This is a genomic window from Streptomyces sp. NPDC048434, assembly GCF_043200375.1.
Classification (GTDB): Bacteria; Actinomycetota; Actinomycetes; order Streptomycetales; family Streptomycetaceae; genus Streptomyces.
In genome coordinates this window covers 1-89,522 of record NZ_JBICXQ010000033.1, presented here as the reverse complement: position 1 = coordinate 89,522, position 89,522 = coordinate 1, and the positions used below count along the sequence as shown (strand labels likewise).

Genomic DNA, 89,522 nt, shown 5'->3' with positions numbered 1-89,522 from the left:
CGGCGGGGCCACGGGGGCCCCGGGGGGGGGGGGGGGCGCCCCCCCGCCCCCCCCCCCCCCCCCCCCCCGGGGGGGGGGGCGCCCCCCGGGGGGGGGCCCCCCCACCGCCGTTTCGTCTGTGTGCCCGGTACGTCCGTGCCGGTGCCGGCCGGGGTGGGGTCAGCCGAAGGCTCCGTGCTGGGTGACGTCGGGCCCCGGCTGGCCGGGAGCCTCGCCGCCGGACGCCTCGGCGCCCCGGGGCTTGGTGTCGCCGGCCGCCGCGGCAGGAGTGGCGGGCTCGGCGGCCGAGGGGGCGGACGTGGCGGCCGCTCCCTTCTTCTGCGACCCGGCCTTCGGGTCCCGCTCGTGGCCCTGCTCCGCCTCCGCGCCGCCCGGCCGGCTCCGTACGCCCTTGGCGAGGCCCTCGCCGCCCCGCGTCTTGGCGTCGCCGTCCTGCGCCGGGCCGAACGGGTCGGGCCCGTGCGCCGCCGTGGAGGTGGCCCACTCCTGCCGTACGGGCGGGCGCGCGCCCTGGCCGCCCCCGCCACCGCGCTTGCCGAACGCGCCGCCGAGGCCGTTGGCGAGCTGGCCGAGCGCCATGAAGCCGTAGGCCGTCCCGGGGCCGGACGACTGCGCGCCGCTTGCGGAGTGGTCCACCGGTGGCGCGCCGTGGTCCTTCTCGCCCTTGTCGTCGGCGGGCTGCGCGGCGGCGGTCTCCAGGTCGGCGGCGGCCAGTTCGAAGACCGGCAGCGACTCGTCGACGGACCGCTTGAGGCGGTGCCACTCCCCCGCGAACGCCTCACCGGCCGGGCCGTGCCAGTTGGCCGCGGCCGCGGTGCCGACGTGCCGGTCCAGATCGCGGACGAGGCCGTCGAGGTGCTTGCCCATCTCCCGCCAGCCGTCGGCCGCTTCGTGCAGGGCCCGGGGGTTGCCTCGCTCGCTCACTTGACGCTCCGCATCATCTCGGCCAGCTCTTCCTCGGCCGCCTGCGCGTTCGCGACGGTCTCCTTGATACCCCCGCCGACCTCGGCGAGGCGCTGCTGCAGCTGGACGAGCGCCTGCTCGGCCTGCTCGTACAGGTCACGGTAGGGCCGGGCCGCCTCGTCGCTGCCGAATCCGTCCCGCAGGGCCTCGGCGTCCGCCCGCCGCCTGAATGCGGCAAGCTGCCGGCTCAGTTCTTCCGCGCGTATCTCGAAGGTCGCACCGAGCTTGTGCAACTCCTCCGTACTGAGCCGGACTTCATCGGACATCATTTCTCCCCGAATTGCATGACAGCTACCTGCCGACATCGCCTCAGGTCTAGCACACCCGCAATAGGCCCGAAGCCCTCTGCGGAGCGGCCGGGCGGCGGACCGCGGAATAACCGTGGAGCAATATCCGGCAATACCGACAACCCCCGCCTTGACGCCCCGTTCACACCCGTCATTAGACTCAGGACGCCGGTGCCGCACACGCGGTTGCTGTGCCATCACGTTCAAGGGGGCAGACATGAGCAATGAACGGCAGATCCAGGACGAGGACCTGTTGGACGTCGCCCAGGATCCGGAGCAGGCGCACCGGCTGCGCAAGGCACTGAAGGTCCTGGCGGACAACCCCAATGTCGGCGGCAAGCTCCAGGAGATGGCCAAGGAGGTGCTCTCCGGGCGTATCGGCATGAAGGACGCCATCGAGACACCGGGGTACATGGACGCGCTGGGCGACCGGATGAACCAGATCCGGCGGACCGCGGAGAACCAGACCATGGCCGAACGCGAGGAGTCCCGCGAGAAGTTCACCGCCTGGCAGAAGGAGCAGGAGGCCAAGGAGGACGAGGAGCGCGCCGAGCGTGACGGCCCTTCGGGCAACATCGTGACCACCCCGCGGCGCGGCGGCAGGAGCGGCGGACACCGGGACTGACCCGGTCACCGCGCGGGCGGTCCGCGCCGGCCACTCCCTCGAATCGGCAGTTCGGCGGGCTGTCACCCTTTTCTCTCGCCGAAGTCCGGTCGAACGGTCCGGAGAGCCGATACGGAAGAAAGCAGATCGACCGCCGGAGCAATCCCACGGATCTGCTTTCTTTCCGCACAAGGTGATCTCTATTTCTCCACATCGGACCCCAGGGGCAACTCACTTCACACTCGTCCCGCCCGTCCTGCGGTGCGACCGTCCGCACACCGGCCCCGGCCTGCGTGTTCCAGTTCCGGCACAGCCCACCCCGCGCCATCCCCTGCGCGCGGCCCGGATCATAGGATCGAGCCGGTACACGCAGGAATCCACAAAGGTGGAGGCGGGATTGATGGGGGACGAGGAAGCCATGAGCGCCTCAGGCGAAGGAAATGCCGCAGCGGCCGGATACGCACCGCATCCGTTCGTCGGCGGCCGCACCGCCGTGCTCCGCGCGCTCGCGGCCTGGCGGATGCGGTGGCCCGGTGCGCCGCGCGTCATCGTGCTCACGGGAAACCCGGGCAGCGGACGTTCCCGCCTGGTCACCGGCTTCCTGATGATGTGCGATCCCGGCTACCGCAAGCAGTTGCCGCTGGATGATCTGGACCCGGCGACGGTGCCCCCGGATCTCCCGGCACCCGCCGTACCGAGCCCCGTGGGGCGCACCGCGGCGCAGCTGTTGTGGCTCATCTCCGACCATTTCGGACTGAGCGCCGACCGCACCGACGACATTTTCACCGAACTCGCCGCTCGTGAAGAGCCGGTGACCCTTGTGGTGCCGGATGTCGATCAGGCAGGCCCGGTACGCGCCGCGAACGAGCCGGCGCGCGTCGTCCAGGACGTGCTCAAGCCGCTCGCCGCCACCAAAACGGTTCAGCTGGTCGCCGATGTGCCGCGCGAACTGGCCGCGGAGCTCGCCGGTTCGCTGCCGCACGGCCAGGTGCAGATCATCGATCTCGACGCGGCCGAGTGGGCCGACCCCAAGGGCCTGGTACGGCACGCCGAGACGGCGCTCAACCCCGACGCCGGGGCACCGGAACTCCCGTACACCACCGACCCGTCCGCCCGCCGCGCGCTGGCCGAGGCCCTCGCGGCGCGCGCGGACGGCAACCGGCTGACCGTCCAGCTCGCCGTGCAGTCGCTGCTCCTGCAGCCCGAGGGCTTCGACCCGGCGGACGCCTCCCTGCTGCCCGGCAGCGTCGGCGAGGCGCTCGATCTGCATGCGCGCCGGCTGGGCGCCGATCCGCAGACCCTGCGGCTGATGCTGGCGCCGCTCGCGTTCGCCGAGGGCGAGGGGCTGCCCGTCCGGCTGTGGGGTGCGCTGGCGAGCGCCGTCGCCGGACGGGACATGAGCCAGGACCTCGCCGACGGCATGCTGCTGGCCGCGCCGTTCGTCCAGCCGGTCGAGCCCTCCCGGAACGAGGACGGCGACGGGGACGAGGACGGGGGCGGCGACAACGCCGCGGACGACGGCGGGGCAGACCCCGATCCCGACGGCGGCCGTACGCTGCTGCGTCTGATGCACCCCGGCATCGCCGAGGAGATCCGCTCCGGTCTGCCGGACATCCGCGACGCCCAGACCAAGATCGCCATGGCGCTGCTGGAAGCGGTGCCCCAGCAGGACTGGTCCCAGGCCGATCCGTACATCCGCAACCATCTGGCCGGGCACACCCTCGACGCCGGTCTGCTCCCCCAACTCCTCACCGACCCCGGCCTGTTCGCCTACGCCGACCCGGTCACGATGCGGGCCGCGATCGAGGCCGTACCGCTGGAGCAGCTGGGCGCGCCGGCCCGTACGTACCTGCGCACCGCGCCGCTGCTCACCCGCTCCCAGGCGCCGGCCGATCTGCGGGCGGCGTTCCTGGAGTCCGCGTTCGTCGAGGACGGACTGGCGCCGTACGCGGAGGCGCTGCACACGCTCGGCTTCACCCTGCCGTGGCGGACGCTGTGGTGCGTGCCGCTGGTCGGCGTCCGCGCCGTGACGACGGGTTCCCTGCCCCCGCAGGACGGGGAGAGCGCGACGGCGGACGCTGCCGGGGGCCCGGAGGGGGCGTCGGCGGAGGCGGCTCAGGGCTCCGACGGCACGACGGCCGATGCCGCCGGGCCGGTACCGGCATCCGGCGCCCCTCGCCCCGTGGCCGCCTTCATCGTCCCCGAGGGAACGCCCGGCGCCCGTCCGGTGCCCGGTTCGGAAGGCGAGGCGTCCGAGGGCGGCGGCCGGGCGCTCCTGGTCCACGATCTGCTGCGTCCCGGGTATATCGACGCCGATCCGGCGCAGGTGCAGCTGCCGTCCGAACAGGCCCAGGCGGCGGCGCCCTTCGGGCTCAGCCGGGGCGCCGACTATCTGCGGGTCTGGGCCCGCGCAAGCGAGGAAGTGGTGGCCGCGCTGCTCTCCGACACCCCGCTCACCGGCGCCGATCTCTCGCCGGACGGTGTACTGGTCGTCGCCACCGCGCGCGGTGTGACCGCCCGGCAGATCCTCGCCGCGGCGCCCGCGCCCGCCCCCGCCGTGCCGGCCCAACGGACCGGTGCCGCCGACTCCGATGCTTCCGACGGCCTCGAAGGAGACCACTCGTGATCACCCAGGCGCAGGCACATGCCACCGCCGCCCGCTGGCTCAATCCCGAGGGCCATCAGGGCCCGCCGCGGGAGGTGGCCATGCAGGAGTTCGACCTCGGCTGGGTGGTGTGGGCCGTACCGCCGCCCCCGGAGATCGACCCGCAGACCGGACAGCGGCGCCCGCCCGCCGAGGTCGGCGCCGCCTGCGGTGTCGTCGACCGGGCGTCCGGCGAGCTGACCGTGTGGCCGTCGGTACCGGCCGACGAGGTCGTACGGATGTACCGGCAAAAGCAGGGCGCGGGTGCCGAAGCGGCCCCGCCGGCGCCCGCCGAGCGGCCCGTCACCGGCCCCGGCAACACCGCCGTCGCGACCTACAACGACCCGTCGACCGGTGAGGAGACCAGCCTCGCCCGGGTCTCGGCGCCCGGACAGCCGCCCGCCGAGTACCAGCTCTACGACGAGCTGCAGCGGCTGGGCGTGAACCCCGCGGACGTCCGCGCGGTCCACACCGACCTGCGGTCGGCCCTGCTGCCCGGCGGCTACCCCGGCGACTTCATCCTGCGCACCTTCGCGAACGCCACGTTCTCCTGCACCGAGGGCTACGGCATGCGTCCCGAGGAGCGCGCCGAAGGCGTCGCCGGGCTGGTGCGGCACGTCGAGATGATGCACCAGCTGGCGGGCCGGCAGGCACCGCCGCGACCGCACCGGCTGCCGGTGCCGCAGCGTGTCGAGGCCGCGCCGCCGATGCGGGATGTGGCACTCGGCAAGCACCTTGTGGAGGTCTTCGGGCCCCAGGGCGTATGCCGTCCGGACGCCGACGATCTCGCCGCGACCCAGCTCCCCGAGGCCACGAAGAACACGCTGGTCTGGGGCGGGCTGCCGGCCCAGGTGCCGTACTTCTTCACCGCCGACCGCCCCGAATCGCCGCCTGCCGGCGGACTGTTCACGGACGTGGCGACCTATCTGGGCCAAACCGGCACCGAAGCCCGCGAACAGACCCTGGAGACCCTCGCCGGCTACGTCCGGATCGGCACCGACGGGCTCTACACGCTCGCCGTGCAGTGCACCGCTCCGGAACAGAACCAAGGCCTCGTCGGCACCGTCTGGGCGGTCCAGCCGTCTTCGGGCGGCGGCCGGTTCGTCAACCGCACCCTCTCCGCATACCTGCGCTCGCTCGCACTGCTGGTCACCACGCGCCGGCAGATGCAGGGCATGGACCCGTACACGGCAGGTACGGCGGTCGCCACCTTCCAGGAAGAGATCGCGGCGATCGACTCCTGGGCGCTGGACGACGACGGCAACTGGTGGTCGCTGGTCATCGAGCAGATGTGGCATGGGTTGTTCTGAGGGGCTGGGCTACTTGAGAGGGTGCGGGTTCCGGGCGGGGGCTACTCGGGGCTCGGGGGGCGGGTTCCCGAGTACGGGGTCGGCTCCCGAGCCGCCATTGGTCTGAATCTGAGCCCCGGGCCGTCGGCGCACCAGCCCCACGGGGCGGTGCGCCCCCTCCCCACCCTCAGGGCAGCAACAGCCAGTCCGCGGCCAGTGCGGCCGCCAGGCCGATGCCCAGCAGCCAGGTGCCAAGGCGGGTACGCCCGTTCCGGCTGAGTTCGATCACCACGCCGCAGAGCACCAGCGCGGCCCCGTACACGCCGACCACCAGCACCGACGTACGCGACGCCAGGCGCACCACGAGCACCCCCGCCATCGCGGCCATCAGCACCGAGGCCAGGACGATGCGTATGCGACGGGCCTGACGAGGTGTCAGCCCCACGCGATTCTCGGGGAGGGGCTCTTCTATGCCGGGTGCGTCCATGAGCGGGAATGCTACGGGACGCGTGACCGCAGGTCCGCCCCACTCCCCCAGCGCCCCAACTCATCCGGCGCCCGGGCCCGTTCGGCCACCCCGGCCTCCTCACCACACACCCGATCAAATTCCTTGCCTCATCCATGCGCCTGCGGCCGTCAACATGCCACGCCCACCCCTGCGGCCCATTCCCCCACGCACCAGGTTGACGCGGCAGTCACCCGTCATTGACCGCGAAGCCGCCTTTCCGCAACCAGCCGCGTACGACCCCGCCGAGTCCGACCGCCGCGCCGCCCCTCCTCCCCACCCCAGGGCTCCACATGATTGACCAACGGCGTACCAATATTTAACCTGCCCTTTCAGTAGGTCGGCCGGGGACGCCACGCCCCCTCGTCCGCAAGATTCACCAATGCCGCAGGCGGGTCAATTCCCGCAAATTTCCCTGAGGTTGGGCAGCGGGATGCCCACGTTCCCTCCACACGACTCGCCTTGACATGCCCGCCTTCAGATCGCCTAATGTATGGGTCATCAAGGATGCGACAAGTATCTGCGGGGCATACCGCATAACGGGGGCAAGGGTGGCAGGCAAGGCATTTGACGTCGATCCGGATGTGCTGCGCACACAGGGCGACGCATTCGTCCACATCGGCAGCGATTTCTCCAAGGCGTCGAAGAAGCTTCAGGACGACCTTGAAGGCCTCGGCAGCCCCTGGGAAAACTGCGACTTCGGCGACATCTTCGAAACGATCTACACGCCGATCAGGGACGGCATGTTCGAGTCGATGGACTCCCTGGGCGAGCGCCTCGAAAGCATCGGCGACAAGCTCCAGAACATGGCCGGCTCGTACACCGATTCCGACGAGCAGGGCATCCACACCATCAGCGCGGTCGGCCGCCCGGCCATCTGACGCCCGGCCCGCCCGCCCCACGTGAGCCCGGGTGCCGCGGCCCCTGAAGCCCCGCCCGAGCCCCTTGTCGGCGGAATTCCCGCCACCGCCACTCCTCTCACCCGCTCTTTCATCAACGCCATTCCGCTCCGCAATCGGCTACAACTGCACGGGGGACGATCGCTGTGTCATTGACGCTGCCAAGCGAGGTAGCTTGGATCCTGGACTTGCTCGGCTACAACTGGCCGGATGCCGACGAGGACAAGCTCCACGAGTGCGCCCAGACTTGGCGCAACTTCGCCGAATCGGTCAATCGAGCGTCCACCCAAGGTTCTTCGGCAGCCAATGAAGTCGTCTCCGCCAACTCCGGAGAGGCGATCGAGGGCTTTTCGAACGAATGGGGTTCCTACTCCGGCGGTGGCGACAGCGGGGACAACTATCTCCGTGACGCCGCCGCGGCGGCCGAGGTCATCGCCGTCGCCTTCGATGCGGCCGCCATCGCCGTTCTCGCAGGCAAGATCGCCGTCATTGCCCAGCTCGTCATGCTGGCCGCCGAGATCATCGCGGCACAGGCCGCTGCGCCCTTCACCCTGGGCCTGTCCGAGATCGGCGCCGCAGGCGCCACCCAGGCGACCCGCCTGATCGTCCGCCAGATCCTCGACAAGATCAAACGCGAGGTCATGGAGGCGGCCACCAAGGCCATGGAGCACGCCACCATGGATGCCATCAAGAAGATGGCGAAGAAGGCCGTTTCGAAGGAAGCCCGCAAGATCGCGGCGGACTACGTCAAGAAGACGGTCAAGGAGACCGTCAAGGACAAGGTCGTCGATCAGGCGAAGGAAATCGCCAAGGACAAGATCGTCGAAGAGGGCAAGGCAAAGGCCCAAGAGGCCGCCACGGAGATGGCCCAGAACGTCGCCCAGCAGGGCATCGAAAGCCATTTCGGCGCCCGCGACGGCGTCGACTGGGGCGAAACCGCCGACATCGGCAAGGAAAAGGCCGGCGAATACGTCGACGGCATCAAGGAAGGCGCCCAGGACTACAAGGACGGCGTCACCAGCCTCGCCGACCCCACCACCTACATCGACCACGCCAAGGAAGACCTCACCAACCGCGGCCTGGACCACGCACAGCGCCATGCCGACCGCCACACGGGCGGCGCGGCTACCCGCCACCAGGACGTGACGGACGAGGTCCGGTCGGTGTTCGGCTGAGCCACTCCTCCGTACCGAAGCGCGGCAATCCGAGGCAATGGCAAGGGGTTCAAGCCCACGGGCTTGAACCCCTTGCCATTGCCGTGAACTACACCCACCCAGTGGTGATTACCGGCCGGTGACCGGACGGAGAGCGTGCGGCATACCACCCACCCCATGAGGCGCCGGCTCATTCGGATACTCGGACCAAAACAGCGATGGAACCGCAGTTGATGACTGCGGTTCCATCGCTGGCTGCGATCTTGCTACGACACTCCCTGATCCATGCCGCCGGATGAGCTCACCAGACGTGCGTCCTCACTGACGAGGAGGGTGATTGGGCGGTGCCGACTGGTACCCACCAGGACCCGGCTGCTGGTAGGAACCGGGCGGATACTGAGGGGGAACTCCCACACCACCACTCGGACCACCGAAGCCGGTACCACCAGGAGGCGGACCATTGCGGCGCTTCTTCTTGGCGACGATCACACCGATGACAATCCCCAGAACGACGACCACGCCGATAGCGATACCGGCAATAGCGATGGGGCTCACGCCGCTCTTCTCGTCACCGCTGCTCGCCGAAGGATTCTCCCCGGGCGCATCCGCACCCGCACCGGCGGAAGGCTGTGTGTCCTTCGGCATGGTGAGCGGCCCGTTCTTCGACCCGACGGGAACGTTCTCCGAAAGGGCACGGTACGGGCGAATCACTCCGTAGCCGTACTTGGGATCAGGAGACGTGATGCCCGTCTTGCCATCCGGGGTAATCGCCGTCTTCGTCAGGCGATTGGCGACCTGACCTGCGGTGAGGTCCGGGAACTTCGACCGGACGAGGGCTGCGGCTGCCGATACGTAGGCCGTTGAATCGGATGTGCCTGTGGCCTGCCGATACTTCGCGGAAGTGCCGGCGGAATAGATTTTCTCGCCCGGGGCAATCAAACGGATGTGGGGGCCATAGTTTGACCGAGCAAGGACCTTACCGTCCTTCGCCACCGCCCCTACAGCCAGCACACCAGGCGCCGCAGCAGGGTAAAGAGGCTTGTTGGAGCCATTGTTACCGGAACCAGCAACCAGCAGCACGTCCTTCTTGAGGGCGTAGCTGACAGCACTCTTTTCCTGGTCGTTCAGAGAGGCACCGGCAAAAGACATGTTGATGACCTTTGCGCCGTGATCAACCGCATACCGGATAGGGCCATCGATGCCATTATCGGCGCCAAATTCATTGGTCTTGATGGGGAGAATTTTCGAATCCGGCGCCAGCCCCATGATTCCATCGGCGTGATTAGCGCCGTGTCCATGGCCCGCGATCAAAGCAGCCATGGCAGTACCGTGATCATCACCGGTTTCGTGATCTGCCGTTCCGCCCCCGCCGGTAAAGCTCTTCCCAGGAAGCACATTGCCCTTGAGATCGACGTGATCTCCGTTGACACCCGAGTCGATGACCGCCACGATGACGTTTTTGCCGGTCGACTCTTTCCACACCTTTTGCGGATTGAACGCGTCAAGCGCCCATTGTCCGTCCCTGATGTAGTCCGCCGAAGCGGTCGGCGCGGCGGTGAACAGCAGGGCTCCTGCCACCGCTACGCCACCCACCGCACGCAGCGTCCGCGTGAAGCTCATGCTGCAACACCTCTCCTCAACAGGTTGTGGCCCGCAGCCCAAGGACTGCGGGCCCACCTCGTTTCCGCCGTTGTCACGACCGAAGGCTAGCTACTCAATCACCTTCGGAGCCACATTGCGCTCGGCCGTCCACGTCTCTTCGTCCTCGACCAGGTAGTCCGGGCGCTCGCCGTTCTGCCCCTTGTCGCCCTTCCCTTTGGCTCCGTGCATACCGTGCGCCCCGGGCATCCCGGCCGGACGACGACTACCAGAAGCCGCGGCACCCGACTCGGCGCCCCCACGGCTGCGGTGCAGACCCGAGCCGCCCTGGGAGCCGCCGGCTCCCTTACCTCCGGTGCCGCCGCCGACGAGGCCACCCTTCTGGCGAGCGAGGCCAGCGCCACGCCCAGCTCCCCCGGCACCCTTGGCGCCGCCCTTGGCTCCCCCCGCACCGGCGCCACCCATACCGGGCATGCCGGCACGACCGGTACCACGTCCGGCGGCGGCCCCTGTACCAGCGGCTCCACCGGTACGACCACCAGCGCCGCCCGTGGCCCCACCCGTACGGCCACCAGCGCCACCGGCCATGCCGCCCGGCATACCGGGAAGTCCACCGTGGCCGGCGCCGTTGCCACCGCCGGCACCGGCGCCACCGCTCAAGCCTCCGGTGCCGATGCCACCACCAACTCCGACGCCTCCGCCACCTCCGCCGGTGCCCACGCCGCCTTGCGAAGGAGTCAAGCTGTCAAGACCCGTGCCCACATGCGGAGAGAAGGAGCCCTGGCCCGGCATCGTGTTCCCGATACCGCCGCTGATCCCCGGCGTCTTCAGCCCGTCGCTCGAGAATCCAGGCCCCTGCCCCATGGGCTTCATCGAGCCCTTCGACATTCCCTTGGGCTTGGTGACGCTTGCCGGCAAGGGGTAGTGAACCGGCGGGATACCCGGGTTGTCCGGCGGCGGGATGCTGGACGAGTCTTCGTCAACCCTCCCGCGCGGCTTTCCGATAGCTGCCGCATTGGTCCGGTAGGCAGCCCCCAGATATTCCATGGTCGCCGCAGCCTTCAGCTGCGTCTCCTTCTGCGCTGACAGGTCGTCTTCATTGTCCTCAACGACCTGGGTCGCGCTCTTGCCACTGGCCAGCTGCGCGTCAGCGTTCTTGTCCTGGCGTTCGACGTGGTCCGTAGCCCAGTCCCAGGCGCGGTCGCCCCAGTCAGGCATCTCCATGCCATCGAGGTGCTGCTTGTACGCGCTCAGCGCCTCATGTGCGCGGCTCACGCCTTCGCTCACGTTCTTGGCGTACAGAGCACCGTTCCCGATGCTCTCGCTGATCTTCTTGGCGCGCTCACGAAACGCCTTCGCGGCGGCACCCTCCCAGTGCTGCAGGACCTCGTCGATGGCCTTGTCGAAATACGCACGGATGCCACCTCCGTCGTCGACCACCATCGAGTTGTGCACCTGTCCCCAGGCGTGGGCAACCCCGGCGACCGTCTCCGGCTTCGCATCGGCCACCATGGCCTTCAGCGACGTGAAGTCGATCTTGTAGAACTTCGTGGTGTTCTCGATGGCATAGCACTTGTCCTGTGGTGCGTACTTGTTGTCCGCGTAACTACCCACGCCCCTGCCCCCTCTTCCTCTGCGAGCTCGTTGCCGTCGTTCAGGAGTACTTGTTGTGCGATGAAGACTGACCGTTCTTCATCGCATTGCTCGTGCTCTGCTCCTGGTCCTGATACGCGCCATGAGTCTTCGAAGTCTTCTTCTGGAGATCATCGATCAAATCCTCAAGCTTCTTGAGAACGTCCGTCTCGATGAAGGTCTTCATATCGGAATGCGTCTGCCGCAGCTCGCCTTCCTCCGCGAAACCCTTGCCCAGCGAGCCTTCCGGAAGGTGCGTCCCGCTCTTCGCCTTGCCCGAGGCGCTCTGCATGTCCTTGAGCACGTTGTTGAGCTTCTTGACGACCTCATCGAGTCTGTCAAGATCAACGCGGTAGGAATCGTTAGCCATGGTTGGCCTCCCCGTGAGTCTTCAAACCGGTCTTGCGGCGCCAGTCGCGGATGGCGACCGAGGATCCGACGACCGCGGCGACGGCAAGAAGTCCGCCGCCCACAATGTAGATGGAAATGCGGGCACGTCGTTCCTCTGGTGATTCACCGAAAGTCACGGCGGCCGGCTGGATGTTGGAGCCGCCAGCACTGGAGGGCTTGTCCGGCTTGGGTGAGGCGGTGGGCTTGGTGTCGTCGTTGAGGGCGGCCACCGGGTCGACGACGCCCCAGCCGATGTTGTGGTCCGCCGCCTTGCGGACGCGCTCCGCGGTCTGCTCCAGGTGCCAGATGACCTCACGCGGGGTCCAGGGCTGGGGGTCGTGCTTGTGCTTCGCGATCAGGAGGGCCGCGGCTCCCGCGGCATAGGGTGCGGCGAAGCTGGTGCCCTGGTCGACGCAGTTGCCGCCGTCGGGGACGGTGGAGACCATGTCGACGCCCGGTGCGGCGATGTCGACCCGCTCACCCGGCTGGGAGAAGGGGGCCCGCTCATTGTTGCGGTCCGAGGCCGCGACGGACAGCACGTTGTCGTACTGCTGGAACGAGGCGGGGTACATGTTCTTCTCTTTGCCGCTCGCGCCGTCGTTGCCGGCCGAAGCGACGATGAGAATGTCGTTGGCCGCGGCCTTCTGGATCGCTGCCTGGAGGGGGCCCAGCTCGTCCGGGCTGGCGTCCGTACCCTGGGAGATGTTGATGACGTCGACTTTCAGGCGGACCGCGTAATCGATGGCCTGGGCCAGGCTGACGGAGTCTCCGGCCTTCTCGTCGCTCGTCTGCTGCAACGGGATGACCGTCGAAGCGGGTGCGATGCCGACAAGGCCCGAGCCGGACTTGGGCTGGGCGGCGATGATGCCCGCGACCTTGGTGCCGTGGCCGACCTTGTCGTCGGTCGCCTTGCCGTGGACGAAGGACTTACCGCCGCTGCCGATGGCGGGTTTGATCTGCTGATTGCCCGCGTCGATGCCGGTGTCGATGACAGCGACCCGGACACCCTTTCCCTTGGACTGGGCCCACATTTGCTTGGTCAGCAGCCGCTGGAGCGACCAAGGGGTCTCTTTGATGTCATCGGCGCCGAACTTGCACTCGCCACTGTTGAGCGGCACGTTCGGGTCCGCAATCGCCGGTGCGGCCGTGCCGCACGACAGGCCGGCAATGCACGCCGCCGTGACCAGTGCACCCGCCGCTCGTCGGCGGTGCCCGGCTCGGTGACCAATGGCGCGAGATCCCACGGGTTGTCTGCTCTCCATGTGTGGCGGAAGGGGCGGGGGACGAGAGGGTGAAGGCGAGGGTGCAGGTGGACGGCAGAAGGGCGAGCGCACCGGTGCAGCGCGCTCGCCCTCATTGACCACTGTGCGAGCCGTCGGGGCTGCTCAGCCGATCGCCATCCGTAACTGTGCCGACGCTGGGTCAGCCCGCCCAGATACCGGAGTTCTTGTGCTCGGTGGCCTGGTAGTTCTGAGCGGCCTGGTCCAGCGCCTTGGCGATGGCTTCAAGCGTCGAGTGCAGGGAGGCGGCGCGCTGGTCCCACTCGCGCTGGCGGGCCTGGTAGCCCTCCTGCGCGGCACCTTCCCAGCTGGCGGCGATCTTCTTGACGCCGGACTCGAGGTCGTCGAGCTGCTGCCGGATGTTGTTGGCAGTACCGCGCACGTCGGAACTCGCCTGCGAGATCGTCGCAAAATTAACGAGGATCTGGCCTGACATGGTGTCTCCTCAGGAGTAGATGATGCCTGGTCGATTCATGCCGCAGCGGGCCGGCGGAGATGTCCGACGGGCCCGGGCTGCGGCGGCTGGGCCGTTGCGCCGCGGTCAGCGGCGCGGCCCCATCATCCGAACGGGGAAGCCGAGGAGGAGACGTGCGAAATCGACTGGGCCTGCTCCTCTTCGGAAGCGGAGTAGTTCTTCGTGGTCTCGTCGATCGCTTCCTTGATCTCACCCAGCAGCTGGTTGAGACGGTTGGCGTCCTCGTTCACCTGGGACTGGAGCTGGTTGTACGAGGAGGCCGCAGCACCCTTCCAACCAGACGTGATGGTGTCGACGACCGTGTTCAGGCGCGAGATCTCGCCCTGGATCGACTGGTTGACCGAGGAGATCTTGCCGCTGAACGCGACCATCTCCTCCTCGGTGGTTGTGTACTGCTGACCAGCCATAGTCAACGTCCCCCATGAGACTCGTACGTCGTACCGCGGCATGCCCCCACAGGCGCTCGCGCGGTAGGCATCTCCTGCTGACGCCTTTGGCTACTTTAACCACTCCATATGCCTGTTCCCAACAGGGGGAGGGTTCTTGTGACGGGATCACAACATTGTCAACTACCCGTCGCTGAAACGTTGTTCCATGCAAACGGACAGAAGTGATGCTATCGGTCAGGACCGGGCGCGGCGGAGCGCGGCGAAGATCGCACCGAGAACGTTCCGGATGGGTACGGTGAATTTATGGTGCGCGAATCCAGGGCGCGACGAGGTCCGCGCCGATAGCCCTTCCCGGACCTCGGCGCGGCCCTCGCTCCTATCAGGACGACTGCGGCTTCTTGGCGCTGCCGATGTCCAGCGACGGACCCTCGGAGAGCAGGCTGGACCAGGCCTTCAGAATCAGCGGGGGGTGCGTGCCCCCGTAGCCGAGGTGGAGCCTCGACTGATCCAGTTCCTGCTTGTCGCTGCCCGCCTTGCCGGCGCTGTCGTTGTTCCGCGGAATGGAATAGCGCAGTCCGGTGTCGGTGACCAGGAACAGGCTGCCGCTCTTCGCGGTGGGGGTGGGCGCCTCCGTGTAGAGCAGGCCGCTGCCGGGGGTGACGTACGAGCTGGCGCCGCTGGCGAGCTTGGCCGGGTAGTCCTTGCCGACCCAGGTCTGCATGTCCGGCACACCGTTCGGGTAACCGAGCTGCTTCTCCTCACCGCCCGGGTACTTGTTGTTGGTGCCCTTGTAGACGCTGCAGGACACGCCGTTGGCCGTGGGGGTGACCAGGCCGCCGGTCTGGGAACCGTGGGCGAAGTCGTTGGCCGCGGAGAGGGCTTCGGACGGCCACGGCGAGTCGATGTCGCCGAACACCTTCCCCAGGAAGGTCGTCTGGTTCCCCGCGTCATCCGTCTTCGGGTCGATGCTGCCGGCGGCGATCGGAACGGGGGTGAGCGGCGAACCGTCGAGGTTCAGCTTCTTCGCGTTGGCGCCCTCCTCCAGGAGCTTCGCGACGAAGTCCGTCACCTGCTCGACGCCGTCCCTCTCCACGACGTACTTCTGACCGGAGCTGTCCTCGAGGATCGAGCCGACCTTCCTGGCCTTCTGCGGGACCTTCGGGGCGCTGGTCTCGGCACCCGCCCCGTCGACCTGGGGCATGCTGATGGAGAGCTGCTCCGGGGCGGGGATGACGGTCTCCATGAACTGCTTCGACACCTTCTGCGGTGTGACGTTGGAACCGAAGATGATGCGGCGCAGGACGGCGTCGCCCTCTTCCTTGCCCCCGCTGGGCGCCCATCCCATGCGGGTGGAGTCGAACCCGAAGGCCATGCCGTTGTGGTCGACCAGCCACTTCTTGCCCTCGGGGTCCTCGACGTACAACGCCTGGTGGATGTCGAGCTTGCCCTTGTCCTCGACGAGCTTCTTGTCCTTGTCGGCCAGGACGAAGACAGCCTGCTGAGGCTTGGAGTTGGCACTGGCGCCGGGGCGGTTGCACACCGCCCAGGTCTTCGGCTTGTCGGCGTCCTCGGCGCTGGGCAGCCGGTCGGGCGCATACGGAATACCGAGGGCGGGCCCGTGCGGGAGCTTTCCGTCCAGCTCGGATTCCTTGACCTTGACGACCTGGAACTTGGGGTCGATAAGAAGCCGGGCGGATGCGAGATTCAGGATGGGATGCAGCAGTTTCTGGTCTTTGCCGTTGACGTCCTTACTTTTCAGGACGATGTAACGTGTGGTGGATTCGTCCCCGACGATGACGTTCTTCCCGATCTCGTCCCACCCCTGTGGCGCAACCGGCTTGAGAATGCCACAGGCGCCGAATCCCACGAGCATCAGGACACCCACGGCGATGCTCGGCACCACCGCCTTGAGCGGCTTGGGGGCACTCTCGATCGAACCGTTCGGCAGCGGCTTCAGAAATGCCGCATTCGTACGCTTTCGAGCGAACGAATACGCATTGAGCTCGTCCCGACGTGATGCCATTGTTGCTTTCTCTCCCCGCGTGTTGGATCCACATCGACCGCCCCCGGCACTCACGCCGTAGCGCCCTCTACTATGCCGTGTGTCGATCGACCCGTACGGTACGGGTGCCACCTTCCAACGCACCAGTCTCAACGGGCGACCCGATACGCCTAGAGGGCCACACCACCAGTAGAGGAGCAGGCCGGGGGATGTCCAGCGCCACCAGGGCTCGACGCCGCAATGGGCGGCAACAGCAGCAACAGCCTTCCGCTGCCCCGCAATACGCGGGAAATGCTGGCCAAAACGGTACAGCTTCGGGCAACAGAGGAAATGGCGGCCGGGATTCCGCGGCCCGTCCGGCCGGTCCGGTGGCACCGCGGCTGCGCCAACAGGCCGGCACCATCGGCGGGGTGCGCGTCCAGCAGCTGGCCATCATCGAACTCGCCGCGGCGCTGGTGCTGGTGGGCTGGACGATCCACCCGGCCGCGCTGACCGCGGCCATTGTGATCGCGGCCGTGCTGGTCATTTTCGCGCTCGGCCGCCGGCGGAAGATTCCGCTGCCGGAGTGGATCACGACCGTGCGCGCCATGAAGCGCCGCGGCAAGGACAGTGCCGCCGCGATCGCGGCCACGCAGGGCGTGGACCCCGCGTTCGCGCCGGTGGTGGAGTGCGAACCGGCGCTGCAGACCTACGACTTCACCACCGAGGCGGACCAGCGCGCCATCGGGTTCGTCGGCGACGGGACGTTCCTGACGGCCCTCGTCCAGGTGGACGCCCGTGACGAGCCGCTGCGACCGCAGCGCGGCAGCCACATGCTGCCGCTCGATGTGCTGCACACCGCGCTCGACATCGAGGACATCCACCTCGAATCGGTGCAGTTCGTCCAGTACACCCAGCCCGCGCCGGCGCCGCATCTGCCCGAACAGGCCGTCGCGGCCCGCTCGTACGCGCCGTTGCAGGCCCAGTCGCAGACGCCGGCGCTGCAGTTGACGTGGATCGCGCTCAAGCTCGACCCCGAGCTGTGCTCGGAGGCGATCGAGGCCCGCGGCGGTGGGATGGAGGGCGCCAAGCGCTCGCTGCTGCGCGCCGCCGACCAGCTCGTCAGCCGGCTGACCGCACACGGTGTACGCGCCAAGGTGCTCGCCGAGCGCGAGATCGTGGCCGCGATCGGTACCGCGGTGTGCGTCAGCCCGCGGGCCGCCAACGGGGCGATGGGGCGCGACGGCCGGGCGGCCCGCCGCACCCAGGAGACGACCCGGGCCATGCGCTGCGACGACCGCTGGCACTCCACGTACTGGATCGGCCGGTGGCCCCAGCTCGGCCAGGGCGGCGCCCCGTTGGCGGCCGTCACCCAGCTGCTGACCAGCACCAGGGCGATGGCCAGCACCTTCACGCTGACCGCCACGCACGGCAGCGGCCGCGCCCCGGCCATCTCGGGATACATCCGTCTTTCCACCCGCAGTGAGAACGAACTCTCCGCCGCGCAGAGCGAGTTGGAGCGCCGTTCCGGTTCCGTGAAGGTGGGGCTCGTACGGCTCGACCGGGAACAGCTGCCCGGCCTGCTGGCCACGCTTCCCCTCGGAGGTACCCGCTGATGGCCTCTCCCACCTACCAGCCCCGCGTCAACACCAGCGGGAACGGCTGGCGCAATCCCCCCATCGGAGGCGCCGTCACCGGCGGCGGTCGGCTCTCGCACCAGCCCCGCCCGGAGGAGGATCACTCGGGTCCGACCGGCCCGAAGCCCCGGCCCGGTTTCGGCCTGCGCGGCCCGCGGCGCAGCCCGCACGTCCTGACGGCCGAGTCGCTCGCCTCGCTGACCCTGCCGGTCGGTGACGACGGCGTGATCATCGGTATCGACCCGCAGAACCAGCCCGCCGTGCTGAGCCTGCTGCGGCCGGCGCCGTTGGAGATCGCGCTGGTCGGCAGCATGTGGATGGCGCAGGTTCTGGCGCTGCGTACGGTCGCCACCGGCGCCCGGGTCGCGGTCGAGACGGCACGGCCGCCGGCCTGGGGGCAGATGGCGCAGGCGGCGGGCGGCGGGCAGCAGTGCGTCTCCGTCCACGATGTGCGTCAGATCGCGCCCCAGGGACCGTCGGTTTCCAGCCCGGTGCTGGTCGTACGGGACATGGGTGCACGCCCGCCGCGCAATCAGCTGGCCCCGAGCCCTTGGCAGTCGGTGCTGACCGTGCTGCCGTTCCTCGGGCCGCGGTCGCCGCAGATGCTCGGCCGTGCCGATCTGGTCGGTCTGCAGCGGCTTTCGCCCGAGGAGGCGGAGGTTGTGACGCGAATCATGCGGCTGCCGGATCAGGTCGGTGCGGTACTGCCGACGCTCAGCGACAACGCCATGCTGTGGTGCTCGCGCGACGGCCACCAGTTCGTCATGACCCAGCCCACGGAAGCGGAGACCAACCTGCTCGGCGGGCCGCGCCGTATGGACTGACCGTCACTGCGGGCCGGTTGCCCCGCGGGGCGTCGTACGCAGCGCGTACGCAACCGGCCGCAGGCACCGCTTACGGGCGCACCCACGGGTGCGCCCGTAAGCGTGCCGAGGGGCTTGAAGACGACATGGCACCGACTGCCGATATGGGCCGACTCTTGATTAGGCTGTATGAGAGAGCCGCAGGAGCACAGCACGACGGCAGTCGTTACGGGGACGGAGACAGTTAGTGTTGGCGCAACCCCGGGTGGTGTGTTCCGACTTCCGCTACATCCGATCGATCCGCCTGTATCCGGTCCTGCCGTTCAGGTGCGTTGCAGTACACCAGGAGGCACAGTGAACGAGCAGGAGGCTTTCCGTCCGGACGGAAACGATCCTGACGACGACCAGTCCGAGTTCGACCTGACCGGTGAGTTCAAGATCGATTTCGCCGCACCGGCCTGGTACGCGAGCAACGACACCAGCGGTGGGGGCACGAGTGCCGCCTCCCCCGCGACTCCTCCTGCGTCTGCGCCCACCGCTCCGCCCGCCGGGGCCCAGCCCCCGCCCGGGCCGCCCACCGGCCAGCCGCTGCCCGGGCCCGCCCAGGGTGCGCCCGGTATTCCGCAGCAGGGTGCCCCGATGGCCCCGCCGCCCGTAGAGGCCGCACCGCCGGGCTTCCCGACGCTGCGCCCGCAGGACGCCGGCAATGACGCACCGGCCGCCGCAGCTCCCGGGCCGGAGACGCCCGCGGAGGCCGCACCGGCCTCGAACGACGATGCCAGCGGTAATCGTCGCGCGGGCACGGGTGTCGACCCGTCGGCTTCCCTCTGGGACGACGATGACGCCGAACCGGAGGCGGTGAGCGCGTCCGAGTCCGAGGCGGCGCCCGCCGTTTCGCCGGAGGCCGCGCCCGCCGTGGCGCCGCAGCCGGAGACCCCGGAGACGGCCCACGCCCCCGCCGAGGGCGCAGCTCCTGCCCCTGAGGCCGTCACCCCCGCCCAGCCTGCCCCGGATGCCGCAGCGCAGGGCGCACAGCCCGTACAGAACCAGCAACAGCCGCAGCCGCAGCCGCAGCCGCAACAGGGCGTTACCCAGCAGGGTGTGCCGCAGCAGCAAGGCGTTCCCCAGCAGGCGGCTCCGCAGGGCGTACCCCAGCAGGGCGTCCCCCAACAGGGAGTTCCTCAGCAGGGCGCTCCTTGGGGTAACGCGGCGGAGGGTCAGCAGCAGGGTGTGCCCGGTCAGGGTGCACTGCCGCCGCTGCCGGCCGAGTTCCAGCCGGCGGACCCGCGGACGGCTCAGGCTCAGGCTCAGGCGCAGGCCGGTCAACAGCCGCAGCAGGGCCAGCAGCAGGCACCGGCCCAGCAGCAACAGCAGGCGCAGCAGCCGCAGGCCGGCTATCCGCAGGGACAGCCCGCTCAGCAGGGTGGCTACCCGCCACAGCAGCAGCCGCAGCAACAGCCTGCGTACGGCTATCCGCAGCCCGCGTACGGCTACCCGCAGCAGCACCAGCAGCAGGCGCCGCAGCAGCCGCACGCGGCCGCGCAGCAGTCGGCCTACGGCTATCCGCAGACCGGTGCGCAGGGCTATCCGCAGCAGGGCCAGCAGCAGGCGCACCCCGGCTACGACCAGCAGCAGGCCGCCCAGCAGGCGGCGCAGGCGCAGGCCCAGGCCGCACAAGCTCAGGCAGCGCAGGCGCAAGCAGCTCAGGCCCAGACTCAACAAGCCCAGCAGGCTCAGCAGGCGCATCAGGCCCAGCAAGCTCAACAGGCCCAGCAGGCCCAGTACCAACCGCTCCCGGGCCAGCAGGCCGGTGACCCGAACGCGGCGGCGAACTATGCGTCGTACTCGCAGCCGGGTCAGCAGCAGCCGCAGCAGCGGGCCGCTCCGGGCGCGCCCCTCGGCTACAGCGCCGCGGTCGAGCTGACCTCCGACCGGCTGCTGCGCAACCAGCCCAAGAAGCGCAAGCCGGGCGCCAATGCGCAGCCGTCCAAGTTCAAGCTGGGTGCGAAGAAGGAGGAGGCGGAGCGCCAGCGCAAGCTGGAGCTGATCCGTACGCCGGTGATGTCCTGCTACCGGATCGCGGTGATCAGCCTCAAGGGCGGTGTCGGCAAGACCACCACGACCACCGCGCTGGGCTCCACCCTCGCGTCCGAGCGGCAGGACAAGATCCTGGCGATCGACGCCAACCCGGACGCCGGCACGCTCGGCCGACGGGTGCGGCGCGAGACCGGTGCGACCATCCGTGACCTGGTGGGTGCGATCCCGCATCTGCACAGCTACATGGACATCCGCCGGTTCACCTCGCAGGCCCCCTCGGGCCTGGAGATCCTCGCCAACGACGTGGACCCGGCGGTCTCCACGACGTTCAACGACGAGGACTACCGGCGGGCGATCGACATCCTCGGCAAGCAGTACCCGATCATCCTCACCGACTCGGGTACGGGTCTGCTCTACAGCGCGATGCGCGGAGTCCTCGACCTCGCCGACCAGTTGATCATCATCTCCACCCCGTCCGTGGACGGTGCGAGCAGCGCGAGCACCACCCTGGACTGGCTGTCCGCGCACGGCTACGCAGACCTGGTGCAGCGCGGTATCACGGTCATCTCGGGTGTCCGCGAGACCGGCAAGATGATCAAGATCGATGACATCGTGTCGCACTTCGAGACCCGCTGCCGCGGTGTGGTGGTCGTCCCCTTCGACGAGCATCTCGCCGCCGGTGCCGAGGTCGACCTGGACATGATGCGGCCCAAGACCCGCGAGGCGTATTTCAACCTCTCCGCCCTGGTGGCCGAGGACTTCGCGCGGGCGCAGCAGGCGGCGGGGATGTACCCGCAGCAGCAGATGGGCGGCGATCCGTACGCCCAGCAGCAATACGCCCAGCAGGGCCAGCAGGGCCAGCCCCAGCAAGGCCAGCCCCAGCAGGCACAGCAGCCGCAGCAGGGCCAGCCGCCGGCCGGTTACCCGCCGCAGCAGGGCGGCTGGACACAGCAGCCCGCCCAGCCGCCGGCCCACTGGCAGCAGCAACAGCCCGCTCCGGACGCACCGCAGCCGGAACATCCGGGCCTGGCACCGGGGTGGCAGCAGCAGCCGCCTCCGCAGTGAGGCGGGCGTAACGCAAATACGGGGCGGGGCCCGGCATCTCACCGATGCCGGACCCCGCCCCGTATCACGTCATCCCTCGGACGAGTGAACCACTGCCGGCCGAACTCCGTTCGGAACCAGCCGAGTTGGGGATACCGCACACACCAACACACCTGCCCTCCCTCGATCGAGGGTTGGGGATATCGCACAACCGCACACGCCCACCCCAAGGGTTGGCGATACCGCACCACCACACCCGCCCACCCCAAGGGTTGGCGATACCGCACCACCACACCCGCCCACCCCAAGGGTTGGCGATACCGCACCACCACACCCGCCCACCCCCCGAAGGGGGGTGGGCGGCGGGGAAAAACGGGGGGGGGTGGGTGGGCCGGGGGGGGGAAGCCAGGCAGTAACCAGCCGGGAAATCCAGTGAGGGCGTGCCCGGCGAACAGGGAGTAAGCAGCGGGGAAGGCCACGGACCACGGACCAAGAACCCGCGCGAAAACAATACCTGGCCAGCGGAAAAGCCAGGCGACGGGCGCCAGGGAAACAACTGTCGGGGCACCAGGAAACAGGTATCGGACGACAGCCCAGCAGGCATCAGGTCAGCAGGAAACCGACACCGGATCACCAGCCGAAACAGCCGATCAACCCACCACCGCACACAGCCGGGACGCAGGATCAACCCCGCTCCGACGATCGCCCCGCCACGACGATCACCCCGTCACCGCGATCAGCCCCAGCCGCAGTCAGCCCCAGCCGCAATCAACCTCGGCCCGGGAACAACCCCGCTCCGGCGATCACCCCAGCCGCAATCACCCATCAGCGCGATCACCCAGCCACCGCGATCGCCCCGCCACCACGATCACCCAGCCGCAGCGCTCACCCAGCCGCGGCGCTCAACCCGCTTCCGCGATCAATCCCCGAGCCAGCTTCACATCGACCGCCATCCGCTCCAGCAGCGCGTCGAGGGTGTCGAACTTCTCCTGGCCGCGAATGTAGGCGAGGAAGTCCACCCCGACGTGCAGGCCGTACAGGTCCAGGCCGACGCGGTCGATGGCGTATGCCTCGACGGTGCGCGCCTTGCCGTCGAACTGCGGGTTGGTGCCGACCGAGATGGCCGCCGGCATCGCCTCGCCCTCGACCTGCAGCAGGCCCGCGTAGACGCCGTCGGCCGGGATCGCGGTGTGCGGCAGGGTCTCCACATTGGCCGTCGGGAAACCCAGTTCGCGGCCGCGCTGGGCGCCGCGTACGACGACGCCCTCGACGCGGTGCGGCCGTCCGAGGACCTCCATCGCGCCGGCCACATCGCCCTCGGCGACCAGTCGGCGGGTGAGCGTGGAGGAGAACGGCTCGCCGCCGCCCGCCGCCCCGCGCTCGTAGAGGTCGATGACCTCCACGGTGTAGTCGTAGGTGGTCCCGAGCTCCGTGAGGGTCTCGACATTGCCCGTCGCCTTGTGCCCGAAGCGGAAGTTGGGGCCCTCGACGACGACCTGGGCGTGCAGCTTGTCGACCAGCACCTTGGCCACGAAGTCGGCCGGCGCCAGCTTCGAGAACTCCTTGGTGAACGGGAGGATCAGCACCGCGTCCACCCCCAGACCGGCCATCAGCTCCGCACGCCGGTGGTGCGGCGCCAGCAGCGGCGGGTGGGTACCGGGCCGCACGACCTCGCTCGGGTGCGGGTCGAAGGTGACGACCACCGCGGGGATCCCCAGCTCACGGGCGCGCGCGACGGCCTTCCCGATGATCAGTTGGTGGCCGCGGTGCACTCCGTCGTACGAGCCGATGGTGACGACGCTGCGTCCCCAGCCCTCGGGGATGTCCTCCAAGCCACGCCAGCGCTGCACAGTGCCCGCTCCTCGCCCGAACCTTGTCCGTCCCTTGCGTCAATTCGGCATGACGCAGGTCTAAGACTGCCATGCCGCGGGTGATGCTCCGCGCGAAGGGGTGGCTCAGGGCACCTGTCCGGGCACCTCTCCGCCCCCGATCCGCCGGACGGCCTCGGGTGTCGCGGAGCGCTCCGCGCGAGACGGACCGCACTGTCGGGCCTCAGCGGGCCCACCAGGTGCACTCCTGCGGACCCGCCCGGAGCACTCCCGCGGGCCCACCGGCGCAAGCCGCGGCAGACCCCGCCGGTCAGCTGTGACACCCGGCGAGCGTGGCCCGGGCGCCGGGGCTCACGACCGCCGCCCACTCCCCCGGCTCCTCCGCCACCCAGTCCTGCACCCGCCGTGCGAAGCCGGGCACCTGCCGCCCCAGTTCCACCAGTCGCCGGTCGAAACAGGCCGCGCCCTCCGGCGTGCGGACCAGCAGCATCCCGGTGCGGTGCACCAGCTCCCTGGTGCGCTCCGCCGGCCGCCGCTCCGCGCCCTCGGCGGCTGCCTCCAGCAACGCCTCCAGCACACGGGTGTCCCGGCCGGTCTCCTCGTACACGCCGTGCGATGCCGCGTACGACGCCTCCTGCGCCAGCAGCACATCGAGCAGTTCGCGGCGCAACGGAACCGAATCGCCGGAACCCGTCCCGGCCACCACGGCCGCGAGCGCGCACCGGACCGGTACGGGGGACACCGTCAGCAGCTCCACGGCGAGCGGGCGGAGCGCGGCGCGGGCGGCCGGTCCGCGTTCGAGGCGGCGGTCGATGAACTCCGCGAGCGGCCGTGCGGCCCGCTCCGGGCAGTGCCGCGCACAGTCACGGACGAGGTCGGCGATGCGGGCGACGAGGTCCGGCGCATCGGCGCGGGCGAGCATACGCAACAGCGCGGCCGCCACCGGCGGGCCTTCGCCGCCGACCAGCCGGGCCCGGAAGGCGTTCAGCACCGTCCCCGGGTGGTCGCCTAGGGCGGCCGTGAACGCCGTGGGCGGCAGCTGCGGATCCCCCGCGACGAAGCGGGCCAGCGCCCGGTCCAGGAAGCGGGAGCGGGTGGCCGGGTCGCCCATCAGCAGTGCCAGCGCGGAGCCGTGGTGGGCACCGTCGGCGCTGCGGGCGAGCAGGCAGAGGGCCGCGTAGCGCAGCAGGGCGCGGTCGGCCTCGGCGGTCGCGTGCCGGGCGGCCCGCAGACCGTACGACACGGCGGCGGCCCTGCGCTCGGGCCGCACGTCGTGGGCCCAGCGGTCCACGGCCCGGCACACCGCCGCCGACTCGTCCTCGGCGAGCGCGTCCATCAGCTCGTCCCCCTTGGGGTGCGCGGCCTCCACCAGCGCCTCCGTGAGCGTGTCGAGCGCCCGGTGGCGGTGGGTGTGCAGCAGCGCCTGCGCGGCGGTGGCCACGGTGATCTCGCGGGGCAGAGCGTCCGCGGAGTGGGCCGGGCCGCCGTCTTCCGCGCCGGGGCGTTGCAACGGGCGGGTGTCGTCGAACCAGGCGCACAGCAGTGGCTGCATCCGCTCCGGATCCGCGCGCAGCAGCTCGGCCGCGGCATCGAGGAACCGCGGCGAGCGTGCCACGGCGGGCTCGGTCCCGGGTTCGGCGACGGATGCGGCGGCAGCCCCTTCAGGCGTTCCGCCGCCGGTCTCCGCCCCCGCACGTGCGGGCCGCGGGCCAGTGGTGGCATCCGTCCAGCCGTCGCCGTCCCGGACGGACGCCGGGTCGTCGGCGGGGTGGACACGTACGCGTGGCGGCGGCGCGAACCGGCGATCGGCACACGGCCCGTCGGCGGGCACGACAGCCGACGACGGGACGCCCGGCGCGGGGTCGGGCGGCGAGGGCGGACCGGACGGCGACGACACACCGCCCGACGCACCATCCGGCGCACCACCCCTGGCCCCCGCCCCCGCCCCCGTGCACCGCCGCACGCCGCTCGGCGCCCGTGCCGCCCCGCTCGGCGGCCCATCGGCCGGCAGCAAGCGGCGCAGCAGATCCATCCGGTCCTCGTCGGCCAGTGCCAACCGCCCCCAGAACCACGGCCCGAACGCCTCCAGGCCCGTATGCGCGAAGCCGCCCGCCCGGAGCGACCGTTCCGTGATCCGGTCGGCGAGCAGCCGCAGCACGCCCGTGTACGGCCTCGCGTCGGAGACCCGGAGCAGCACGCCGGACAGCAGATGAGCGGCCCACCAGCGGCCGTCCACGGCGTGCGCGGCCGGTGAGCCGGCCGCGGGGGCGGTCGCCATCGGCACCAACTCCGCCAGCCGGAAGGTAAGTTGCACCGTTCCCTCGCGTCTGCCGAGCAGCAGCAGCGCCTGGACGGCCGGTCCGACGCGGTGTCCGGGAACGGGAAGCAGGTCGAGGTCGACATGGGCACCCTGCAGCCAGTCCGCGAACTCCTCGTGTGCGAAGCGGCATCCGGTGCCGGCCGGGACCAACAGCCCTTCGGCCAGCACCGCGGAGGCCCAGCCGGGCTCCCGCGGAAACACCTCCTCGAAGGACGTACGGTCCAGCGCGCCCGGCCCGGGGCGGAGACAGCGGCGGGCCGCCTCGTGCACCTGGCCCGCGACCTGGGCGGCCAGCCGGCGTACGGCGGTGCCGCGCAGCGCGGGCCGGTGGGCGGCCGCGAGCCGTACGGCGATGCGCAGGCACACCAGGTCCAGGTACGCGTCGAAGATCTGGTGGCGGTCGGGTGCGCCGAGGCCGGCCGGTTCGTCGGCGCACCGTCCGGCCGCGTCCCCCTTGGGGAGCGCCGCGCCGACCTCGGCGAGCAGGCGCAGGGCCAGCGGATGGCGGGCGTCGCGCGCGGCCGGTGCGCCGGGCGGCAGGCCGTAGCGACCACGGGCGCGCTCCGCCGCCTCCTCGGGGAAGTCACCGAGCTCTACGCAGGCGGGCAGCGCGGGCACCGGACGGAGCGGCCGGTGCAGCAGGCCGGGCGGGAAGAGCGCACCGGCCCACTCCCAGTACTCGGGACGGCAGGCGACCACCAGCCGCACCTCGGCCGTACGCAGCCAGTCGGCCGTCGCCGCGGCCCACCGGGCCGATCGCTCCCCCTGCGCCAGGGCCGACGGCATCTCCTCCGGCCCGTCGAGGAGCACCAGCAGCGGACGTCCGGCGGCGGACGCCGCCCGTGCAACGCCCTCGGAGGTGGTGGCCGCCGGGTCACCGGCCGTACGGCCCGCCCCGGCGACGATCCGGCCGGCGGTCCGCAGCGCGCGCTCGACCGCCGTGCGCACCCCGTCGTCGTCGGGCCGCAGCTCCGCGCCGCGCAGCCAGACGGTCGCGGCGGGGTCCGGGCCCTGCGCCCGGCGTGCCGCGAGCCCGGCCAGCTCCGTGCTCCGCCCGGTCCCCGGCTCCCCCACCAGCCCCAGCACGCACGCCTCTGCCGCCCCGTGTCCCTCCGTGAAGCGCGCGAACTCCGCGGCCACCTCCGGCCGTTCGACCGGCTCCCGCCACAGCCGCGGACGCTCGGCGGAGCCCATCGACACCTCGGCAAGATGCCGCGCGCCGGCCGCATTCAACTCGCTGCCGTATGCCGGGACGGTCGCCGCATTGCGCTCCAGCAGCGCGGCCAGCGCGCCCTGTGGTGCGGCTTCGGCGACCGCGCGCAGCGGAATCGCGAAGCCGCCCGCCCGGCGCCCGAAGGGGCCCTCCCCCGCTCGGGCGCGGCCAGGGGCCTGGGGGTGCAGCGCGGTGCCGAGGACGCCGAGCACTGCGCCCGTCCGGGCGTCCAGCACCGGCCCGCCGACCGCGGGTCCGCCGAGCCGCAGCGCCTCCCGGCCCCCGGCGCAGAGGCCGAGCTCCAGCGTCTCGTCGAGGAGATGGACGCGCTCGGTGGCCGTGTACATCACCCCGGCGCCCGGCCCGACGACCGTGCCGTCCAGCCAGCCGCCCGCCCAGAGCCGTGCGGCGGTGCCCGCGCCCGGCCGGCCCGCGGCGATGGGCAGCGGCGCGAGCCGGTGCGGCCCGAAGCCGTCGGTCCGTACGAGGGCGAGCCCGGTCTCCGGAAGGGGCGTGAGGGCATCGGCTGCCACCACGCACGTCCAGCCGCCGCCCCCGGCCGCGCCGCCGCCCGCACCGTCCGTCATGGGCTGCAGCACCAGTTGTGTGGCCCCTTCCACCGCTTCGTGGCTGGTGATCACGGTGCCGTCGTGGTCCGCGAGAAACCCCGTACCACGCGTCCGACCTGCCAGATCACGAATCCGCACCAGTGCCGTGTCCGCATCGGCATCCAGCAGTGCCATCGCCGGTCCTCTCGCCCTGTCCCGTCCTCACGAACGGTAAGCAGGCGGTGATCGTCTCGACAGCGGCCCTTTCCAACGCGCCCCCGTCCGCGCCTTGATTCACTTCGAGCGCCTCACCGAATGAGTGAATGGCCGGAACCGCGCCGGAGCGAGACAGAGGGACGGGAGGGTGGAGAGCGGGCCCGCGTTCCGAATCTGTCCGTGCGGCCCGCGTTCCACCGCCTTCCCGGGGCGCCCGCTGACGCCCCCTGCACACCATGCAAAGGGCCGGGCCCGGAGCGCTTACCCACGCCTCCGGACCCGGCCCCACGAGCGCCAGGTCACCAGCCCCTAGACCGCGAACACCGCCAGACTCTTCGCCTTACCGCCCTGGTTCTCCACCAGCGCGAGGAACCGGCCGTCCGGTCCGAACGCCGCGACCGGGCCGTTGCCCTCGAACAGCGGCATCGGGATCCGTGCGCCGTTGAGCAGCAGCCGGGACTGTGCCTCGGCGACGTCCCAGCGGGTGAACGCCGCGGCGGCCGCGTCCCCGAGCGGCATGACCGGCAGACCCTCCCCTTCGGTGTCGTCCACGGCAGCCTGGAGCTGTTCGAGCGTGCGCGCCCGGTCCAGCTTGTACGGGCCGACGCGGGTGCGGCGCAGCGCGGTCAGATGGCCGCCGACGCCGAGGCCCTCGCCCAGGTCACGGGCCAGGGCGCGGATGTACGTACCGGACGAACACTCGACGGAGACCAGCAGATCGGTCACCGGGGTGCCGTCCTCGGCCTCGGTCTCGTGCGCGGAGTGCACCACGAACGAGGAGACGGTGACCGGCCGGGCCGGGATCTCCACGTCCTCGCCGTCACGGACCCGCGAGTACGACCGCTTGCCGTTGATCTTGATGGCGCTGACCTTCGACGGGACCTGCATGATCGCGCCGGACAGCCGGCCGACGCCCGCGTCGATGTCCTCGCGGGCGAGACCGTGCGCCGCCTTCGACGCGGTGAGCTCGCCCTCGGCGTCATCGGTGATCGTCGTCTGGCCGAGCCGGATCGTGCCGACGTACTCCTTCTCCGTCAGCGCGAGATGGCCGAGCAGCTTGGTGGCCCGCTCGATGCCCAGGACGAGGACGCCCGTCGCCATCGGGTCGAGCGTGCCGGCGTGCCCGACCCGGCGGGTGCGCGCCATGCCGCGCATCTTCGCCACGACGTCGTGCGAAGTGAAGCCGGACGGCTTGTCGACGATGACAAGACCGCCCGGCTTGTTGCTCTCACGCTTCATTCTGCCGCGGTGCCCTCGTCATCGTCATCGTCCTCGCCCGGCTTGCGGTACGGGTCGGCCTCACCGGCGTACTTGGCGCCCGAGGAGACCTCGCGCACCTTGGCGTCCGAGGCCCGTGCCTTGTCGAGCAGGTCGTCGATCGTCTTGGCGTTCTCCGGCAGGGCGTCCGGCACGAAGGCCAGGGTCGGCGTGAACTTCGTCCCCGCCGCAGCCCCGACCGCGGAGCGCAGGATGCCCTTGGCGCTCTCCAGCCCCGCGGCGGCGCTGGCACGCTCCTCGTCATCGCCGTAGACCGTGTAGAAGACCGTAGCCTCCCGCAGGTCGCCGGTGACCCGGGTGTCCGTGATGGTCACGTGCGAACCGAGCCGCGGGTCCTTGATTCCGCGCTGCAGCTTCTGGGCGACCACCTCCCGGATGAGGTCCGCCAGCTTCTTCGCCCGCGCATTGTCGGCCACTGGTCCGTCTCCTTCTTTCTTCCACAATTGTGCTTCCACCGGCGGCGGCCTGCCCGGTCCGGGTCAGTCGTCGTCGCCGTGCAGCCGTCGGCGTACCGACAGCAGCTCCACTTCGGGCCGTGCGGCGACCAGGCGCTCGCAGCGGTCCATGACATCGGTGAGATGCCCGGCGTCCCCGGAAATCGCCGCCAGGCCGATGGTGGCCCTGCGGTGCAGATCCTGGTCCCCGACCTCCGCGACGCTCACCGCGAATTTGCGGTGCAGCTCGGCGACGATCGGGCGGACGACGGAGCGCTTCTCCTTCAGCGACCGTACGTCGCCGAGAAGCAGGTCGAAGGACAGCGTCCCTACGTACATGCAAAACGGGTCAAGCCACCCGTGGGGCCTTAGGTGTCCGTGTCATTTCGAACCGTACACGGAACGGCCGGGGCCGATCGACGGAAATAACTTCCGCCGACCGGCCCCGGTCCCGCCCGCCGCCCGGCCACCATCTCTGGTGGGCCGCGCTCACGCGCGGGCAGTCACGCGCATGATCAGCCGCGCGGCTTCTCGCGCATCTCGTACGTCGCGATGACGTCGTCGATCTTGATGTCGTTGAAGTTTCCGAGGTTGATACCGCCCTCGAAGCCTTCGCGGATCTCGGTGACGTCGTCCTTGAAGCGGCGCAGACCCTGAATGTTGAGGTCCTCGGCCACGACCTTGCCGTCGCGGACCAGACGCGCCTTGGTGTTGCGCTTGACCTCGCCGGAGCGGATGAGCACACCCGCGATGTTGCCGAGCTTGGACGAGCGGAAGATCTCGCGGATCTCCGCGGTACCGAGCTCGACCTCCTCGTACTCCGGCTTGAGCATGCCCTTGAGGGCCGCCTCGATCTCCTCGATCGCCTGGTAGATGACCGAGTAGTACCGGACGTCTACGCCCTCGCGGTCGGCCATCTGCGTGGCACGGCCTTCGGCCCGCACGTTGAAGCCGATGACGATCGCGTCGGAGCCGGTCGCCAGGTTGATGTCCGACTCGGTGACCGCACCCACACCACGGTGCAGGATGCGGATCTCGACCTCTTCGCCGACGTCGAGCTGGAGCAGCGAAGACTCGAGAGCCTCCACCGAACCGGACGCGTCGCCCTTGATGATGATGTTGAGATCCTGCACCAGGCCGGCCTTGAGCACCTTGTCGAGGTCCTCGAGGGACACCCGGCGGGTGCGCTTGGCGAAGGCCGCGTTGCGCTCGCGGGCCGCGCGCTTCTCGGCGATCTGACGGGCCGTACGGTCCTCGTCGACGACCAGGAAGTTGTCGCCGGCGCCCGGGACGTTGGTCAGACCCAGGACCAGGACGGGGGTCGACGGACCCGCTTCCTCGACGTTGTTGCCCTTGTCGTCGAGCATCGCCCGGACGCGGCCGTAGGCGTCGCCCACCACCATCGTCTCGCCGACACGCAGCGTGCCGCGCTGGACCAGAACGGTCGCCACGGCGCCGCGGCCACGGTCGAGGTGTGCCTCGATCGCGATGCCCTGCGCGTCCTGCTCCGCGTTGGCGCGCAGGTCGAGCGAGGCGTCCGCGGTCAGGACCACGGCCTCGAGCAGCTGGTCGATGTTCAGACCCTCACGGGCGGAGATGTCGACGAACATGGTGTCGCCGCCGTACTCCTCGGCCACCAGCCCGAACTCGGTGAGCTGGCCGCGCACCTTGGTCGGGTCGGCGCCCTCGACGTCGATCTTGTTGACCGCGACCACGATCGGCACCTCGGCCGCCTTGGCGTGGTTCAGGGCCTCGATCGTCTGCGGCATGACACCGTCGTTGGCCGCCACCACGAGGATCGCGATGTCGGTCGACTTGGCACCACGGGCACGCATGGCGGTGAACGCCTCGTGACCGGGGGTGTCGATGAAGGTGATGCGCCGCTCTTCGTCGTTGACCTCGGTCGCGACCTGGTAGGCACCGATGTGCTGGGTGATGCCGCCGGCCTCGCCCGCGATGACGTTCGTCTTGCGGATCGCGTCCAGCAGTCGCGTCTTACCGTGGTCGACGTGACCCATGACGGTCACCACCGGCGGACGCGCGACGAGCATCTCCTCGCCGCCCTCGTTCTCACCGAAGTCGATGTCGAAGGACTCGAGAAGCTCGCGGTCCTCCTCCTCCGGGCTGACGATCTCGACGACGTAGTTCATCTCGCCGCCGAGCAGGTGCAGCGTCTCGTCGGAGACCGACTGGGTCGCGGTGACCATCTCGCCCAGGTTCAGCATGACCTGAACCAGCGACGCCGGGTTGGCGTTGATCTTCTCGGCGAAGTCCGTCAGCGAGGCACCACGCGACAGGCGAACCGTCGCGCCGTTGCCGCGCGGCAGCATGATGCCGCCCACCGACGGGGCCTGCATGGCCTCGTACTCCTGACGCCTCTGCCGCTTCGACTTACGGCCACGACGCGCCGGACCGCCGGGACGGCCGAACGCACCCTGCGTGCCACCACGGCCACCGGGACCACCGGGACGACCGGCGAAACCGGGACGACCGCCGAAGCCGCCGCCACCACCGGGACCGCCGCCACCGGGACGACCGGCGAAACCGCCGCCGCCACCCGGACGACCGCCGCCGCCACCGCCACCGGGACGACCGGCGAAGCCGCCGCCGCCACCGGGACGACCGCCGCCGCCACCACCGGGACGACCGGCACCGCCGGGACCGCGACCGCCGCCACCGCCGGGACCCGGACGCGGGCCGGCAGCGGGACGCTGCGGCATCATGCCCGGGTTCGGACGGTTACCGCCGCCACCACCGGGACGCGGGGCGCCACCGGGAGCGGCACCCTGCGGACGGGGCATGCCACCGGGGGTGGGACGCGCGCCGCCCTGGCCGCCGCCCTGCGGACGGGGACCGCCCTGGCCGCCGCCCTGCGGACGCGGACCGCCGGGACCACCCTGGCCGCCGGGACGCGGGGCGCCACCGGGACGGGGGGCCTGCGGACGGGCCATGCCCGTGGAGCCGCCGGACGTGAAGGGGTTGTTGCCCGGACGGGGGCCGGAGGGACGGCCGCCGGGACGCGCGGCCGGACGCTCGCCACCGGGACGCGGAGCGTTACCGCGGCCCTGACCACCCTGACCACCCTGGCCGGACGCCGGACGGGCCGGACGCGGGCCGGGGGCACCGGGACGGGGAGCCGACTGGCCGGCGGCGGGAGCGGCCGGCGCGGACGGCGGAGCCTGGAACTCGGGCTGCGCGGGGGCGGCCGGAGCGGGCTTGGGTGCCGGAGCCTTCGGGGCCGGCGTGGGCCGCGGCCCCGGGGTGGGGCCGGCGGCGGGAGTGCTCTTGCGGGCCACCGGTGCCTCGGGGGTCACCGGCGCCTCGGGGGCCTTCGGTGCCTCGGCGGCTGCCGGAGCCTCGGGGGCTGCCGGAGCCGCGGGGCCCGGCTTGGGGGCGCCCGGCTTCGGGGCAGCAGGACGTTCCCCCGCTGCCTTGGCGGCAGGGGAGGTGCCCCCGGCCTGCGCCGGAGACGGCGCGGACGGCTTCGCGGGGGCTGACTTGCGCGGTGCCGCGGGCTTGCCGGAGGCGCGGCCGCTGCCGCCGCCTGCCTGGAAAGCGTCGGTCAGCTTGCGAACAACCGGCGCCTCGATCGTCGAGGACGCCGAACGGACGAATTCACCAAGTTCTTGGAGCTTGGCCATGACGACCTTACTCTCAACGCCGAACTCCTTGGCGAGTTCGTATACCCGGACCTTAGCCACTTCGCTCCTTCTAGGTCCGGGTTGTCCACCGGACCGTCGCTACTTCATGGGCGTACTCATCGCGTACTCATCGAGTGCTCATCGCAATCTCGACCTACTTCCGACTCGCGAGGTACCTGACCGCACGGTTTTCCGTGCGCTGTGCGTTTCTTGCTGCTGTGCGTTATTGCAACGGCGGCTGCTCGACGGGCGTCCGCTCGATGAACCGACGAAGATCCGTCGTGTCGAACGGTCCCCGGGCCCGATAGGCCCGGTTGAACGCCCGGCGGCGAACCGCCAGGTCGAGGCAGACCAGTGTCGGGTGCACATAAGCACCCCGGCCGGGCAGCGTACCGCGAGGATCGGGGGCACACTCACCCTCGATCTCCACGATGCGCAGCAAATCGCCCTTGGCCGCTCGCTCCCGGCATCCCAGACAGGTGCGCTCAGGGCATGCGCGGGCATGCGTCCGACCAGACACTGCTTAAGTCTACCTCCCCGCGCCGGCCCCACCCCGATGGGGTAAAAGGCGGTACGGCTGCTCAGAATTCCGGTCGGAGCGCCGCGGCACCACCGATTTTCGGGGGCCGCGGCGTCACCGTCCTACGGGACGGTCTCAGTCCTGCGGTGCGGGCTGCTCGGTGTCCGGACGGATGTCGATCCGCCAGCCCGTGAGGCGGGCGGCGAGCCGGGCATTCTGCCCTTCCTTGCCGATGGCCAGCGACAGCTGGTAGTCGGGGACGGTGACCCGGGCGGAGCGTGCCGCCAGGTCCACGACCTCCACCTTGCTGACCCGGGCCGGCGACAGCGCGTTCGCCACCAGGTCGGCCGGGTCGTCCGACCAGTCCACGATGTCGATCTTCTCGCCGTGCAGCTCGGCCATCACGGCGCGCACCCGGCCGCCCATCGGGCCGATGCAGGCACCCTTGGCGTTCAGGCCGGAGCGGGTGGACCGTACGGCGATCTTGGTGCGGTGGCCGGCCTCGCGGGCGATGGCGGAGATCTCCACCGAGCCGTCCGCGATCTCCGGGACCTCCATGGCGAAAAGCTTCTTCACCAGATTGGGATGGGTACGCGACAGCGTCACGGACGGGCCGCGGACACCCTTGGCCACCCGTACGACGTAGGAGCGCAGCCGTGTGCCGTGCGCATAGTCCTCGCCGGGGACCTGCTCCTGCACCGGCAGCATGGCCTCCATCGGGCCGATGTCCACCAGTACGTTCTTGGGGTCCCTGCCCTGCTGGACGACACCGGTGATGACGTCGCCCTCGCGTCCGGCGAACTCGCCGAAGGTGATCTCCTCCTCGGCGTCCCGCAGCCGCTGCAGGATGACCTGCTTGGCGGTGGTCGCCGCGATCCGCCCGAAGCCGGAGGGGGTGTCGTCGAAATCGCGGGGCTCCGCGCCCTCCTCCAGGTCCTCCGGATCTTCCTTCGCCCACACCGTCACATGGCCGGTGTTGCGGTCCAGCTCCACCCGCGCCCGCCGGCGGCTGCCTTCGGTGCGGTGGTAAGCGATGAGGAGGGCCGACTCGATCGCCTCGACCAGCAGGTCGAACGAGATCTCCTTCTCCCGCACCAGTCCCCGCAGGGCACTCATGTCGATATCCACGGCTACGCCTCCTCCTTGTTCTCGTCGTTCTCGTCGTTCTCGTCGATCTCGACGATCTTCTCGTCGGGCTGCGCGTCACGCTTGTCGGACTTGCTTTTGAACTCCAGCTCGACACGCGCCTTGGCGATCTCGTCGAAGGAGACCCGGCGGGCGGTCGGCTTGCGGCCCTTGACACCCGGCACCTCGAGGTCCAGCCCGGACTCGTCGACGGCGATGATCCGCGCCACCAGCTCGCCGCCCTCGCGGAGTTGGGCCTTGATGAGGCGGCCGACGGCGCGGCGGTAGTGCCGCAGCTCGGTCAGCGGGCGGTCGGCGCCGGGAGAGGTCACCTCAAGGGTGTACGGGGCGCCGCCCATCACATCGGAGTCGTCCAGGACCTGCGAGGCCTCTCGGCTCAGCTCGGCACACTCGTCCAGCTGGACGCCCTCGTCGGAATCGACCACGATCCTCAGCACCCGCCGCTTGCCTGCCGGTGTCACCTCGATCTCTTCCAGATCCAGGTCTCGCGCGGCGACGAGCGGTTCAAGCAATCCGCGCAGCCTCTCGCTCTGGGTCGTGCTCATCCGGGTGACTCCTCGGCCGCGTGTGCTGTTGTGGGTAGGTCGCGTGTCGGGTCAAAGCCTATCGGTTCCGGCGGGGTACTGACGATTCGGTGGGTGGTCACGGATACTCTCGCCTGCGGTGATCACTACGAAAGACCCCGGGAAGTGCAACGTGCCGAAAGTGGCGCTCACGCGCAGAAGGACCCTGCTGGCCGGCGCCGCCCTCGGGGGCATGGCGCTGCTCACCGGCTGCTCCGAGGACTCCGGCCCCGACCGGGCCGAACACTCCTCCTCGGCCGAGCGGCTGCGCGAGCGCTCCGCCCGCGACAGTTCGACCCTGCTGGCGCGTTACGACGCGACGCTGGCCGCGCATCCGGCGCTGGAGTCGCGGCTGAGCCCGCTGCGCTCCGAAGTCGCCCGGCACGCCGAGGCGTTCAGCAAGGAACAGGCCACCCCCTCCCCCGGCGACGGGGCCGTTGACGGCCCGGCGCGCGACGCCGGTGTGCCCGCTTCCGGCCCGTCACCGCACAGCTCCCGGCGGCCGTCCGACCCCCGGGTTCCCCGGGACGAACGGACCGCACGCGCGGCCCTCGCCGACGCGGAACGCACGCTCGCCGACGTCCGCACCAAGGCGCTGACCGCCGCGCCCCCGGAGTTGGCCCGGCTGCTCGCCTCGGTCGCGGCGGCCGGAGCGGCGCATGCGTATCTGCTGGCGGAGCCGGCCCGATGACGGGCACCGCGGCACGGCGGAGAGCAAGGACCGGCGAAGGGATGTGCGCATGAAGGCCACAGCGGTTCACGGCAGGAACCTGCGCGAGGACGAGGACAGCGGGCGCGACGAGCTGACGGCGGTGCAGGCGGCGCTGGCCGCCGAGCATGCGGCGGTCTACGGCTACGGCGTGGTCGGCGGGCGGATCGCCGGTGACCGGCGCAAGGAAGCTCAGGCGGCGTACGACGGGCACCGTGCGCGCCGGGACGCGCTGCGCCGCGAGGTGCGCGACCTGGGCGGTACACCGCGGGCCGCGGCCGCCGCCTACGAACTGCCCTTCCCCGTCCCGGACGCGGCGGCCGCGGCCCGGCTGGCGGCGGAGCTGGAGGACCGGCTGGCCGCCGTCTACGCGGATCTCGTACGGTCCGGCGGCGCGGCCAGGCGCAAGGAGGCGGCGGCCGCACTGCGCGAGGCGGCGGTGCGGGCGGTGCGCTGGCGCGGCAGCGGCGTAGCCTTCCCTGGGCTCGTGGAGCGGGCCGTGGCCGCCACTCCGTCCGGCGCCGCGAGCGCCTCCGCCGGCGCGCTCTGAACGACCGGCCGCGGTGCGGTCACGGCCCCAGGAAGGGGACAGCTCAAGCATGGCAACGGCACCCATCGAACCGCCGCAGCGGTTGGTGAGTTCGCTGAGCGGCGATCCGGAAAGTCCCGTGCGGGAGTGGCTCGACGCGCTGCCGACGCTGGTTCAGCAGCGGCTGGAGGCCTGGGATCTGACGCTGGAGAGGGTGCACGCCCCCGGTGGCCGCAGCAGTCTGCTCGCCCTCGTACGGCAGAAGGACGGGACGCCCGCGGCGCTGAAGTTCCCGGTGCCCGGGCGGGTGTCCGCGCACGAGGGGGCGGCGCTGGAGGCGTGGGACGGCTGGGGCGCGGTGCGGCTGCTGCAGTCCGACGCCGCGAGCGGGGCGCTGTTGCTGGAGCGGCTGCAGGGCGGTGTGTCGCTGCGGTCGCTGCCGGAGGCCAAGGCGCTGCTGGAGGCGGCCGGTACGGTGCGGCGGCTGTGGGTGCCGGCGGGCCCGGAGCACTCCTTCGAGACGCTGGCCGGGCGTACCGACGAGGCCGTGGAGGCGCTGCGGACGGCCGGGGCGCTGATCCCGGCGGCCGGGCCGCTGGTGGACCAGGCGCTGGAGCTGCGGCGCACCCTGCCGGACGGGTCCGACGAGCAGTTTCTGCTGCACGGCACGTTCCGGCAGGGCAAGGTGCTGGCCGGTGAGCGGGCGCCGTGGCTGGCGGTCGGCCCGTCGCCTGTGGTGGGTGAGCGGGCGTACGACCTGGCAGCGCTGGTGCTGGACCGGTTCGAGGATCTGGCGGCCGGGTCGGGCGCGGCCGCCGCGGCCCGCCGCCGGGTGTCCAAACTGGCCGACTCCCTGGACGTGGACCGGGACCGGCTGCGCGAGTGGACGCTCTACCGGGCGGTGGACATCGGCGTACGGGAGGCGGCGGCGGGCGACCGGCAGCGCGGCGAGCTGCTGCTGGAGTTCGCCGCCTGGCTGTAGTGGACGGACGAACGGGCCGGCTTCCGGGGTGTGCGCCCCGGCGGCCGGCCCGTTCACCTGCGGTGGTTACGCGCTGAGGCGGGCGACGGCCTCCTCGACCGTCAGCTCCTCGCGCTCGCCGGTGCGGCGGTCCTTGACCTCGACGACACCCTCGGCGGCGCGGCGGCCGGCGACGACGATGGCCGGGATGCCGAGCAGTTCGGCGTCGGTGAACTTCACGCCGGGCGAGACACCGGCCCGGTCGTCGACGAGGACCCGCAGGCCCGCGGCGCCGAGCTGTTCGCCGACCTCCAGGGCGAGCTCGGTCTGCTTGGCCTTGCCGGCCGCGACGACATGCACATCGGCCGGGGCGACCTCACGGGGCCAGCACAGTCCGGACTCGTCGTGGGTCTGCTCGGCGAGGGCGGCCACCGCGCGGGAGACGCCGATGCCGTACGAGCCCATGGTGACCCGGGCGGGCTTGCCGTTCTGGCCGAGCACATCGAGCTCGAAGGCGTCCGCGTACTTGCGGCCGAGCTGGAAGATGTGGCCGATCTCGATGGCGCGGTCGATGCGCAGGCCGGTGCCGCACTCGGGGCAGGGGTCGCCGGGCTCGACGACGACCACGTCGAGGTACTCGTCGACCTCGAAGTCACGGCCCGCGACGACGTTGCGGGCGTGCTTGCCGTCCTTGTTGGCGCCGGTGATCCAGGCCGTGCCGGGGGCGATGCGCGGGTCGGCGAGGTAGCGGAACGCCTTGCCGGCCAGGTCCTGCGGGCCGACATAGCCGCGGACCAGGTCGGGGCGGTCGGTGAAGTCCTCTGCGGTGACCAGCTCGACGGTGGCCGGTGCGAGGTGCTCACCGAGCTTGCCGAGGTCGACCTCGCGGTTGCCGGGGACGCCGACCGCGACGATCTCGCCGTCGACCTTGACCAGGAGGTTCTTCAGGGTCGCGGAGGCCGGTACGCCGAGGTGCTCGGCGAGGGACTCGATGGTCGGGGTGTCGGGGGTGTCCAGCTCCTCGACCGGGCCGTGCGCGGAGCCGTCGACCGCTTCGACCTTGACCGTGACGGCCTCGGTGTTGGCGGCGTAGTCGCAGGCGGGGCAGTCCACGAAGGTGTCCTCACCGGCCGCGGCGGGGGCGAGGAACTCCTCGGAGGCGGAGCCGCCCATCGCGCCGGAGACAGCGGAGACGATGCGGTAGTCGAGACCCAGGCGCTCGAAGATCTTCTGGTAGGCCTGGCGGTGCAGCGCGTAGGACTGCTCCAGGCCCTCGTCGGTGGTGTCGAAGCTGTACGAGTCCTTCATCTGGAACTCGCGGCCGCGCAGCACACCGGAGCGGGGGCGGGCCTCGTCGCGGTACTTGGTCTGGATCTGGTAGAGGATCACCGGCAGGTCCTTGTACGACGCGCACTGGTCCTTGACCGTGAGGGTGAAGATCTCTTCGTGGGTGGGGCCGAGGAGGTAGTCGGCGCCCTTGCGGTCCTTGAGGCGGAAGAGCAGGTCGCCGTACTCACTCCAGCGGCCGCTGGCCTCGTAGGGCTCCTTGGGCAGCAGGGCCGGCAGCAGGACCTCCTGGCCGCCGATGGCGTCCATCTCCTCGCGGACGATGCGGGAGACGTTCTCCAGGACCTTCTTGCCCAGCGGCAGCCACGTCCAGATGCCGGCGGAGGAGCGGCGGACGTACCCGGCGCGGACGAGCAGCTTGTGGCTGGCGGTCTCGGCGTCGGCCGGGTCGTCGCGCAGTGTCTTGACCATCAAGCGGGACATGCGCTGGACCTGTGCGGCGTGGGCCATGGAGTTTCTCCTGCGTAAGAAAGGTGACTCCCTGGAGGTTAGCCGCAGGGGTGTGGCGCACGGAAATGCGATATCGCTGCACGGGGCCCGGCCGACGTGGTTCGGCGGCTTTCCGGGCCGGCCGGGGGCGGCCCCCTTGACCCTGCGGCGGGCTGGGTCCGCTGCGCAGGCCCGCGCCCTCCCGTTGTGGGAGGAGGGGAAATTACGTCAGCGCCTCAGAGGGAGTGGGGCGCCCATCACCGCGTACGGCGTCGGGGCGCTCGGGAAGAGGACCCGGCGGGCGATGTCGCGGTAGCCGAGGGAGCGGTAGAGGAGGCGGGCCGGGCTCTCGGTGTCGACGGCGGAGAGGATGGAGCGCGGTTCGGCAGCTGCGTCGGTGATACGGGTGATCAGTGACCGGCCGATGCCGCGGTGCTGGTAGGCGGGGTGGACGTGCAGCTCGGTGATGGTGAAGGAGTCGTCGAGCCAGTGGTCGAGGCCCTCGCTGCGGAGGTAGGGCTCGACGACGGTGGACCACCAGTGGGCGCGGTCGTTGGGCATCCCGTAGACGAAGCCGACCAGCCGGCCGGCGGGGGTGGTGGCGCCGAGGGCGCGGGCGCCGGTGCAGGAGAAGTGGCGCAGCACGATGTGCCGGCGGACGGCGATCTCCTCGTCGCTCAGGCCGAACGCGAGTGCCTGGACGGCCAGCGCGTCGTCCACGCGGGCAGCAAGATCAAGGGGGCCGACCGCGACGTCATCCATGGTCGGAGCGTACAAGGCGGCGGGTCAGAAAAGTACGCTCATGAAGGCGCCGACTTCCTCGAAGCCCACCCGCCGATAGGAGGCGCGAGCGGCGGTGTTGAAGTCGTTGACGTAGAGGCTGACGACGGGGGCGACATCGCTGAGGGCGTAGCGCAGCACGGCGGCCATCCCGGTCTCGGACAGGCCCTTGCCGCGATAGGCGGGGTCGACCCACACGCCCTGGATCTGGCAGGCCCGCTGGGTGGCGGCGCCGATCTCGGCCTTGAAGATGACCTTGCCGTGCTCGATACGGGCGAAGGCGCGGCCGGAGCCGACGAGTTCGGCGACCCGGGCCTGGTAGAGGAGCCCGCCGTCGCCGGCCATCGGGGAGATCCCGACCTCTTCGGTGAACATGGCCACGCACGCGGGCATGATCAGGTCCATCTCGTTCTTGCGGATCCGCCGGACGTACGGGTCGGGAGCGATCTCGGCGGCCGGTGCGGTGGTGACCATCAGGGGCTGATGGGTGCGGATCTCGCGGGCCGGTCCCCAGTGGGGCTCCAGGAGCGACCACAGCTCGGCGATGGATTCCGCGGGGCCCACGATGGACGAGCAGCGGCGGCCCTGCCGGCGGGCACGTTCGGCGAAGCCACGGACGGCCTCGGAGGTGGCGCCGACGGGGACGAGGTTGGCTCCGGCGTAACAGAGCGACTCCAGACGGCCGCGGACGTACCAGCCCCACATCTCGCCGCCCAGCCGCCAGGGGTCGAGGCCGGCGACCTGGACGCGGGCGGCGACGAAGGCGTTGGCGACCGGGTCGCGGTCCAGGACCGCGAGCGCATCGTCGAGGTCCCCGGGCTCGAGGACCTTGATGGTGGTGGTCGTCAGCACGTGTCGGAAAGCCTCACCGGTACGGGCCTGGGAGGCCAGGCGGGAGCAGGTCTTGGCACTTTACCTCCCCCCGCGCGCGAGCACCCGGCCGCCGGGGGACGGATCGTCCCTGGCAGGCGCGAGCCCCGCGGCCCGGTGCGGGCGGCGGGGCTCGGACGTGTGGCTGCCGGGGGTCAGCCCGCGGCGGAGACGACCGGGCTGCCGGAGGCGATGCCGTCCTTCTCCATCTGCTCGGCGATCTTCAGCGCCTCTTCGATGAGGGTCTCGACGATCTTCGACTCGGGGACGGTCTTGATGACCTCGCCCTTGACGAAGATCTGGCCCTTGCCGTTGCCGGAGGCGACGCCGAGGTCGGCCTCGCGGGCCTCGCCGGGGCCGTTGACGACGCAGCCCATGACGGCGACGCGCAGCGGCACCTCCATGCCCTCCAGGCCCGCGGTGACCTCGTCGGCGAGCTTGTAGACATCGACCTGGGCGCGGCCGCAGGACGGGCAGGAGACGATCTCCAGCCGGCGCTGGCGCAGGTTGAGCGACTCCAGGATGGAGATGCCGACCTTGACCTCTTCGGCGGGCGGGGCGGAGAGCGAGACGCGGATGGTGTCGCCGATGCCCTCGCTGAGCAGCGCGCCGAAGGCGACGGCGGACTTGATGGTGCCCTGGAAGGCGGGCCCGGCCTCCGTGACGCCGAGGTGGAGGGGGTAGTCCGACTGGGCGGCGAGCTGGCGGTAGGCGTTGACCATCACGACCGGGTCGTTGTGCTTGACCGAGATCTTGATGTCGCGGAAGCCGTGCTCCTCGAAGAGGGACGCCTCCCACAGCGCGGACTCGACGAGCGCCTCGGGGGTGGCCTTGCCGTACTTCTGCAGCAGGCGGCTGTCCAGGGAGCCGGCGTTGACGCCGATCCGGATCGGGGTGCCGGCGTCGGAGGCCGCCTTGGCGATCTCCTTGACCTTGTCGTCGAACTGCTTGATGTTGCCGGGGTTGACGCGGACCGCGGCGCAGCCGGCGTCGATCGCGGCGAAGACGTACTTCGGCTGGAAATGGATGTCTGCAATGACTGGAATCTGGGACTTCCGGGCGATCACGGGCAGCGCATCGGCGTCGTCCTGCGTCGGGCAGGCGACCCGGACGATCTGGCAGCCGGAGGCCGTCAGCTCGGCGATCTGCTGCAGCGTGGCGCCGATGTCGGACGTCCGCGTGGTCGTCATCGACTGCACCGAGACCGGTGCGTCTCCGCCCACGGCGACCGTGCCGACCTGGATCTTGCGGCTGACCCTGCGGTCGGCGAGCTTGGTCGGTACGTCCGGCATTCCCAGTGAAATGGCAGTCATCTGGCGAGCAACCCCAAGGTGTGGATCTAGGCCCCGCATCGGCGGGCTCCGGTCTTCGAGATTACGGCACGGGGGTCGCGGCAAGCACATCGCTCCCCTGCGCCCCCACGAAAGGAGACGGCCGGACACCTCCAAACGCCACGGAGGTGTCCGGCCGCCGCCAAACGTGCTTTCTAGGTCAGTTTCACCGGATTCACCACGTCGGCGACCAGCACCAGCAGCGTGAAGCAGATGAAGATCCCGGCGACGACGTAGGCGACCGGCATCAGCTTGGCGACGTCGAAGGGGCCGGGGTCGGGACGCCGGACGATCTTGGCGAAGGCCCGCCGGACGGATTCCCACACGGCGCCGGCGATGTGCCCGCCGTCCAGCGGCAGCAGCGGCAGCATGTTGAACAGGAACAGCGAGAGGTTGAAGCCGGCGACCAGGAAGAGCATGGTCGCCACCCGCTGCTCCGGCGGGATGTTCAGGGAGAAGACCTCGCCGCCGACCCGGGCCGCGCCGACCACGCCCATCGGGGAGTCCTGCTTGCGCTCGCCGCCGTTGAAGGCCGCATCCCACAGGTCCGGGACCTTCGCGGGCAGGTTTATCAACGACGAGACACCCTGCTCGACCATGTTGCCCATGCGGTCGACGGACTGGCCGAAGGACTGCTGGACGACGCCGCTGGCCGGGGTGAAGCCGAGGAATCCGGCGGTGACGAACTGTCCGGGGACATAGCCGCCGTGGCCGTCGGTCTTGGCGACCTTGTTCTCGATGAGGTCGGCCTGCAGGGTCCGGCGGGCGCCGTGCCGCTCCACGACGAGCGTCGCGGGCCCCGTGGTGTCGCGGATCTGCTGCTGGAGGGCGCCCCAGTCCGGCACGGCGTGGCCGTTGAACGAGACGATCTTGTCGCCGGCCCGGAGACCCGCGGCCTTGGCCGGGGAGTCCTTGGCGCTGTGCGGGCACTTGTCGGTCTTGGCGGCGGCCGAGATGACGCACTCCGAGACCGAGCCGACCTGGGTGGTCTGGGTGTTGATGCCGAAGCCCATCAGCACGCTCATGAAGATCACGACCGCCAGGATCAGGTTCATGAACGGCCCGGCGAACATCACGATGGTGCGCTTCCAGGGCTTACGGGTGTAGAAGAGCCGCTTCTCGTCGCCGGGCTGCAGCTCCTCGAAGGCCGCCGAGCGGGCGTCCTCGATCATGCCGCGGAACGGCGAGGTGGAGCGGGCCTGCAGCTTTCCGTCGTCGCCGGGCGGGAACATCCCGATCATGCGGATGTAGCCGCCGAGCGGAACGGCCTTGATGCCGTACTCGGTGTCGCCCTTCCTGCGGGAGAAGATCGTCGGCCCGAAGCCCACCATGTACTGCGGCACGCGGATACCGAACAGCTTGGCCGTTGAGAGATGGCCGAGCTCGTGCCAGGCGATGGAGAACAACAGGCCGACGACGAAGACGACTATGCCGAGGATGGTCATCCAGGTCGTCATGCGCGAGCCTCCGAAGGTGTCCGTGCCGCACGGGCGGCCAGTTCGCGGGCGCGGGCGCGCGCCCAGGTTTCCGCCTCCAGGACGTCCGCGACCGTCAGGGAAGTTCCCTTGGCGGGCGTTCCGTGTTCGGCGACCACTGCGGCGACCGTATCCACAATCCCTGTGAAGGGCAGCCCGCCCTTGAGGAACGCATCCACACATTCCTCGTTCGCCGCGTTGAAGACGGCGGGGGCGGTGTTGCCCAGATCGCCGACGTGGCGGGCCAGCGGGACGGACGGGAAGGCCTCCTCGTCCAGCGGGAAGAACTCCCAGGTCTGCGCCTTCGTCCAGTCCACGCCCGGTGCGGCGTCCGGGACCCGCTCGGGCCAGCCGATGCCCAGCGCGATCGGCATCCGCATGTCGGGCGGGCTGGCCTGGGCGAGCGTGGAGCCGTCGGTGAACTCCACCATCGAGTGGATGTAGGACTGCGGGTGGACGACGACCTCGATGCGGTCGAAGGGGACGTCGAAGAGCAGATGCGCCTCGATGACCTCCAGGCCCTTGTTGACGAGGGTCGCCGAGTTGATGGTGACGACCGGGCCCATGGTCCAGGTGGGGTGGGCCAGCGCCTGCTCGGGCGTGACCCCCGCCAGCTCCCGCTTCGTACGGCCACGGAACGGGCCGCCGGAGGCGGTGACGACGAGCTTGCGGACCTCGGCGCGCTCGCCGCCGGCCAGCGCCTGGAAGAGCGCGGAGTGCTCGGAGTCGACGGGGATGATCTGGCCGGGCGCGGCGAGGGCCTTGACCAGCGGGCCGCCGACGATCAGCGACTCCTTGTTGGCCAGGGCGAGCACCCGGCCGGCCCGGAGCGCGGCCAGGGTCGGGGCGAGTCCGATGGAGCCGGTGATGCCGTTGAGGACGGTGTGGCAGGGGGAGGCGGCCAGCTCGGTGGCGGCGTCGGGGCCGGCCAGGATCTCGGGCAGCGGCTCGCCCGCGCCGTAGCGGTCGGCCAGCGCCGTACGCAGCGCGGGCACCGTGTCCTCGCGCGCCACGGCGACGGCGTTCACCCGCAGCTGGTGCGCCTGGTCGGCGAGCAGCTCGACCCGGCCGCCGGCCGCGGAGAGTGCGGTCACCCGGAACCGGTCGGGGTTGCGCAGCACGATGTCGATCGCCTGGGTGCCGATCGACCCGGTCGAGCCGAGCACCACGAGGGAACGGGGGCCGCGGGGGGCGTCGAGGTCGCCGAGGGCCGGCTCGAAACGCGTATGCGGGTGGGCGAGGGAGTCCGTCATGTGGTCCATTGTGGCCGGTCGCCGAGGGGCCGTGGACACCTAGGGCAGGTCATACCGATCTTGCGAGCTCCTACTGCTGCGCACCGCACACACCCGGGGCCGGTCCGACGTGCGGACCCGCCCCGGGTGTGTGCAGCCGCGGTCCGGCTCAGCGGATGGGCCGCCGGACGCTGTCCGTCCCGCTCGGGCCCGGCGTGGCATCGGCGATCCAGGGGCCGTCGCCGCTGGGGTCGATCATGCCCTCCTCCAGCCAGGTGTAGCTGCCGTCGAGGACCCCGTCGACGACCTTGCGGTCGAGTTCGTCGGTGTTGGTCCACAGCCGGCCGAACAGCTCCTCGACGCGAATCCGCGCCTGCCGGCAGAACACATCGGCCAGCTGCTGCGCCTCGCGGCCGTGATCGGCGGTCTCGGTCAGGTACTCGGCCCGTACGCAGGCGGCGCTCATCGCGAAGAGTTCGGCGCCGATGTCCACGATCCGGCCGAGGAAGCCCTGCTTGGTCTCCATCCGGCCCTGCCAGCGGGACATCGCGTAGAAGGTGGAGCGGGCGAGCTTGCGGGAGGTCCGCTCGACATAGCGCAGATGACCGGCCAGACGGCCGAACTCCTGGTAGGTACGCGGGAGTTGGCCCGGACCGGCGACGAGCTTGGGCAGCCAGCGGGCGTAGAACCCGCCGGCCTTGGCCGCCGCCCGGCCCTTGTCGGCGAGGGACTTGTCGGGGTCGATGAGGTCGCCGGCGACCGACAGGTGGGCGTCCACCGCCTCGCGGGCGATCAGCAGATGCATGATCTCCGTGGAGCCCTCGAAGATCCGGTTGATGCGCATATCGCGGAGCATCTGCTCGGCGGGGACGGAGCGTTCGCCGCGGGCGGCGAGCGAGTCGGCGGTCTCGTAGCCGCGGCCGCCGCGGATCTGGACGAGCTCGTCGGCCATCAGCCAGCCCATCTCGGAGCCGTAGAGCTTGGCGAGGGCGGCCTCGATGCGGATGTCGTTGCGGTTCTCGTCGGCCATCTGGGAGGAGAGGTCGACGACCGCTTCGAGGGCGAAGGTGGTGGCGGCGATGAAGGAGATCTTGGCGCCGACGGCCTCGTGCTTGGCGACCGGCCGGCCCCACTGCTCGCGGGCGGCGGACCACTCACGGGCGATCTTCAGGCACCACTTGCCGGAGCCGACGCACATCGCGGGCAGCGAGAGCCGGCCGGTGTTGAGGGTGGTCAGGGCGATCTTCAGGCCGGCGCCCTCGGGCCCGATGCGGTTGGCGGCGGGGACGCGTACCTGGTGGAAGCGGGTCACCCCGTTCTCCAGGCCGCGCAGGCCCATGAAGGCGTTGCGGTTCTCGACTGTGATGCCGGGGGAGCCGGCCTCGACGACGAAGGCCGTGATGCCGCCCTTGTGCCCCTCGGAGGCGGGCACTCGCGCCATCACCACCAGCAGATCGGCGACCACACCGTTGGTGGTCCACAGCTTGACCCCGTCGAGGACGTAGTCGGTGCCGTCCGGGACCGCCGCGGTCGCCAGCCGGGCCGGGTCCGAGCCGACATCGGGCTCGGTCAGCAGGAACGCCGAGATGTCCGTACGGGCACAGCGCGGCAGGAAGGTCTCCTTCTGCTCCTTGGTGCCGAACAGCTTCAGTGGCTGCGGTACGCCGATCGACTGATGCGCCGAGAGCAGCGCGCCGATGGCGGGGCTGGCGGTGCCGACCAGCGCGAGCGCCCGGTTGTAGTAGACCTGGGTGAGCCCCAGGCCGCCGTACTTCGCATCGATCTTCATGCCGAACGCGCCGAGCTCCTTGAGCCCGTTCACGGTCTCGTCCGGGATCTGCCCCTCGCGCTCGATCCGGGCGCCGTCGATCTCCGTCTCGCAGAAGTCACGCAGCGTGGCGAGGAACTTCTCGCCGCGGCGTACGTCGTCGACCGCGGGGGTCGGGTGCGGATGGATGAGGTCGAGCCGGAAACGCCCCAGGAACAGTTCCTTGGCGAAGCTGGGCTTGCGCCAGTCCTGCTCGCGGGCCGCCTCGGCGACCTGGCGTGCTTCGCGCTCGGAAACGTTGCGGATGGATGGAGCGGTCATCAGGAGCTCACCTCGCCGCGGGATCGGGAGTTCTGCGCCGGCGGGCCGGTCGGCCGCTGGACAGCGCTACTTGTGAGAGTTACCCGATCCGCGCGGGTTGCACCACTGGAGGTAGGGGGAGATGCCGGGCCGGACGGCCACTCCTCGCCAAGGGGGACATACGCCCCGGCACCGGGCCGAGTTGGCCAGCCGCCCTCCGCCCTTCGGGGGGTGCGGCATACCGCGCTGGTTGTACATACGGCCCCCTCTCCTCCCCCGGGGGAGCGCCGCGGCTCCCCCTCAGACAGGAGGAAGGCGCGGGTCCGTGCCGCTTACCGTCAAGATCCGGCATGACGGGAGAGGTGGTGCCGGGAAAAGGGGGGACGCGGCGCGCTCCGGAAACAGGGTGCCGGAGCGCGCCGCGTCGAGGGCCGGCGCCGGTGGGTGCGCCGGCCGGGTCCGGTTGGTGATACGGCCCATGGGACGGCCGTCGCTGTCCACCGGTCCGGACCGGGTCGGGCGGAGGTTACAGCGCGAGGCCCGTGAGGACCAGTACCCGCTCGTAGGTGTAGTCGTCCATCGCGAACCGCACGCCCTCGCGGCCCACACCGGACTGCTTGACGCCGCCGTACGGCATCTGGTCGGCGCGGTAGGACGGCACATCGCCGACGATCACGCCGCCGACCTCCAGCGCACGGTGGGCGCGGAAGGCGGTCTGTACGTCGTGCGTGAACACGCCCGCCTGGAGGCCGAATTTGGAGTCGTTGACGGCTGCGAACGCCTCGCCCTCCCCGTCGACCTTCTTGAGGGTGAGCACCGGGCCGAAGACCTCTTCGCAGGCGAGGGTGGCGTCGGCGGACACGTTCTCCAGCACGGTCGGCGCGTAGGAGGCCCCGTCGCGCTTGCCGCCCGCGAGCAGCTTCGCACCGCGCTCCACGGCCTCGTCGACCCAGCTCTCGACGCGCTTGGCGGCGTCCTCGTTCACCAGCGGGCCGACCTCGGTCGCGTCGTCCGACGGGTCGCCGGTGACCTGCGCCTCGACGGCCGCCACGATCTTGGGCACCAGACGGTCGTAGACGGAGGCGTCGGCGATCACCCGCTGCACCGAGATGCAGGACTGGCCGCCCTGGTAGTTGGAGAAGGTGGCGATGCGCTGTGCCGCCCAGTCCAGGTCCGCCTCGGAGGAGAAGTCCGGCAGGACGACGGCCGCGCCGTTGCCGCCGAGCTCCAGGGTGCAGTGCTTGCGCGGCACCGAGTCGAGGATCGCGTAGCCGACCTTCTCGGAGCCGGTGAAGGAGACGACCGGCAGCCGCTCGTCCTGGACCAGCGCCGGCATCCGGTCGTTGGGCACCGGGAGGATCGACCAGGAACCGGCCGGCAGCTCGGTCTCGGCCAGCAGCTCGCCGAGGATCAGGCCGGAGAGCGGGGTGGCCGGCGCCGGCTTGAGGATGATCGGGGCGCCGGCCGCGATGGCCGGGGCGATCTTGTGGGCGCAGAGGTTCAGCGGGAAGTTGAACGGGGCGATGCCCAGGACCGTGCCGCGCGGGAAGCGGCGGGTCAGGGCGAGCCGGCCGGCGCCGCCCGCGTCGGTGTCCAGACGCTGCGCCTCGCCGCCGTTGAAGCGGCGGGCCTCCTCGGCGGCGAAGCGGAACACGGAGATGGCCCGGCCGACCTCGCCGCGCGCCCACTTCATGGGCTTGCCGTTCTCCCCGGAGATCAGCCGGGCGATCTCCTCCGTACGCTCCACCAGCCGGCGGTGCACATGGTCCAGCGCGGCGGCCCGCACGTGCGCCGGGGTGGCGGCGAGCTCGTCCTGGACCGCGACGGAGGCGGCAATGGCCTCCTCGACCTGGGCCTCGGTCGGGACGCTCACCGTGCCGACGAGGCGTCCGTCCCACGGAGAGGTGACATCGAAGGTGGCCTCGCCGGTGGCCTGACGGCCGGCGAGCCAAAAGGCGGTGGGGGCTGCATCAGTGGGGATCGGCACAGTGGAACCCGGCCCTTCAGAAGTGGTGGGTGATGCGCATGGCTCAGGGAGCGGCTCTGCGGTTTTGACTCTGGACCCACGGTAGGGGTGCGGCGGCGCCGTGGCGTTTGTCCGAAGCGTAGTAATCAGCACGGCCGTCTCTCCGTGGTGGAGGGGGCGTACGTCTCCGTGAGGGAGAAGGCGTACGGAGTGGATCCGGGGCGGGTGCCGGGGCAGGGCTCCGGGCCGACCGTCCGCGCTCCCCCGGGCCGCCTCCGTGGGCAACCGCGTCGCGAGGAGCCGCCGCCGCTCGGGCACCCCATGGGCAGCGACGGCATCCCGAAGGGGCCGCCCGCGCCATCGCACCCTCAGGCCCCCTTCTCCTGGGGCCCCCGGCCTCCTCCCCGGGAACACAGCCCACTCCCCGGGGAACCCCGGCCTACTCCCCCGGGGCCCCCGACGTCGCCTTGAGCGCCAGCCACAGCTCCATCCGGACATCCGCATCGTCCAGCGAGCGGCCCAGGATCTCCTCCACCCGCCGCATCCGGTAGCGCAGGGTGTGGCGGTGTACGCCCAGGTCGGCGGCGGCCGCGTCCCACTGGCCGTGCCGGGCGAGCCAGGCGCGCAGCGAGGCCACCAGATCACCGCGGCCCCGCGCATCGTGCTCGCGCAGCGCCCGCAGCAGCCCGTCCGCGAAGGCGCGGACGGCGTCGTCGGCGAGCAGCGGCAGCACGGACCCGGCCGCCACGTCCTCGTGCTCGACCAGCGCACGGCCGCGCCGGCGGGCCACCGACAGCGCCTGTTCGGCCTGGCGGTAGGCGTTCGCGGCGGCCATCGGCCCGGTCGGCGCCGACAGCCCGACGGCCACCCCCTCGCCGTGGTCCGTCTCGGCCCGTCCCGCCCGGCCGCGCGCACGCGGCTGCGCACCGGCGCGGGCCTCGGCCTCGGCGGCGAACGCGGCACAGGCGTCGGCGGCCGCACCGCCGTCCGCGACCAGCACGATCAGCCGGCCGCCGTCCGGTACGGCGAGCACCGCCTCACCGGTCCGCGCGGCCGCGGAGTCCATCACATCGGCCAGCCCGTCGAGGCCGCCCGGAGCCCCGGCGCCGGCGGACACCGCGGACGCCTGTTCCTCGGCGGCCACCGACTCCGCGACCACCATCCGGAACGGGGCGTCCAGCAGCCCGCCGTAGAGCCGGCCCGCCACCGCCCGCGCATGGTCCGGCTCGCCCGCGAGCAGCATCTTGAGCACCGCGGCGCCGAGCCGCTGCTCGGCGTCCTGCAGCGCCCGGGACCGCTCCGTGGTCAGGGTGAGCAGTGCGACCGCGGAGTGCACGGCATAGCGCTCGGCCGTGCCGAGCGGCGCACCGGTCCCGACCGCGAGCACTCCGCGGGCCCGGCGGCCGGTGCCCAGCGACTGCAGCTCGACCCGGTCGTCGCCGTCCGTGTCGCTGACGACCGAGCTGGCGGGAGCAGGCCGCTCGCGCAGCCGCCCGACGTCATCGGCGAGCCGGGCCGCACGGCGGGCCGCCCAGTCGGGGGCGGCGGCCACCACCGCACCCGACGCGTCGTAGAGCGCGGCCCAGCCGTCCAGATGCGCCGCGAGCCGGGCCAGCAGCTCGGCCGGCCCCTCGGCGCTGAGCGCCGCCCGGGTCAGCTCCCGCTGCGCCTCGAACCCCGCGGTCACCGCCCGGTACTGGTCGGCGGCGACGGCGGCCGAGACCGCCTTGCTGATCGCGATGAACGGCGTCCTGCGGGGCACCCCGAGCAGCGGCAGCCCCTGCTCCCTGGCCGCCTCGACCAGCGCCTGCGGAACGCCCTCGTAATTGACCCCGACCGCGAAGCCCAGTCCGACGACCCCTGCCTCCGCGACCCGCCGCACATACCTGCGGGTCGCCTCAGCATCCTCCGCGTCCAGCTTGAGCGCGGTGATCAGCAACAGCTCCCCGCCCTCCATGTACGGCACCGGATCGATCAGCTCACTGGCGTGCGCCCAGCGCACCGGCACGTCCAGCCGCTCCTCGCCCGCGAGCACGGTCAGCTTGAGCGCGGTGTGGTTGACCAGGGAAGCGAGGGTGTGCGGCATGGGACCTTCATGACGTCGACGACTGCGAGGGACGACCGATCGACAACCGATCACTGACCTGTCGGTCAGCGACCGGTCGATGACTGCCGACGACCGGTCGATGACCGATTGTTTGCGCCGCCTCGTATGAACGGCCAGTGTCGATTCTGCCTCAGCGGAGGAATCGGGGGGAGCTCCGGCCCGGACAAATCCGCCCGGCCACGAAGCACGAGCCCCCGACGGGGCAACCCGGAGCGCCCCCGCGGGCCGCCCTCAGGACCGCAGATCCACCAGCACCGGCGGCGCATGCTCCCCCGCCACCGAGGTCACGGAGAGCACGGCGTGGCCGGGCGGAACGGAGTTGGCCAGATCGGAGGCGGACCAGCGTTCACGCTCGACGGTGCGCACGGTGACGGCCTTGGCGGTGGCCGCCTTGCCGGTGACCAGGTGGCGGAAAATGTGGAATGCCTTCATCGCGGCGCCCTCCGCAATGATTTGACGGTCCGTGACATCGCGGGTCTCCACCCACTCCTTGCCCCACACCTCGGCGAACCGGGCGCCGTCCCATGTCGTCACGCCCGCGAAGGCCATCCGGCAGCCGACCGTACCGAGCAGCGTGCCGCGCAGCGCGTCGGGGACGTCGTCCAAGGAGCGCAGCGTCAGCACCGCGCCGGCATTCGCCGAGCGCAGCCGCTGCAGACCGCGCAGCGCCTCGGCCGTGATCGTGTGTGCGGCCTCGTCGAGCACCAGGCAGGCGAACAATGAGCGGTCGCCGCGGGCCACTGCGCACTCGGTGAACTGCGCCAGTACCAGCCTGGCGAGGATCCGTGACGCTTCCGCATGGCCGCGCTCGGGCAGTTCGATACGGACCCGCAGCGGATGGTCGAGGGCACGCAGGGAGACCTGGCGGGTGTTTCCTGTGGGGTCGAAGTGGGCGGCGAAGGCGGGCCGGTCCAGGAGGGCGATGCGGTCGGCGAGGAGCGCGCCGAGATCCCCGGGGCGCTCCGACTGGCGTACCCGGGCGTCCAGTTCGCGCAGCAGGGTGTGAGCACCCTCGTCCTGCAGGGCAGCGCGCAGCGCGGACATCGCCTGCGGCGCACCATCCAGCAGTTCGCGCAGCTCGGGAACGGTGGGAAACCGGTCGTGGGCGGCTCGGAAGGGGCCCAGCAGCTGGGCCAGCGCGGTCGCGGCACGACGGCTGTCGCCGCCCGGCAGCTGCTCGGCGAGATCACCGACCAGGGCCTCCGCCAGGATGCCGGCCGCCTCGTCGGGGTCCGTGGTGCCGCCGTACAGGTCGAGGTCGCAGTCCGGATCCGGGCGGCCGACCCTGACCACCACATCGAACGCGTCGTCAGGACCGAGGTCGGATCCGGCCGGGCCGACGACGATCACCGCGGACTGCCCGGCCAGCGCCTGCAGACACATCGACTCCACCACCGGCTTGACGACCCGGGTGGTCTTGCCGCTGCCCGCGGGCCCCACGGCCAGCAGCGAGGTGCCCAACACCCCCGGATCCAGGGCGCACCCGACGCCGCGGTGCTGATACGGGTTGCGGAGGTGATCGGCGGCGGTGCCGATGCGGACCTGATGGGCGAGCAGATCGTGGTGGGCGGTCCGACGGGGCAGATCGCGCCGCCCTGACGGGTGGGCACAGGCCGCCGCTCCCTGCCGGAGCACGGTGTCGGTGAAAGAGGCCAGGGAGTTCTTGCCGGACCGCACCGAGCGCCAGGCGCGCTCGATCCTGGCCACGTCCACGTCGTTCATCCGGCCGGCCTGCACCTCGGCGACGAGCTTGTCGGCGGCGTCCGTGGCGCCGTGTGCCCGCAGGTCGGGCCACTGCGCGCGGTCGGCGGCGGGCTGGGGCTTGGGGGCGGCGGGGGCACGGTTGCGGAAGCGGCCGAGGGCCGGCCCCAGGAAGCGGCGGGCGAGCTCCGGCCAGCGGCCCATGCGGCCGAAGACGACGATCAGAAGCGCCAGCACCAGCCCGTAGTAGAGGTAGGTGGCCCAGACGTAGACCATCTTGTCTCCGCCGGCCATCCGCCAGGAGTCCGGCGTGAGCAGCAGCAGCGGCCAGAGCCAGTAACCGCCGAGATACCCATTCCACAACAGCGACCACAGCAGCCACCCGCACAGGAACGAGATCACCGCGCCGCTGATCAGTTGCCGTCCGGGGACCCGGTCGGGCTCCTGCGCGGCCCGGGGCCGGTGGCCGTAGGTCCAGATGCCGGGTGCGGCGCCCGGGCGCGGGGTGCGCAGCCAGCTCAGCAGCGGTGGTCCGGGAGCCGTGGGGCCGCTGGGCGCAGTGCCCGGAGCGGTGGCGGGCATGGCCGGCACGGTCGGCGGGGCGGCGGGAGGTGGCGGGGTGCGCGGCGCGACGGCCGGCGGGGTGGGCGGTGCCGCGGGGCGCGGCACCGCGGGTTCGGGTCGGTGTGCCCCGTCTGACGGCTGGCGAGCGGTGTGCTGTGCGTCGTGCGTGCCCTCGGTGTCCATCCGGTGCCCCTTGTCCCCCTTGAGCCGTGGCCTGCTGCGTCGTGGCGCCGGCGGCCGCGTCGTGCGGCCGCGGTGTCATTGTCATGCCCGCGCTGGTGTCCGCCGCTGCCGGGCACGCCGCCGCTCAATCTACTGGCCGTGGGCCGTCGCTATGTCCGGTGCGGACAACGCAACACGCGCACTTCTCCCGAACGGAACATGCCAGACCCGCCCGGCCGCCCCTAGCCTGCGAGAACAACACGTTTGTACGTCCCCCCGTTCCACTCCAGGAGACTGCCATGACCGAACTGTCCGGAGGCCCGTCCCTCCCCCAGGAGCGTCGCGTCGTCACCGCGATCCCCGGCCCGAAGTCGCAGGAGCTGTGGGCCCGTAAGCAGGCCACGGTGGCCGCCGGCGTCGGCGCCGTGCTGCCCGTCTTCGTCAAGCGCGCGGGCGGGGGCGTCCTGGAGGACGTGGACGGGAACTCCCTGATCGACTTCGGCTCCGGCATCGCGGTGACCTCGGTCGGCAACAGCGCGGAGGCGGTCGTCCGCCGGGCCACCGCGCAGCTCCAGGCCTTCACCCACACCTGTGCCATGGTGGCGCCGTACGAGCCGTACATCGAGGTCTGTGAGCTGCTGGCCGAGCTGACGCCGGGCGACCACGCGAAGAAGTCGGCGCTGTTCAACTCCGGTGCGGAGGCGGTCGAGAACGCCGTCAAGATCGCCCGCGTACACACCAAGCGCCAGGCGGTCGTCGTCTTCGACCACGGCTACCACGGCCGGACGAACCTGACGATGGCGCTCACCTCCAAGAACATGCCGTACAAGCAGGGCTTCGGACCGTTCGCGCCCGAGGTCTACCGCGTCCCGGTGGCCTACCCCTACCGCTGGCTGACCGGCCCGGAGAACTGTGCGCAGGAGGCCGCGGACCAGGCCATCTCGCAGATCACCAAGCAGATCGGCGCGGAGAACGTCGCGGCGATCATCATCGAGCCGGTGCTCGGTGAGGGTGGCTTCATCGAGCCGGCCAAGGGCTTCCTCCCGGCGATCGCGAACTTCGCCAAGGAGAACGGGATCGTCTTCGTCGCCGACGAGATCCAGTCCGGCTTCTGCCGTACGGGCCAGTGGTTCGCGTGTGAGGACGAGGGCATCGTCCCGGACCTGATCACCACCGCCAAGGGCATCGCGGGCGGTCTGCCGCTGGCCGCGGTCACCGGCCGCGCCGAGATCATGGACGCGGCGCACGCGGGCGGCCTGGGCGGCACCTACGGCGGTAACCCCGTGGCCTGCGCCGCGGCGCTGGGCTCGATCGAGACCATGCGCGAGCAGGACCTCAACGCCAAGGCCCGCCGGATCGGCGACCTCATGAAGGCCCGCCTGACCGCGATCGCGGAGAAGTACGACATCATCGGCGAGGTCCGCGGCCGCGGCGCGATGATCGCGATCGAGCTGGTCAAGTCCGGCTCCAAGGACCCGAACCCGGAGGCCACCGGCGCCCTCGCCAAGGCCTGCCACCAGGAGGGTCTGCTGGTCCTGACGACCGGCACGTACGGCAATGTGCTGCGCTTCCTGCCGCCGCTGGTCATCGGCGAGGACCTGCTCAACGAGGGTCTGGACATCCTCGAAGGCGCCTTCGCCACGCTCTGAGCGGCGCGCACGGACGCTCCGCGAAGGAACCCCGGCACGGCCCGGGACACGGCTGATGTCGTGTCCCGGGCCGTGCCCGTTCGTGCGGTGGGGAAGCCCTGCCCTTGAGCGGCGGGGAAGCCGCAGCCGGTGGTGGACGGGCGGCCCTGGGCCCGTCGCCCGTCGTCCATAGTCCGTCGTCCGTAGCCCGAAGTCCGGGGTCCGGGTCCGGAGTCCGGGTTCCGTCGGGGGCCGCCCTGCCCCGTTGTGCGCCGTGGCTGCCGTGTCCCTGGTGCGCGCCGGGGCCGCGCCCCTGTTCGCACCCGTGTACGCACCCGCTCTGTGCCCATTTCTGTACTCATTTCCGTGCGGACGCGCGTAACTGGAGGCATGGCGTGAAGAAGATGTGCGGGGCCGATGGCGGCCGGGTAATGCGCCTGTCGGGCACGCTCGCTGTGCCGTACGGTTCCAGCAGATGAGAGAAACACCCCGCTCGCAGGGGACTGCGAGCGACGCCCGATCGGCGCTTCCCCGGTTCCGATCAGGCCGTGCCCTCGCGCACAACACCGGAACCCCTGGAATCGGGGGAGCCGGGAATCCTCACCGATCGGATGTCCGCCCGCCCCATACCCCCCGGGGCGCGCGGAACACCGGTCAGCGCGGCCGCCTCGGAACTACCCCCCCTGTTCCGAGGCGGCCGACCCTTTTTCAAAGCCCCGCGGACCCGTCGGGTCGCCGCTCTCCCCGTTTGTCGCCCCGGTCTGCCGGTCTGTTCAGCGCGTTGCTCTTCGCCGTGCTCACCTGGCAGGTGGCCGCCCACGGCCCGCTGCGCACCCTCGATGAACGGCTCGGCCACGCCCTTGCCGCCGGGAGCATCCCCGCCGGGCCCGCCGAGTTCTTTGCCGATCTCGGTAATACGGCCGTGACGCTGCCGGTGCTGTTGGTCGTCATGGTGTGGACGGGATGTCAGGGATGGCGGGGACAGCAGGAACGGCAGGGATGGCGGGGACGGCTGGGGTGGCGCGGAGGGGACCAGGGCGGCGGGGACGCAGCCGAGGGAACCGCTCCGGTGCGCTGGTGGCTGCCGCCGGTCGCCGCCGGCCTCGCACTGGCCGTGGTGCCCGCGCTGGTCGTCCCGCTCAAACTGTGGCTCGCCCGGCCGGGCCCGCCGCAGATGGCCGGCGGTGCGCCGGACGGCTTCTATCCGTCGGGCCATGGCGCCACGGCTGCCGTCGCGTACGGCCTGGCCGGGCTGTTGCTGACCCGCGGCCCGGGACGGCTGCGGATCGGTGACGGCGCGGCCGCCCGTCTGCACACTCCAGCGGTCAAGGTCACCGTCATCGTCACCGTCGCGGTCGCCCTGCTCAACGTGGGTGTCGGCCTCGGCCTGGTGCGCCGGGGCTATCACTGGCCGCTGGACGTACTCGGCAGCTGGTGTCTGGCCGGGGTGCTGCTCGCCGTGTGGTGTGCGGTGTGTGACCGGTGGTCCGGTGGCGGGGGCCGGGCGGCGAGCCAGGGGACAGGGACATCCGGCACGTCAGGGCCGGACCGGTCCTGATCTGGCGGTGGCGGGCCGCCGTGCCGCGCGGAGGGGCGCGCAACTCCGCGTCGCACGCCCCTCGTTGAGCGTCAGCTGTCGAAGCCCAGCCCCACCTTGTCCATGGCCTTGAGCCACAGATTGCGGCGTCCGCCGTGGGTGTCGGCCCGGGTCATCGACCACTGGGTGATCCCGATGCCGGCCCAGCGCAGCGGCTCGGGCGGGAACGGCAGCGGCTTGCTGCGGACCATCTCCAGCTCCGTGCGCTCGGTGCGCTCACCGGCGAGCAGGTCGAGCATCACGTCGGCGCCGAAGCGGGTGGCGCCCACACCGAGGCCGGTGTAGCCGGCGGCATAGGCGACCCGGCCGGCGTGCGCCGTGCCGAAGAAGGCCGAGAAGCGGGAGCAGGTGTCGATGGCGCCGCCCCAGGTGTGGGTGAAGCGAAGGCCCTCCAACTGCGGGAAGCAGCGGAAGAAGTGGCGGGCGAGCTTCTCGTACGTGGCCGGGTGATGGTCGAATTCGGCACGTACGCCGCCGCCGTAGCGGTAGACGATGTCGTAGCCGCCCCACAGGATGCGGTTGTCGGCGGTGATGCGGAAGTAGTGGAAGTGGTTGTTGGAGTCCGAGAGGCCCTGGCGGTTCTTCCAGCCGATGGCCGCGAGCTGTTCGTCGGAGAGCGGCTCGGTCATCAGGGCATGGTCGTAGACCGGGACGATGTACGGGCGGACCCGCTTCACCAGCGACGGGAAGGCGTTGGTGCCGAGGGCGACATGGCGGGCGAAGACCCGGCCGTAGGGCGTGCGGACGGCCATGCCCATGCCTTCGGAGGCGAGGTCGGTGGCCCGGGTGCGCTCGTAGATGCGGACGCCGAGGCCCAGGCAGGCCTGCTTCAGGCCCCAGGCGAGGCGGGCCGGGTTGAGCATGGCGACGCCGTCGCGGTCCCACAGGCCGGCGCGGAAGGTCGGCGAGTCGACCTGGGCACGCAGTTCGTCCTCGTCGAGGAAGGCGTGCCGGTCGAGGCCGAGCTCCGCGGCGTCCTCGGCGAACTCCTTGAGTTCGGCGATCTGGTGGGGCTCGGTGGCGATGTCGATCTCGCCGGTGCGCTCGAAGGCGCAGTCGATGTCGTAGCGGGCGACGGCCTCCTCGATGGCGTCGAGGTTGCGGATGCCGAGCTCTTCGAGGGTGGCCAGTTCGCCCGGCCAGCGGGCCAGGCCGTTGCCGAGGCCATGGGTGAGGGAGGCGGCGCAGAAGCCGCCGTTGCGCCCGGAGGCCGCCCAGCCGATCTCGGCGCCCTCGATGAGGACGACATCGCGCTGGGGGTCGCGTTCCTTGGCGATCAGCGCCGTCCACAGCCCTGAGTAGCCGCCGCCGACGACGAGCAGATCGCAGGTCTCGTCGCCGACGAGGGCGGGCCGGGCGGCCGGGCGGTCCTTGTCGGCCAGCCAGAAGGGGGTGGGTTCGGCGTCCGCGAGCGCATGCGCGGCGGACGGGGTCATGGCAGCTCGTGCCATGGTTCTCAGCTCCTCTTGCTCCTCTTGCGGCGGGCTCCGGCCAGCTGGCCCACGACGACGCACAACACGGCGACCAGGAACATCGCCGTGCCGATGACATTGATCTGAACGGGAGTGCCCCGCTGTGCCGATCCCCAGACGAACATGGGGAAGGTCACGGTGGAGCCGGCGTTGAAGTTGGTGATGATGAAATCGTCGAAGGACAGCGCGAAGGACAGCAGGGCGCCGGCCGCGATACCGGGGGCGGCGATCGGCAGCGTCACCCGCAGAAAGGTCTGGACGGGTGAGGCGTAGAGGTCCTGGGCGGCCTGTTCCAGACGTGGGTCCATGCTCATCACCCGGGCCTTGACGGCGGTGACCACAAAGCTCAGGCAGAACATGATGTGCGCGATGAGGATCGTCCAGAAGCCGAACTGGATGCCCATGTTGAGGAAGAGGGTCGCCAGCGAGGCGGCCATGACGACCTCGGGCATCGCCATCGGCAGGAAGATCAGGGTGTTGACGCCGGAGCGGGCGCGGAAGCGGTAGCGGGCCAGCGCGAACGCGATCATGGTGCCGAGGACGGTCGCGCCGATGGTCGCCCAGAGCGCGAGCTGCAGGCTCAGGCCGAGCGAGCCGCACAGGTCGGCGACGCCGCACGGATCGCTCCAGGCGTCCGTGGAGAAGCGCTGCCACTGGTAGTTGAAGCGGCCGTTGGGCTTGTTGAAGGAGAAGACCATCACCACGAGGTTGGGCAGGATCAGATAGCCCAGCGTGCCCAGGCCCGCGATGGTGATGATGTTGCGGCGCAGCCAGCGCAGGCCCCGGTTCGGGGTGCGGACGGCGGTGACTTCGGTGGTCTCGCGGACGGCCATCAGACCAGATCCTCCGTCCCGGACTTGCGGATGTAGATCGTGACCATGGCGAGGATGGCCGCCATGAGGATGAAGGAGAGGGCGGCGGCGGTCGGGTAGTCCAGGACCCGCAGGAACTGCGACTGGATGACGTTGCCGATCATCTTCTGGTCGGTGGAGCCCAGCAGTTCGGCGTTGATGTAGTCACCGGCGGCCGGGATGAAGGTGAGCAGGGTACCGGCGACGACACCGGGCATGGACAGCGGGAAGGTCACCCGGCGAAAGGTGGTGGCCGGACGGGCGTAGAGGTCGCCGGCGGCCTCCTGGAGGCGCGGGTCGATGCGCTCCAGTGAGGTGTAGAGCGGCAGGACCATGAACGGCAGGAAGTTGTAGGTCAGTCCGCAGACCACGGCGAGCGGGGTGGCCAGCACCCGTTGGCCTTCGGTGAGGCCCAGCCAGCTGGTGACGTCCAGGACGTGCAGCGAGTTCAGGACGCCGACGACCGGCCCGCCGTCGGCCAGGATCGTCTTCCAGGCAAGGGTACGGATCAGGAAGCTGGTGAAGAACGGGGCGATGACCAGGATCATCACGACATTCCGCCAGCGGCCCGCCTTGAAGGCGATGAGGTAGGCCAGCGGATAGCCCAGGAGCAGACAGAGCGCGGTGGCGGTCGCGGCGTAGAGCACGGAGCGGACGAACTGCGGCCAGTATTCGCCGAGCGCGTCCCAGTACGTCGCGAAGTGCCAGGTGACCTTGAAGCCCTCTTCGAGGGAGCCGGTCTGGATCGAGGTCGACGCCTGGTAGACGAGCGGGGCGGCGAAGAAGACGATCAGCCACAGGATGCCGGGCAGCAGCAGCCAGTAGGGGACGAGCCGTTTGCGGACGGGGGTCTTGCGCACCTCCAGGGGGGCGGCCCCGGCCTGCCCGTCCGGTGGCGCGGGCGTCTCGGTGATACTCACGCGGCCTCCTCGTCGAGGTCCGCGCCCGCACCGATGTCCTGGCCGGCGTCCAGCCCGAAGGTGTGCGCCGGGCTCCAGTGCAGTACGACCTCGGCGCCGGGGACCAGGCGCCCGTCGCGCTCGATGTTCTGCTCGTAGACGGCGAGTTCGCCCAGGCCCGGGGCTTCGATGACGTACTGCGTGGAGACCCCGATGAAGCTGGCGTCCTTGATGCGCGCGGGCAGCCGGTTGCGGCCCTCGGCGATGGACCCGGCGTCGTCGGCGTGCGCCAGGGTCACCTTCTCGGGCCGGACTCCGGCGAGCACCTTCTCGCCGGTGCGGGCGGTGGCGCTGCACCGGCCGGCGGGCAGCCGCAGCTTGGCGTCACCGGCCTTGAGGAGCAGTTCCTCGCCGCCGGACTCGACGACCTCGGCCTCGATGAGGTTGGAGGTGCCCAGGAAGTTGGCGACGAAGGTGCTGCCGGGGTTCTCGTAGAGGTCGGCGGGGGCGCCGAGCTGTTCGACCGTGCCGCCGTTCATCACGGCCACGGTGTCGGCCATCGTCATGGCTTCCTCCTGGTCGTGGGTGACGTGCACGAAGGTGATGCCGACCTCGGTCTGGATGCGCTTGAGCTCCAGCTGCATCTGGCGGCGCAGCTTGAGGTCGAGGGCGCCGAGCGGCTCGTCGAGCAGCAGCACCTGCGGGTGGTTGATCAGCGCGCGGGCGACCGCGACGCGCTGCTGCTGGCCGCCGGAGAGCTGCTGCGGCTTGCGGCGCGCCATCGGGCCGAGCTGGACGAGGTCGAGCATCTCCTCGACCTGCTTCTTGACGGACTTGATGCCGCGGCGGCGCAGGCCGAAGGCGACGTTCTCGTAGATGTCCAGGTGCGGGAAGAGCGCGTAGTTCTGGAAGACGGTGTTGACCTGCCGCTTGTACGGCGGCAGGACGGTGACGTCCTGTCCCGACAGTTCGACGGTGCCGGTGGTGGGCTCCTCCAGCCCGGCGATCATGCGCAGGGTGGTGGTCTTGCCGCAGCCCGAGGCGCCCAGCAGCGCGAAGAAGGAGCCCGCGGGGACGGTCAGGTCGAGCGGATGGACGGCGGTGAAGGAGCCGTAGGTTTTGCTTATCCCGTGGAGGCGGACGTCGCCGCCACTGCTCTGGGGGGTCGCGGTGTGGGTCATGTCGGTCGTCCCGTGGGTCGGAGGGCGAAACGGCTCGGGCGGGCCCGGAAGGTGGGGGATCAGGCGCCGGTGAGGTCGGAGAACTTCTGGGCGAACTCCTTGTTCTCCTTGGCGGTCAGGGCGCGGAAGGAGTGGGACCGGGCGGCCATCTCCTTGTCCGGCAGGATCAGCGGGTTCTCCGCCGCCTTCTTGTCGAGCTTGGCGAGTTCCTCGCGCACACCGTCGACGGGGCAGGCGTAGTTGATGTACGCCGCGAGCCGGGCCGCCGCCTTCGGCTCGTAGAAGTAGTCGATGAGCCGTTCGGCGTTCTGCTTGTGGCGGGCCTTGTTCGGCACCATGAGGTTGTCGGTGGACGTCATATAGCCGGTCTTGGGGATGGCGTAGGCGATGTCCGGGTTGTCGTTCTGGAGCTGGACGATGTCGCCCGCCCAGGCCACACAGGCGGCCAGGTCGCCCTTGTCCAGGTCGGTGGTGTAGTCGTTGCCGGTGAAGCGGCGTATCTGCTTGGAGTCGACGCCCTTCTGGAGCCGGGCGATGGCCGCGTCGTAGTCGTCCGCGGTGACGTCCTCGGGCCGCTTGCCCATGTCCAGCAGGGTCAGGCCGATGCTGTCGCGCATCTCGGAGAGAAAGCCGACCCGGCCCTTGAGCTGCGGGTCCTCCAGCAGCTGGCTGATGGAGTCGACCTTCTTCCCGCCGGTGGCCTTCTTGTTGTACGCGATGAGGGCCGGGATGCCCTGCCAGACGTAGGAGTGCGCGCGGCCGGGGTCCCAGGCGGGGTTGCGGTACTGCGCCGAGAGATTGGCGTAGGCGTGCGGCAGGTTGGCCGGGTCCAGCTCCTGGATCCAGCCGAGGGAGATCATCCGTGCGCACATCCAGTCGGTGAGCACGATCAGATCGCGGCCGGTGTCCTGGCCGGCCGCCAACTGCGCCTGGATCTTGCCGAAGAACTCGTCGTTGTCGTTGATGTCCTCGGTGTATTTGACGGCGATGCCGGTGCGCCGGGTGAAGCGGTCCAGCGTGGGCCGGTGCTTGCCGTCCTTGCTGACGTCCATGTACTCGGTCCAGTTGGAGAAGTTGAGGCGCTTCTCCGCCTTGGAGTGGTCCTCGGAACGGCCGGCGTCCGTACGGCCCGCGGGCGGGATGCCGCAGGACGACAGGGCGCCGAGGCCGCCGACCGTGGCCGCCAGGGCGCCGCTCGCACGCAGCAGCGAGCGGCGGGTCATGGCGAGCCGGCCGTGGGTCGCACTGCGGCGCATGGCGGTGAGTTCGGCCGAGGACAGGGGTTCGGGCTGCTCGTGGTGCTCCATGCGCGGTGCCCTTTCAGGGGATGAGCCCGGCGCTCGGCCGGTGGTGACGAAGCCGCGCGGCGCCGGCCGCAGGGCAGGGCCCCTCGGGGCCCGAGGGGGACGTCCCTTACGGGCGGTCCCCGAAGATGGTGCGGTGCCAGTCCTTGCGCGCCACCGCGGTGTTGTCGTACATGACGTGCTTGACCTGGGTGTACTCCTCGAAGGAGTAGGCCGACATGTCCTTGCCGAAGCCGGAGGCCTTGGCCCCGCCGTGCGGCATCTCGCTGATGATCGGGATGTGGTCGTTGACCCAGACGCAGCCCGCGTTGATCTCGCGGGTGGCGCGCCCGGTGCGGTACACGTCCCGGCTCCAGGCGGAGGCGGCCAGCCCGTAGGGGGTGTCGTTGGCCAGCGCGATGCCCTCGTCGTCGCTGTCGAAAGGCAGCACGACCAGCACCGGGCCGAAGATCTCGGACTGCACAATCTCGCTGTCCTGCGCGGCCCCGGCGATCAGCGTCGGCCGGTAGTAGGCGCCCTTGGCCAGCTCGCCCTGCGGCGCCTCGCCCCCGGTGACGACGGTGGCGTAACCGCGCGCCCGGTCGACGAAGCCGGCCACCCGGTCGCGCTGGGTGTGCGAGATCAGCGGGCCCAGATCGGTGGACGGGTCGAAGGGGTCGCCGAGCCGTACGGTCGCCATCAGGTCGGCGACGCCGCTGACGAAGGCGTCGTACAGCGGGCGCTGGACGTAGGCGCGGGTGGCGGCGGTGCAGTCCTGGCCGGTGTTGATCAGCGATCCGGCGACCGCTCCGTGGACGGCGGCCTCCAGGTCCGCGTCGTCGAAGACGACGAAGGGGGCCTTGCCGCCGAGTTCGAGATGCAGCCGCTTGACGGTGCCGGTGGCGATCTCGGCGACGCGCTTGCCGACGCCGGTCGAGCCGGTGAAGGAGGTCATCGCGACGGAACGGTGGCCCACCAGATGCTCACCGGCGTCCCTGCCCGCCCCGGAGATGATGTTGATGACGCCGTCCGGCAGGCCCGCGCGCTGTGCGGCCTGCGCGAACAGCAGCGAGGTGAAGGGGGTGATCTCGGCGGGCTTGAGGACGATGGTGTTGCCCGCAGCGATGGCCGGCAGCACCTTCCAGGCGGCCATCTGCAGCGGATAGTTCCACGGTGCGATGGAGCCGACGACACCAAGGGGCTCGCGGCGGATGACGGAGGTGTGATCGGCGCTGTATTCGCCGGCCGCTTTACCCTCCAGATGCCGGGCGGCCCCCGCGAAGAACGCGGCGTTGTCGATCGAGCCCGGTACGTCGAACTCCTCGCTGAGCTTGATCGGCTTTCCGCAGTTCAGCGATTCCGCAGCGGCGAGATCGGCGGCGTCCTCGGCGAGGACTGCGGCGAAGCGGTGCAGGGTGTCGGAGCGCTCGCCCGGCGTGGCACCGCCCCACTCCGCGAACGCCCGCTCCGCGGCCGCCACGGCGGCGTCCACATCCGCCGTACCTGCGAGTTCATAGGAGTACACCGTCTCGCCTGTCGCCGGGTCCACGACGGCCTGGGTACGGCCGGAACTTCCGCTCCGGAGACTTCCTGCGATGAATTGGGCGCCCGCGGCGAATCGCTCGGTGGCATCGAATCGGTGATCCATGGTGCTCTCCTCCGCCGGGCACCGAGGCCGCTCAGCGGCACTGCCTGGCGTAGCTATTTCCGGAATCGATGGCTGATCTTGACAGAGTAGAAGGGTCTCAACAAGGGATTCCGTTGTTGCCTTTTGGTTACGCGACGAATTCTGTGATTCTTGCGGTACGAGCCCCGACACGTTGTCAGTGCCCGCTGACAGAATCCCGGCATGATGCACGACAACACGGGGATCATGGGCGAGCGCGCCGCGGACGGGCCGCGCTCGGTCGAGGAACTTCGCCGCGCGACCGCCGCCGGGAAGCGCGTCAAATACGTCCATTTCTGGGGCCACAGCCCTCGGCGCGACGGCAGCCTCGGGGCGAGCTGCTTCAGCCAGTGGTGGCCTTCCCCCTTCACCGTCGACGGCGTCCGGTACGCCACCGCCGAGCACTGGATGATGGCCGGCAAGGCGCGGCTGTTCGACGATGCGGAGGCGGAGCAACGCGCGATCGCGGCGAGGCACCCCAAGCAGGCCAAGGACGCCGGGCGCCGGGTCCGCGGCTTCGACGAGGAGACATGGCAGCGGCACCGCTTCGGCCTGGTCGTCGAGGGCAGTGTCCATAAATTCGGCCAGGATGCCGCGCTGCGGGAGTTTCTGCTGGGCACGAACTCCCGAGTGCTGGTGGAGGCCAGTCCGATGGACCGGATATGGGGCATCGGCCTCGCCGCCGATGACGAGCGGGCCGCGGACCCGGGGCGCTGGCGGGGCCTGAATCTGCTGGGCTTCGCGCTGATGGCGGCGCGGCAGACACTGCGGGAAGGGGCCGGCCCGGAGTCGTAGGCGGGCCCGGGGAGGGCCGGTGTGCGGACCTGCGCCCCACCACCGCACTCGCCCCGCTTAGCATGACGGGGCCCCTCCGCACACCCCTGTGCTCCCATTGACCAGGAGGAACCGTTGTCCGATCTCGATGCCTTCATTGCGGGCCTGCCCAAGGCGGAGCTGCACGTCCACCACGTCGGATCGGCCTCACCGCGCATCGTCGCCGAGCTGGCGGCGCGGCACCCGGACTCCGCCGTCCCCACCGACCCCGAAGCGCTGGTCGACTACTTCACCTTCCGCGACTTCGCCCACTTCATCGAGGTCTACCTCTCCGTCGTGGACCTGATCCGCGACGCCGAGGACGTCCGGCTGCTGACGTACGAGGTCGCCAGGGACATGGCCCGGCAGCACATCCGCTACGCCGAGCTGACCGTCACCCCCTTCAGTTCGACCAGCCGCGGCATCCCCGACGCCGCGTACGTCGAGGCCATCGAGGACGCCCGTAAAGCCGCGGAGTCCGAGCTGGGCGTGGTGCTGCGCTGGTGCTTCGACATCCCCGGTGAGGCGGGTCTGGCGGCCGCCGAGGAGACCGCCCGTATCGCCTGTGACCTGCAGCCCGAGGGCCTGGTCGCGTTCGGGCTCGGCGGCCCCGAGATCGGCGTCCCCCGCCCGCAGTTCAAGCCGTACTTCGACCGCGCCATCGCCGCCGGCCTGCACTCCGTACCGCACGCCGGGGAGACCACGGGACCCGGCACGATCTGGGACGCGCTCACCGAGCTCCGCGCCGAGCGCATCGGCCACGGCACGAGCGCCCCCCAGGACCCTGCGCTGCTCGCCCACCTCGCCGAGCACCGCATCCCGCTGGAGGTCTGCCCCACCTCCAACATCGCCACCCGCGCGGTGCGCACCCTGGAGGAGCACCCCCTCAAGGAGATGGTCGACGCGGGCGTGCTGGTCACGATCAACAGCGATGACCCGCCGATGTTCGGCACCGATCTCAACACCGAATACGGCGTCGCCGCCCGGCTGTTGGGCCTGGATGCCGACGGGGTGGCCGGCCTCGCCACGAATGCAGTCGCCGCCTCCTTCATGGACACCGCCGCCAAGGCGCGGCTGACGGCCGAGATCGACGGCTACACGGCCGCCTGGCGCAGCTAGCGGCTGCCGGGGCCTGACCGCCCGCCGTCGCCGCGACGGCCTGCACGGGCCAGGCGCGGCGACGGCGGGCGGCGGGTGTACGGCGCACGGCGGGCGCACGGCCCGCCGCCCCTACAGCCCCACGATCGCGTTCCACTCCTTGGCGAATTCGGTCCGCTCCTTGGAGGTGATGTCGCGGGCGATGGCCAGCCGCTTGCGCATCGCCCCGTCGGGGAAGATCAGCGGATCCTCGGCGAGTGCGGCGCGTTCCTTGTCCTTGGAAGAGGCCAGCACCTCGCGCGCGGCCGGTACGGGGCAGACGTAGTTGACCCAGGCGGCCAGCTCCGCGGCGACCTCCGGCCGGTAGTAGTAGTCGATCAGCCGCTCTGCGTTGCGCTTGTGCTCCGCGAGGTTGGGGATCAGCAGGCTCTCCGCCCAGAGCTCGGCGCCCTCCTGCGGCACCACGAACTCGATGTCCGGGTTGTCCGCCTGGAGCTGGATCACATCGCCCGAGTAGGCCTGCGCGGCGAGCACATCCCCGGAGTCCAGGTCCTTGATGTAGTCGTTGCCGGTGAACCGCCTGATGTGGCCCTGGCTCACGAGGCGGCGTACCCGGTCGGTCATCCGGTGGAAGTCATCGGCCGTCCAGCGGGTGATGTCCACGCCGTCGCCCTGCATCAGCAGCGCGAACGATTCATCGAGCCCGGAGAGCAGGGTGACCCGGCCGCGCAGATCGTCCTTCCACAGGTCGGAGGTGTGCTTGATCTCCCGGCCGAGCTTCTTGCGGTTGTAGGCGATGCCGGTGATCCCGGACTGCCAGGGCACGGAGTGCTTTCGGCCCGGGTCGAAGTGCGGCGTGCGCAGCAGCGGATCGAGGTTCTCGGCGACATGCGGCTGGGCGGCCCGGTCCATCTCCTGGACCCATCCCAGCCGTACGAACCGGGCGCACATCCAGTCGCTGATGACGACCAGATCCCGGCCGGTGCTCTGGTGGTTCATCAGCGCGGGGCTGATCTTGCCGAAGAACTCGTCGTTGTCGTTGATCTCCTCGGTGTACGTGACGGAGATCCCGGTGCGCCGTGTGAAGGCGTCAAGGCTGGGCCGGCGCTGCTTGTGGTGGTCGTCGACGTCGATGTAGAGCGGCCAGTTCGCGAAGACGATCTTCCGGTCCTGCGCCGACCGGTCCGCACTCCCGCGGTCCGCCTCCTTGACGTACGCGGGTGGCACCCCGCAGCCGGTCATGGCGGCCAGCGCCCCCGTCACACCGATTCCGCCCATACCTCGGAGCAGCGCACGCCGCGAAAGATCAGCCATGGCGAGCACTCTCACGTGCCGCGGGCGGAGGCGGCAAGAGACAGAGCGTCCATTGCCGGGCCTCCGCCCGCGACGGTGTGTCGAGCGTTCCGTGCGCTCGACGGTGATTCCCCCGGCCGGCCGGTCGGGCCGGCCGGTCGGCTCAGCCGTCCAGCGAGGTCATCACGTGCTTGATGCGAGTGTAGTCGTCGAAGCCGTAGGCCGAAAGGTCCTTGCCGTAGCCGGACTTCTTGAATCCGCCGTGCGGCATCTCGGCGACGAGCGGGATGTGGGTGTTGATCCACACACAGCCGAAGTCCAGGGTCTTGGACATCCGCATGGCGCGGGCGTGGTCCTTGGTCCACACCGAGGACGCCAGCGCGTACTCAACGCCGTTGGCCCACTCCACGGCCTGCTTCTCGTCGGAGAAGGGCTGGACGGTGATGACCGGGCCGAAGACCTCCTGCTGGACGATCTCGTCGTCCTGCTTGAGGCCCGAGACGACGGTCGGGGCGAAGAAGTAGCCCTTGTCGCCGACCTGCTCGCCGCCCGCCTCGATCTTGGCGTGCGCGGGCAGCCGCTCGATGAAGCCCTTGACCTGCTTGAGCTGGTTGGCGTTGTTGAGCGGGCCGTAGAGCACGTCCTCGTCGTCGACGGCGCCGGTCTTGGTCTCCGAGGCGGCCTTGGCCAGCGCGGCGACGAACTCGTCGTGGATGGACTCGTGGACGAGGACGCGGGTGGCGGCCGTACAGTCCTGGCCGGCGTTGAAGTAGCCGGCGACCGAGATGTCCTCGACGGCCTTGGCGATGTCGGTGTCCTCGAAGACGACGACCGGTGCCTTGCCGCCCAGCTCCAGGTGGACCCGCTTGAGGTCCTTGGACGCGGACTCGGCGACCTGCATACCGGCACGGACCGAGCCGGTGATCGAGGCCATCGCGGGAACCTTGTGCTCGACCATCAGCCGGCCGGTCTCGCGGTCACCGCAGATGACGTTGAACACGCCGCGGGAGTGGCCCAGTTCGTCCAGCACGCTGCCGATGATGTCAGCGATCAGGACCGTGGAGGCCGGGGTGGTGTCGGACGGCTTGATGACGACGGTGTTGCCCGCGGCCAGCGCCGGGGCGAACTTCCACACGGCCATCATCATCGGGTAGTTCCACGGCGCGACCTGGGCGCAGACGCCGACCGGCTCGCGGCGGATGATGGAGGTGAAGCCCTCCATGTACTCGCCGGACGCACGGCCTTCGAGCATCCGGGCGGCACCCGCGAAGAAGCGGATCTGGTCCACCATCGGCGGGATTTCCTCGGACCGTACGAGCGCGATCGGCTTGCCGCAGTTCTCGGACTCGGCGGCGATCAGCTCCTCCGCCCGCTCCTCGAAGCGGTCGGCGATCTTCAGCAGGACCTTCTGGCGCTCGGCCGGGATCAGGTCTCGCCAGGCGGGGAAGGCGGCTTCGGCGGCCGCCATCGCCGCGTCCACGTCGGTGGCGGCCGAGAGCGGGGCGGTGGCGTACGCCTCACCCGTGGCGGGATTGACCACCTCCGTGGTCCGCCCGTCGGCGGCGTCCCGGAACTCCCCGTCGATGTAGTTGCGCAGACGACGCAGTGCGGTGGTCACTGTGTGCGCCCCCTTCAGTCAGAAGTCTGGTGGTTTGGACATCCACCCTAGCCATGGATCCCACGTTTTCAACACACCCGCCACCCGGTAACAACGGAATCAGTTAAATTTCGATCCCGACACAACGAATTTCATCGATCCGGGGTTGCAAGACAGACGAGGCTCGTGCACAGTGAACGGCGTGGCCACTCGTGACAGAAACGGCACCCCGTCGATCGACTCCGTCTCCCTGGCGATCATCGAGCAGCTCCAGGAGGACGGGCGCCGTCCGTACGCCGCGATCGGCAAGGCCGTCGGCCTCTCCGAAGCGGCGGTACGCCAGCGCGTACAGAAACTGCTCGACCAAGGCGTGATGCAGATCGTCGCGGTCACCGACCCCCTCACGGTCGGTTTCCGTCGGCAGGCAATGGTCGGCATCAACGTCGAAGGTGACCTCGACCCCGTGGCCGACGCCCTGACGACCATGGAAGAGGTCGAGTACGTCGTCATGACGGCAGGCTCCTTCGATCTCCTCATCGAGATCGTCTGCGAGGACGACGACCACCTTCTGGAAATGATCAACAAGCGGATCCGCACGCTTCCCGGCGTCCGGACCACCGAGAGCTTCGTGTACCTCAAGCTCCGGAAGCAGACCTACACCTGGGGAACGAGATAGCAATGAGCGGCGACCTCTCCAAGACGGCGTACGACCACCTGTGGATGCACTTCACCCGCATGTCGTCGTACGAGAATGCCCCCGTGCCCACGATCGTGCGCGGCGAGGGCACCAACATCTACGACGACAAGGGCAAGCGCTACATCGACGGCCTCGCCGGCCTCTTCGTGGTCAACGCCGGCCACGGCCGGGTCGAGCTCGCCGAGACCGCCTATAAGCAGGCGCAGGAGCTGGCCTTCTTCCCCGTGTGGTCCTACGCCCACCCCAAGGCGGTGGAGCTTGCCGAGCGCCTGGCCCACCACGCCCCGGGCGACCTCAACAAGGTCTTCTTCACCACCGGTGGCGGCGAGGCCGTCGAGACCGCCTGGAAGCTGGCCAAGCAGTACTTCAAGCTCGTCGGCAAGCCGATGAAGCACAAGGTGATATCCCGCGCGGTGGCCTACCACGGCACCCCGCAGGGCGCCCTGTCCATCACCGGCCTGCCCGGCCTGAAGGCCCCCTTCGAGCCGCTGGTCCCCGGCGCGCACAAGGTCCCGAACACCAACATCTACCGCGCCCCGATCCATGGCGACGACCCCGAGGCCTTCGGCCGCTGGGCCGCCGACCAGATCGAGCAGCAGATCCTCTTCGAGGGCCCCGAGACCATCGCCGCGGTCTTCCTGGAGCCGGTGCAGAACGCCGGCGGCTGCTTCCCGCCGCCCCCCGGCTACTTCCAGCGGGTCCGCGAGATCTGCGACCAGTACGACGTGCTGCTCGTCTCCGACGAGGTCATCTGCGCCTTCGGCCGCCTCGGCACGATGTTCGGCTGCGAGAAGTTCGGCTACGTCCCGGACATGATCACCTGCGCCAAGGGCATGACCTCGGGCTACTCCCCGATCGGCGCCTGCATCATCTCCGACCGCCTGTCCGAGCCGTTCTACAAGGGCGACAACACCTTCCTGCACGGCTACACCTTCGGCGGCCACCCGGTCTCCGCGGCCGTCGGTATCACCAACCTCGACATCTTCGAGCGTGAGGGCCTCAACAAGCATGTCCTCGAAAACGAGGGCAACTTCCTGAGCACCCTGCAGAAGCTGCACGACCTGCCGATCGTCGGCGACGTCCGCGGCAACGGCTTCTTCTACGGCATCGAACTCGTCAAGGACAAGGCCACCAAGGAGTCCTTCAACGACGAGGAGACCGAGCGCGTCCTGTACGGCTTCCTCTCCAAGGCGCTGTACGACAACGGCCTCTACTGCCGCGCCGACGACCGTGGCGACCCGGTCATCCAGCTCGCCCCGCCGCTGATCGCCGACCAGCCGGTCTTCGACGAGATCGAGCAGATCCTGCGCTCCGTCCTCACCGAGGCCTGGACCAAGCTCTGACCCTCGCGTCACCTCCGGGTGCACTCGTACACAACTGAACATCCAACGGCTCAGATTCACTCACTTCAAGCCATACGAGTGAATCTGGGCCGTTGTGCTGCCAAGCGACGAATACCGGGGGTCACCAGTCTTTACCGTGCTAGTGACCGATACCCTCCATGGTCGTTCACCCGGCCGGGGGAACGACTCGACGCCTACAGCAAGAGGTGCGCAGATGGTGGCCCCGCCTGACAACGACGTTCTCTGGGCCCGCGGCCTGCACCACACACACGGCGGCACCACGGCCCTCGCCGGAGTCTCCGTCGGCGTCCGCGAAGGCGAGATCCTCGCCGTCACCGGCCCGCGCGGCAGCGGCAAGACCACCCTCCTGAAATGTCTCTCCGGTCAACTCGTCCCCTCCGAGGGCGAGATCTGGTTCAACAGCGCCCCGGTGCACACGCTCTCCTCCCCCAGCCGCGAACGGCTGCGCCTGGACCGGTTCGGCTGGATCGACACCGAACCGCATCTCGTTCCCGAACTCACCGCCTGGGAGAACGCCGCCCTCCCCCTCCTCCTCCGCGGCACCGGCACCCGCTCCGCCAAGCACACCGCCGTCGAATGGCTGGACCGCCTCGACGTCGGCATGTGCGTGAACCGCCGTCCCGCGCGGCTCGACCAGTCCCAGCGCCAGCGCATCGCCATCGCCCGCGCGCTCGCCACCAGCCCCCAGGTGCTGTTCGCCGACGAACCGACCGCGCCGCTGCACCACTCCGACGGCACCCAGGTGCTGCGCACCCTCACCACCGCGGCCCGCTCGCACCAGATCACCGTCGTGCTGGCGACCCATGACCCCGAGGTCGCCACGCTCGCCGACCGGTCCCTCGCGCTCCTCGACGGCCGCCAGTCGAGCGCCGCGCCCGCAGCCACCGGTTCCTCCGATGAGGAAAGCAGGGCAGCGTGCTCGCTCTCCGTCTAGCCCGCGGCTCTCACCCCCTCGTCCTGATGCGCCGCCTCTCCGTCGCCGTCGCAGCGGCCGGCACCGGCTTCCTGCTGCTCTCCACCGTCGGCCACGCCGCCGGCCACCCGTCCGCGGCCGACGACTCGCTGGTACGCCTGCTGTGGTGCACCGCCCCGCTCGCCGCCACGGCCCAGTTCGCGGTGTCCACGGCCCGTACGGATCCCGCCGCCCGCCTCCAGCGCGGCATGACCGCCGCCGGTCTGGGCCCGCTCCGTCTCACCCTGCTCGCCACGGTCTCCACCACGCTGACCTGTGTCCTCGGCGTCCTCTTCTCGCTGCTGCTCTTCCTCCGTCTCCGCGGTGACCTCGGCGGCCCGTCCGCCGTCCCCTTCGACGCCGACCTGCTCGGCGCCGGCCACCCCGTGCCGCTCGTCGGCGCCCTCATCCTGCTGGCGGCCGTGCCGCTGACCGCCGCTGCCGCGACCGCCGTCGCCCTGCGCCCCCGCCACGAGGCCGGCGCCCCCGAGATCGACACCCTTCCCAGGACCGCCCCGCCCTCCGGTCTTCCGTGGGGTATCGCCCTGGCCGCGGCCGGCCTGGCGATCGAGGCGTACACCAGCCCCGGCACCGGCGGCGCCCACGGCGGACTGCTGCCGCTCCCCGGCCGGCTGATCGGCAGCCCTCCCGGCGTGCTGGCCGGCTGGGCACTGTCGGCCTTCGGCCTCGTGCTGGCCGGCCCCGGTCTGGTGCATCTGTGCGGCCGGCTCCTCTGCGCCGGCCGGCCCGGCGCACTGCGTCTGCTGTCCGGGCGGGTACTCCAGGAGGAGTCGCAACGTCTCGGCCGCCCGCTCGGTGTCCTGTGTGCCGTCGCCTCCGCCGCGTACGCCGCCATGAAGGTGTACGAAGCCTCGCCCTCCCGTCCCTTCGGACCGCTCACCGCGGTCGGCGCTGCGGTCGTCCTCGCCTGTGTCATCGCCAGCGCGCTCACTGCCGCGCTGGAATCCCGCTCGGCCCGCGCCCACACCACGGCCGCCCTCCGCCGCCTGGGGGCCTCCGCCTCCGTCCTCCACCGCGCCGCTGCCCTGCGCGCCCTGGCGCTGGTGATCGTCCTGGCACCCCTGACCTGGACGGTCGCGGAAATGGCCACGCTTCCGCTGGTGCACTGAAGTAGCGGTGCAGGGCCGCCCGGGGCGGAGCGCGGCGGCTCCCGAAGCTCCGGCGCTCCACCCCCGGGCGCTCCCCCGCAGACCGCCTCGGCAACAACTGCTGCGCCCACGCCCGGTTTTCGCGGCGCGCCCCCGGCATCGTCATCGACACCACTCCCCCTCGGTCCCTGCACGGACCCGGTCCCGGCCCCTGCATACGCGTCACTTGCATGCACATACATAAGTTTCTTCCGCATGTACGCTGCCGTCAAGAGCCCAGCGGCAAAAGGCAGAAGAAAGCGGATGACGATGGACGCGGAGCACTGGGACCGGCTCGGAGCACTGCACACCCGCGTCGAACAAGAGCTGGCACGAGCCCTGCAGCGGCGTCACGGCATCGGACTGTCCGAGTACCGCGCGCTGGCCAGGCTGGCCGAGGCGGACGACGGTGAGCTGCGCATGCAGGAGCTCGCCGACCTCATCGGCCTCAACCAGAGTTCCGTGAGCCGTCTGGCCGCCCGCCTGGAGTCGACCGGCCTGACCCGCCGTGACCTGTGCCCCGACGACCGGCGCGGCGTGTACTCCGTGATCACGGACGAAGGCCGGGACGTTCAGAAGCAGGCCCGCCCGACCTACGACGGCGCCCTGAGCGCCGCACTCGATGCGGCGGCCGCGGACGGACACCTCGGCCCCCTGGTCCAGTCACTGCGGTCCTAACATGACGGACGTGCAGTCGAATTCACAGCCCTCAGCGTCCCGCCGCCCCAGCGCCCACGACGACAACCACGACTACGAGATCGAATCCCTGGAGGAGTTCGACCGGGTCATCGCCGCCGGCACGCTCGCCGGACATCGCGTCCAGTCGGTCGACCTGACGGACCGTACGTTCGCGCTGCTCGGCGCGGACACCACGGAGTCCCTGTTTCTCGGCTGCGCCATGGAACCGGACGCCGCCGCCAAGGTCCGTGCCGGGGGCGCCCTGGTTTTCCCGCCGGTACCCGGCCTGCCCTTCGATCCCTACCGGGGCAGTCTCTACGGCCCGGACGAGCTCTTCGAGGGGCTGTCCGACACCGGCTATGACGCCACCCCGGACGCCCGCTCGTACCGCTGGTTCGAGGCGACCAAGTCGGACGGCGACATCTTCGCCTCGATGCTGCGCAGCATCCACGACGACGCCGTCTCCGACGCCCTGGACGAACACCTCGCCGGTGCGCGGGTGGTGGGCATCATGGGCGGCCATGCCCTGGAGCGCGGCTCCGCGGCCTACGCGGGCGCGGCCCGGCTCGGCCGCCGGCTCGCCCGCAGCGGCCTGACCGTCGCGACGGGCGGCGGACCGGGCGCGATGGAAGCGGCGAACCTCGGGGCGTATGCGGCGCCCTTCGAAGACGGCATGCTCGATTCGGCGCTGGAAATCCTCGCCAAGGCACCGCACTTCGACCCCTCGATCACGGAGTGGGCGCGGGCCGCCTTCGACGTACGGCGGAGCCGGCCCGAGGGCGGCGCCTCGGTCGGCATCCCCACATGGTTCTACGGACATGAGCCGCCGAACGCCTTTGCGTCCCACATAGCCAAGTACTTCGTCAACGCGGTGCGCGAGGACGGCCTGCTGGCGCGCTCCAATGCCGGCGTCGTCTTTCTTCCGGGCGCGGCCGGGACCGTGCAGGAGATATTCGACAACGCGACCCCGAACTACTACGGGTCGCGAGGTGAGCCGACCCCGATGGTGCTGGTGGACCGCGCGCACTGGACCGAGCGGCTCCCCGCCTGGCCGCTCCTCCAAGCGCTGGCGGCGGACCGTCCCATGGCGGCCCGGATCGCCCTGGTCGACTCGGTCGACGAAGCCCCGGAGGCGCTGGCCCGGCTCAAGGACGGGACGCCTTCCTGACCCGGTCGCGGCATGCTCCGCACGTCCGTCGAAGGCTCCGCCCCCGCCGCCCGTCCGCCGGCCACACGGTGTGTTTGCCCACCTGAGGCAACTCCCGTCCGGAAATGCACGTCTGCCAGGCCGGGCAACCAACAGGTAATACAGACAGCGGGCGAACGGAGCTCTTGGTGATCATCGGTCTTCTGACGGCCGTAGCGGCATCGGCCTGCTACGGCACGGGATCGGTCCTGCAGGCGGTGGGCTCGCGCAAGTCCGCCCGCCGGGAGGCGGCCGAGGCGTCCACCACCGGTGTCACCCAGCATGGCGGCCCCAGCCTGTCGTCCACCGCGAAAGCTGCCGTGACCTGGGAGTTCATGGTGGGAAGCGTCCTGGACTTCATCGGGTTCGGGCTCGGCGCGCTGGCCGCCCGGCTGCTCCCGCTGTTCCTTTCCCAGACCGTGATCAGCGCCAATCTCGTGATCACTGCCGTACTGAGCATCAAGCTCCTCGGCATCCGGCTCACCCGGGCCGAATGGACCTCCATCGCGGTGGTGTGCGCGGCATTGGTGCTGCTGGCCACGGCCGCCGGGCCGGAAGGCAGCGGCCACACACCGATCGCCGCACATTGGTGGCTGCTCGCCGCCTCCCTCGTGCTCATCGGCGGCGGCACCCTGATCGTGCGTCTGCTCGGTGGCCGGGCCGCGATCCTCGCGGGCCTGCTCTCCGGCCTGGGCTTCGGCGCGCTCGGTGTCGGCGTACGCGTGCTGAACGGGGTGGCGCCCTTCGACCTGCCGTCCCTCCTCGGTGACCCCGCCCTGTACGCGATTCTCGTGGCGGGTATCGGCGGCATGTATCTGCACACCGTCGCCCTGCAGATCGGCTCGGTGAACGGCGCCACGGCGGCGCTGGTGGTGGGCGAGACGGTGGTCCCCGGCATTCTCGGGGTGCTGTGGCTGGGCGACTCCTCGCGTCCGGGCTTCGCCTGGGTCGCCGTCCTCGGGTTCGTGGTGGCCGTGGCGGGCGCCGTCGCGGTCGCCTGGTTCGGCGAACCGGAGCCGGGGACGGAGTCCGACGCGCCGGCGGCCGGTCAGGAGACGGAAGTGGCGACTCGCTGAGCGCGCCCCGCTCCCGTCGGGCCGCAGGACCCCGGGACGGACCGGCCGGAACGCCGGCAGGCCGACCGGTCCGCGGCCGGAAACGGCTGACCGCCCCGGCGCCCCCGCGGTGACCGGCCTCTTCGCGGGCTCAGCCCGCCGCCGTATCCGGCGCGTCCAGCACCACCACGTCCTGGGCCGCGAAGGCGATGCCCACCCGCTCCCCCACCTCCGGCGCGTCCCGCAGTGCGCAGGCCGCCTCTACCTGCGGTCCGGCGGCCGGCTGGAGCAGCAGCGCAACATGGGTGCCACGGAAGGTACGGGACGCGACCGTACAGGGCAGGCCCTCCGGGGCGGCGGTCAGCCGTACCCCGGCCGGGCGTACGAGCAGGCGGCACGGCCCGTCCGCCGTACCGTCCGGGACCGGCACCTTGCCCCAGGGGGTGGCGGCGGCCTCGCCCTGCACCGTCGCCCCGACCACATTGTCGAAGCCGAGGAAGCGGGCGACGAATTCGGTGGCGGGCCGCTGCCAGACCTCCAGCGGGGTGCCGGTCTGCGCGATCCGGCCGTCCTGCATCACCACGACCCGGTCGGCGAGCGCAAAGGCCTCGCCCTGGTCGTGGGTGACCGCCAGCACGGTGGTGCCCAATTCGTGGAAGAGACGGCGGAGTTCGACGACCAGCCGTTCGCGCAGCCCGCGGTCGAGCTGGCCGAGGGGCTCGTCCAGCATCAGCAGGCGAGGGCGGGGGGCCAGCGCGCGGGCCAGCGCGACCCGCTGCTGTTCGCCGCCGGACAGGGAGGTCACGGCGCGGCGCTGGGCGCCCGGCAGCCCTACGAGGTCCAGCAGTTCGGCGACCGTACGCTCCCGGTCGACGCGTGAGGAACGCCGCATCCGCAGCCCGAAGGCGACATTCCCTTCGACATCGCGCTGCGGGAAGAGCTGGTGGTCCTGGAACATCAGGCCGACGCCGCGCCGGTGCGTGGGCACCCCGGACTGATTCCGCCCCTCCAGCAACACCTGCCCCGCGTCGGCCTGTTGGAGTCCGGCGACCACTCTCAGCAGGGTGGACTTGCCGCTGCCGCTCGGCCCCAGGACGCACACGATCTCGTGCGCGGCGACGTCCAGATCCACCGCGTCCAGTGCGGGGTGCCCCGCACTGCCGAAGCGGACGGTCACCCCGCCCAGCCGCAGCAGCTCCTGCGCAGTGGTCCCGGCCCGTGCCGTCATCTAGAACTCCCCGGAGTGGTCGACGGGACGCAGGCGCTCCAGTATCAGCAAGGCGCCGGCGCATACGACCATCAAGATGGTCGACAAGGCCATCGCCTGCCCGTAGTTGAGCTCTCCCGCACGTCCCAGCAGGCGTGCCACGGCGACCGGCAGCGTCGGCTGGTCCGGCCGCGCGATGAAGACCGTCGCGCCGAACTCGCCGAGCGAGACGGCGAAGGCGAAGCCCGCGGCGATCAGCAGGGCGCGCCGCACCAGGGGCAGGTCGACCTCGCGCCACACCCGCCACGGCGAGGCGCCGAGCACGGCGGCCGCCTCCCGCAGCCGTCCGTCGACCGCCCGCAGGACCGGCAGCATCGTCCGGACCACGAACGGCACCCCCACCAGCGCCTGGGCGAGCGGCACCAGCCACCATGAGGCGCGCAGATCGAGCGGGGGTGTGTCGAGACTGATCAGAAACCCGAAGCCGACGGTCACCGCGGACACCCCGAGGGGCAGCATCAGCAGTGCGTCGAAGCCGCGGACGAACCGGCTGACCAGGGCCGTGCGTCCGGACAGGCCCCTGCGGAGCCGGGGGAGGGTCAGCGCGGCGGCCGCCAGCCCGCCCACCACCAGCGCGATCGCCGTGGCCGCCGCCCCGTAGGCGAGGGAGTTCCACAGGGCGTCGAGGGGCGCGACGGCGAAGGTGCTGTCGGCGTTCGCGGCGGACCGCAGCGAGGTGTAGAACACCGCTCCGTAGCCGTCCGGCCCGGCGAACGACCGCTCCACGAGCACGGCGAGGGGCACGATGAGCAGGACGGTGATGACGGCGAGCGTCCCCCACAAAAGCGCCCACTGACCGCGGCCGCGCGGCCGGTGGGCGGTCTGCGAGGCCGGTACGAGCCGCAGGGCGGTTTCCCGGCGGCGCACGGTCCAGGCGTGCAGTGCCAGCACGCCCAGTACCGCCGCGAATTGGATCATGGTGAGGACGGCGGCCGCCGGCAGATCCAGGAACTCCGCGGTCTGCCGGTAGATCTCCACCTCCAGCGTCGCGAAGGTGGGCCCGCCCAGAATCTGCACCACCCCGAAGGAGGTGAAGGTGAAGAGGAAGACCATCAGCGCGGCGGCCGCGACGGCGGGCCCCAGGGCCGGCAGCGTCACCCGCCGCCAGGCCGCGAACCGTCCGGCCCCCAGCATCCGCGCCGCCTCTTCCTGACGCGGGTCGAGCTGCGCCCAGAGCCCGCCGACGGTCCGTACGACCACGGCGTAGTTGAAGAAGACATGGGCGAGCAGGATCGCCCACACCGAGGTGTCCAGGCGCAGGCCCCACAGCTCGTCCAGCAGCCCGCCCCGCCCGGCCAGCGCCAGGAAGGCCGAGCCGACGACGACGGTCGGCAGCACGAACGGCACCGCCACCACTGCCCGCAGCAGCTGTTTGCCGGGGAAGTCGAAGCGCGCGAAGACATAGGCGCCGGGCAGCGCGACCAGCAGTGTCAGCCCCGTGGAGGCCGCCGCCTGCCAGACGGTGAACCACAGCACATGGACGACGTCCGGGTCGCTCAGCACGGCACCGAACCGGCCCAACTGCCACTGTCCGCCGTCCTTCAGGCCCCGTCCGACGATCGCCACGACCGGATAGGCGAAGAACAGCGCGAAGAAGGCGAGCGGCACCGCCATCAGGCCGAGCCGCACCGCCGTTCCCTTCGCGGGCCCGGGACGCCGCTCGTGGGTTACTTCAGAACGAGCGAGGACCACTGCTTGATCCACTGTTCGCGGTTCTTGGTGATCGTCTCGGGAGGCAGCGTCGTGGGCTTGTCGATCGTCGTGCCGTACTTGGTGAACAGCTCCGGCACCTTGGCGTCCCCGCGCGCCGGGTTGACGAACATCTGCAGCGGTACGTCCTCCTGGAACTCCTTGCTCAGCAGGAAGTCCAGCAGCGCCTTACCGCCCTTCTCGTTCTTCGCGCCCTTGAGCAGGCCGCCGAATTCGATCTGGCGGAAGCAGGTGCCCGTCGCGACCCCGGTCGGTGCCTCCTCGGGCGCGGGCTTCTTGCCCAGCACCTCGGCCGGCGGGCTGGAGGCGTAGGAGACCACCAGCGGCTTGTCGCCCTTGCCCTTGCCGGCCGCGGAGCCCGAGAACCGCTCGTAGTAGGCCTGTTCCCAGCCGTCGACGACCTCGGCGCCATTGGCCTTGAGCTTCTTCCAGTAGCCCTGCCAGCCGGCTTCCCCGTACTTCGCGATGGTGCCGAGCTGGAAGGCGAGCCCCGGGGAGGAGGTGGCGGAGTTCTCCGTGACGAGCAGCCCCTTGTACCGCGGCTTGATCAGATCGTCGAAGCTCTTCGGCGGCGCGATCTTGTGCCGGGCGAAGTAGCCGCGGTCGTAGTTGACGCAGATGTCGCCGTAGTCGAGCGGGGTGACCCGGTGCCCGCCCTTGTCGAGCTGCAGCCCGGCCGGAACGTCCGCCAGCCCCTTGGCCCGGTACGGGCTGAAGAGGCCCTCGTGCAGACCGCGCGAGAGCAGGGTGTTGTCGATGCCGAAGAACACATCGCCCTGGGGGTTGCCCTTGGACAGGATCGCCTGGTTGACGGCCTTGCCGGCGTCCCCGCCCTTGAGGATCTTGACCTTGTAGCCGCTCTCCTTCTCGAAGGCGGCCAGGACGGACTTGGAGACGTTGAACGAGTCATGGCTGACGAGGGTGACGGTCTTGGCGTCCGCGCTCCCGCCCGAGGTACCGCATGCGGCGAGAGCGGACACGCCGACCGCGGCGGCGACCGCCGTGGCGGTGATCCTGCTGGTGGTGCTCACTGATTTCCTCCTGGCTGGCCAGGAAGAGACGCGGCCCCGCCCGGTGTCCGCGGCTCTCGACGTCCGGTGACGTACGGAGGGGACTCGGGGCGGGGCGCAACAGCATGAGTGACGACCGAACTTCCTACCCGGAATGACCCGGGCGAGGTTCAAGGGTCTGCGGGCACCGTGGTGACGACGCTTCCGCACTCTCAGCGCTGTGGCGCTCCCCTGTCGGAATGTGCATTTGTTCGATCACACGCTACCAGCGGGCGGTCAGCGTTCCGAGGCTGCGAGCTGACCGCAGGCGCCGTCGATCTCCTGGCCGCGGGTGTCGCGGACGGTCACGGGTACGCCGTGCGCCTCGATGGCCTGGACGAACGCCCGCTCGTCCTCGGGACGCGAGGCGGTCCACTTCGAGCCGGGCGTCGGATTCAGCGGGATCAGGTTCACATGGACCCGCTTGCCCTTCAGCAGCCGCCCCAGCAGGTCGCCGCGCCACGCCTGGTCGTTGATGTCCCGGATCAGGGCGTACTCGATGGAGATCCGGCGGCCGGACTTCTCGGCGTACTCCCACGCCGCGTCCAGCACCTCGCGCACCTTCCAGCGCGTGTTGACGGGCACCAGGGTGTCGCGCAGCTCGTCATCGGGCGCATGCAGCGACACGGCCAGCCGGCACTTGAAGCCTTCGTCGGCGAACCGCAGCATCGCCGGCACCAGGCCGACCGTGGAGACGGTGATGCCCCGCTGGGACAGGCCCAGCCCGTCCGGCTCGGGGTCCGTCAGCCGTCGGACCGCGCCGACCACCCGCTTGTAGTTGGCGAGCGGCTCGCCCATGCCCATGAAGACGATGTTGGACAGCCGCGCCGGCCCGCCCGGCACCTCGCCGTCGCGCAGCGCACGCATCCCGTCGACGATCTGGTGCACGATCTCGGCGGTCGAGAGGTTACGGTCCAGGCCTGCCTGGCCGGTGGCGCAGAACGGGCAGTTCATACCGCAGCCGGCCTGCGAGGAGATGCACATGGTGACCCGGTCCGGGTAGCGCATCAGCACGGACTCGACGAGCGTGCCGTCGTGCAGCTTCCACAGGGTCTTGCGCGTGGTGTCCTCGTCGCACGAGATGTGCCGGACGACCTTCATCAGATCCGGCAGCAGCTCGGTCGCCAGCTTCTCGCGCGCCGCCGCCGGGATGTCGGTCCACTGCGCCGGGTCGTGCGCATAGCGGGCGAAGTAGTGCTGCGACAGCTGCTTGGCGCGAAACGGCTTCTCCCCGATCGCGGCCACCGCTTCGCGACGCTCGACGGGGCTGAGATCGGCAAGGTGCCGCGGGGGCTTCTTGGCCCCGCGCGGCGCGACGAAAGTGAGTTCTCCGGGTGCAGGCATGGTCCGTCCAGTGTGGCAGATCGTTTACGGGGGCCCAGGTCGGAGCGGTGAGGGGGCAGTCACCCGCTGTGGCCTTCTGTCACTGGCGGTCTACCTCGCACGGCCCAGGGACGGCCCAGACGGCCGGGCCATCGGCTTGGCCTCGGCCTTGGCGGTCCACCGTGATCACTCCGTGAGACCTGACAGTGGCGGACGGAGGCCTGCGGTGCTCCAGGGACGGAGGCTCCCGGGGCGGCGGGTGAAGCGACCCGAGCCCGCCGAGCTGGTGGTACGTCCGCAGCTTCGCGGGCCCGTGGAGGGGAACTGGGTGAGCAGGGGCCGCCGACGGAGATCTCGGCTTGGTTGCGTTAGTCGGCGTGTTTAGGAGCAGCTCGCCCACCAGGCGCATACTGCTGTTAATGAGAAAGCCTGCCGTAGCCCGGCGTCATCTGCCGTCCAGCCCCTTCAAGCCCCCGGTCACGCGTCCTCCCAAGGAGTTCGCGATAGGCGATCGGGTCACACACGATGAGTACGGCCTCGGCCGCGTGATCTGTGTCGAGGATGAGATCGCGGTACTTGTCGACTTCGGTTCGCTGCAAGCACGGATCATGAGTCCGTACAGCAAACTGGCCAAGCTCTGAGACCCTCGCGACGTTCGGGGCAGCCGCATGCTCAGCCGCGATGGCGGGGTGCCTGGCGGAGCGCCCACGCTGCGCCACGCCACATCGCGGCAGCAGCCGCTCCCCCTCGCCCCTCTCCGGAGCGTTCGGTCCGCTCACGCTGCCGCATCCGTGACAGCGACGGAACGGCGGCCCGGCACCGCCGGCCCTTTCACCCGGCGACCTCGCCCTGCCCCGTCGCCCCGCCGATAAGGATGCGACGGCTCACCCAGCGGTGCGGTCTGCCCGAGCTGGGCGGCGCCGCGGGCCTTGGCGGCCTTGCCCCGCCGCAGCCGCACCGCTGCCGGCGCCGGCAGGGCCGCTTCCTACCTGTCGTCTTTGTCCCGGCCGTCTTCGAAGACGAAGAGTGGCTTGGCGTCACGTGCGGGTGTTTCGGCGAGCGCGATGGCTTCAGTGAAGCGTTCGAGCGGGAACGGCCGGCCCTGGGGGATGCTCAGCACGTCATCAGCGACGAGACCGCGGACCTGGGACAGCGCGTGCAGCGCATCCTCAGGTGAGGCGGTGCCGAACCAGCGGTTCAGCCAGAAGCCACGGACCACTTTGGTTTCGTAGATTACCGAGCGTGCCTGCAGCGGGATCGTCAGCGCTGCCGGGTCAGTCTGCCGATGGGTGGAGAGCGCGCCGTAGACCACGACCTCTCCCCCCGGAGCCAATGCCTGGGATACCTGGGCACCTACGGGTCCCGCGACACAGTCGATGGCCTTGCGCACACCGGCCGGTCCTGCCGTCTCAGCCACACGCTGCAACAGGTCCTCGTCCTCGGTGCAGATGACCTCGTCACCACCGAACGCTTTGATCTCCTCAACGGCACCACGTCGCCGCACGACATTGATCGTGCGAATACCCAGATGCCTGGACAGCTGGATGACGAGCCGGCCGACGGTGGAGCCCGCGGCCGTCTGCAACAGCCATTCACCCGGCTGCACGTCGAGTTCGCGAGTCACGAGGAGCAGCGCGGCCAACGGGTTGACGACGAGTTGACAGGCGCTGGAGTCGCTCAGATCGTCGGGGACCGGCAGGAGCCTTCGTGTATCGGCAACAAGGTATTCCTGCCACGTTCCGGCCGCATGGGGCCCGGGTACCGCCGGTACGGCAGCGACCACCACACGCTCGCCGACCTTTAGTCCCTCGGCATCCGGGCTCAGGGCCTCAATACGGCCCACGCATTCCATGTGACCCCCGACAGCGGGAAACTCGGGGGAGAAACCGTAGCGGCCGCGCAGCACGTGCAGATCACTGGCGTGGATCGGAGTCGCCTTCACACGGATCAACGCCTGACCGGCTTCCGGCGTGGGAACGGGCCGGGATTCCAGCCGCAGGACATCGGAAGGCTCGCCGACCTTTCCTGCTACGAGCGCGCGCATGGATTGAGGCATGAGTGACCTTTCGTCTCTCAGCGCCCGACAAACTCGGCGGGTGTTTTGAACAAAGACCGCCATTTCACACTACGCCCGGCCCCGGAAAGATTCCCGGCGGCGGACGATGCAGCATGGCGCGAATGCCCGCTGCGCCTCAGGAGCTGGTGGCCGCTGAACCCGAAAGCTTCGGTGAGCCGGCGGACGGTGGTGTGGGTGGTTCCACGGCCCCGGGCATCGGCTTCGAAGTCGTCGAGCTGGTGGAGTACGGCTTCCGGGTCGACCTTCTGGGTGGGCCGGCTGCCGAGCCAACTCGCCTTGTTGCGTTCGTAGTCGATTTCGGAGCGGCCGCAGATCTCGCGGCTGTGCTGCTCGACCTGATGCGGGTTCTCCGTGGCGAGGATGGCGCGGGCGGGCTGATTGCGGTTGAGGGCTTCGTCGAGGTCGGCCTCGTGCACGGTGGGGCCCTCGTCGGTGGGCGGAACCGGTAGGCTGGCGTCCCTGGCTTCGCACGTTCCGCGGGCGCCTTGTGCAGTGGCGGCCGGCATCGCCGTTGCCTCGGAGGGGTGCCACTCCCGTACCGAGGTGACCGGCTGGACGTCACAGCATGCTGCGAGGGTGAGGGCGTCGGCGAGAGGCTGCGGAGTGTGGGCTCGTCGCCCTGGGCGAGGATGTCGCCGCCCACGTCCAGGAGGTCGACGGATTCCGGTCCAAGTACTGGATGAGCTCTTCGAGTTGGCGGACCATGCCCTTGGCGCCGTGGTGCGGATCGATGAGCGCGAAGGTCTGCGGAGTAACGACACAGCGCCGCGGCTGCGTGTCGTGGATGCCGAGGCCGAGGCTGGAAGCGGGTTGGCTCCCGCTCGGCCTTGGCGGTCTCCGCGGCGGATGCCCGCGTCGTGCTACATCCAAGCGGCGCTGTCTGGACTGGGACGGCACCGGTAGGGGGTAGGGCGGTAGTCTGGTTGACAAGTTGACTTGGCTGGAGCGATGAGGCGGCGGGCTATGGCGTACGAAGTGGCTGCACCGAAATATGTGCGGCTTGCGCAGACGCTCCAGGGTCGTATCGAAGACGGCACATACCCGCCCGGCACTCTCGTACCGAGCGAAAATCAGCTGGTCCAAGCCTTCGGCATGTCCCGCCCGACCGTCGTTCGGGCTCTCGAACTCCTCAAGCGGGACGGCTGGCTGGAGTCCCGGCAGGGCTACGGCACGATCGTTCGCGGTCGTCCCGAAGTGATCGAGCAGAAGGATCAGCGGGGGCGTGACGCGCTGGAGCGGGATGAGTCGTCTTCATCCGGCCGCCTCGTCCAGGTGGACCGGGTGCCCATTCCTCCGCGAGTGGCCTCGATTCTCGGCGTGCCCAACCGGGGCAAGGTGCTCGTGCGGCGACTGCTGATCGAGGATGAAGGTGAGCCGGTGGAGCTGGCTTCCTCGTACTTCCCTGCCGATCTGCTCGACGGCACTGGCCTCGCCGACTCGGCTCCGTTGGCCGAGGGGCTGCGGGCGCACCTCGAGTCTCGTAAGCGCGTGCGCTTCGACCATGTCACCGAGCGCGTCTCGGCTCGCCTGCCGAGCAAGGAAGAGGCCGAACTGCTGGCGCTTCCGAAGGGCGAGCCGGTGCTCAGTGTGCTGGTCGTGGCCTGCGATGTCTCGGGGCAGGCCCTGCAGGTCATGGATGTGCTGCTGCCTGGCGACCGCCAGGAACTCGAAGACACGTACCGCCTGGGCTGACTTCGGTCGTGGGCCGACTGGTCGCCGCCTGAGCAGCCTTCAGGACGGCATGGTCCGCTTGTCGCTGGTCCTGGGTCCGGTGTAGACGGCGTTGGGCGCGGGCCAGTCCAGGCACAGAACGGTGGCGTCGTCGCGTGGGTCGTGGTCCGAGAGCTCCAGGACGGCTTCGGTGAAGACACGTACGGCGTCGCGTGGGTGCCACTCGCCGGTCTCCTGGATCAGGTCGCGCAGGCCCGCTTCGTTCCCGTGGGGCTCCAGCATTCCATCGGTGAGCAGAACCAGACGGTCACCCTCACGCAGGTCGAGGCTCTGGACGCGGTAACCCGGGTTCGGGGTGACGCCGAAAGGCAGGTCGACCAGGGGAGTGACCTCCTCGACCTGCCCGTCGCGCAGACGCAACGGCCAGACGTGGCCGGCGTTGACGAAGGTGGCCTCGCCGGTGTCGAGACTGACATGCAGCAGTTGACCGGTGGCCATGACCTGACCACCGTGCCGGATGACGGCCTGACGCACCTGATCCGATTGGTCGGCGAACGCCTGATGAGCTCGGTCCGCGTAGTCCGCGACGGCCTGGTGGGCGTCCCGGGCCTGATCGAGGAGGGTGCCGCCCGCCCGGCGGGCGTTGCGCAGCGCTCCGACGACCATGGTCGCCAGCAGCGCTGCCTGTACGTCGTGCCCCATGGCGTCGGTGAGGGACAGGTACAGGGCGTCACGGTCGAGCGTGTAGTCGAAGGTGTCCCCGCCGATGTCGGCAGCCGGCTCCAGTGCTCCCGCGACGATGAACCGGCCGGTGTCACAGGTGAAGGAGTCAGGGAGTAGACGGTGCTGGATCTCGGCGGCCAGCGAGAGCCGTGTGGTGCGCCGGCCCCATTCGTACAGATCGGTGAAGCGCCGGTTGACGATCACCACGTAGGCCAGCGCATGGGCGGCCTCGACGATGAGTTGCATCGTCTGACGGTCAGGGAGGACGGGCACGGTCAGCTCCAGCAGACCGATCGCATCCCCGCGGTCGGACACCGGCGCAATGACCTGGGCCGGTCCCGGTCCATCCCCGCCCGCCCGCTCGCCACTCGCCACGTGCGCTTGCTGGGAACGGACCACCCGCTCGTAGACCGAGCCGCGCAACTCGATCTGCCGCGGCTGCTCCGGACCGCCCTCGGTCGCGGTCCCGGTCAGCCGTACGACGGCCTTGCCGCCGAGGTCGGTGATCAGAAAGGACACCTCGGTCGCGGCAAGCCTCCTCGCCAGCAGCTGGGCCAGAACGGCGACGGCCACCTCCGGCGGTGCCGACTCCACCGATGCCAGCAACTCGCCCAACCATGCCCGTTCATCAGTCACGCGGTGCATCTCCTCGGCGACATCAACCGACCAGTCGACCGGTCTCCCGGCCAGGACCGCTCGGGACGACCTCATCCAATACTGATTGCCTGCATTTATTCCTATACAGGAAGATTATCCACCTCGCGATGGCGAAGCCGTATCGCCGCCGCATGCGGGCCACCTGAAGCCGATCAGCGCAGTCCGGCCACGACCACCGAACAGCGCCGGCTTGAATCGCTTGACAAGTCAACCTGACTTCCCTGGCTTCGCCCTTGCTAAGTCAACCTGTCAGACCTACTGCCAGGCTCTCACCCAAGGGAAATCTGTGCGAGTAATCCGTGTCGAGACCTCGTCCGCCACGATGCTGATGGCCGAGGCCCTGGAGTCCGGGGTGACTGACGGCCTACTGGTCAACCGTAGGTCTGCCTCTGTCAGTTGTCCGCCTGATGGCCTCGTCCGGCGACCATGGACGCCTGCGGGCTGGCCGTCAAGCCGTCCCGGCTGCGGGCTCTGGCCGTACGAGCAACCACGCGTCGGGAGTTCCGTCCGGTACCCCCGAGGCGGGGCATTCCGCATCCCACCTCGACGGGGCTGCGTGTCCGGATTCGACTCGCTCCTGGCCAGGAGCCGGCGGACGTGGCGGCTCCTTCCGAGAGACTGCGACGCCTGGGGCGTTCACGCCGTGCCTGTCGTGAGCCTCAAACCGGGCGTCGCTGAACTGCGGTTGGTCGGCTTCGATGTGCTGTGCCGGGTGAAGAGGCCTCACCAGACCAGAAGTGACCTGCTGGTGTTGCCAGTGGCACTCCGGGAGGGCGCAACCGCGTTTGTCCGCGACTACCGGACAGTCCCTCACCAACTGTGCTCGGGGCGGCCCTGTCGGGCAAGTCGATGTTCTTGCGCAAACTACTGACGGGGCTGGCCACTCAGCCCGCGGCCCTTGTCGGGATCGACGGCAAGCGCGGTGTGGAGTTGACTCCGTTCGCGCCCCGGCTGTCTGCCCTGGCAACGGAGCCGGACGAAACCGCCAAGCTGCTGCCCGTCTTGGTGAAGGAGATGAAGGACCGGTACGACCTGATCAAGGCCCGTCAGGGCATCGCGCCGAGTACGCCCAACGATGAGATCACTTCGGACGTCTGGGGATGTCCGCTTGCCCCAGCGCCACTCGGGGGCCTTGCGCTTCTTCTCCCCGGTTTCCTCGCCCCAGCTTCCTTCTCCTTAGCTTCTTCTTCCCGCTTTCCTCGCCCCGGCTTCCTTACTCCTTGGCTTCCTCGCCTTGGCTTCCTCGCCTTGGCTTCCTCCTCCGTGCGCCGGCCCTCCCCGTACGCCGACCAGGGCACTGACGGATCGAGCGCCGAGAGGTACCTCTCTCTACCTTCCCCTGATACCGACCGCCTGTCTTTTCGGCCCGCCACACTCCGCCTTTTCGTCTCCCCCTCGGCCTCGTTGCTCGGCCCCCAGAGCCCCAGGCACCGTGGCCCCGCCTCCCCGAAATGAAGCGCGAGCTGATTCGGGCTGGAGCACACGGGCGTACGCCGACGAGCTCGGCACACGCGGCCGGCCCTGAAGCGCATCACGCCGGGGTCACGCCGGATCAACGCCGCGGTCATGGCTGGTTTCCCAGGCTGAGGAGGTACCTAGCCCATCCCTCAAGGAGGCATCATGGCGTCGCGCATCCGAAAGCACTTGCACCTTCCTCGTCTGATCGGCGCGTCCTGCATGGCCGTGGCACTTGCCGGATCGGCGGGCGTGATGACCGTGGAGGCGGCACCGCAGACGGCGAAGACCACGTCAGCCTCGTCGAGCGCGCGACCAAACTTGCTCTGCAAGTTCGTCCGCGACAACAACGGCAGGTTCGTCCTGGTGAACGTCAGGACCGGCAGGCTCGTCACAAACCCGCGGCTCTGCAGCTTCGGCGGTGGCGGAGGCGGCGGCGGCGGGGGGGGTGGCTCGACCGGCGGGGTCACGACCGGTGCCACGACCACGGGCGCCACCACGACCACCACCGGAGCCAGCACCACCAGCGGAGCCACGACCACGGGCGCCACCACGACCACGACCGGCGCCAGCACCACCACCGGCGCCAGCACCACCTCCGGCGGCACCACTCCGGGCGGCGGCACCGCACCCCCCACGACCACCGCTCCGCCCACTACCACCGCACCTCCCACCACAACCGCTCCGCCCACTACCACCGCACCTCCCACGACCACTGCACCGCCCACCACAACCGCACCGCCGACCACCACGGCACCGCCCACCACAACCGCTCCGCCGACCACCACCGCTCCGCCCACCACAACCGCGCCTCCCACCACCACCGCACCGCCCACCACCACGGGTGGCGGCACGGGTGGCGGCACTACGGGGGCCGGCGGCATGTGAGACGGCAAATGACGTCGAGACCAGCAGACGAGGGAGCTGCTGCCTGGGCCTGCGCCGGACCGCGCGGGCCCAGCACGGGGGCCGGGAACTGTCCGCGAGAAGCCCGTCCGTGCCCTGCCTCTTCCCGTCGTCGGCCCTCATTGCGCCCGGCCCCAGAGGGGCGATGACCTGCATCGTTGACGTTGACGTTGACGCGCTGGACGAGACGCTCCTCAACGGAGTGGCCGTCGCCAGCGAGCGCCCACAGATCCACAAGGAACCAAAAATCTCCGCGGGTGAAACCGCTACGGCCCACCGCCGGCACCGATAGGCAAGGTCGTAGACCTCGGACCCGCGTCAGGAACGCCCCCAAGTAGTGCACCAAGGCGGAGATCATGAGCGGAGCGCCGGACTGACAGCGTTCCTGGGCGAGTTGAACGACCGGTCCCAGGGGATGCCCCGTCGCGGCTCTGTCGTGGGCGCCTTCGAAGTCGAACCCGCGGCAATCGGTTCGCCGGACCAGGCTCCACGATGGCACCCGTCAGGACTGATGGATCAGTGGCAGGTGCCTTTGCCACCGATGTGGATGGCACAACCTTGTCGGCACCAATGGGCTACGCCCAATACCGGTGATTTAGGTTGTTTTCCGGCTGGCAGGTCTGGTCTTGGTCGGGCCGACCAGCGTCGCGCGGGGAGTGTCCGGCCGAGCCGGGT

68 protein-coding genes, 2 pseudogenes and 1 riboswitch are annotated in these 89,522 nt (G+C 70.5%); of the genes and pseudogenes, 25 read left to right on the top strand and 45 right to left on the bottom strand.

The genetic code is table 11. The annotated features are described in order from the left end of the window. Window positions 1–159: 159 nt before the first annotated feature. Together ACGFWI_RS32380 and ACGFWI_RS32375 are read right to left on the bottom strand one after the other, a co-directional pair. Window positions 160–924: a WXG100 family type VII secretion target gene (locus tag ACGFWI_RS32380; RefSeq protein ID WP_393909607.1), complete on the bottom strand. Its 765-nt coding sequence runs from the start codon at window positions 922–924 to the stop codon at window positions 160–162. After that, on the bottom strand, window positions 921–1,229 hold the full coding sequence (locus tag ACGFWI_RS32375; protein ID WP_393909606.1) for a hypothetical protein: 309 nt from the start codon (window positions 1,227–1,229) through the stop codon (window positions 921–923). Before ACGFWI_RS32375 ends, ACGFWI_RS32380 begins: the two co-directional genes overlap by 4 nt. 238 nt (window positions 1,230–1,467) lie before the next feature. Between ACGFWI_RS32375 and ACGFWI_RS32370 the strand changes: the two genes are divergently transcribed. From ACGFWI_RS32370 to ACGFWI_RS32360, 3 genes are all read left to right on the top strand, one after another. Then, a complete protein-coding gene (locus ACGFWI_RS32370) occupies window positions 1,468–1,875 on the top strand; it encodes a hypothetical protein (protein ID WP_393909605.1) in 408 nt (135 codons plus the stop codon). Window positions 1,876–2,272: 397 nt separating this feature from the next. Next, complete coding sequence (locus ACGFWI_RS32365; protein WP_393909604.1) at window positions 2,273–4,480, top strand: ATP-binding protein; 2,208 nt, start codon at window positions 2,273–2,275, stop codon at window positions 4,478–4,480. Continuing rightward, a complete protein-coding gene (locus ACGFWI_RS32360; protein WP_393909603.1) occupies window positions 4,477–5,808 on the top strand; it encodes an SUKH-4 family immunity protein in 1,332 nt (443 codons plus the stop codon). The genes ACGFWI_RS32365 and ACGFWI_RS32360 overlap by 4 nt, the downstream gene beginning before the upstream one ends. 166 nt (window positions 5,809–5,974) lie before the next feature. On the opposite strand, the gene ACGFWI_RS32355 is transcribed toward ACGFWI_RS32360, so the two are convergent. Next, window positions 5,975–6,274: a hypothetical protein gene (locus tag ACGFWI_RS32355; RefSeq protein WP_393909602.1), complete on the bottom strand. Its 300-nt coding sequence runs from the start codon at window positions 6,272–6,274 to the stop codon at window positions 5,975–5,977. 569 nt (window positions 6,275–6,843) lie between these two features. Between ACGFWI_RS32355 and ACGFWI_RS32350 the strand changes: the two genes are divergently transcribed. After that, the gene (locus tag ACGFWI_RS32350) at window positions 6,844–7,173 is read left to right on the top strand and encodes a WXG100 family type VII secretion target (protein WP_393909601.1); all 330 of its coding nucleotides are present in this window, start codon (window positions 6,844–6,846) and stop codon (window positions 7,171–7,173) included. 164 nt (window positions 7,174–7,337) lie between these two features. Beyond that, window positions 7,338–8,366 (top strand): PE-PGRS family protein, encoded by a 1,029-nt coding sequence (locus ACGFWI_RS32345; RefSeq protein ID WP_393909600.1) that lies wholly within the window; start codon window positions 7,338–7,340, stop codon window positions 8,364–8,366. Window positions 8,367–8,663: 297 nt separating this feature from the next. Here the strand turns inward: ACGFWI_RS32345 and ACGFWI_RS32340 are convergent, their stop codons facing one another. From ACGFWI_RS32340 to ACGFWI_RS32310, 7 genes are all read right to left on the bottom strand, one after another. Further along, complete coding sequence (locus ACGFWI_RS32340; protein ID WP_393909599.1) at window positions 8,664–9,965, bottom strand: S8 family serine peptidase; 1,302 nt, start codon at window positions 9,963–9,965, stop codon at window positions 8,664–8,666. A gap of 90 nt (window positions 9,966–10,055) precedes the next feature. Next, window positions 10,056–11,558 (bottom strand): hypothetical protein, encoded by a 1,503-nt coding sequence (locus ACGFWI_RS32335; RefSeq protein WP_393909598.1) that lies wholly within the window; start codon window positions 11,556–11,558, stop codon window positions 10,056–10,058. A gap of 40 nt (window positions 11,559–11,598) precedes the next feature. After that, a complete protein-coding gene (locus ACGFWI_RS32330; RefSeq protein WP_393909597.1) occupies window positions 11,599–11,946 on the bottom strand; it encodes a hypothetical protein in 348 nt (115 codons plus the stop codon). Then, window positions 11,939–13,084 carry a type VII secretion-associated serine protease mycosin gene (gene mycP / locus ACGFWI_RS32325; RefSeq protein WP_393909596.1) on the bottom strand — a complete coding sequence of 382 codons (1,146 nt, stop codon included), beginning with the start codon at window positions 13,082–13,084 and terminating at the stop codon, window positions 11,939–11,941. The genes ACGFWI_RS32330 and mycP overlap by 8 nt, the downstream gene beginning before the upstream one ends. A 304-nt stretch (window positions 13,085–13,388) precedes the next feature. Beyond that, entirely contained in the window at window positions 13,389–13,682 is a 294-nt protein-coding gene (locus ACGFWI_RS32320; protein WP_030991969.1) for a WXG100 family type VII secretion target, read from the bottom strand. 122 nt (window positions 13,683–13,804) lie between these two features. Beyond that, window positions 13,805–14,128 carry a WXG100 family type VII secretion target gene (locus tag ACGFWI_RS32315; protein WP_382978398.1) on the bottom strand — a complete coding sequence of 108 codons (324 nt, stop codon included), beginning with the start codon at window positions 14,126–14,128 and terminating at the stop codon, window positions 13,805–13,807. Between the two features lie 361 nt (window positions 14,129–14,489). After that, complete coding sequence (locus ACGFWI_RS32310) at window positions 14,490–16,133, bottom strand: type VII secretion protein EccB (RefSeq protein WP_393909595.1); 1,644 nt, start codon at window positions 16,131–16,133, stop codon at window positions 14,490–14,492. 347 nt (window positions 16,134–16,480) lie between these two features. Between ACGFWI_RS32310 and eccE the strand changes: the two genes are divergently transcribed. The 3 genes from eccE (at window position 16,481) to ACGFWI_RS32295 (ending at window position 21,633) form a co-directional block, all read left to right on the top strand. After that, entirely contained in the window at window positions 16,481–17,707 is a 1,227-nt protein-coding gene (gene eccE / locus ACGFWI_RS32305; protein WP_393909594.1) for a type VII secretion protein EccE, read from the top strand. Continuing rightward, complete coding sequence (locus tag ACGFWI_RS32300; protein ID WP_393909593.1) at window positions 17,707–18,552, top strand: hypothetical protein; 846 nt, start codon at window positions 17,707–17,709, stop codon at window positions 18,550–18,552. Before eccE ends, ACGFWI_RS32300 begins: the two co-directional genes overlap by 1 nt. Before the next feature lie 333 nt (window positions 18,553–18,885). Continuing rightward, window positions 18,886–21,633, top strand: a complete 2,748-nt coding sequence (locus ACGFWI_RS32295; RefSeq protein ID WP_393909592.1) for an SCO5717 family growth-regulating ATPase — start codon at window positions 18,886–18,888, stop codon at window positions 21,631–21,633. 881 nt (window positions 21,634–22,514) lie between these two features. Here the strand turns inward: ACGFWI_RS32295 and ACGFWI_RS32290 are convergent. From ACGFWI_RS32290 to rimP, 9 genes are all read right to left on the bottom strand, one after another. Next, window positions 22,515–23,462: a bifunctional riboflavin kinase/FAD synthetase gene (locus ACGFWI_RS32290; protein WP_393909591.1), complete on the bottom strand. Its 948-nt coding sequence runs from the start codon at window positions 23,460–23,462 to the stop codon at window positions 22,515–22,517. 289 nt (window positions 23,463–23,751) lie between these two features. Beyond that, window positions 23,752–27,717 carry a hypothetical protein gene (locus tag ACGFWI_RS32285; RefSeq protein ID WP_393909590.1) on the bottom strand — a complete coding sequence of 1,322 codons (3,966 nt, stop codon included), beginning with the start codon at window positions 27,715–27,717 and terminating at the stop codon, window positions 23,752–23,754. Between the two features lie 330 nt (window positions 27,718–28,047). Then, window positions 28,048–28,977: a tRNA pseudouridine(55) synthase TruB gene (gene truB / locus ACGFWI_RS32280; protein ID WP_393909589.1), complete on the bottom strand. Its 930-nt coding sequence runs from the start codon at window positions 28,975–28,977 to the stop codon at window positions 28,048–28,050. Continuing rightward, complete coding sequence (gene rbfA, locus ACGFWI_RS32275) at window positions 28,974–29,432, bottom strand: 30S ribosome-binding factor RbfA (RefSeq protein WP_393909588.1); 459 nt, start codon at window positions 29,430–29,432, stop codon at window positions 28,974–28,976. Before rbfA ends, truB begins: the two co-directional genes overlap by 4 nt. A 63-nt stretch (window positions 29,433–29,495) precedes the next feature. Then, window positions 29,496–29,789: a DUF503 domain-containing protein gene (locus ACGFWI_RS32270; RefSeq protein WP_393909587.1), complete on the bottom strand. Its 294-nt coding sequence runs from the start codon at window positions 29,787–29,789 to the stop codon at window positions 29,496–29,498. Window positions 29,790–29,965: 176 nt separating this feature from the next. Beyond that, window positions 29,966–33,151 carry a translation initiation factor IF-2 gene (infB, locus tag ACGFWI_RS32265; protein ID WP_393909586.1) on the bottom strand — a complete coding sequence of 1,062 codons (3,186 nt, stop codon included), beginning with the start codon at window positions 33,149–33,151 and terminating at the stop codon, window positions 29,966–29,968. A 163-nt stretch (window positions 33,152–33,314) separates the two neighbouring features. After that, the gene (locus ACGFWI_RS32260; protein ID WP_159469593.1) at window positions 33,315–33,611 is read right to left on the bottom strand and encodes a YlxR family protein; all 297 of its coding nucleotides are present in this window, start codon (window positions 33,609–33,611) and stop codon (window positions 33,315–33,317) included. A 135-nt stretch (window positions 33,612–33,746) separates the two neighbouring features. After that, window positions 33,747–34,739, bottom strand: a complete 993-nt coding sequence (gene nusA, locus ACGFWI_RS32255; RefSeq protein WP_393909585.1) for a transcription termination factor NusA — start codon at window positions 34,737–34,739, stop codon at window positions 33,747–33,749. Window positions 34,740–34,741: 2 nt separating this feature from the next. Next, complete coding sequence (gene rimP, locus ACGFWI_RS32250; RefSeq protein ID WP_393909584.1) at window positions 34,742–35,302, bottom strand: ribosome maturation factor RimP; 561 nt, start codon at window positions 35,300–35,302, stop codon at window positions 34,742–34,744. Window positions 35,303–35,462: 160 nt separating this feature from the next. On the opposite strand from rimP, the gene ACGFWI_RS32245 reads away from it, so the two are divergent. From ACGFWI_RS32245 to ACGFWI_RS32235, 3 genes are read left to right on the top strand one after another with little or no spacing between them, the layout of a single operon-like run. Further along, on the top strand, window positions 35,463–36,011 hold the full coding sequence (locus tag ACGFWI_RS32245) for a hypothetical protein (RefSeq protein ID WP_393909583.1): 549 nt from the start codon (window positions 35,463–35,465) through the stop codon (window positions 36,009–36,011). Window positions 36,012–36,060: 49 nt separating this feature from the next. Next, window positions 36,061–36,579: a ferritin-like domain-containing protein gene (locus ACGFWI_RS32240; RefSeq protein ID WP_393909582.1), complete on the top strand. Its 519-nt coding sequence runs from the start codon at window positions 36,061–36,063 to the stop codon at window positions 36,577–36,579. A 49-nt stretch (window positions 36,580–36,628) separates the two neighbouring features. Further along, a complete protein-coding gene (locus tag ACGFWI_RS32235; protein WP_393909581.1) occupies window positions 36,629–37,540 on the top strand; it encodes an aminoglycoside phosphotransferase family protein in 912 nt (303 codons plus the stop codon). Window positions 37,541–37,606: 66 nt separating this feature from the next. Here the strand turns inward: ACGFWI_RS32235 and ACGFWI_RS32230 are convergent, their stop codons facing one another. The 10 genes from ACGFWI_RS32230 to ACGFWI_RS32185 form a co-directional block, all read right to left on the bottom strand. Beyond that, on the bottom strand, window positions 37,607–39,316 hold the full coding sequence (locus tag ACGFWI_RS32230) for a proline--tRNA ligase (RefSeq protein ID WP_393909580.1): 1,710 nt from the start codon (window positions 39,314–39,316) through the stop codon (window positions 37,607–37,609). A gap of 207 nt (window positions 39,317–39,523) precedes the next feature. Next, on the bottom strand, window positions 39,524–40,057 hold the full coding sequence (locus tag ACGFWI_RS32225; RefSeq protein WP_393909579.1) for a GNAT family N-acetyltransferase: 534 nt from the start codon (window positions 40,055–40,057) through the stop codon (window positions 39,524–39,526). 24 nt (window positions 40,058–40,081) lie between these two features. After that, window positions 40,082–40,927, bottom strand: coding sequence for a GNAT family N-acetyltransferase (locus tag ACGFWI_RS32220; protein WP_393909578.1), 846 nt, complete (start codon window positions 40,925–40,927; stop codon window positions 40,082–40,084). A 173-nt stretch (window positions 40,928–41,100) separates the two neighbouring features. Then, entirely contained in the window at window positions 41,101–42,258 is a 1,158-nt protein-coding gene (ispG, locus tag ACGFWI_RS32215) for a flavodoxin-dependent (E)-4-hydroxy-3-methylbut-2-enyl-diphosphate synthase (protein WP_393909577.1), read from the bottom strand. Between the two features lie 173 nt (window positions 42,259–42,431). Further along, complete coding sequence (locus tag ACGFWI_RS32210; RefSeq protein WP_393909576.1) at window positions 42,432–43,733, bottom strand: M50 family metallopeptidase; 1,302 nt, start codon at window positions 43,731–43,733, stop codon at window positions 42,432–42,434. Further along, window positions 43,730–45,004: a 1-deoxy-D-xylulose-5-phosphate reductoisomerase gene (gene dxr, locus ACGFWI_RS32205; RefSeq protein ID WP_393909575.1), complete on the bottom strand. Its 1,275-nt coding sequence runs from the start codon at window positions 45,002–45,004 to the stop codon at window positions 43,730–43,732. The genes ACGFWI_RS32210 and dxr overlap by 4 nt, the downstream gene beginning before the upstream one ends. A gap of 148 nt (window positions 45,005–45,152) precedes the next feature. After that, entirely contained in the window at window positions 45,153–47,072 is a 1,920-nt protein-coding gene (locus tag ACGFWI_RS32200; protein WP_393909574.1) for an acyl-CoA dehydrogenase family protein, read from the bottom strand. Window positions 47,073–47,577: 505 nt separating this feature from the next. Next, complete coding sequence (locus ACGFWI_RS32195) at window positions 47,578–49,038, bottom strand: aldehyde dehydrogenase family protein (protein WP_393909573.1); 1,461 nt, start codon at window positions 49,036–49,038, stop codon at window positions 47,578–47,580. A gap of 418 nt (window positions 49,039–49,456) precedes the next feature. Beyond that, window positions 49,457–51,103: a PucR family transcriptional regulator gene (locus ACGFWI_RS32190; RefSeq protein WP_393909572.1), complete on the bottom strand. Its 1,647-nt coding sequence runs from the start codon at window positions 51,101–51,103 to the stop codon at window positions 49,457–49,459. A gap of 252 nt (window positions 51,104–51,355) precedes the next feature. After that, window positions 51,356–53,572, bottom strand: a complete 2,217-nt coding sequence (locus ACGFWI_RS32185; protein ID WP_393909571.1) for an ATP-binding protein — start codon at window positions 53,570–53,572, stop codon at window positions 51,356–51,358. Between the two features lie 278 nt (window positions 53,573–53,850). On the opposite strand from ACGFWI_RS32185, the gene gabT reads away from it, so the two are divergent. Next, entirely contained in the window at window positions 53,851–55,200 is a 1,350-nt protein-coding gene (gene gabT, locus ACGFWI_RS32180) for a 4-aminobutyrate--2-oxoglutarate transaminase (RefSeq protein ID WP_393909570.1), read from the top strand. Between the two features lie 727 nt (window positions 55,201–55,927). Further along, window positions 55,928–56,737, top strand: coding sequence for a phosphatase PAP2 family protein (locus tag ACGFWI_RS32175; RefSeq protein WP_393909569.1), 810 nt, complete (start codon window positions 55,928–55,930; stop codon window positions 56,735–56,737). 71 nt (window positions 56,738–56,808) lie between these two features. Here the strand turns inward: ACGFWI_RS32175 and ACGFWI_RS32170 are convergent, their stop codons facing one another. The 6 genes from ACGFWI_RS32170 to ACGFWI_RS32145 all read right to left on the bottom strand — a co-directional run bounded on the left by ACGFWI_RS32170 (window position 56,809) and on the right by ACGFWI_RS32145 (window position 64,110). Then, complete coding sequence (locus ACGFWI_RS32170; protein WP_393909568.1) at window positions 56,809–58,227, bottom strand: NAD(P)/FAD-dependent oxidoreductase; 1,419 nt, start codon at window positions 58,225–58,227, stop codon at window positions 56,809–56,811. A gap of 5 nt (window positions 58,228–58,232) precedes the next feature. Next, on the bottom strand, window positions 58,233–59,081 hold the full coding sequence (locus ACGFWI_RS32165; RefSeq protein WP_393909567.1) for an ABC transporter permease: 849 nt from the start codon (window positions 59,079–59,081) through the stop codon (window positions 58,233–58,235). Continuing rightward, window positions 59,081–60,013, bottom strand: coding sequence for an ABC transporter permease (locus ACGFWI_RS32160; RefSeq protein WP_393909620.1), 933 nt, complete (start codon window positions 60,011–60,013; stop codon window positions 59,081–59,083). The genes ACGFWI_RS32165 and ACGFWI_RS32160 overlap by 1 nt, the downstream gene beginning before the upstream one ends. A 2-nt stretch (window positions 60,014–60,015) precedes the next feature. Next, window positions 60,016–61,179, bottom strand: a complete 1,164-nt coding sequence (locus ACGFWI_RS32155) for an ABC transporter ATP-binding protein (RefSeq protein ID WP_393909566.1) — start codon at window positions 61,177–61,179, stop codon at window positions 60,016–60,018. 59 nt (window positions 61,180–61,238) lie between these two features. Further along, window positions 61,239–62,486, bottom strand: a complete 1,248-nt coding sequence (locus ACGFWI_RS32150) for a PotD/PotF family extracellular solute-binding protein (RefSeq protein WP_393909565.1) — start codon at window positions 62,484–62,486, stop codon at window positions 61,239–61,241. 106 nt (window positions 62,487–62,592) lie between these two features. Continuing rightward, window positions 62,593–64,110 (bottom strand): gamma-aminobutyraldehyde dehydrogenase, encoded by a 1,518-nt coding sequence (locus ACGFWI_RS32145; protein WP_393909564.1) that lies wholly within the window; start codon window positions 64,108–64,110, stop codon window positions 62,593–62,595. A 201-nt stretch (window positions 64,111–64,311) separates the two neighbouring features. On the opposite strand from ACGFWI_RS32145, the gene ACGFWI_RS32140 reads away from it, so the two are divergent. Beyond that, the gene (locus tag ACGFWI_RS32140; RefSeq protein ID WP_393909563.1) at window positions 64,312–64,923 is read left to right on the top strand and encodes an NADAR family protein; all 612 of its coding nucleotides are present in this window, start codon (window positions 64,312–64,314) and stop codon (window positions 64,921–64,923) included. 114 nt (window positions 64,924–65,037) lie between these two features. Beyond that, window positions 65,038–66,060 carry an adenosine deaminase gene (locus ACGFWI_RS32135; protein WP_393909562.1) on the top strand — a complete coding sequence of 341 codons (1,023 nt, stop codon included), beginning with the start codon at window positions 65,038–65,040 and terminating at the stop codon, window positions 66,058–66,060. A 111-nt stretch (window positions 66,061–66,171) separates the two neighbouring features. Here the strand turns inward: ACGFWI_RS32135 and ACGFWI_RS32130 are convergent, their stop codons facing one another. Both ACGFWI_RS32130 and ACGFWI_RS32125 read right to left on the bottom strand, forming a co-directional pair. Further along, on the bottom strand, window positions 66,172–67,353 hold the full coding sequence (locus tag ACGFWI_RS32130) for a PotD/PotF family extracellular solute-binding protein (RefSeq protein ID WP_393909561.1): 1,182 nt from the start codon (window positions 67,351–67,353) through the stop codon (window positions 66,172–66,174). Between the two features lie 142 nt (window positions 67,354–67,495). Continuing rightward, a complete protein-coding gene (locus ACGFWI_RS32125; RefSeq protein ID WP_393909560.1) occupies window positions 67,496–68,950 on the bottom strand; it encodes a gamma-aminobutyraldehyde dehydrogenase in 1,455 nt (484 codons plus the stop codon). 181 nt (window positions 68,951–69,131) lie between these two features. Between ACGFWI_RS32125 and ACGFWI_RS32120 the strand changes: the two genes are divergently transcribed. From ACGFWI_RS32120 to ACGFWI_RS32090, 7 genes are all read left to right on the top strand, one after another. Then, window positions 69,132–69,605 (top strand): Lrp/AsnC family transcriptional regulator, encoded by a 474-nt coding sequence (locus tag ACGFWI_RS32120; RefSeq protein ID WP_052860613.1) that lies wholly within the window; start codon window positions 69,132–69,134, stop codon window positions 69,603–69,605. Window positions 69,606–69,607: 2 nt separating this feature from the next. Then, window positions 69,608–70,969: an aspartate aminotransferase family protein gene (locus ACGFWI_RS32115; RefSeq protein WP_393909559.1), complete on the top strand. Its 1,362-nt coding sequence runs from the start codon at window positions 69,608–69,610 to the stop codon at window positions 70,967–70,969. A gap of 214 nt (window positions 70,970–71,183) precedes the next feature. Continuing rightward, window positions 71,184–71,924: an ABC transporter ATP-binding protein gene (locus tag ACGFWI_RS32110; RefSeq protein WP_393909558.1), complete on the top strand. Its 741-nt coding sequence runs from the start codon at window positions 71,184–71,186 to the stop codon at window positions 71,922–71,924. After that, entirely contained in the window at window positions 71,906–73,072 is a 1,167-nt protein-coding gene (locus tag ACGFWI_RS32105) for a hypothetical protein (RefSeq protein WP_393909557.1), read from the top strand. The genes ACGFWI_RS32110 and ACGFWI_RS32105 overlap by 19 nt, the downstream gene beginning before the upstream one ends. 288 nt (window positions 73,073–73,360) lie before the next feature. Next, window positions 73,361–73,768, top strand: a complete 408-nt coding sequence (locus ACGFWI_RS32100; protein ID WP_393909619.1) for a MarR family winged helix-turn-helix transcriptional regulator — start codon at window positions 73,361–73,363, stop codon at window positions 73,766–73,768. Window position 73,769: 1 nt separating this feature from the next. Continuing rightward, window positions 73,770–74,936: an LOG family protein gene (locus tag ACGFWI_RS32095; RefSeq protein ID WP_393909556.1), complete on the top strand. Its 1,167-nt coding sequence runs from the start codon at window positions 73,770–73,772 to the stop codon at window positions 74,934–74,936. 167 nt (window positions 74,937–75,103) lie between these two features. Next, a complete protein-coding gene (locus ACGFWI_RS32090) occupies window positions 75,104–76,030 on the top strand; it encodes a hypothetical protein (RefSeq protein ID WP_393909555.1) in 927 nt (308 codons plus the stop codon). A 130-nt stretch (window positions 76,031–76,160) separates the two neighbouring features. On the opposite strand, the gene ACGFWI_RS32085 is transcribed toward ACGFWI_RS32090, so the two are convergent. The 4 genes from ACGFWI_RS32085 to rlmN all read right to left on the bottom strand — a co-directional run bounded on the left by ACGFWI_RS32085 (window position 76,161) and on the right by rlmN (window position 81,379). After that, entirely contained in the window at window positions 76,161–77,237 is a 1,077-nt protein-coding gene (locus ACGFWI_RS32085) for an ABC transporter ATP-binding protein (RefSeq protein WP_393909554.1), read from the bottom strand. Further along, window positions 77,238–78,890: an ABC transporter permease gene (locus tag ACGFWI_RS32080; protein ID WP_393909618.1), complete on the bottom strand. Its 1,653-nt coding sequence runs from the start codon at window positions 78,888–78,890 to the stop codon at window positions 77,238–77,240. Window positions 78,891–78,943: 53 nt separating this feature from the next. Then, window positions 78,944–80,017 carry a thiamine ABC transporter substrate binding subunit gene (locus ACGFWI_RS32075; RefSeq protein WP_393909553.1) on the bottom strand — a complete coding sequence of 358 codons (1,074 nt, stop codon included), beginning with the start codon at window positions 80,015–80,017 and terminating at the stop codon, window positions 78,944–78,946. Window positions 80,018–80,120: 103 nt separating this feature from the next. Beyond that, a riboswitch (TPP riboswitch) is annotated at window positions 80,121–80,239 on the bottom strand. A 33-nt stretch (window positions 80,240–80,272) separates the two neighbouring features. Next, window positions 80,273–81,379, bottom strand: a complete 1,107-nt coding sequence (rlmN, locus tag ACGFWI_RS32070; RefSeq protein WP_393909552.1) for a 23S rRNA (adenine(2503)-C(2))-methyltransferase RlmN — start codon at window positions 81,377–81,379, stop codon at window positions 80,273–80,275. 398 nt (window positions 81,380–81,777) lie between these two features. Between rlmN and ACGFWI_RS32065 the strand changes: the two genes are divergently transcribed. Next, on the top strand, window positions 81,778–81,999 hold the full coding sequence (locus ACGFWI_RS32065; RefSeq protein WP_393909551.1) for a hypothetical protein: 222 nt from the start codon (window positions 81,778–81,780) through the stop codon (window positions 81,997–81,999). A 344-nt stretch (window positions 82,000–82,343) separates the two neighbouring features. Here ACGFWI_RS32065 and ACGFWI_RS32060 read toward each other — a convergent pair whose 3' ends face one another. Together ACGFWI_RS32060 and ACGFWI_RS32055 are read right to left on the bottom strand one after the other, a co-directional pair. Next, window positions 82,344–83,402 (bottom strand): zinc-dependent alcohol dehydrogenase family protein, encoded by a 1,059-nt coding sequence (locus ACGFWI_RS32060; RefSeq protein ID WP_393909550.1) that lies wholly within the window; start codon window positions 83,400–83,402, stop codon window positions 82,344–82,346. A gap of 29 nt (window positions 83,403–83,431) precedes the next feature. After that, window positions 83,432–84,365, bottom strand: a pseudogene (locus ACGFWI_RS32055) (DUF1152 domain-containing protein). Window positions 84,366–84,398: 33 nt separating this feature from the next. Between ACGFWI_RS32055 and ACGFWI_RS32050 the strand changes: the two are divergent. Next, window positions 84,399–85,127 (top strand): GntR family transcriptional regulator, encoded by a 729-nt coding sequence (locus ACGFWI_RS32050; RefSeq protein ID WP_393909549.1) that lies wholly within the window; start codon window positions 84,399–84,401, stop codon window positions 85,125–85,127. 39 nt (window positions 85,128–85,166) lie between these two features. Here the strand turns inward: ACGFWI_RS32050 and ACGFWI_RS32045 are convergent, their stop codons facing one another. Then, window positions 85,167–86,465, bottom strand: coding sequence for a PP2C family protein-serine/threonine phosphatase (locus ACGFWI_RS32045; RefSeq protein ID WP_393909548.1), 1,299 nt, complete (start codon window positions 86,463–86,465; stop codon window positions 85,167–85,169). Between the two features lie 377 nt (window positions 86,466–86,842). Here ACGFWI_RS32045 and ACGFWI_RS32040 point away from each other — a divergent pair. Then, window positions 86,843–87,611 (top strand): annotated as a pseudogene (locus ACGFWI_RS32040) (FtsK/SpoIIIE domain-containing protein); the annotation flags it as partial. Window positions 87,612–88,093: 482 nt separating this feature from the next. Here ACGFWI_RS32040 and ACGFWI_RS32035 read toward each other — a convergent pair. Beyond that, window positions 88,094–88,795, bottom strand: coding sequence for a hypothetical protein (locus tag ACGFWI_RS32035; RefSeq protein ID WP_393909547.1), 702 nt, complete (start codon window positions 88,793–88,795; stop codon window positions 88,094–88,096). Between the last annotated feature and the right edge of the window lie 727 nt (window positions 88,796–89,522).

Coding starts and splice junctions, on each gene's coding strand:
- ACGFWI_RS32375 (WP_393909606.1), bottom strand. CDS start 1,229: ATGTCCGATGAAGTCCGGCTCAGTACGGAGGAGTTGCACAAGCTCGGT.
- ACGFWI_RS32370 (WP_393909605.1), top strand. CDS start 1,468: ATGAGCAATGAACGGCAGATCCAGGACGAGGACCTGTTGGACGTCGCC.
- ACGFWI_RS32365 (WP_393909604.1), top strand. CDS start 2,273: ATGAGCGCCTCAGGCGAAGGAAATGCCGCAGCGGCCGGATACGCACCG.
- ACGFWI_RS32355 (WP_393909602.1), bottom strand. CDS start 6,274: ATGGACGCACCCGGCATAGAAGAGCCCCTCCCCGAGAATCGCGTGGGG.
- ACGFWI_RS32340 (WP_393909599.1), bottom strand. CDS start 9,965: ATGAGCTTCACGCGGACGCTGCGTGCGGTGGGTGGCGTAGCGGTGGCA.
- ACGFWI_RS32330 (WP_393909597.1), bottom strand. CDS start 11,946: ATGGCTAACGATTCCTACCGCGTTGATCTTGACAGACTCGATGAGGTC.
- ACGFWI_RS32320 (WP_030991969.1), bottom strand. CDS start 13,682: ATGTCAGGCCAGATCCTCGTTAATTTTGCGACGATCTCGCAGGCGAGT.
- ACGFWI_RS32315 (WP_382978398.1), bottom strand. CDS start 14,128: ATGGCTGGTCAGCAGTACACAACCACCGAGGAGGAGATGGTCGCGTTC.
- ACGFWI_RS32310 (WP_393909595.1), bottom strand. CDS start 16,133: ATGGCATCACGTCGGGACGAGCTCAATGCGTATTCGTTCGCTCGAAAG.
- ACGFWI_RS32300 (WP_393909593.1), top strand. CDS start 17,707: ATGGCCTCTCCCACCTACCAGCCCCGCGTCAACACCAGCGGGAACGGC.
- ACGFWI_RS32285 (WP_393909590.1), bottom strand. CDS start 27,717: ATGGCACTGCTGGATGCCGATGCGGACACGGCACTGGTGCGGATTCGT.
- truB (WP_393909589.1), bottom strand. CDS start 28,977: ATGAAGCGTGAGAGCAACAAGCCGGGCGGTCTTGTCATCGTCGACAAG.
- ACGFWI_RS32270 (WP_393909587.1), bottom strand. CDS start 29,789: ATGTACGTAGGGACGCTGTCCTTCGACCTGCTTCTCGGCGACGTACGG.
- rimP (WP_393909584.1), bottom strand. CDS start 35,302: ATGAGCACGACCCAGAGCGAGAGGCTGCGCGGATTGCTTGAACCGCTC.
- ACGFWI_RS32240 (WP_393909582.1), top strand. CDS start 36,061: ATGAAGGCCACAGCGGTTCACGGCAGGAACCTGCGCGAGGACGAGGAC.
- ACGFWI_RS32235 (WP_393909581.1), top strand. CDS start 36,629: ATGGCAACGGCACCCATCGAACCGCCGCAGCGGTTGGTGAGTTCGCTG.
- ACGFWI_RS32230 (WP_393909580.1), bottom strand. CDS start 39,316: ATGGCCCACGCCGCACAGGTCCAGCGCATGTCCCGCTTGATGGTCAAG.
- ACGFWI_RS32225 (WP_393909579.1), bottom strand. CDS start 40,057: ATGGATGACGTCGCGGTCGGCCCCCTTGATCTTGCTGCCCGCGTGGAC.
- ispG (WP_393909577.1), bottom strand. CDS start 42,258: ATGACTGCCATTTCACTGGGAATGCCGGACGTACCGACCAAGCTCGCC.
- ACGFWI_RS32210 (WP_393909576.1), bottom strand. CDS start 43,733: ATGACGACCTGGATGACCATCCTCGGCATAGTCGTCTTCGTCGTCGGC.
- dxr (WP_393909575.1), bottom strand. CDS start 45,004: ATGACGGACTCCCTCGCCCACCCGCATACGCGTTTCGAGCCGGCCCTC.
- ACGFWI_RS32200 (WP_393909574.1), bottom strand. CDS start 47,072: ATGACCGCTCCATCCATCCGCAACGTTTCCGAGCGCGAAGCACGCCAG.
- ACGFWI_RS32190 (WP_393909572.1), bottom strand. CDS start 51,103: ATGCCGCACACCCTCGCTTCCCTGGTCAACCACACCGCGCTCAAGCTG.
- ACGFWI_RS32185 (WP_393909571.1), bottom strand. CDS start 53,572: ATGGACACCGAGGGCACGCACGACGCACAGCACACCGCTCGCCAGCCG.
- gabT (WP_393909570.1), top strand. CDS start 53,851: ATGACCGAACTGTCCGGAGGCCCGTCCCTCCCCCAGGAGCGTCGCGTC.
- ACGFWI_RS32170 (WP_393909568.1), bottom strand. CDS start 58,227: ATGGCACGAGCTGCCATGACCCCGTCCGCCGCGCATGCGCTCGCGGAC.
- ACGFWI_RS32165 (WP_393909567.1), bottom strand. CDS start 59,081: ATGGCCGTCCGCGAGACCACCGAAGTCACCGCCGTCCGCACCCCGAAC.
- ACGFWI_RS32155 (WP_393909566.1), bottom strand. CDS start 61,179: ATGACCCACACCGCGACCCCCCAGAGCAGTGGCGGCGACGTCCGCCTC.
- ACGFWI_RS32150 (WP_393909565.1), bottom strand. CDS start 62,486: ATGGAGCACCACGAGCAGCCCGAACCCCTGTCCTCGGCCGAACTCACC.
- ACGFWI_RS32145 (WP_393909564.1), bottom strand. CDS start 64,110: ATGGATCACCGATTCGATGCCACCGAGCGATTCGCCGCGGGCGCCCAA.
- ACGFWI_RS32140 (WP_393909563.1), top strand. CDS start 64,312: ATGATGCACGACAACACGGGGATCATGGGCGAGCGCGCCGCGGACGGG.
- ACGFWI_RS32130 (WP_393909561.1), bottom strand. CDS start 67,353: ATGGCTGATCTTTCGCGGCGTGCGCTGCTCCGAGGTATGGGCGGAATC.
- ACGFWI_RS32115 (WP_393909559.1), top strand. CDS start 69,608: ATGAGCGGCGACCTCTCCAAGACGGCGTACGACCACCTGTGGATGCAC.
- ACGFWI_RS32110 (WP_393909558.1), top strand. CDS start 71,184: ATGGTGGCCCCGCCTGACAACGACGTTCTCTGGGCCCGCGGCCTGCAC.
- ACGFWI_RS32100 (WP_393909619.1), top strand. CDS start 73,361: ATGGACGCGGAGCACTGGGACCGGCTCGGAGCACTGCACACCCGCGTC.
- ACGFWI_RS32095 (WP_393909556.1), top strand. CDS start 73,770: ATGACGGACGTGCAGTCGAATTCACAGCCCTCAGCGTCCCGCCGCCCC.
- ACGFWI_RS32085 (WP_393909554.1), bottom strand. CDS start 77,237: ATGACGGCACGGGCCGGGACCACTGCGCAGGAGCTGCTGCGGCTGGGC.
- ACGFWI_RS32080 (WP_393909618.1), bottom strand. CDS start 78,890: ATGGCGGTGCCGCTCGCCTTCTTCGCGCTGTTCTTCGCCTATCCGGTC.
- rlmN (WP_393909552.1), bottom strand. CDS start 81,379: ATGCCTGCACCCGGAGAACTCACTTTCGTCGCGCCGCGCGGGGCCAAG.
- ACGFWI_RS32065 (WP_393909551.1), top strand. CDS start 81,778: ATGAGAAAGCCTGCCGTAGCCCGGCGTCATCTGCCGTCCAGCCCCTTC.
- ACGFWI_RS32060 (WP_393909550.1), bottom strand. CDS start 83,402: ATGCGCGCGCTCGTAGCAGGAAAGGTCGGCGAGCCTTCCGATGTCCTG.
- ACGFWI_RS32050 (WP_393909549.1), top strand. CDS start 84,399: ATGGCGTACGAAGTGGCTGCACCGAAATATGTGCGGCTTGCGCAGACG.